General features: G+C 66.0%; 84 protein-coding genes, 3 tRNA genes and 1 pseudogene. 22 read left to right on the top strand and 66 right to left on the bottom strand.

The annotated features are described in order from the left end of the window. Positions 1 to 390 precede the first annotated feature (390 nt). Entirely contained in the window at positions 391 to 1,764 is a 1,374-nt protein-coding gene (locus L6Q96_13320; GenBank protein ID MCK6555539.1) for a metallophosphoesterase, read from the top strand. On the opposite strand, the gene L6Q96_13315 is transcribed toward L6Q96_13320, so the two are convergent. The 3 genes from L6Q96_13315 to L6Q96_13305 all read right to left on the bottom strand — a co-directional run bounded on the left by L6Q96_13315 (position 1,718) and on the right by L6Q96_13305 (position 5,127). Further along, positions 1,718 to 4,540, bottom strand: a complete 2,823-nt coding sequence (locus L6Q96_13315) for a hypothetical protein (protein ID MCK6555538.1) — start codon at positions 4,538 to 4,540, stop codon at positions 1,718 to 1,720. The genes L6Q96_13320 and L6Q96_13315 overlap by 47 nt on opposite strands. A 236-nt stretch (positions 4,541 to 4,776) precedes the next feature. Further along, the gene (locus tag L6Q96_13310; protein ID MCK6555537.1) at positions 4,777 to 5,022 is read right to left on the bottom strand and encodes a hypothetical protein; all 246 of its coding nucleotides are present in this window, start codon (positions 5,020 to 5,022) and stop codon (positions 4,777 to 4,779) included. Between the two features lie 32 nt (positions 5,023 to 5,054). Beyond that, a tRNA-Ala gene (locus tag L6Q96_13305) sits at positions 5,055 to 5,127 on the bottom strand. Positions 5,128 to 5,370: 243 nt separating this feature from the next. Between L6Q96_13305 and L6Q96_13300 the strand changes: the two genes are divergently transcribed. After that, positions 5,371 to 7,317 (top strand): hypothetical protein, encoded by a 1,947-nt coding sequence (locus L6Q96_13300; GenBank protein MCK6555536.1) that lies wholly within the window; start codon positions 5,371 to 5,373, stop codon positions 7,315 to 7,317. Positions 7,318 to 7,357: 40 nt separating this feature from the next. Here the strand turns inward: L6Q96_13300 and L6Q96_13295 are convergent, their stop codons facing one another. From L6Q96_13295 to L6Q96_13255, 9 genes are all read right to left on the bottom strand, one after another. Beyond that, positions 7,358 to 9,868, bottom strand: a complete 2,511-nt coding sequence (locus L6Q96_13295) for an Ig-like domain-containing protein (protein MCK6555535.1) — start codon at positions 9,866 to 9,868, stop codon at positions 7,358 to 7,360. A 57-nt stretch (positions 9,869 to 9,925) separates the two neighbouring features. Continuing rightward, a complete protein-coding gene (locus tag L6Q96_13290) occupies positions 9,926 to 11,377 on the bottom strand; it encodes a glutamate synthase subunit beta (protein ID MCK6555534.1) in 1,452 nt (483 codons plus the stop codon). A 61-nt stretch (positions 11,378 to 11,438) separates the two neighbouring features. Then, complete coding sequence (gltB, locus tag L6Q96_13285; GenBank protein ID MCK6555533.1) at positions 11,439 to 15,980, bottom strand: glutamate synthase large subunit; 4,542 nt, start codon at positions 15,978 to 15,980, stop codon at positions 11,439 to 11,441. After that, entirely contained in the window at positions 15,977 to 16,531 is a 555-nt protein-coding gene (locus L6Q96_13280; GenBank protein ID MCK6555532.1) for an Lrp/AsnC family transcriptional regulator, read from the bottom strand. Before L6Q96_13280 ends, gltB begins: the two co-directional genes overlap by 4 nt. A gap of 378 nt (positions 16,532 to 16,909) precedes the next feature. Beyond that, the gene (locus L6Q96_13275) at positions 16,910 to 18,700 is read right to left on the bottom strand and encodes an SLC13 family permease (GenBank protein MCK6555531.1); all 1,791 of its coding nucleotides are present in this window, start codon (positions 18,698 to 18,700) and stop codon (positions 16,910 to 16,912) included. 113 nt (positions 18,701 to 18,813) lie between these two features. Further along, positions 18,814 to 19,245 carry an AhpC/TSA family protein gene (locus L6Q96_13270; protein MCK6555530.1) on the bottom strand — a complete coding sequence of 144 codons (432 nt, stop codon included), beginning with the start codon at positions 19,243 to 19,245 and terminating at the stop codon, positions 18,814 to 18,816. A 146-nt stretch (positions 19,246 to 19,391) separates the two neighbouring features. Next, positions 19,392 to 20,381, bottom strand: a complete 990-nt coding sequence (locus L6Q96_13265; protein MCK6555529.1) for a MerR family transcriptional regulator — start codon at positions 20,379 to 20,381, stop codon at positions 19,392 to 19,394. 44 nt (positions 20,382 to 20,425) lie between these two features. After that, complete coding sequence (locus L6Q96_13260; protein MCK6555528.1) at positions 20,426 to 21,535, bottom strand: lysophospholipid acyltransferase family protein; 1,110 nt, start codon at positions 21,533 to 21,535, stop codon at positions 20,426 to 20,428. 79 nt (positions 21,536 to 21,614) lie between these two features. Beyond that, positions 21,615 to 22,175 (bottom strand): lipocalin family protein, encoded by a 561-nt coding sequence (locus L6Q96_13255; protein ID MCK6555527.1) that lies wholly within the window; start codon positions 22,173 to 22,175, stop codon positions 21,615 to 21,617. 226 nt (positions 22,176 to 22,401) lie between these two features. Here L6Q96_13255 and L6Q96_13250 point away from each other — a divergent pair, with 226 nt between their 5' ends. Beyond that, positions 22,402 to 23,535, top strand: coding sequence for a DUF2878 family protein (locus tag L6Q96_13250; GenBank protein MCK6555526.1), 1,134 nt, complete (start codon positions 22,402 to 22,404; stop codon positions 23,533 to 23,535). Positions 23,536 to 23,695: 160 nt separating this feature from the next. On the opposite strand, the gene L6Q96_13245 is transcribed toward L6Q96_13250, so the two are convergent. The 12 genes from L6Q96_13245 to L6Q96_13190 form a co-directional block, all read right to left on the bottom strand. After that, positions 23,696 to 24,964, bottom strand: a complete 1,269-nt coding sequence (locus tag L6Q96_13245) for an MFS transporter (GenBank protein ID MCK6555525.1) — start codon at positions 24,962 to 24,964, stop codon at positions 23,696 to 23,698. Then, positions 24,961 to 26,142, bottom strand: coding sequence for a molybdopterin-synthase adenylyltransferase MoeB (gene moeB / locus L6Q96_13240; GenBank protein ID MCK6555524.1), 1,182 nt, complete (start codon positions 26,140 to 26,142; stop codon positions 24,961 to 24,963). The genes L6Q96_13245 and moeB overlap by 4 nt, the downstream gene beginning before the upstream one ends. Positions 26,143 to 26,207: 65 nt before the next feature. Beyond that, the gene (locus L6Q96_13235) at positions 26,208 to 26,855 is read right to left on the bottom strand and encodes an LON peptidase substrate-binding domain-containing protein (GenBank protein MCK6555523.1); all 648 of its coding nucleotides are present in this window, start codon (positions 26,853 to 26,855) and stop codon (positions 26,208 to 26,210) included. Positions 26,856 to 26,909: 54 nt separating this feature from the next. Next, entirely contained in the window at positions 26,910 to 27,311 is a 402-nt protein-coding gene (locus L6Q96_13230; protein ID MCK6555522.1) for a transcriptional repressor, read from the bottom strand. Then, on the bottom strand, positions 27,308 to 27,892 hold the full coding sequence (locus L6Q96_13225; protein ID MCK6555521.1) for a DUF3501 family protein: 585 nt from the start codon (positions 27,890 to 27,892) through the stop codon (positions 27,308 to 27,310). Before L6Q96_13225 ends, L6Q96_13230 begins: the two co-directional genes overlap by 4 nt. Positions 27,893 to 28,001: 109 nt before the next feature. Continuing rightward, the gene (locus L6Q96_13220; protein ID MCK6555520.1) at positions 28,002 to 28,427 is read right to left on the bottom strand and encodes a rubrerythrin family protein; all 426 of its coding nucleotides are present in this window, start codon (positions 28,425 to 28,427) and stop codon (positions 28,002 to 28,004) included. 234 nt (positions 28,428 to 28,661) lie between these two features. Further along, positions 28,662 to 29,267 (bottom strand): glutathione S-transferase family protein, encoded by a 606-nt coding sequence (locus L6Q96_13215; protein MCK6555519.1) that lies wholly within the window; start codon positions 29,265 to 29,267, stop codon positions 28,662 to 28,664. 86 nt (positions 29,268 to 29,353) lie between these two features. Then, positions 29,354 to 30,208, bottom strand: coding sequence for a lipoyl synthase (lipA, locus tag L6Q96_13210; GenBank protein MCK6555518.1), 855 nt, complete (start codon positions 30,206 to 30,208; stop codon positions 29,354 to 29,356). Beyond that, positions 30,205 to 30,858 carry a lipoyl(octanoyl) transferase LipB gene (gene lipB, locus L6Q96_13205; protein ID MCK6555517.1) on the bottom strand — a complete coding sequence of 218 codons (654 nt, stop codon included), beginning with the start codon at positions 30,856 to 30,858 and terminating at the stop codon, positions 30,205 to 30,207. Before lipB ends, lipA begins: the two co-directional genes overlap by 4 nt. A 103-nt stretch (positions 30,859 to 30,961) precedes the next feature. After that, entirely contained in the window at positions 30,962 to 31,702 is a 741-nt protein-coding gene (locus L6Q96_13200; protein MCK6555516.1) for a dienelactone hydrolase family protein, read from the bottom strand. Between the two features lie 88 nt (positions 31,703 to 31,790). Continuing rightward, positions 31,791 to 33,116: an aminopeptidase P N-terminal domain-containing protein gene (locus L6Q96_13195; GenBank protein MCK6555515.1), complete on the bottom strand. Its 1,326-nt coding sequence runs from the start codon at positions 33,114 to 33,116 to the stop codon at positions 31,791 to 31,793. A gap of 192 nt (positions 33,117 to 33,308) precedes the next feature. Beyond that, a complete protein-coding gene (locus tag L6Q96_13190) occupies positions 33,309 to 34,070 on the bottom strand; it encodes a slipin family protein (GenBank protein ID MCK6555514.1) in 762 nt (253 codons plus the stop codon). Between the two features lie 97 nt (positions 34,071 to 34,167). Here L6Q96_13190 and L6Q96_13185 point away from each other — a divergent pair, with 97 nt between their 5' ends. Next, positions 34,168 to 34,704 carry a hypothetical protein gene (locus L6Q96_13185; GenBank protein ID MCK6555513.1) on the top strand — a complete coding sequence of 179 codons (537 nt, stop codon included), beginning with the start codon at positions 34,168 to 34,170 and terminating at the stop codon, positions 34,702 to 34,704. Positions 34,705 to 34,816: 112 nt separating this feature from the next. Here L6Q96_13185 and L6Q96_13180 read toward each other — a convergent pair whose 3' ends face one another. After that, positions 34,817 to 35,149, bottom strand: a complete 333-nt coding sequence (locus L6Q96_13180; GenBank protein ID MCK6555512.1) for a hypothetical protein — start codon at positions 35,147 to 35,149, stop codon at positions 34,817 to 34,819. 269 nt (positions 35,150 to 35,418) lie between these two features. Next, a complete protein-coding gene (locus L6Q96_13175; GenBank protein MCK6555511.1) occupies positions 35,419 to 35,820 on the bottom strand; it encodes a hypothetical protein in 402 nt (133 codons plus the stop codon). A gap of 134 nt (positions 35,821 to 35,954) precedes the next feature. On the opposite strand from L6Q96_13175, the gene L6Q96_13170 reads away from it, so the two are divergent. Together L6Q96_13170 and L6Q96_13165 are read left to right on the top strand one after the other, a co-directional pair. Then, positions 35,955 to 37,016: a MaoC family dehydratase gene (locus tag L6Q96_13170; GenBank protein MCK6555510.1), complete on the top strand. Its 1,062-nt coding sequence runs from the start codon at positions 35,955 to 35,957 to the stop codon at positions 37,014 to 37,016. A 362-nt stretch (positions 37,017 to 37,378) separates the two neighbouring features. Next, on the top strand, positions 37,379 to 37,516 hold the full coding sequence (locus tag L6Q96_13165) for a hypothetical protein (GenBank protein ID MCK6555509.1): 138 nt from the start codon (positions 37,379 to 37,381) through the stop codon (positions 37,514 to 37,516). 4 nt (positions 37,517 to 37,520) lie between these two features. Here L6Q96_13165 and L6Q96_13160 read toward each other — a convergent pair whose 3' ends face one another. From L6Q96_13160 to L6Q96_13130, 7 genes are all read right to left on the bottom strand, one after another. Beyond that, complete coding sequence (locus L6Q96_13160; protein ID MCK6555508.1) at positions 37,521 to 38,645, bottom strand: AAA family ATPase; 1,125 nt, start codon at positions 38,643 to 38,645, stop codon at positions 37,521 to 37,523. Between the two features lie 43 nt (positions 38,646 to 38,688). Beyond that, on the bottom strand, positions 38,689 to 39,690 hold the full coding sequence (locus L6Q96_13155; protein MCK6555507.1) for an ArsA family ATPase: 1,002 nt from the start codon (positions 39,688 to 39,690) through the stop codon (positions 38,689 to 38,691). A gap of 173 nt (positions 39,691 to 39,863) precedes the next feature. Then, the gene (gene fabF, locus L6Q96_13150) at positions 39,864 to 41,117 is read right to left on the bottom strand and encodes a beta-ketoacyl-ACP synthase II (protein MCK6555506.1); all 1,254 of its coding nucleotides are present in this window, start codon (positions 41,115 to 41,117) and stop codon (positions 39,864 to 39,866) included. Between the two features lie 185 nt (positions 41,118 to 41,302). Beyond that, complete coding sequence (locus L6Q96_13145; GenBank protein ID MCK6555505.1) at positions 41,303 to 41,980, bottom strand: ferredoxin--NADP reductase; 678 nt, start codon at positions 41,978 to 41,980, stop codon at positions 41,303 to 41,305. 255 nt (positions 41,981 to 42,235) lie between these two features. Further along, positions 42,236 to 43,879, bottom strand: coding sequence for an MYXO-CTERM sorting domain-containing protein (locus L6Q96_13140; protein ID MCK6555504.1), 1,644 nt, complete (start codon positions 43,877 to 43,879; stop codon positions 42,236 to 42,238). 201 nt (positions 43,880 to 44,080) lie between these two features. Then, a complete protein-coding gene (locus tag L6Q96_13135) occupies positions 44,081 to 45,019 on the bottom strand; it encodes a dockerin type I repeat-containing protein (GenBank protein ID MCK6555503.1) in 939 nt (312 codons plus the stop codon). A gap of 193 nt (positions 45,020 to 45,212) precedes the next feature. Further along, positions 45,213 to 46,751 carry a VCBS repeat-containing protein gene (locus L6Q96_13130; protein MCK6555502.1) on the bottom strand — a complete coding sequence of 513 codons (1,539 nt, stop codon included), beginning with the start codon at positions 46,749 to 46,751 and terminating at the stop codon, positions 45,213 to 45,215. 224 nt (positions 46,752 to 46,975) lie between these two features. Between L6Q96_13130 and L6Q96_13125 the strand changes: the two genes are divergently transcribed. Beyond that, on the top strand, positions 46,976 to 47,494 hold the full coding sequence (locus L6Q96_13125) for a nitrate reductase associated protein (GenBank protein MCK6555501.1): 519 nt from the start codon (positions 46,976 to 46,978) through the stop codon (positions 47,492 to 47,494). 24 nt (positions 47,495 to 47,518) lie between these two features. After that, the gene (locus L6Q96_13120; protein MCK6555500.1) at positions 47,519 to 48,601 is read left to right on the top strand and encodes a hypothetical protein; all 1,083 of its coding nucleotides are present in this window, start codon (positions 47,519 to 47,521) and stop codon (positions 48,599 to 48,601) included. A 9-nt stretch (positions 48,602 to 48,610) separates the two neighbouring features. On the opposite strand, the gene L6Q96_13115 is transcribed toward L6Q96_13120, so the two are convergent. Then, positions 48,611 to 49,363 carry a HEAT repeat domain-containing protein gene (locus L6Q96_13115; GenBank protein MCK6555499.1) on the bottom strand — a complete coding sequence of 251 codons (753 nt, stop codon included), beginning with the start codon at positions 49,361 to 49,363 and terminating at the stop codon, positions 48,611 to 48,613. A 309-nt stretch (positions 49,364 to 49,672) separates the two neighbouring features. Here L6Q96_13115 and L6Q96_13110 point away from each other — a divergent pair, with 309 nt between their 5' ends. Together L6Q96_13110 and L6Q96_13105 are read left to right on the top strand one after the other, a co-directional pair. Further along, positions 49,673 to 50,707, top strand: a complete 1,035-nt coding sequence (locus L6Q96_13110) for an alpha/beta hydrolase (protein MCK6555498.1) — start codon at positions 49,673 to 49,675, stop codon at positions 50,705 to 50,707. Positions 50,708 to 51,003: 296 nt separating this feature from the next. Further along, positions 51,004 to 51,387 (top strand): hypothetical protein, encoded by a 384-nt coding sequence (locus tag L6Q96_13105; protein ID MCK6555497.1) that lies wholly within the window; start codon positions 51,004 to 51,006, stop codon positions 51,385 to 51,387. Between the two features lie 316 nt (positions 51,388 to 51,703). Here the strand turns inward: L6Q96_13105 and L6Q96_13100 are convergent, their stop codons facing one another. Together L6Q96_13100 and tldD are read right to left on the bottom strand one after the other, a co-directional pair. Continuing rightward, positions 51,704 to 53,056, bottom strand: a complete 1,353-nt coding sequence (locus L6Q96_13100) for a TldD/PmbA family protein (GenBank protein MCK6555496.1) — start codon at positions 53,054 to 53,056, stop codon at positions 51,704 to 51,706. A gap of 12 nt (positions 53,057 to 53,068) precedes the next feature. Then, entirely contained in the window at positions 53,069 to 54,526 is a 1,458-nt protein-coding gene (gene tldD / locus L6Q96_13095) for a metalloprotease TldD (GenBank protein ID MCK6555495.1), read from the bottom strand. A gap of 101 nt (positions 54,527 to 54,627) precedes the next feature. Between tldD and L6Q96_13090 the strand changes: the two genes are divergently transcribed. Together L6Q96_13090 and L6Q96_13085 are read left to right on the top strand one after the other, a co-directional pair. Next, positions 54,628 to 54,930: a hypothetical protein gene (locus L6Q96_13090; GenBank protein MCK6555494.1), complete on the top strand. Its 303-nt coding sequence runs from the start codon at positions 54,628 to 54,630 to the stop codon at positions 54,928 to 54,930. A 72-nt stretch (positions 54,931 to 55,002) separates the two neighbouring features. Next, positions 55,003 to 55,998 (top strand): NAD-dependent epimerase/dehydratase family protein, encoded by a 996-nt coding sequence (locus L6Q96_13085; GenBank protein ID MCK6555493.1) that lies wholly within the window; start codon positions 55,003 to 55,005, stop codon positions 55,996 to 55,998. Positions 55,999 to 56,050: 52 nt separating this feature from the next. Here the strand turns inward: L6Q96_13085 and L6Q96_13080 are convergent, their stop codons facing one another. Next, positions 56,051 to 56,746, bottom strand: a complete 696-nt coding sequence (locus L6Q96_13080; GenBank protein MCK6555492.1) for a DUF4336 domain-containing protein — start codon at positions 56,744 to 56,746, stop codon at positions 56,051 to 56,053. A gap of 108 nt (positions 56,747 to 56,854) precedes the next feature. On the opposite strand from L6Q96_13080, the gene L6Q96_13075 reads away from it, so the two are divergent. The 3 genes from L6Q96_13075 (at position 56,855) to L6Q96_13065 (ending at position 59,733) form a co-directional block, all read left to right on the top strand. Further along, entirely contained in the window at positions 56,855 to 57,175 is a 321-nt protein-coding gene (locus L6Q96_13075; protein ID MCK6555491.1) for an AbrB/MazE/SpoVT family DNA-binding domain-containing protein, read from the top strand. Then, a complete protein-coding gene (locus L6Q96_13070) occupies positions 57,159 to 57,590 on the top strand; it encodes a PIN domain-containing protein (GenBank protein ID MCK6555490.1) in 432 nt (143 codons plus the stop codon). The genes L6Q96_13075 and L6Q96_13070 overlap by 17 nt, the downstream gene beginning before the upstream one ends. Before the next feature lie 139 nt (positions 57,591 to 57,729). Then, a complete protein-coding gene (locus L6Q96_13065; protein ID MCK6555489.1) occupies positions 57,730 to 59,733 on the top strand; it encodes a hypothetical protein in 2,004 nt (667 codons plus the stop codon). 133 nt (positions 59,734 to 59,866) lie between these two features. On the opposite strand, the gene L6Q96_13060 is transcribed toward L6Q96_13065, so the two are convergent. Further along, positions 59,867 to 60,478 (bottom strand): hypothetical protein, encoded by a 612-nt coding sequence (locus L6Q96_13060; protein MCK6555488.1) that lies wholly within the window; start codon positions 60,476 to 60,478, stop codon positions 59,867 to 59,869. A 194-nt stretch (positions 60,479 to 60,672) separates the two neighbouring features. Between L6Q96_13060 and L6Q96_13055 the strand changes: the two genes are divergently transcribed. Beyond that, complete coding sequence (locus tag L6Q96_13055) at positions 60,673 to 63,105, top strand: CoA transferase (protein ID MCK6555487.1); 2,433 nt, start codon at positions 60,673 to 60,675, stop codon at positions 63,103 to 63,105. Positions 63,106 to 63,375: 270 nt separating this feature from the next. Here L6Q96_13055 and L6Q96_13050 read toward each other — a convergent pair whose 3' ends face one another. Next, entirely contained in the window at positions 63,376 to 64,425 is a 1,050-nt protein-coding gene (locus tag L6Q96_13050; GenBank protein MCK6555486.1) for a Fic family protein, read from the bottom strand. A gap of 309 nt (positions 64,426 to 64,734) precedes the next feature. Here L6Q96_13050 and L6Q96_13045 point away from each other — a divergent pair, with 309 nt between their 5' ends. Then, the gene (locus L6Q96_13045; GenBank protein MCK6555485.1) at positions 64,735 to 66,927 is read left to right on the top strand and encodes a right-handed parallel beta-helix repeat-containing protein; all 2,193 of its coding nucleotides are present in this window, start codon (positions 64,735 to 64,737) and stop codon (positions 66,925 to 66,927) included. A 47-nt stretch (positions 66,928 to 66,974) separates the two neighbouring features. On the opposite strand, the gene L6Q96_13040 is transcribed toward L6Q96_13045, so the two are convergent. From L6Q96_13040 to L6Q96_12940, 21 genes are all read right to left on the bottom strand, one after another. Then, positions 66,975 to 68,252, bottom strand: coding sequence for a dipeptidase (locus L6Q96_13040; GenBank protein MCK6555484.1), 1,278 nt, complete (start codon positions 68,250 to 68,252; stop codon positions 66,975 to 66,977). A 39-nt stretch (positions 68,253 to 68,291) separates the two neighbouring features. Beyond that, positions 68,292 to 69,689, bottom strand: coding sequence for a class II fumarate hydratase (locus L6Q96_13035; GenBank protein ID MCK6555483.1), 1,398 nt, complete (start codon positions 69,687 to 69,689; stop codon positions 68,292 to 68,294). A gap of 133 nt (positions 69,690 to 69,822) precedes the next feature. Further along, the gene (locus L6Q96_13030) at positions 69,823 to 70,341 is read right to left on the bottom strand and encodes an adenine phosphoribosyltransferase (GenBank protein MCK6555482.1); all 519 of its coding nucleotides are present in this window, start codon (positions 70,339 to 70,341) and stop codon (positions 69,823 to 69,825) included. Positions 70,342 to 70,360: 19 nt separating this feature from the next. Continuing rightward, complete coding sequence (gene surE, locus L6Q96_13025) at positions 70,361 to 71,134, bottom strand: 5'/3'-nucleotidase SurE (protein ID MCK6555481.1); 774 nt, start codon at positions 71,132 to 71,134, stop codon at positions 70,361 to 70,363. 69 nt (positions 71,135 to 71,203) lie between these two features. Beyond that, positions 71,204 to 71,277, bottom strand: a tRNA-Pro gene (locus tag L6Q96_13020). A 93-nt stretch (positions 71,278 to 71,370) separates the two neighbouring features. Further along, entirely contained in the window at positions 71,371 to 71,745 is a 375-nt protein-coding gene (locus L6Q96_13015; GenBank protein ID MCK6555480.1) for a MerR family transcriptional regulator, read from the bottom strand. A 9-nt stretch (positions 71,746 to 71,754) separates the two neighbouring features. Then, positions 71,755 to 72,036: an integration host factor subunit alpha gene (locus tag L6Q96_13010; protein ID MCK6555479.1), complete on the bottom strand. Its 282-nt coding sequence runs from the start codon at positions 72,034 to 72,036 to the stop codon at positions 71,755 to 71,757. A gap of 37 nt (positions 72,037 to 72,073) precedes the next feature. Next, the gene (gene pheT, locus L6Q96_13005) at positions 72,074 to 74,473 is read right to left on the bottom strand and encodes a phenylalanine--tRNA ligase subunit beta (protein ID MCK6555478.1); all 2,400 of its coding nucleotides are present in this window, start codon (positions 74,471 to 74,473) and stop codon (positions 72,074 to 72,076) included. A 16-nt stretch (positions 74,474 to 74,489) separates the two neighbouring features. Then, on the bottom strand, positions 74,490 to 75,512 hold the full coding sequence (pheS, locus tag L6Q96_13000; GenBank protein ID MCK6555477.1) for a phenylalanine--tRNA ligase subunit alpha: 1,023 nt from the start codon (positions 75,510 to 75,512) through the stop codon (positions 74,490 to 74,492). 83 nt (positions 75,513 to 75,595) lie between these two features. Continuing rightward, positions 75,596 to 75,955 (bottom strand): 50S ribosomal protein L20, encoded by a 360-nt coding sequence (rplT, locus tag L6Q96_12995; protein ID MCK6555476.1) that lies wholly within the window; start codon positions 75,953 to 75,955, stop codon positions 75,596 to 75,598. 60 nt (positions 75,956 to 76,015) lie between these two features. After that, the gene (gene rpmI / locus L6Q96_12990) at positions 76,016 to 76,213 is read right to left on the bottom strand and encodes a 50S ribosomal protein L35 (GenBank protein MCK6555475.1); all 198 of its coding nucleotides are present in this window, start codon (positions 76,211 to 76,213) and stop codon (positions 76,016 to 76,018) included. 55 nt (positions 76,214 to 76,268) lie between these two features. Continuing rightward, positions 76,269 to 78,182, bottom strand: a complete 1,914-nt coding sequence (gene thrS / locus L6Q96_12985; GenBank protein ID MCK6555474.1) for a threonine--tRNA ligase — start codon at positions 78,180 to 78,182, stop codon at positions 76,269 to 76,271. A gap of 50 nt (positions 78,183 to 78,232) precedes the next feature. Beyond that, a tRNA-Val gene (locus L6Q96_12980) sits at positions 78,233 to 78,307 on the bottom strand. 68 nt (positions 78,308 to 78,375) lie between these two features. Continuing rightward, positions 78,376 to 79,233 (bottom strand): DsbA family protein, encoded by an 858-nt coding sequence (locus tag L6Q96_12975; GenBank protein ID MCK6555473.1) that lies wholly within the window; start codon positions 79,231 to 79,233, stop codon positions 78,376 to 78,378. A gap of 115 nt (positions 79,234 to 79,348) precedes the next feature. Continuing rightward, positions 79,349 to 80,338, bottom strand: coding sequence for an MBL fold metallo-hydrolase (locus tag L6Q96_12970; GenBank protein MCK6555472.1), 990 nt, complete (start codon positions 80,336 to 80,338; stop codon positions 79,349 to 79,351). A 36-nt stretch (positions 80,339 to 80,374) separates the two neighbouring features. Continuing rightward, entirely contained in the window at positions 80,375 to 80,587 is a 213-nt protein-coding gene (locus L6Q96_12965; GenBank protein ID MCK6555471.1) for a dodecin family protein, read from the bottom strand. Between the two features lies 1 nt (position 80,588). Next, positions 80,589 to 82,040 carry an NADH-quinone oxidoreductase subunit N gene (locus tag L6Q96_12960; protein ID MCK6555470.1) on the bottom strand — a complete coding sequence of 484 codons (1,452 nt, stop codon included), beginning with the start codon at positions 82,038 to 82,040 and terminating at the stop codon, positions 80,589 to 80,591. Positions 82,041 to 82,047: 7 nt separating this feature from the next. Then, positions 82,048 to 82,356, bottom strand: coding sequence for an NADH-quinone oxidoreductase subunit NuoK (gene nuoK / locus L6Q96_12955; protein ID MCK6555469.1), 309 nt, complete (start codon positions 82,354 to 82,356; stop codon positions 82,048 to 82,050). Further along, a complete protein-coding gene (locus tag L6Q96_12950) occupies positions 82,353 to 82,973 on the bottom strand; it encodes an NADH-quinone oxidoreductase subunit J (protein MCK6555468.1) in 621 nt (206 codons plus the stop codon). The genes nuoK and L6Q96_12950 overlap by 4 nt, the downstream gene beginning before the upstream one ends. A gap of 6 nt (positions 82,974 to 82,979) precedes the next feature. Next, on the bottom strand, positions 82,980 to 84,071 hold the full coding sequence (nuoH, locus tag L6Q96_12945) for an NADH-quinone oxidoreductase subunit NuoH (protein ID MCK6555467.1): 1,092 nt from the start codon (positions 84,069 to 84,071) through the stop codon (positions 82,980 to 82,982). 72 nt (positions 84,072 to 84,143) lie between these two features. After that, positions 84,144 to 84,542 (bottom strand): NADH-quinone oxidoreductase subunit A, encoded by a 399-nt coding sequence (locus L6Q96_12940; protein ID MCK6555466.1) that lies wholly within the window; start codon positions 84,540 to 84,542, stop codon positions 84,144 to 84,146. Between the two features lie 269 nt (positions 84,543 to 84,811). On the opposite strand from L6Q96_12940, the gene L6Q96_12935 reads away from it, so the two are divergent. Beyond that, the gene (locus L6Q96_12935) at positions 84,812 to 85,939 is read left to right on the top strand and encodes a hypothetical protein (GenBank protein MCK6555465.1); all 1,128 of its coding nucleotides are present in this window, start codon (positions 84,812 to 84,814) and stop codon (positions 85,937 to 85,939) included. Positions 85,940 to 86,068: 129 nt separating this feature from the next. On the opposite strand, the gene L6Q96_12930 is transcribed toward L6Q96_12935, so the two are convergent. Next, positions 86,069 to 86,287 (bottom strand): hypothetical protein, encoded by a 219-nt coding sequence (locus tag L6Q96_12930; protein MCK6555464.1) that lies wholly within the window; start codon positions 86,285 to 86,287, stop codon positions 86,069 to 86,071. 397 nt (positions 86,288 to 86,684) lie between these two features. On the opposite strand from L6Q96_12930, the gene L6Q96_12925 reads away from it, so the two are divergent. The 4 genes and pseudogenes from L6Q96_12925 (at position 86,685) to L6Q96_12910 (ending at position 88,782) form a co-directional block, all read left to right on the top strand. Continuing rightward, entirely contained in the window at positions 86,685 to 87,119 is a 435-nt protein-coding gene (locus tag L6Q96_12925; GenBank protein ID MCK6555463.1) for a DUF2384 domain-containing protein, read from the top strand. Beyond that, a complete protein-coding gene (locus L6Q96_12920; protein ID MCK6555462.1) occupies positions 87,119 to 87,802 on the top strand; it encodes an RES family NAD+ phosphorylase in 684 nt (227 codons plus the stop codon). Before L6Q96_12925 ends, L6Q96_12920 begins: the two co-directional genes overlap by 1 nt. A 456-nt stretch (positions 87,803 to 88,258) precedes the next feature. Continuing rightward, a pseudogene (locus tag L6Q96_12915) lies at positions 88,259 to 88,596 on the top strand (DNA-binding protein). A gap of 3 nt (positions 88,597 to 88,599) precedes the next feature. Then, positions 88,600 to 88,782: a hypothetical protein gene (locus L6Q96_12910; GenBank protein ID MCK6555461.1), complete on the top strand. Its 183-nt coding sequence runs from the start codon at positions 88,600 to 88,602 to the stop codon at positions 88,780 to 88,782. 504 nt (positions 88,783 to 89,286) lie between these two features. Here the strand turns inward: L6Q96_12910 and L6Q96_12905 are convergent. From L6Q96_12905 to L6Q96_12885, 5 genes are all read right to left on the bottom strand, one after another. Then, positions 89,287 to 89,724, bottom strand: a complete 438-nt coding sequence (locus tag L6Q96_12905; GenBank protein ID MCK6555460.1) for a PIN domain-containing protein — start codon at positions 89,722 to 89,724, stop codon at positions 89,287 to 89,289. Beyond that, positions 89,721 to 89,969 (bottom strand): DUF2191 domain-containing protein, encoded by a 249-nt coding sequence (locus L6Q96_12900; protein MCK6555459.1) that lies wholly within the window; start codon positions 89,967 to 89,969, stop codon positions 89,721 to 89,723. The genes L6Q96_12905 and L6Q96_12900 overlap by 4 nt, the downstream gene beginning before the upstream one ends. 230 nt (positions 89,970 to 90,199) lie before the next feature. Next, complete coding sequence (locus L6Q96_12895; protein MCK6555458.1) at positions 90,200 to 91,816, bottom strand: hypothetical protein; 1,617 nt, start codon at positions 91,814 to 91,816, stop codon at positions 90,200 to 90,202. Between the two features lie 42 nt (positions 91,817 to 91,858). Continuing rightward, positions 91,859 to 92,014, bottom strand: coding sequence for a DUF1566 domain-containing protein (locus L6Q96_12890; GenBank protein ID MCK6555457.1), 156 nt, complete (start codon positions 92,012 to 92,014; stop codon positions 91,859 to 91,861). Between the two features lie 230 nt (positions 92,015 to 92,244). Further along, a partial coding sequence (locus tag L6Q96_12885; protein ID MCK6555456.1) for a four helix bundle protein occupies positions 92,245 to 92,676 on the bottom strand: 432 nt, incomplete at its 5' end.

Genomic DNA, 92,676 nt, shown 5'->3' with positions numbered 1-92,676 from the left:
CGACAATCTGGCAGGTGAATTCGCTTGCCCGCGGGGTTTATTGGCGCCCGTCGGTGGGCTTACCGCCGGATTAGGGGGCGGTCTAGCCATCTGAACTTACGGCGATTTTGCCCACCAAGACGGCCGATGGTGGCACGCGACGCGAGGCTCTCCGCCCCCCCGGTCAACTGTCGTCCAGGGAGATTGATCGGCCGCCAGGTATGCGGTAGCCAGGATGGTATCGGCAAACGTTGCATAACATGCTGCCCGGGCCCGACGACCGTGGAAGAACCCGAATCCGCACCCAGGATAAAGAAGCCTTACGCCGGTCGATTTGGGCGAACCGGGCGCCGGGCTGCCACCCCTCCTCTCCAGCGTGCCACTGGCGGCGTGGCGGTCGGGTAAGCTGCCGTGAACCCGGTCTATCGCACGGTCAGAGTGGGCCAATGGGCTGTGCAGGCAACCATCCTCGGGGCCGCGCTGTGGCTTGCCGCGCACGGATCGACGCGTACCCTGATCCTTGCCGCTCTCGTTCCCATCGCGTTCGGACCTTTCTCCTATGCGCGCCTGCGCTTACAGCGTCGGCTAACTCCGCCTGCAGCCCGAACCAATCCGGCGGCCTGGGGCCTTGCCATCGCCGGTCTCGGGCTCGACGCCATTATGACCGCACAGTTGCTCACTGCCAGAACCTACGACCCCTGCCCTGCCCTGCACGGCGCGGGCGTAACGTGGCTTGGGCCGGTATGGTTCAGTGCCCACGTCCTCCTATTCGTGGGCCTGGTAACCGCCGCCATGGCTCGCCGGGTCGGCACCTGGTGCCGGCGGCTGGCAAAGCGGCAGCGACTGCAACCTGCGGTGCCACCTGACCTCGACCGCCGGCAATTCATCCAGCACGTCGGTGTCCTCGGCGTCGGCACGCCGTTCGTCGTTTCCTTGACCGGGATACACACTTCGTACGACTTCAAGGTTCAGGAGCACACCATCGTTCTTCCGCGCTGGCCACGCCACCTCGATGGTTTGCGCGTGGCGCACCTCTCCGACATCCATGTTGGAGGGGCAATGAATCGTCCCCGCTTGCTTCACGTTGCCTCGCTAACCGTCGCCGCCCGTCCCGATCTCGTGGTCCACACGGGCGACTTCCTCACGCACCGTCACGGCGACTTCGATGCGCCCCTCTATGAAGCTCTCGCTCGCATACGCGTCCCGCACGGACAGTGGGCGTGCCTCGGCAACCACGACTACGACGACTCGGCACGCCTGGTGCGTCGCCTTGCCGAGGCGGGCGTTCGCACCCTCCGCAACGAAGTCGTCCGCGTCTTCATCGACGGCCATCCGCTGGATATTGCCGGTCTCGACTATGTGTTTGCGGGTGCGGAGCGGCAGCCTCAGGTCGGCAGCGTTCTCCGACGCTGGCCGGTCCGAGACGACACGCCGCGCATTCTGCTGAACCACGACCCGCGCACTTTCGACCTGCTTCCGGTGGGGTGCGCCGATCTCGTTTGTTCCGGGCACACCCACGGCGGACACATCGGCGTGCAACTCAGCCCGACTGCGGCGCTGACGGTCGTCGGACTCCTCGGGCTGCCCGATCAGGGCCTGTTTGCGAGAGAGGATCTGCGGTTGTTCGTGACCCGCTGCGTGGGGTTTTACGGGTACCCAATGCGACTCGGAATCCCACCGGAGATCTCGGTCCTCACATTACGCTCTGCGACGGCCGGTCGGTCCGCAGCCGGAGCGATCAGCCGAGAAGCCCGGCCAGTTCGCCGGGCAGATTGGCAAGGTTGAAGTTCGGTCGGCCCACCAGATCCCGGACCGCGCCGGCCAAAAAGGTCTCCTCGCGGGGCGGGTTCTTGTCGAGGACGATAAGCAGCGGTAGGTCACGGGTCGCCTCGGCGGCGCGTAATCCCGCAACGGCGCGGGCAGCCGCGAGGCAACTTGGCCCGAGGTGGAGTAGTACGGCCTCGGGGGCGACGATCGTCGACAATTCGAGTGCCTGTTTGCCGTCGAGCACGATGGAGGTCGAGATGCCGGCCTTGTTGAGCGGTTCGCGGATGCGGCCCGTAGTGTCGACATCGCCGCTAACCACGAGCAGTCTCTTGAGCTTCGGACGCATCCGTCGCAGCGCCTCGGCAATGCGATCCGGATCCATGGGCCACAGCCCGAAGTCGGCTCGTCGGAAGCAGAATCCAGCCGTCGCCTGCGACTGTAGTGCGTAGGCCAGGATAGGAACGAGCCGTGTGCCACTGCGTTCCCGCAAGGCCTTCAAAGTCTGCCAGGCCCCGAGCCCCGCGGCGAGGTTCAAGATGACGCAATGGATCTTTCGCCGCGCCAGATCGTCGACGGTGTTTTCGCCCAGCGCCGCGCGGGTCACCGAGAAACCCGCGCCGTCCAGGATCTGACTCGCCTCGTCGCCGCGGGCGCCATCGTCGAGCAGGATGATCTCGCCGATCGCCGCCGTTTCCGGCTCGCTCTCCGCCTGGACTTCTTCTTCGACGTCATCGAGGTCTTCGACTCCCGCCAGTTCCATGTCGGGCGGCGCGGAGCGTTCGATCGTCAGCGGCGTGTCGTAGAAGACTACGTCCGTACGCTCCTCGCTACGCCGGACCTGAGAAGCGTGCGCCATGGACGCCTCGCCGCCCTCCCGTCCAACCTCGGGAAGTGTTGTCGCCCCGAACTCTGCCCGGCCTTCGCCTGCCTCCAAATCGACCGCGCCGGTCTGTGCCAGCGCCTCTTCCGCCTGGCGGCGCAGCTCGTTTCGTTCGTCCGACAACTCGGCCGCCGTAGCCTCGGCCCCGAGCAGGGCTTCATCGAGCCGCTGCCGCTCCGCTCGGGCGCGGGCGATGATGTCGTCACGTTCCGCCAGCTTCGCGGTCAGGTCGGTCAACTGCTGGTGGGCGGCGGCCAACCTGACGGCCGCGTCACCGCTGTCGGCCTGCAGGGCGCTACGCTCGAATTCGAGGGTTTCGACGGTCGCCTGCAACGCGTCGCGCGACGCCTGCGTCTCGGCCAGCGTCGCGGCCAGCCCCCGTATCCGCTCCGCATCCCGCGCGGCAGCGGCCGCGGCCTCGGCTTCGACCCCACTCCGCCCCGCTTGCTCGTCCGCCAGCCGCGCCCGCAGCGACTCGGCTTCCGCCGCGCTTTCGGACTGGACCGTCGTGACCACGCCACGCAGCCGTTCGATTTCCGCAGAAAGCTCGGCACCGTCTTTCGCCACGCTGGCGAGGCGTTCGGTCAGCACCGTGGCTTCGTCGCGCGCGGCGTCGCGTTCGCCGACCGCCACGGCCAACCGTGCTTCGAGCTGCCGCACCAGTTCGGTCTTCTCCGTCGCAGTCGCGGACGCCGCCGCCGCGGCAGCTTCCAGCCGCAACCGTTCTTCATCGAACGACTCGCGTCCAGCCGCCACCGTGCCTTCCAGGTCCGCTATGCGCCGACGAGCCTCGGCCTCCTGCGTCGTCAGCTCCGCGAGGCGTGCGCCGATCTCGGCCCGTTGCGCACGCTCGGCATCGAGCGCCGCCTGCAGGGCAGCCGCGGCCCGAGTCGCCGTGTCTTCCCGGTCGAGAAGAGCCGCCCGCTCCGCCTCCATCGACGTCAAGGCGCGCGCCGACTCTTGCTGTCGCGCCTCGGCCAGCCGCTGGGCACGTACGCGCTCGGAATCGACCGCCAGCAGCCGCTGCTCGAGCGCTTCCACCTGTCCGCGCAGCTCTGCCAGTGCCGTCTCTTGCCCCGCTTCCGCCGCGGCCAGCGCCTGGGCAAGAGCGTCCCGCTCGCGCGCTACTGCCGTGTAAGACGCCGTCAGTGCCCGTAGCGATTGCTCGCTCCGGGTCAGTTCTGCCCGGGTTTCGGTGAGCTCGTTCTCGAGCCGCAGCAGTCGTGCGACGGCGGTGTCGAGACGCGGGCGCGCCTCCGGCTCGGGCACCGCCCCGAGTTCCGGCGCCTCGATTACGGCCCCGGCCCGCACGAGCCGGGCGATGACAGCCTCGGCCGAAGCCGTCTCTCCCGGCATACCCGCCGGCACTGGCGCCTCGGGCTCGATCAGCCCGCGGGCGCAGACCCGCAGGACCTGGCTGAGTTGCTGCAATTGCTCGTCCGGAAAGGTGCGGTGGCCGGCGGCCAGCAGCAACAAGACGCCAACCGGCTTGAGTTCGTGAAACAACGGCAGCGTTGTCAGCGTCAATGCTCGCGGCGAAACCCTGGCAAGTCCGCGCGGAACGAAAGGGTTTTCCTCGGCGGCGGCAATCACGCTGATGCGCCGGTTATGCAGGCTGCGCAGCGGCAGGTCCCAGGGGCAATCGCCGCCCTCACCGAGCACCGCCCGCGCTTCGGGAGATAAGCCGACGTCGCCCAGCAGCCGCAGGCGATCTGCATGGGTGTCGTACATGAAAATTGCGACCGCTTTGACCCGCACCGCGTCCACCAGCAGGCGCGCGATCTCCTGGGTGAATTCGGCGCGCGGCAGCCGCCGCGCGTACACCTCGAGGAGCCGGTTACCGAGTCCGGTCAGACGCACCGCGCGGTTGGCCGCGGGGGGGAGGTCGCGAGAAACGGAGACAGGAGATGCCATCGTCAGGGACCTGCAGACGTCGTCCCCAATGCCCGTGTCGGCCCGGGCCCAGCCCTGTACCCAGCCACGGAGGATTGGCAGGAACAAAAGGCATACCACCTGCGAGGTTCAGCAGCACCGACATTTCAGGGGGTCGCCAACGTCAAGGCGGCGACCGGAAAGCGCACAAGAGCCAGAGAATTGCCACCCTCGGACCCTCAAGCCCCAGGGCCCACAAGCCCACCAGGCCCCGTCGCTCACTGCAAGAGGATGATCGGTACGACGATGCCCGCCACGGTCACCGCCACCACCAGAATGACTACGGCGATCTCGCCGGCACGGTCGGCAGTAGATGACTCATCCGTCAGCGATTTGGCGGGACGTTCGATGCTCTGCGGTGTTCGGAAAGGCTTCGGCTCGGGTTGCCGTGAGGCGCACGCCGGCGCGAACATAAGTGCCCCCCAGAGCAGCAACACCGTCCACACCCAGTGCCATTCACGCATACTCACACCCCACGGCTACCGGCTTGAAGGAATGGAGCTGAACGGAGTCGAACCGTCGACCTCCTGAATGCCATTCAGGCGCTCTCCCAACTGAGCTACAGCCCCACCGGTGTCCACCGCTCCGTTTACGTTCCGGTGTGTAGCCCAAACGCCCCGACCCGGCAACACCCGCGACCGCGGCCCGGGCTTCTCCGGTAGCCTCCACTATCGGCTTGACAACTGCGACCAAAACGGCGCATGTCCCGCGCGACCGTTTTGGCAAGGCGGCGCGGGGATGCCTGCGCCGGCACTGGAGACCGACTAGCTGCCGCATGAGGGAACTGCGGCGTCAGGGGCGAGGAGGGGGCAGTGCACATAGACAAGAGACTCCGGATCGGGCCGATCGTCGCCATGGCGGCCATGGTGCTGGCGGGGTGGCAGGCTCCGTGCGGTGCGGTACCGATCGACAAGGAGGGCGACATCAAGCTAGGCGTGCGCTCGTACGCTAACGCCCGCATCGGCACCACCGGTTTTCACGAAACCTTCCTGTACGAGACCGCCTCGGGGGCGCGGACCCTGAGGTGGCGGAACTGGAGCTTTCCGCCGTCTCCCGCCGGCCACCTCCGGCAGAACCGGTACTTCCTCGAGGCCGAACTCGACCACAGTCTCGACGGGTTGGTGAAACGCGGCGTGGGGCCACTGGCACTTCTCGACCTGCTGCCGTTTCGCATCTCGGGTTTGAAGTATCACCTCACGTACCGCGGCGAGTGGGAGTCGATCTACGACTGGGGGCCGAAGGAATTCAGCACCGCCGACGCCTGGCACGCCGCCCGGGCCCAGCGCAAAGGGCTGTCGAACCCGGCCACGGGCACACAGGTCGACATCGGCGCCGGCCGCCGGAAGTTGCGCAGCCTGGCCTCGCAGCGCAACCGGCTCTTCCAGTGGTACGTCGAAGGCACGGCCGGGCCCGTGTTCATGCGCTTCGGCCGCCAGATCGTCGCGTGGGGGGAGACCGACGGGTTTCGGCTCCTCGACAACATCAATCCGCTCGATTCGAGCTTCGGCGGTTTTCTGATCTCGCTCGACGAACGTCGTGTGCCTCTCGACATGCTCCGTGTCCAGTACGCTATCGGCAGCATCGGACCGCTGACGGAGTCGTTCCTGGAGTTCTACGGCGCGATCGACAACAAGGTATCGTACGTACCCGGCACGCCGGCCGGGTCGCCATGGTCGATGCCGAATGCGGCGCCCGAAGCCGGCACCCTGGCCATCGGCATTGCGCCGACGCAGAACTTCTCGAGCATGCGCGGCGGCGGGCGGCTGGTGTTCAACTACAGCAACGCGACGTTCAGTCTGGCGCACTACTACACATTCCTCGACACTCCGGCGGTGCAGTCGCAGGTGCGGCCTAAGTTCCCACTGGCGACGCCCACCGACCCGAAAAGCCCGCAATCGTCGTTCCCCAACGGCGCCTCCGCCATGGCCTTCGCCACGGCGCCGACGACACAGATAACCGGCGGATCCGTCACCTTCGCCGTGCCTTCGCTGTACACGGTGGTCCGCAGCGAACTGGCCTACTTCAACAACGAGCCGCGCTTCTCGCAGTTCGGCGTCGACCCGTTCATGTATGCGTTCTACTTCCGCACCTGCCAGGGCGGGTCTTACGACGGGCAAGCATGCACGACGAACGCCCAGTGCGGAGGTGCGCCGTGCGGCGAAACGCTTACCGACTGCCGCCCGACCCGCAAATGCTTTACGGACCGAGCCCGGGTGTTTGGCGCCGGCAACAATCCGACCGGCGGCCGCCGACTCGGCGATTCCTTCAATTTCGTCGTCGGCATCGACGCCAACCAGTACATCCGCTGGTTGAACCCGAACCAGACCTTCTTCTTCTCGACGCAGTTCTTCTACAAACACCTCCTGGACGCCCTGCCTCGCCGGTCGTTGCCGGGCCGCGTCCCACTGCAAGGGGAGGTACTGCCGGTGGCAGCGGCGGCCACGCTCGTACCCCGTGCCGACCTGCGGGGATTCGGCGCCGTCGAGCCCAACTTGATTCACCAGCCGACCGACACGTTCCTGCACACGTTCTTCGTCGGTACCGCTTACATGGGCGGCAAGTTGTTTCCGGGGATCGGGTTCTTTTACGACTGGGGCGGCGCGTACACCTTCCAGCCGTCGCTGACGCTGAGCCGCGACCCGTTCCGCTTCGTCGTCGACTACAGCCTGATAAGCGCGCACACGCTAAAAGGAGGCAGCGGCCTGAGCCTGCTGCAAGACCGCGACAACGTTCAGTTCCGCCTGGAGTATGTTATCTGAGCTCACGGATATCTGGCTTCTACGGCCAGAAACCGGCGCCCTATCGGTACCGGGACGGCATCGGCCTGGCGTTCTGCACCGGGAAGATCACCTTCTGGCGGGCGTTGGCAACTTTCGACCGCATATGCGTCAGGGCGGATCGCACCCGGGGCGCAACACGGGCCGCCGCACCGCCGTCAAGGAACTCGACCTGGCGGCCACCCTGAGGGGTCTGCACTATCCGCACCTTACGCATCGCCACCCGCCGCGGAGGCAGCACTTTGCCGTTATACGCCTTTCCCACCTCCAACGGACTGATCGCCGCTTCCGCCGCGTCGGTCACCCCGGCGGACCGTCCGGTTTGCAGGTCCGCGCCGCCGGCAAGGCCTATCGTTCCCCACGACAGCGAGGCGTTGTTGATCTCGTTGGACTCGGCCAGCTCGTCGTCCGGGTCTAACCACAGCGCCATGTAGTACTCGCCGGCCGGAACCGGCGTGCCGGAATAATCGTAGTAGAGCGAGAAGGCCGCCGGCTCGAACTCGTCGCGGTAAAGAACGTCGTCGGGGTCGAGGTCGTAGTCGGCCGTCTCGCCGAAAAGGAAGATCTCGTCGCCGTCGCCGATGGTATCGTTGGGGCTCAACGCCAGGGTGACCCACCAACCGGACGGGGCGACCTGTTCGCCGTTGTTCACGACCTCGTAAATCAGCCCACCGTCGCCGGCAAAGTCCCACTGCGCGTACCAGCTCAACACCTCCATGTCCGGCCGATCGCTGGATATCTCTATCGTTGAGTCTCCGGGCGAGACGTTGTCGTCCTCGTTCGACTCGAGCACCGCGTTGCGATCGTCGACCCACACGGCCATGTAGTACTCGCCGGGCACGAGGTGATCCGGGAAGTTGAACGGGATCGCGTTCTCCTCGTCGCGATAGGCGCTGTTGCCGGACTCCAACTCGAAGGGGATGGACTCGTAAACGACGTACGTATCGTTCGGCGTGAAATTCGTGTCATCCGACACGACAAGACTGACGTACGCGCCGCCCGGCGCCGTTCCCTCGCCGGTGTTGGTGACCGTCCATTGCAGCTCGCCGGCGCCGCGTGGCGTGGGGTCGTAGGTCGCCAGCCAATCCGAAACCTCCAGATTGGGCAGGTCTGCGGGCGGCGGCGGGTCCACAGGGTCTGGCGGCGGGGGGACTGTGTTTTCGGCGTCCTCCAGAACGTACGCGTAGCGCAGGACCGTGGTCTGCCCGTACGGCGCCGTGACGGTCTGGTTGGCGGCGGCATAGGGCATCCAGAAGTAGCCCTGATCGCCCCAGTTCTGGCTCCACGAGTTGACGATCTTGAAGGCGCCGCCGTAACGCCCATCGTCGTAGCCGACGAAAGTGATGGCGTGGCCGCCCTGATACGCGCCGGTGAAGGTGTTGTAGACCGAGTTGCCACCGCGCAGATTCATCAGGGCGTCGAACACAACGATGCCACCCACCACCGGCAGCCGATTGGCCAGAGCGTTCTTGATCTCGACGGTTCCGTTGGCGGTCTTCCAAGCTTTGCCTTTGAACTGCGCCGCCTCCTGCCGCGCAGCGTTGCTGGGCTGGGTACGGAAGTCCTGATCGTCGTACGGCGCTTTGGCGAGGCTCGCCACCCCTTGCTGGACGATGAGGTCGAGGGCATCGGTTATCCGCGAACCTTCGTCCTTCCCGCCGTTGATCTGGTTGTAGACATAGGCCGGACTAAAGCGATGTTGCAGGGGCTCCAGCGACCAGCCGATCTCGATGCGTTCCTGATAGGTCTTGAGCGCGTAGGCCGTGGCCCAACCGACACAACTTCCCTGCTGGCCCTGATCGCCCGGCAGAGGAAAGTCGCGGCTCAGGTCGACGGCCGAGGGCAGCGTCGGTTGCTCGCCCGGCGCGCCGAGCAGGTCGCCGTAATAGTAGCCGCGCGGATAGCGGGCGTAGACCTCGGGAGGAATGTCGGCACTGCCGGTTTCGCGCGATGGGGTGACAACCTGCGCCTGCACGGTCACCGTCGCGGTGTTGCTGAACAGGCGGCCATCGGTGACCCGGTACGGCAGGGCTATGTTCCCCTGAAAGCCCGCGACGAGGGACAGGTAGAGCATGCCGGACTGAGGGTTGACGTAAGCGAAGTTGTAGCCGGGGCCGCTGTCGTCGGCGATCAGCTCGTAGGTAATGGTGTCGTTGTCGGGGTCACTGCCGATGAGCTGCTTTTCCACGTACGGCGTGGAAGAGCCCGCACTGAGGGACATGTCGCTGGCAGTCGGCGCCCGGTTGGCGCCGGACTCGCAACCGCTCAGGGCATTGTTCACGGCCGCCAGGATCTCGTCGATGGTGATCTCGGTGTCCCCGTTGGCGTTGCCCGCCGGGCAGGACGAGACCGCCGCCCGACCCAGGGCGATGTTCACCATGGCGAGGATCTCGTCGACGGTAACCGTCCGATCGCCGCTGCAGTCTCCCACGCACGTCGCGGCCTGCGCCGCGCGGAGCCCGGGGCTCCAGGGTTGGACGAACCCGCCGATCGCGAGCGCGCCCCAGATCGGAAACAACCAGTTTGACCTCATGGCGAACTCTCCGTTGACGCTGTGGTTACTCAAACGACGAGGGTCGCGGCTGTCCTTTCAAAACGGATTCGGGCTTGCCGGCAGATCGGTGCGGCCCATCAGGTACGTGTCGACACCGCGAGCGCATTCCCGGCCTTCCCAGATCGCCCATACCACGAGCGACTGGCCACGGCGCATGTCGCCGCAGGCGAACACTCCCGGCACCGTCGTCTGATAGTCGGCTTCGGCCGCCACGCTGCCGCGGTCGTTGGACCGCACGCCGAGCTGCGCCAACAGCCCTTCCTTCTCCGGACCCACGAACCCGAGAGCCAGGAGGACGAGATCGGCGTCGATGGCGAACTCGCTCCCGGGAATCTCGCGCATCGCCATCTTGCCGCCTTCCTTCACCCACTCCAGACGCACGCCATGCAGCTTGCGGACGTTGCCTGCCTCGTCACCGGAAAACGACTTCGTCAGGATGCTCCAGTCCCGCGCTACGCCCTCCTCGTGCGAGGACGAAGTGCGCAAGATCATCGGCCAGAAGGGCCACGGCGCAACCTCCCCGTTACGGCGCTCCGGCGGCTGCGGCAGCAACTCGAACTGGTGCACCGACAGCGCTCCCTGCCGGTTCGATGTGCCGAGACAGTCGGAGCCGGTGTCGCCGCCACCAAGAATGACCACACGCTTCCCCGTCGCCACGATCTGCCCGCTCACCCCATCGCCGGCGACGACCCTGTTCTGCTGCGGCAGGAACTCCATCGCCAGATGAACGCCCTTGAGGTCACGTCCGGGAACTTGCAGATCGCGCGCCGCCGTCGCGCCCCCGGCAAGGACAACGGCATCGAAGTTGTGCCGCAACTCCTCGCCGGTCAGGTCGACGCCGACATTGGTGCGCGGACGGAAGGTTACGCCCTCGGCCGCCATCTGTTCCATGCGCCGGTCGATGAGGTGTTTCTCCAGCTTGAAGTCGGGAATGCCGTACCGCAACAACCCGCCGATACGGTCGTCGCGTTCGAAGACCGTCACCCAGTGGCCGGCCCGTGCCAATTGCTGCGCGCACGCCAGCCCGGCCGGCCCGGAGCCGATCACGGCCACCTGCTTGCCGGTGCGCTGCGCCGGCACTTGCGGCGCCATCCAACCGTGCGCGAAGGCATGATCGACGATCTGTTTCTCGATGAGCTTGATGCTCACCGGCCGCTGGTTGATGTTCAGCACGCACGATTCCTCGCACGGCGCCGGACACACCCGTCCGGTGAACTCGGGGAAGTTGTTCGTGGAATGGAGCCGGTCGCTAGCTTCCTTCCAGCGACCGCGGTACACGAGATCGTTCCAGTCGGGAATGATGTTCCCGAGCGGGCACCCCTTGTGGCAGAACGGAATGCCGCAGTCCATGCACCGCGCCGCCTGTCGGCGCAGTAGCTCTTCCGAGAACTTACCCTCGAACTCGCGCCAGTCGCGCAGGCGTTCCGATACCGGCCGGCGCGGTGGCAGGTCGCGTTCGATCTCCAGAAATCCGGTGATCTTTCCCATGATGGCTACTCGCTTGTCGCCTCTCGCCAATCGCTGCTGGTTGACCGTTGTCTTCCGCCGGTCAGACGCTTGCGAGCCGGGCCGCCTCGCTGTCGAGATGCTGCTTGGCGAGGATCTGGCGGTATTCGACCGGCATGACCTTGCGGAACCTCAAGACCTGGTCTTTCCACCCCGAAAGGATACGCCAACCGACGGCGCTTTGCGTGTAATCGAAGTGCCGTCGGATCAAATCGTGCAGGAGCCCGATGTCGTCCTCGTCCGGATCTTCGATCTCGACCATGCCCATGTTGCAGCGTCCGGCGAAATCCTCGTCGGGGTCGTACACGAAGGCGACGCCGCCGCTCATCCCGGCGGCGAAATTACGACCCGTCTTGCCCAGGCAGACCACCAGACCGCGGGTCATGTACTCGCACCCGTGATCGCCGACACCCTCGACGACCGCCGTCACGCCGCTGTTGCGCACACAGAAGCGCTCGCCGGCCTGGCCGCGCAGGAAGACTTCCCCGCCGGTCGCGCCGTACAATGACACGTTACCGACGATGATGTTTTCCTCAGCCACAAAACTCGCGTTCCGCGGCGGAAATACCACGATGCGCCCGCCGGACAGGCCCTTGCCGAAATAATCGTTGGCGTCTCCTTCCAGAGTCACCGCAAGTCCGGGTGCCATGAACGCCCCGAAGCTCTGTCCGGCGGAGCCGGTGAATTTGATCTTGACGGTCTCCGGAGGCAGGCCATCGAGTCCCCAACGACGCGACACCTCGGCCGAGAGCATCGTGCAGACGGTGCGGTTGACGTTGCGGATCGGCACCTCGATCTCGACCGGCTGACGGCCCACGAGCGCAGGCCGGGCGAGTTCGATGAGCTGGTTGTCGAGCGCGCTGTCCAGCCCATGGTCCTGCTCTTGCGCGCAGTGGGTCGCGACGGCGGGCGCGACATCGGGCCGGTGGAGGATCTGGCTGAGATCGATTCCCCGGGCCTTCCAGTGCGCGATCGCGTCGGCGGCTTCGAGCAGGTCGACGCGGCCGACCATCTCGTCCACCGTGCGAACCCCGAGCTGCGCCATGATCTCGCGCAGCTCCTCGGCAACGAAGGACATAAAGTTGACCACGTGCTCCGGCTTGCCGGCGAAGCGCCGGCGCAGCACCGGGTCTTGCGTGGCGATCCCGACCGGGCAGGTATTGAGGTGGCAGACCCGCATCATGACGCAACCGGACGCGATCAGCGCCGCCGTCGCAAAACCGAATTCTTCGGCCCCGAGGAGGGCCGCAACGGCGACGTCGCGGCCAGTCTTGAGCTGCCCGTCGGTCTCGACGCGAATGCGCCCGCGCAGGTCGTTCATCACGAGTACCTGTTGCGTCTCGGCGAGGCCAAGTTCCCAGGGCAGGCCGGCGTGCTTGATCGAGGTCAGCGGCGACGCGCCGGTGCCGCCCGAGTCGCCGCTGATGAGGACCACATCGGCCTTGGCCTTGGACACGCCGGCGGCAACGGTGCCGACGCCGACTTCGGCGACCAGCTTGACGCTGATGCGCGCGCGGTTGTTGCTGTTCTTCAGGTCGTGGATGAGCTGCGCCAGGTCCTCGATCGAGTAGATGTCGTGGTGCGGCGGCGGCGAAATCAGGCCGACGCCCGGAGTGGAGTAACGGATACGTGCGATGTACTCGTCGACCTTATGGCCTGGGAGCTGCCCGCCCTCGCCGGGCTTGGCCCCCTGCGCCATCTTGATCTGCAGCTCGTCGGCGTTGACGAGGTAGTGGCTGGTGACACCGAACCGCCCGGACGCCACCTGCTTGATGGCGCTGCGGCGCGAGTCGCCGTTCGGGTCCGGCGTGTAGCGCACCGGGTCCTCGCCGCCCTCGCCGGTGTTCGACTTGCCGCCGAGACGGTTCATGGCAATGGCGAGGTTCTCGTGCGCCTCGCGGCTGATAGAACCGAGAGACATCGCCCCCGTCTTGAAGCGTTTGACTATCTCGCTGGCCGGTTCGATCTCTGCGAGCGGCACCGGCGTGGTCTTGTCGAAGCGGAACCGCAGCAGTCCGCGAATCGTGCAGAGCCGCTGGCTGTCCTCGTTGACGACCGCCGAGTACTGCTTGAATACTTCGAAGCTCCCCGTGCGTACCGCGTGTTGTAACCGCGCCACGCTGTCGGGGTTGTACATGTGGTGCTCGCCGCGGCGCCGCCACTGATACTGGCCGCCGGGGTCGAGGTCGCCGTCGAGGGTCGCCGGCACCTCGTAGGCCTGATGGTGGCGCCGCCTGCACTCCTCGGCGACGACATCGAGGCCGATGCCCTCGATGCGCGAGGCCGTCCAGGTGAAGTAGCGGTCGATGACGTCGTGGTTGAGCCCGACCGCCTCGAAAATCTGCGCGCCGCGGTAGCTCTGCACGGTGGAGATCCCCATCTTGGTCATCACCTTGAGGATCCCCTTGTTGGCCGCCTTCAGGTAGTTCGCGACGGCCGCCGTGGCGTCGATGTCCTTGATGACGCCGTCGGCGACCAGCTTGGCGACCGTCTCACAGGCAACGTAGGGGTTGATCGCCCCGGCCCCGAATCCGATGAGGAGGGCGAAGTGGTGGACCTCGCGCGGCTCGCCCGATTCGACCACCAGACCGCAACGGCTGCGGGTCCCCGCGCGGATGAGGTGATGGTGCACGGCGCCGACGGCGAGGAGGCTAGGAATCGGTGCCCACTCGTCGTCGTGCTCCCGGTCCGAAAGGATCAGAACGCCGCAGCCCTCGGCAACCGCCGCCGAGGCGCGCACGCAGAGTTCGTCGAGGGCGTACTCGAGACCCGCGCCGCCATCGGCAATGCGGAACAGTGCCGGGATCGTAGTCGCACGTATTTTGCCGACCTTGACCTCCTTGATCTTGGCCAGGGTCGCGGAGTCGACAACGGGGTTTTCCAGCTCGATCTGATGGCAGTGCAGCGGGGTCTCGTCGAAGAGGTTCTGTTCGGCGCCGAGCGGGGCCTTGAGCGACATCACCAGCTCTTCGCGAATCGGGTCGATCGGTGGGTTGGTCACCTGCGCGAAGAGTTGTTTGAAGTAGTTGAAGAGCAGGTGCGGCCGATCCGACAACACCGCCAGCGGGGTATCGTTGCCCATCGAGCCGACAGCCTCCTGAGCATTGATCGCCATCGGCGCTAGCAGGAAGCGGAGATCTTCGAGCGTGTAGCCGTGGAGTTGCTGGCGAGTCACCAGCATCGTCGTGTCCGCAGGCGACGGCACGCGAGCCGGAGCCGGCAGTTTATCGACGGGGACGAGATTCTGGTCGAGCCACGCGCGGTAGGGTTTCCGGGCCGCCATGCTCTCCTTGATTTCCTCGTCGCCGACGATGCGGCCGTTTTCGGTGTCGACGAGGAACATGCGTCCGGGCTGCAGACGGTCCTTGTGGAGAACGTTATCGGGGGCGACGTCGAGCACACCGACCTCGGACGCCATGACGACAAAGCCGTCCTTGGTCACCACGTACCGGGAGGGCCGCAGGCCGTTGCGGTCGAGCACGGCACCGATGAGCCGCCCGTCGGTGAAAGCGATGGAGGCGGGGCCGTCCCAGGGTTCCATCAGGCAAGAATGGTACTCGTAAAAGGCCCGCTTCGTGGCGGTCATCGACTCGTGTTTCTGCCACGCCTCGGGAATCATCATCATGATGGCGTGCGGCAACGACCGACCGGTGCGAACGAGGAGTTCGAGGGCGTTATCGAACTTGCCGGAGTCGCTGAGCGACTCGTCGATGATGGGCAGCAGCTTCTCGATATCGTCGCCGAACAGCGGCGACTGGAACAGCCTTTCGCGGGCGCGCATCCAGTTCTCGTTGCCGCGCAAGGTATTTATCTCGCCGTTGTGGGCGAGGAAGCGGTACGGGTGGGCGCGGTCCCACGACGGGAAGGTGTTCGTGCTGAAGCGCTGATGCACGAGGGCCAGGGCGCTACAGAGGTCGGGATCGGTAAGGTCGCGATAGAACTGCGGCATCTGCCCGGGAAGCAGCAAGCCTTTGTAACCGAGGGTGCGCGCCGACAGCGTCGTCACGTAGAAGCTCTCGGAATCGCGCAGTTTGGCCGCACGCACCGCCCGTTCGACCGAGCGGCGGATGACGAAGAGCTTGCGTTCGAACGCCTCCGGATCGGTAACGCCGGTGCCGGGAGCAATGAAGATCTGACGGATTTCGGGCATCAGACGCCGCGCCAGTTCTCCACAAGCGTTCGGGTCGGTCGGCACCGTGCGCCACCCGAGGAAACGCTGGCCTTCCTCGTGAACGATCTGCTCGAAGAGCCGCTTGCACACGTTGCGCTCGGTGACGTCGCGCGGCAGGAACACCATGCCCACGCCGTACCCACCCGCGTCGGGCAGGTCCATCTTCAGCGCCCGGCACTCCTTACGCAGGAAGGCGTCGGGAACCTGAATGAGGATGCCGGCGCCGTCGCCGGTCTGCGGATCGCAACCGCACGCGCCGCGGTGGGTGAGGTTCTGCAAGACGCGCAGGCCACGCTCGACAATCGCGTGAGACTTGACGCCCGCGATGTTGGCCACGAAGCCAACGCCGCAGGCATCGTGCTCGAAGACGGGGTCGTACAGTCCCTGACGGGTCAGCTTCCGCATCGCTGTCATGCCTCGCACTCCTTCGATGGGGATGGGGCCCGGTGGTCGCCGCTCTTGCGCGGCCGCTTGCCGGATTGGTTGGCGTCGAACCGGATCGGGATCTGGGTCCGTTCGGCGTGCGTCGATAACACCACCATGGTCTCGGTACGCGCGACGCCGTCGATCGAGCGAATCGCGCTGATCAGCTCTTCGAGGGTGGATGTGTTCGGAGTCTTCACCTTGAGCAACATGGTGTGCTGCCCGGTAACGTGATGCGATTCGAGCACGCCTTCGAGCCCGGCGATGCGTTCTTCGAAATCCTCGATCTGGCGCGGATGGCCGACGGCTACCCCGATGAAAGCGGTCACGTCATGGCCCAGACGGCGCGCGTCGATAATCGCCCGGTAACCCGCAATGAAGCCACCGTCCTCCAACTTCTTGATCCGTTCGATGATCGCCGGCGCCGACAGGCCAACCTTCTCCCCAATCCGCGCCAGCGGCAGCTTACAGTTCTCCTGCAAGATGGAGAGAATGTGCAGGTCGGTCTGGTCGAGGTCCAAATCGGCATTTCCGAATTTCATTAGGCCAATCCACTGGTGGACCGAATGAATAACCGACTGCCCATTCGGGAGTCAATACTTATTCGGACAACGGACGTGGAATCCTTACTAATTTCTGGAACCACCGGACCTTATCGGGATTTGAGGCCGCAGGGCAGCTCCTATGCGACGTGCCAAAGGCGATCGTGCCGCCGGCCATAGGGGCCCGACGCAGAGCGCGGCGTGAAGCTCATGTTTGCCCTCGATCCCGATAGCGACTCCGACCCCGACTCCCGCCGCGGCGCGCCGAATAGAAGCTGGACCCCGGCTCCCGGTTATCGCCGGGACAGGTTTCGCAGGGCTGGCGGATTCAGCCGGGTCGGCTCAGGTTGCGGGCGGCAGCCCGCACCCGGGTGTCGTTCAGAAGGGAAACAACATCGGCGCCAAAAGGACTGTCACGACCATAAAGACGAGGTTCAGTGGTATTCCGACGCGCAGATAATCGGTGAAGCGGTAGCCGCCGGGGCCGTAAACCATGAGATTGGTCTGGTACCCGAGCGGCGTCGAGAACGACGCCGACGCGCCAATCATGACCGCAATCACGAACGGCATGAAGCTCACGCCGAGCGATTCGGCGGAGGAAAGAGCGATCGGGAAGACCAGCACGGCGGCGGCATTGTTGGTGATGAGTTCGGTGAACACCGTGGTCACGAGATAGACCGCGAGGAGGACCAGCCAGGGATCGCCGCCGGCCAGCGAGACGATGGAAGACGCAATGCTGGGTGCAGCACCGCTGACATCGAGGGCCTTGCCGATACCGAAAGATGCGCCGATCACGACCAGAACGGAGATGTCGAGGCTCTGACGCGCCTCCGGTCCGGTGCAGCAGCGGGCCACAATCATCGCCCCGGCGGCCACCAACGATGCCACGAGCATATCGAGCCAACCGGCGGTCACGCTGGCGACCATCGCCACGAGGATTGCCAGGGCCATCCAGGCGCGCTCGCGGCGCAGGGGCGTGGCGCCGGCGACTCCGCTCACCAGAAAGAAGTCGCGGGAGTTGCGGTGCTGGGCCGCGAAGTCGCGGTGGGTTTCGAGCAGTAGCGTGTCGCCCGGCCGCAGCACGATGTCGCCGATCTTGGCGTGCACGCGCCGGCCGCTGCGCGCGACCGCGATCACGGCGGCGTTGTACACGGAGCGAAAGCGCCCTTCACGAACGCTGTGACCAACCAGCGGGCAGCGGTCGGAAACCACCGCCTCGACCAGGGTGCGCTCCACGGTGCTGCCCTGAAGGCGGAAGACCTGGTTGGTGGCGATCTGCAACCCTCGCGTCTTTTGCAGGTCGAGCACCGAGTCGAGGATGCCGACGAAGACCAACCGGTCGCCGGCGCGCAGGCGCTCCTCGGGACCGACGGCGGGCAGCACCTCGCCGTCGCGCTCGATCTCGGCCAGGTACAAGCCGGGCAGGTGGCGCAGACCCGCGGCCTCCACCGTGCGGCCAACCAGCGGTCCGCCGCCCTGGACAAGCATCTCGACGGTGTACTGCTTCGGATCGTCGCTCAAACTGATCGGTGGCTTGCGGTCCGGGAGCAACCAGCGGCCCAACACCAAGAGGTAGGCCGTACCGGCAACGGCACACGCCAGCCCCACCGGCGTGATGTCGAACATGCCCAGGGCCTGTGTATCTCGATGGGCGATCAACAGGCCGTTGACCACCAGGTTCGTACTGGTGCCGATCAGCGTGCAGACGCCGCCAAAGATCGCCGCGTAGCTGAGGGGCAAAAAGAGCTTCGACGGACTGATGCGCGCTTTCTTGCAAATGTCCTCCACCACGGGCAGGAACATCGCCACCACCGGCGTGTTGTTGAGGAACGCGCTCAGCCCCATAACGGGGAGCATTAAACGCGCCTGCGCCGTCAACACCGTCCTCGGAGAACCGAGCAAAGGCTCGGTTATCATCGCCATTGCCTGGGTGCGCACCAGGCCCTCCACGACAATGTAGAGAGCGGCCACGGTCAGCAGTCCGGGGTTACCGAAGCCGGCAAAGGCATCCGCTGCATCGGGTAATTTTTCGGAGCCGGCGAGCATCCCTATCGCCGTCAGGCCGGTAACGCCCGCCATCACGACGAGGTCCGAACCGGCCCACGCGCGCGCCAGCGCCACGATCACAAAGACCGTGACGGCAATCGTTAGCCAAGCCTCCCAGGCCATCGGCGGCGGTCTCTCCTCCCCCCCTGCGAGTTGCCGCGAGAGCCTGCGCGATAATCGCGCCCGGGGCAAGTCCCGAGCCCTTGTAATCCGGCCGAATGTACTTGCGCTTCTATTTACTCGACAGTTCTCGGCGCACTCCCGCCCCGCCGTCGGGCGCCCCGCCCGGCCACCCGGTCGAGTGCGGCAAGAACTGCCGCAGACGACGGGTGATCTCCCGCCTCGGCGCTGACGTACGCGAACTCGACCCGGTTACCCGGGGCGATGACAAATACGCCCCCCTGCTGCCACGGGTCGCCGCGCGTCGCGCCCTGGCGCTTGCCTTCGCGAAACGCTTGCAGTCCGCGGAGAAGCACACCTGGACCGAGGGAACTGCGCAAACCACGCCTGAGACCTGCGGCGGCGTAGGCGTGCAACTCCGGATCGACGAAGAGCGGGGACGTCACTTGCTCCCGGTCCCTGAAGTCGGCGGCATGCTCCGGCCGCCCGTTACCGACCACGATCAACTCGGCCCCACGGCCACGGATCTCTGCGAGTGCGTCGCGCAACTGCGCAACCTGCTGGCGGCAGAAGATTCATCCGAAATGGCGGATGAAGGCGAGCACCACGGTCTTCTTGGCCCACAGATCCCCGAGGCGCACCTGCCGTCCCTCGGGGTCGAGGACGCCGATATTCTCCAACCTGTCGGCTGCGTTCACGGTTCTTCCTCCCTCGGCCCCGCCATGGCGGGCGGCGCCAGCGCAACGCGTGTCATCTCGGTTTCCGTCGTCGCCAGGCAGTCCAGCACCAGGCCACGACCGGGCTTGACTCCCGCAGCTACCGCGGGAGCGTCAGCACCGCCCAACCATAGTTCGACTCGATCCGGCAATGCCGCCTGAATTTGGGCGATCTCCCCGATCGCGCGGGCACGGTTCTCGGGCGTTATCAGACTGAGCCCCAGCACGCGCGCGCGCACACGTTTCACAGCGGTCACAACGTCCACCGCCGGCAGATCGGCGCCCAGATAAACCACGTTCAATCCCGCGTCCTGCGCCAGCAAAGCCACCAACAGCAAACCGATCTCATGTCGTTCGCCGGCCGGCGTGGCCAGTACGATCGGGGTGCCATGGACCGCTCGGCCCTGAATCAAGCCGGCAAGGAGGTTACGCAACATACCGGTGAGCAGGTGCTCCTGTGCGATCGAAGTCGTGCCGTCGGCCCAACAGATACCGACCCTGCGGACCAACGGCAGCACAACCTCGTAGACGAAGCGCCGCATGCCCAGACCGACAACCGCATCGCCGAGCAAGCGGGCCACAGCGGCGTGGTCGAAGCGCTCCAGCCGCTCCATCACCCGGTCGACGAACTCATCTCTCGGCAGGGGCGTCGCCCGGGCCTCCACGCCATGCTCGCCGCTCGTCGGAGGCACTGCCAACCTTTCGATCTCGCCACGGCTCAACACGGCGACATCGCCGATCGCCCGGCCGGCGCGCACCACGCGGGCGAGCAGCCGCAGGTGTGCGATGTCGTCGGCGGAATAAAGGCGCGCACCGCGCGCCCCACGAACCGGACTCACCACCGCGTAACGCTTCTCCCAGGCGCGAATGATGTCCGGAGTCAGTCCCGTCATCGCCGCCACCGTCCGCAACGGAAAGGCATCGTGGACCGCAACGCGATTCGCCGGCCCGGCAGCTTCCCGCGCCACGCCGCGCCCCCTCGGTGAGTCTTTCGATCTACCGCCCATAACGCTCAAGTCCTGTCATCACACCCCGTATCGGCCGACGCCGGGGCAAGAGAATCGGCACGCGTTGGGGTTCCGATCGCAGACGGTTGCGGTTTGGCGTGGGCCGTCACCCAGGCATCGACCGCCCCCCACTGACTGTCGAGCCACTCGGTGCGGCCCTCCGTAGTGCGCGGGATGTCCGCAGCGGGCACGCGCCAGAAACACAGCGTCACAGTGCGACCAATCAGCTTTCCACTCCAAATATCGTTCAGATTGGCGGTGCCCTCGAAACCGGCATGCGCGAGGAACACGACGTCGATGTCCGGACGGGTTTCCAGGAGCGCCAGCACGCCCGCGCGGTGAGGCGGCAGAACGTGCTGTAGACGTTGCGCACTTGCCCACCGCGCAGACTGCTGCGTACTGGCCAGATGGGCCAGTGCACGCTCGCGCTTCGCCGGCGTAAAGCGGGTCCCCTCCGGAAAGAGCAATACCCCGTCGCGCTCGACCGCTGCCGCCGCGAGTCCGCGCAGCAGTGCCACCTCCCTCTCGCGATTACCGGAGCCGCGCCGGATGAAGGCGTTGCGAGTGCGTTGTCCGACAATATCGAGACACGGATCCCACAACAGCTCTCGCTTCATCACGTGCCCCAGCCGCATCTTGTAAGGGTGCGACACGAACACCGCGGGCAGCAGTGTATCGAGCGTGCTGGCGTGCCGGCTCAACAAGAACAGCGGTCCGCGGCGCACCACCTCGCGGCCGGTGACGACCAGGCGCATGCCGAACAGGCGGGTCGCACCTCCCAGCAGCGTACTCGCCCACAGGTGTTGTAAGCGCAGGTTCCAAGCTTCGCTGCGATCGATACCGCCGCCGGGCCAGAGGCGGTCCGCCACCCATACCAGGAAGCTCGCCGCGATGCCGACAGCCTCGCAAACGAGATAGAGCGTCAATCCCAGCACGCAGCGCAGGGTAACCAGGTGACGATTCCGTCTGGCGGCGTCGATCAGCAGGGCGAGAAGCAACGTCAGCGGCAGCAACGCCACGCTCATGCACGCCAAACCGAGATACAACGGCACCGTGACCGCGCGCCGGGTCCACCGTGCCCTCCAACTCTCTGCAACCGTCAACGGGGTGGTCATCCTCGCTTACCCGCCGCACGCAAACGTCGCCGCGGATCGCTTGCCTGTCTGCCCGAGCGGGGCGCAATTGCGCTGCAGGTCATCGGCCTGCCGCCGTTGCGGCGCTATCCCAGCGCTGCGGGACCATGCGAATCTCGGCCGTTTCGTACCCTTCGCGCGCGAGGAACTCCAGAATACGCCGGTAGTCTGCCTCTGGAATAGTCGGCTGCCGTGCCATTATCCACACGTAGTCGCGCTTCTCTCTTCCGATGACGGTCTGGGTATAGTCGTCGTTCAGATAGACAATGCGGAAGTCGCCCTTGAACGGCCAGACAAACTGCATCCCCCACACCGCATTGCTCTGCCGATCCAGCACGAACCCTTGCGGACGATAGCGTTTGATTTCCCCGTCGAAAGCGCCCTTGCGGTAAGTGAACGTCGTCGCAATCGTACCGTCGTCGTCGAGCCGATAAGACTCTACCGCGTTAAAGGCGTCCGTCTCCACGAAGGTGGGTATGTTGGCGATCACGTACCAGTCGCCCATGAAACGTGGGAGGTCGACGTAAGGCACCGTGCGAATTGGCGGACGTCGCGCGGTCGCACAACTTGCCACTACCATGCTGCCGAGCACTGCGGCCAAGATACCAAGGTTTAGTTTCATCCGGCTCCTCTCGCAGGCACAGCGCCTGCCGTTCTGCCCCCCGCATTCCAAGCTCGCCGAGGGTCACACGTTCGTTTTCCACCGACACCATCCTCAACTGGTCCATATCGCCCCTCGAAGCGCTTGTCAACTTCTGTCAGGGCATCTGTTGACACGCCCTCTTTCGCACGATATTGATGGAAGCCATTGGAGATCGAAGTCCGGAAGCTTCCATGGGAGGTTAGAGATGAGTCGCTGGCTGAATTTCGTCATGTTCTACGCGGGGTGGTTCGCTTGTGTCGGTGGCGCGGCACGAGGGCAATTGTGGCTCGGTCCGGCAGTGGTGGCAGTGTTCCTGCTGGTGCATTTGGCGGGCACTGCGAAGCTGACACAGGAGGCGAGGCTCATCCTGGTGGCGGGGCTGTTCGGCTTCGCGATCGATACGCTGCAAGCGTCTTCGGGTCTTTACTCTTTTGCGGGCACCAGTGTGAAACCGTGGCTGTCCCCGCCCTGGATGGTGGCGCTCTGGATGCTGTTTGCGACTACCCTGAACAGCTCGATGTCGTGGCTGGGCGGCCGCTATGGTCTGGCCGCCGGGCTTGGTGCGGCCTTTGGTCCGGCCAGCTATGTGGCGGGCGCCCGGCTTGGGGCGATTGAACTGTCGGAGAATTCCCTGGTAAGCGTTATTGGAATCGCCATAGTATGGGCAATCGCGATGCCGGCACTGCTTCTCATGCGCCATGCGCTGTGTAGGCCGCGCGGCATGGTTGCCGCGAGACGCGCACGGGTTCCCGTGCACGGTGCCGCCGGCGGCGTGATGAGCGCGATGCTCATCGCGGCACTGGTGGCGCCGGCCGGGGCTGCAACGGAAATCGAAGGGGTGCGCTTCGCTCCGCAGGTGCGCGCGGCGGACGTGAACATGCAACTCAGTTGTGTGGGGCTCCTGCGATATAAGCGGTTCATCAAAGCATACGTCGCCGCGCTGTACGTGGACGAACGGACTGCTCCCGAGGAGGTCCTCAGGGACATCCCGAAACGCCTCGAGTTGAGCTACTTCTGGGGTATCGGCGCCGCGGATTTCGGCAAGGCCGGCGACCAGATTCTCGCGCAGAACGTGGATGCGGAAACGCTGGCCAAGCTGCGGCCGCGTCTCGACACCATAAATAGCTGGTACCGTGACGTCAAGCCCGGCGACCGTTACTCGCTCACCTACGTTCCCGGAGTCGGGACCGAACTGGCGCTGAACGGCGATCCGATCGGTGTAGTGGAAGGTGCGGACTTCGCGGCCGCATACTTCCGCATCTGGCTGGGCGATCGCCCTATCGACGCCAGTCTGCGCGATCAATTGCTCGGTTGCAGTGACTCACGAGCAAGTAGCTGACCTTCCCGCTTGGCGGCATTATCGGCGCACGCAAGGGCGATGTCGCAATTAGCGGCCTCTTTCTCCGGCGAGATCGTCCCCTCGGAGAGGTCCACCTGTCGACACCCCGATCGGCGAGGCGCAGCGGCGAGGTTCCATGAGCGAGTCGGGCAAACGTCCCTCAGGCATGCCCTCCCGGCGGGCGACTGGCTGCAGGCGCGCTCTGCCGCGCCCTCGCCAGCAGCGTCACGCCCAACAACAGCACCGCCGATACGACAAACACGCTGCGCACACCGGTCTGCGACGCGACGTAACCGCCCGCCAGTGGTCCGAGCAGATTGCCCAGCATCGTCGCGCTCGAACAGAGCCCCATCACCCCGCCCCGGTGCTCGGGCGGACTAACGGCGGTCACGAATCCGAACAAGGCCGGCAAGATGCCGGCGACGAAGGCCCCGTAAACCAGCCGCAAGCCCGCCAGTTGCCAGACGTGAGTGGTCGCACCCTGCGCCGCCATCGCCAGTGCGGCCCCCACGAGCGCCACCCTCACCGCGCGGCCGTAACCGATCCGGTCGCCGCGCCGGCCCCACCACGGCCCTGCGACAAGGGCGGTCAGGCCGGTGGCGGCGAACAGCGCGCCGGTGGAAGTCGACAATAGCTTCGCCTCAACGCCGAGGTCCTCCACCAGTAACACAAAGATCGGTTGCAACGTCGTCGTCAGGCTCTGCGACACGACGATCGCGAGCAACGCCCCGCGCAAACCGTGGTGCCGCCACGCCGTTTGCAGGTTCCGCCCCACGCTAACCCGCTGGCCGACGTGCACGCTGCTGCGCGGTTCAGTTAGAAACAGCGCGGCCAGGACGCCGCCAAGCAGACACACCGCGGCCACCAACCCGAAGATGGCCCGGTAGCCGATCAAATCGGCAAGGACGCCGCCGAAAACCGGCCCCACCAGACCAGCCGCCGGGATCACCGATTGCATCAGACCGAGCGCATAGCCTCGTTCTTCGTCCGGAGCCGTCACCGATACGAGCGCCATTCCGGCGGCCAAAAACCCCGACACCGCCCCGAGCGCCAGCCGCCACACGAACAAACCGGCCACCGACATGGCCAGCGCCATACCGAGATACGCCACCGCGCTGCCCGCCAGGGCGCGCACCACCATCATCTTCTGGCCGTAACGGTCTCCGAGCGCACCCCACAGCGGCGTCACCAGAAACGACACCATGAACGGGCCGGACAACAACAACCCGCTCCATCTCACGACCTCCCCGGAATCAGTGACCCCGAGCGTACGCACATACAGCGGCACGAAGGGCAGGATGAGCGACAGACCGATAAATGCGGCGAACAGGATCCCCCACAGCAGGTACAGATTGCGCCGCCACGGTTCCAGCCGCCGGCGGCCGGTTCCCGCCGACTCGCCGGTGGCGGCAGCACCATCGGCACTCACGACGAGCCGCCTGCCGCTCTCAAGCCGCAAAACTCCTCGTAGTCAATTAGCCCGGTGATCGTCGGACGGTCACCGCAAATAGGGCAGTCGGGGTCCTTGCGCAGTTTGTGAATGCGCACTTCCATGCTCAGCGTGTCGAAGTACACCATGCGGCCAATCAGCGGCCGGCCGGCACCGAGCACGAGTTTGACCGTCTCGAGGGCCTGCACACAACCCACCAGTCCAGGCAACACGCCGAGAACACCCGCCTCGGCACAGCTCGGCGCGGCGCCCGGAGGCGGCGGTTCCGGGAACAGGCAGCGATAGCAGGGCCCCTTGCCGGGATAGAACACCGACGCCTGCCCCTCGAACTGGAAAATGCTTCCGTGCACGTTTGGCTTACCCGCCAGCACGCACGCGTCGTTGACGAGATAGCGGGTGGGAAAGTTGTCGCAACCGTCGACGACTATGTCGTAGTCGGCAATGATCCGCATGATGTTGTGGGAGTCGAGCCGCTCGCGATATCCGACGACGTTGACGTCAGGGTTGAGCGCCTGCAGCGCTTCGCGCGCCGAATCGACCTTCGGCATGCCGACACGCTCGGCAGTGTGCAGGATCTGCCTCTGCAAGTTGCTCATGTCGACAATGTCGTGATCCACGATACCGATCGTCCCGATCCCCGCCGCGGCGAGGTAGAACGCGGTCGGCGACCCGAGGCCGCCCGCGCCCACGAGCAGAATCCGCGCATCGAGCAGCTTCGCCTGGCCTGCCTCGCCAACTTCGGGAAGCAGGAAGTGGCGGCTGTAGCGGGTGAGCTGCTCGGCCGAGAACTGGCGATCCTGCTTCCACGGATAGCCCGCGTTCTTCCAGGCCGCGTACCCGCCAGTCATCGAGACGACGTTGCCGTACCCCATCTCCTTGAGTACGCGCGCGGCCAGCAGCGAGCGTACACCGGCCGCGCAATACGCTATGATCGGCACCGACTTGTCGGTAAGGATCTGGTCGGCTCGCATTTCCAGAAAGCCACGCGGCAACGACAACGCACCATCGAGATGCCCCTCGCGGTACTCCTCTCTCTCACGCACGTCGAGGATCACGTAGCCGCCACCGTTGGCGAGCGCCTCTCTCACCTGCTCGATGCTCCATTCGGGTACGTCGCGGCGGGCCGCATCCAGCATGTCTTGAAATGTCTTGGCCATGGTTGGGTTCCCTTTTCAGACTTCTCGGGGCCGGCCGGCACCCGGCTCCAGCCCCCCGCGCGCGGTCAATGGCACCGGTCGGGACCGGAGCGCCGTACCGGCGCGAGACGTGCCGCCTCGATATGGAACTCGATATTCTCGGCAAGGCGGCGGCCTCGCTCGATCAGGGTGCCAGCTTGCAAAAGCCCCTGCTTCTCGAGCGGGTCGATGTCCAGAGCATAGGCGAAGAAATTGACCAGCAGGTCGTCCGTCAGCGAGGGATCCCGCAAGAGGCGGTGCGCGGGGCTCTGCGGTTCCTCGCGCAGGAAGCGACTGAGCAGGTCGATCAAGCGCGCGCGGTCCGCCTCGGCCAGTGCCCCACGACCCACGGCCCGCCAGGCAACCTCCGCCTGCCGATACGTCCGTTCGAAGACGTCGCGGCGAATCTCGAACTCCCGCAGCCCGAGCAGGACGATGTTGTACCGCCCATCCGGCAGCGCCTCGACGTTCACCAGCTTACCCGCGCAGCCGGTGCCGAAAACCTCCGGGTTGCCGTCGTAGTCCTTCTGCCAGTCCCCGCGCAGCATGGTCATGCCGATGATTTCGTGGCCCGCGGCAGCGTCTCGCACCATATCCCGATAGCGCGGCTCGAATATGTGCAGGGGCAACGGCACACCCGGGAACAGCACCACGCTTGGCAATGGAAAGATCGGTATGACGGACGGCAGCTCCATGCGGGTCACCTAAGGGATGACACGCGGCATCCGCTCGTGCAACCGAAGCGGCCTTCATACTGTGACCGCCGCCACGCGCGCCCCGCAGCCGGGACAGAGACCGTACACCGTAACCACCTCGGTATGCACCACATAGCCGGGGCCAAGCGGCCCGGGAGCACGCCGACGGCCGGACCGGGCAGGGTCGATGTCGTGCACCACTCCACAGCGCTCGCAGCAGAAGTGGTCGTGATCGGCGACCATGCCATCGTACCGAGTCACCCTATCCCGCATGTGCAACGCGCGCACCCGCCTCTCAGCCGCTAGCTTCTGCAGGTTGCGATACACGGTGCCCAGGCTGACCGCAGGCATCACCCTCCGCACTCGAGCGTACACCGTATCTGCCGTCGGATGATCGCTAGCGGCACGGACGATCTCGAACACGGCATCGAGCTGCGGCGTACGGCGCGATTTCACGAGGCCTCCAGATCCCGAACAAGCTGCGCCCGCACGGCACCCTCGATAGACGTTGCGTGGCGGTAACGCGGATGGTCGATCGCCAACCGTACCGGCACGCAAACATCGAGAAACGCCAACCGCGCCGCCGCGCCGAGGTTGAACCGCAAGTACTGCACCGCGCTAAGATTGTCTTCCTTGCTGCGGCCGCCCTCGAACTCGGCCGCCACCACCAGGTCCGCGCCGATCTCCAGACGCACACAGCGGTCGATACCGAGAAGGCTGACCAGTGCCTCGCGGATACTTCCCTTCTCGGTGATCTCGATCAGCATGGTCGCGCTGAGCTGCCCGGCGTCGGGGACGAGCTCGTTGTAGGTCTCCACTTCCTGTCGCACCTTGTCGATGTCGACGATGCGCTCGGTCCGCATCATCTCCTGGATCTGGAACAGGGCGGTATCGTGATTCTCGAACACAAAAGTGATGCGGTCACCCACGGGCACCCGACGCTGTTTCTTCAGGGCGATAATGCGCCCGATGAAAGCCGGACGCACCAGCTCGTACCGTTCGAGCCCCATGACCTCGTCGAGACTGACCTTATGCATGGTTTCGTACGCTCGTCCGCAGCCGGCCCCTCCCCGCGCTCACTGGCGTCCGCCCGAACCGCAGCCACCGCCCGTCCCGCACCGCCCCACCCAGCACGTCACCGTCCGATCAAGCCTTCAGGCTATCCACACCCTTGGTGAACCGGGCGGCGTGCGACTTCTCGGCTCGCGCCAGCGTCTCGAACCATTCCGCGACTTCCTCGAAGCCCTCCTCGCGGGCGGTCTTCGCGAAACCGGGATACATCTCGGTGTATTCGTATGTTTCCCCCTCGATGGCCGACTTGAGGTTCTTTTCCGTATCCCCGATCGGCAATCCGGTCGCCGGATCGCCGGCTTCCTTGAGAAAGTCGAGATGTCCGAAGGCATGGCCGGTCTCCGCTTCCGAGGTGTCGCGGAAGAGCCCGCCAATGTCAGGGTAGCCCTCGATGTCCGCCCGGCGAGCAAAGTAAAGATACCGCCGATTGGCTTGCGATTCGCCGGCGAAAGCCGCCTTCAAGTTCTCGTGGGTCTTCGAACCCTTCACGCCCTTAGCCATAACACCCTCCCTAACTGCGAATTATTCCTGATAAGGGCTATCTACTTTGGGGTCGCGGAGGTGTCAATCCCAGTACCGGCCGATCGCACCCGGGCGCTCGTTTAGACGGGCACGGCACCGCCGCAAGACGGTGCGGTAATCGCGACACGGAACCAGCCGGCTCGGAACGAGTCAGGAACCGGTTTCCGTATTCAACTACTTGTTCTGGATTTGAAACCGATTCGGATCGCCGGCTCAGACACCGAGTGCGCGTACGCTCGGGCGTTCGTAAAGCCGCCCGATCCACGCCGCGACATTGTGCAAACGGGGATCGATCTCGACGCCAAGTTGCGACAGGATCACGGCCCGGCCGGCAAACGCCGCGTCCGCAATAGAGAAATCGCCGACCAGAAAAGGCTTGCCGGCGAGTTGCGGCTCCAGCCATTGCAAGACACGTTGAATCTCACCCGAGTACCGCCGAATCTTCTCCTGGTCGCGCTCCGCGTCCGAACGGTGGAGCTCGGTAAGAATGAATACCGTCTGCGGAATAAAGAAGCTGTCGCAGAAGTCCTCGAGCAGTCGCACGCGAGCCCGACCGGCGGAATCCTCGGGCATAAGCGACGGGTTCGGATACTCTTCGTCGAGATACTCGTCGATAATCGTCGAGTCGTACACCACGACGTCCTCGTCCACCAGCACAGGCACCTTCCCGAGCGGGTTCAGCTTGCGGAACTCGGCCGTCTTGTGATCCCCCTTCGCGAGGTCGACGTGCACGAGTTCGTGCTCGAGATCCTTCTCGGCAAGCACGATCCGCACCTTCTGCGAGTAAGGGCAGTCCACATGGTAGTAGAGCTTGATCATCACCGTCTCCGCCTTTGGCCTTTACAGCTTGACACGACGGCAATTCATCGCAGAAAACGTCCGCAGTGTCCACCTTGTGCCGCACTTCAGGGCACGTGGGTCCAGGCATGGTACGAGCTACGGACCAGAGGTCCGGCTTCGACATGCCGAAAGCCGCAGGCCAACCCCTCGCTGCGCCACGCTACGAACTCCGACGGCTCCAGATAACGCGCCACGGGCATCTGTGCCGCCGACGGGCGCAGATACTGACCCAGGGTGAGGATGTCGCACCCGACACCCACGAGGTCGCGAAGCACCGACCGCACCTCCGCTTGCTCCTCCCCCAGACCCAACATCAGGCCCGTCTTGGTGAGTAGCTCGGGCCGCCGCGACTTGGCCCGACCGAGGATCTCGAGGGAGCGCGCATACGACGCCCCCGGCCGCGCACGCCTGTACAACCGCGGCACTGTCTCGACGTTGTGATTGAGGATGTCAATGGGGGCATCGACCACCAAGTCGACCCCAGCGATGTCGGGGCGGAAGTCGGGCACCAGCACTTCGATGCGACACTCGGGCACCCGCGCCCGGATCGCCTGGGCCGTGCGCACGAACTGCCCGGCACCGCCATCGGGCAGGTCGTCCCGATCCACCGACGTCACCACCACGTGTCGCAGACCGAGCTGCACCACTCCCTCGGCGACCCGGGCCGGCTCCAGGGGGTCGACCGGATCTGGGCGCCCATGGACCACCGCGCAAAACGCGCAATTACGGGTGCAGACTTCGCCGAGCAGCATGAAAGTCGCCGTTCGGTGCCCCCAGCACTCGCCGACGTTCGGACAGTGCGCCTCCTCGCAAACGGTGTGCAGGCGCAGCTCCTTGACGATGCGCTTGGTTGCAAAGAAGGCCGGGCCACCAGGTGCCTTGACCTTGATCCACTCCGGGTGGCGTCGGGCGACACTCACGGCCTGCTCTCCATCCCCATCCGTGGCGCCTCCTCCAGGGCGGCCCGGAGGTACTGTACGAGTGTGGCCTGCACGGCACTCAGCGGCGGCGCCGTGCCGAGTAGCCGTTGCATCGAAGTCATGCGCACGGACGGCATGCGACAGGGCACGATGGCATCGAAGAAAGACAGATCGGTGGCGACGTTGAGGGCCACCCCATGCCAGGCAACCCAGCGCCGGACGCCGACGCCGACGGCCGCGATCTTCTCATCGCCCACCCAGGCCCCCGGCGCCCCGCGCCGACGCTCCGCCCCGATACCGAAGGCAGCGCAGGTCGCCATCAGTGCGCCCTCGAGGGTACGTACGTAACGACCCACATCGCGGATGCGCCCCCGTAAAGCCACGATCGGATAGGCAACGACCTGCCCCGGGCCGTGATAGGTCACACCGCCGCCACGACCGACACGAAATACCGGAACCCCGAGCCTGGCGTCGGCGCCGCAAAGGTCGGCGACGTCTGCACCCCGACCCAGGGTATAGACCGATTCGTGCTCGACGACGAGCAGATAATCGGTATCGTCGCCGCCGAGTTTGCACTCCAGCAGTTGGCACTGTAACGCCAGCGCGTCGGCGTAGGAACAACGCCCCAGATCGCGCACGGTGAACGACATCGAGAGGTACGCTAGTGGAACTTCTCTAACGCCGCAACGACACCGTCGGCGCGGCCAATTGCAGGAAGACCGCGACGCGGACGAGCCCGGCGGCCCGAGTTCACTAAGAACCGAGGTGCAGCCGGAAGAAGTCTAACGCGCGTTGCCACGCGTCTTTCGCAGCTGCGGGATGATACGCGTCAGGGCGGGTGTCGTTGAAGAAGGCATGCCCGGCGCCGGCATACGACTTGATCTTGAACTGCTTCCCCGCCTTCCGCAGCGTACCTTCGAGGGCCTTGACGTCGGCCCGCGGAATCAGCGCGTCCTCCGCACCGAACAGCCCAAGGTAGGGGCACTGCAGCCGGGCCGCCATTTCCAGTGGACTCTCCGGTTTGTGGGGTGGCGTCTGTGCATAGCGCAACATACCGTAGAAGCTCACACAAGCCGCGAGGCCCGGCACCGCGCAGGCAGCCATCAGGGCATACTGGCCGCCCATACAGAATCCGGCGATGCCGATCGATCGCGATCGCACTTCGGGACGAATCGCCAGGTACCGCACGGCACACTCGATGTCTCCGAGGACACGTCGATCGTCGAGGGCGGCCATGTGCCGGGAGATTGCCTCCATGTCGGGCAGCTCAGGCGTACCCTCACGGCTGTAAAGGTCCAGGGCCAGGCAGAAAAAGCCGGCCGCCGCAAAACGACAGGCGACCTCGCGGTAGTGATCCCCGAGGCCGCGTACGTCGTGGATAAGAACTACTGCCGGCCGCCGGTCATCGCGTCTCAACCAGGCGGCAAATGCGCGCAGGCGTTCCCCGTCTCGAACGATCTCCAGGGTCTCGGTTTGCGGACGTACGATCGCCATTTGACGGGCTGCACAGGATGGAGCGCGCCGGATACGCGATTCACACCAGCGAGTCAACGGGGACTGAAGCTTGACACGAAGCGCGCCATCACGGCCCCACCGAACGGCGCACAGCGGCGAGGTCGGCAGGGTCCTTCGGCACCGCGGCCGTGAGCACATCGCACCCGGTGGCGGTCACCAGGACATCGTCCTCGATCCGCACTCCAATACCCGCGAATCGCGGATCGACGTCAACGCAGCCGGGTCCGATGTAGATGCCGGGCTCAACAGTCAGGACCATGCCCGGCACCAAACGCCGTCCGCCCCCGTCGTCTTCCTTGTACGCACCGGCGTCGTGCACATCGAGCCCGAGCCAGTGACTGGTGCGGTGCATATAGAACGGCTTGTACAAATCTTTTTCGAGAATCTCCGCGCGCTCTCCGAGCAGAACGCGCAGGTCGAGGAGCCCATCGACAATGACCTCCACGGCACGCCGATGAACGTCGTCGATGCGCGCCTCGGCGCGCACTACCGAGATCGCCTCGGCTTGCGCGCGCAGCACGACCTCGTAAATCGCGCGCTGCGCCGGGGTGAAGTCCCGCCCAACCGGATATGTCCGGGTGATGTCGGCACAGTAGCCGTCGAACTCGGCTCCCGCGTCGACAAGTAACAGATCGCCATCACGCATCGTTCGCTCGTTGGCCGTATAGTGCAGAACCGTCGCGTTGATCCCGGAGGCCACAATCGATGGGTACGCCGGCCCGTTTCCACCCAGACGACGGAACGTATGATCGATGAGGGCCTCGACGGCGTATTCCGGCTCGCCGTGGCGGGCGCTCCGCATCGCCAGGAGATGGGCTTCCGCCGAAATCCCCGCCGCCCGCCGCATGCGATCGATCTCTTCGTCGCGCTTGATCAGACGCTGCTCGTGGACAATAGGAGCGGGGTCGAGCAGGGCAGTTGGGCCCTTTCCCGTGCGCGGCCTGCACTGCTGCCAATGCCGCAGCCACCCGAGAACGCGCTCCGCAAAGGCCCGATCGCGACCGACCGCGCAGTAAAGAGCATCCCGCTCCCCGACGTACTCGACGATCTTTTGATCGAGCGTGTCGATCGGATGGGCCGACTGCGCTCCGTACTGCTCGACGGCCCCCTCGACGCCGGTGCGCGGACCGGTCCAGGTCTCGCGCTCGGGATTGCGCGGCCGCACAAAGAGCACGAACTCGTCGGTCGGATGCCCGGGCAGAAGAAGGCAGACGGCCTCGGGCTCGGGGAACCCGGTGAGATACAGCAGGTCGGCATCGGGACGATAGCGGTGCTCCACGTCCGCCGCTCGCATCGCCACGGGCGCCGCCGGAAAGACCGCGGCCCCCCGGGCTCCAATGCGATCCAGAACAACGCGGCGGCGCTCAGCGTACACTTCCAGGGGGAGCGGCATCGCGTCAAGAGTTATCGAGTCGACGTCGGGGCCGCAAGGCGGGCGCCGGTGCAATGTCGAGATCGGCGAGGCGCACGCCGACCAACGGATACCAATCGACTGCCACCCCCCGAATCGACACCGCCGGACGTCTGAGACGACTCCGGGACAGGCGCCAATTTTTATCTACCTCTCAACGACCGCCCTCGCACTTCACGCCCCCGCCCGTTGCGCCAGCGCCGACATAACCCCGCGTACCACGTCCAGAGGCACGGGCACGATGACGGTGCGATTGTTCTCGATGCCGATCTGCGCCAGCGCCTGCAGCATACGCAATTGAATCGCCATCGGCTCGCGCTGCATGATCTCCGCCGCCTCCGCCAACCGCACCGCGGCCTGATACTCGCCCTCCGCGTTTATGACCTTGGCGCGGCGCAGCCGCTCGGCTTCCGCCTGGCGGGCAATCGAGCGCTGCATCTCGGCCGGCAAATCGATGTGCTTCACCTCTACGAGCACTACCTTCACGCCCCACGGCTCGGTGTGCGTATCGATTATCTCCTGCAAACGTGTGTTGAAGTGTTCTCGCTCGGAGAGAAGCTCGTCCAGCATCGCCTGACCGCACACGCTGCGCAGCGTGGTCTGCGCGATTTGCGATGTGGCGTAAAGATAGTTCTGCACCTCGATCACGGCACGGCTGGCATCCAGAACCCGGAAGTAAAGAACCGCGTTCACCTTGACGGACACGTTGTCGCGCGTGATCACGTCCTGCGACGGCACATCGAACGTGACCGTTCTGACGTCGACGCGGAACATCTGTTCCACCAGCGGGATAACGTACACGATACCGGGACCCCGCGACGGCACGAGCCGCCCCAGGCGAAACACGACACCACGCTCGTATTCACGGAGGATCTTCAGTCCACTGGCCACCAGAACGACCAGCACAAGGACCACGGTCGCAGCGCCACCGAACATCGCGCCGGCAACCTATCAGATCGGAAGTGGCCCCGGCAATTGCGGAGCGCGCGAAACACCATTGCAGGCCCCTTCTCGCGCGCGTACGCTCTGTTGCATGTTTGCGGCTCTGTCGCCAAATACCCAGCGCGTTCTGAACTCGCTGGCGTACACGGCCCTGGTCGCCGTGGTCGCCGGACTCGGCTACCTCACCTTCGAGGTCGGCAGTCGCAAGACCGCTCCGGGACCCGTCGCCGACGAACCCGGCCCCGAAGCGCTCATCGACGTCGACGCCTTCTCCACGCGTTTGGTGCGCACCACCGAGGGGGAGCGCCTCAACATGGCTTTACGCCTCCGCCTCACCCGCCCCGGCATCCTCGACTGCCACGTGTACCTCGTCGCTCGCAACGACCGCGCCACCCCCAAGCTCTGGGCAGTCTGGCCACCGGAGGCGGCGGGCAGCAACGTTACCGGCGGCGGCCACTTCCGCGGCGGCGCTACCCCGAGAGGCGAACCCATATCGGTCGGCGCAGGCTGGACTCGCGTGGCTGGCACTGTGAGCCACGCCACCGGCCGGCCACCGTTTGAAACCGTCGTGCTCTACGTCGTCGCCCGCAATGGGCAGGTGCTGCTGGCGCGGCCATTCCCCATCTGAGGGCCGCAACCGGGGCATATCTCCGCTCGATTAGATCGAGACAGGGTACGACGCCGCTACAAGGCGCGCGCCGCCAATCCAGTGAGCCGCGGGTCGCGGGTGGCGTGGCGTCTCAGCGACCCGCCGAACCCGCTACGTGACGGACCTCGGCCGACCGCCGGCCGATGTCCTCTCCTGACAAAGCCGGTACGGCGCTCAGCCAGGTACCAAGCTGCGTGCGGATCGAGGTCGGCGACCAACTGAAGTGCTGACAAATCGAAACAAAGCTGAAGGTGTGATGATGATCTTCGGCAAGAAAGTACTGCGAAGCCGTCTTGCGACGAATCGGGTCGGGACTGCGCAAGTCCCAGTACGCCGAGTCGACCACCGCGAGCAGCAACCGTTCCTCCGGACGCAGCGCCGCGCGCGCAAACCCTTCGGTCATATCGATCAACGGGAACCTCATCTCGTACCCACCCTCACGCGAGTCCGTAGCGGCACACCCCGCAGCCCATCCGCCCTGACAATGCTCCTGAAGCCACCCGCCTCGGCCGCCGCAGCGAGAGTCATTACCACGACGCCTCGCCAGCGCGCAACGAGGATTTTCACTATGTGCCTAACGGCACCGATTCCTGGCTGAGAAGTCCCTACGGAGACCGCCGGTGCTCGTGCAGCGGCGCCTCATCGAGGTCCGCATCAGGTCGACCCAATGCCCCTAACCGATCGGTATCACATCTAAAACTCCCGCACCTTCGGCGTCGGTGGTATGATCGCCGGCTTCTCCCGGCGCTTGGGTTCGGAGTCCTCGCCCGGCTCTTCGAAGTCCTCCGGGGCGACCTCCTCCGGCTCCTCGGATTCGAACCGCTCCAGACGAGACTCACGGCCTTCCGTACTCTCGAGGCCCGGTCGCCGGGAACGGCGACCGTAGACCCGCATGCAATGCTCCACCCAGGCAGGCGAGGACCCGAGATCTCTGGCCACCCTGGGGATTTCGGGCGAACCACCGCCGTTGATACGGATCGACCTGTTGACCTCGCCGATCACCTCGGCGCAAGGCACCTGACCGGCCGACACGTCGGATGCCAGGAGCGGCACCGCGCACGCAGCCAAACAGAACAACGTCCGCACAGGCACCATGCCGTTCTACTACCACAGCCATCACCCCGGCGTAAGGCGGCAACCCCGACCTTCGGCGGGCCCGCGTTGACAGCCTGATGGGCGCTAGGCATCATTCCCCGGTTCAGCCTCAATCCCCCTCCCGGAGACTCATAATGGCCGTAATCCATAAGAAAAAGGGCAATTTCCTCGAAGACTTCCGCGTCGGCCACACGTTTCGCCACAAAGTCGGCAAGACGGTCACCGAAGGCCTGTTCAACGCCTTTACCGAATTCACGATGACCACCAACCCGCTGAGCAAGAACCGGCACTACGCCGAACGCTACGGGTATCGCGATCTGATCTGTCCGCCCGGACTGACCATGGCCGTTGTCTTCAGCCAAAGCGTCGAAGATATCTCCGAGAATGCCCGCGCCAACCTCGAATACATCGACATGCGCTTCGGCGCACCTTTGTTCGTGGGCGACACCGTCGAGGTGTCGTCAGTCGTTCTCGGAGTTCGGCCGTCCAGCCGCGAACCCGTTCTCGGAGTCGTGCACGTGCAGACCACCGGCCGCAACCAGAACCGCGAGGTCGTCCTGACCTACGAACGCAAGGTACAGGTCTGGAAATCGGATCCGCGCATCGAAGTGAAGGAAGCCACCATCGCCGCCGTCCCCCCCGTACAGTGCGATCTCGAGCTGCCGCCGTACGACCCCGGGCGCAACTACGGTGAACTCGCACACCTCACCAGCCCCGACACCTACTTCGAGGACTTCAATGTTGGCGACACGATCGAGCATTCGCGCGGGCGCGTGATGACCAGCGAGCATATCGCCATGACGGCGATGCTCGACAATACCTCCCAGGTGCACTGCAACCAGTACATGATCGACCGCAATCCGGAGAAGTTCCTCGGCGGCAAGCTGATTGTCTACGGCGGCATTCCCTTCCAACTCTGCCTCGGCCTGTCGTGTCCCGATATCGCCGACAATACGATCGCCGACATCGGTTATAGGACGGGCCGGCACACCGCTCCCATCTTTGCCGGGGATACGGTCTTTGCATCGACCGAGATCAGCGACAAACGCGACTTCGCCGGCCGGCCCGACCTTGGAGTGCTGTCCGTCATTCTCCGCGGCCACAAATTCCTCCGCAAGAATGACGACTTCGAAAAGGTCGATATCTTCTATCTGGAGCGCGAACTCGCCACGAAACGCCGCAGTCATTACGCCTGAGAGTTGGCGGCGGCTTTCCCCGGCATACCTACCCCTTCGACAGGGATCGGAACCGGCGCTCGATGGACTGCGGCGACCAGTACGGGCTGAGTCGCGAGAAAGGGATGGGTGCTCTCCAAATTCGAGTCGCGCGCGAGGCGGCAGGTGCGCGCTCGGAAGTCTCCTTCCCACCCATCCCTTCCGGTGGACTGCGGGGGCACTGTGCTGACCACCGGTGCTTCTCGCTGGTTCCTTCGTAGAGCAAACCGGATACCAAGCCTTCTCTCGCCACCACGGGCCGCGACATATCTCACGCGGGCTTCCGGCACTTCTGTTCGGGTGTTCCGTGGGCGGAACACTGGTCAACTTGTGGAGACAGCCGTATGGAAGTGTGGTCGCCGAACAAGGCCGCGATTGCGCCCGCAGTGGCCGCCCCCCGCGAACCAGAAAAGACCGCCACGCACGCGGCTCGGCAGAGCACCGGTCAGATGATCGTCTACATGCCGGCGCAGGGGACCTGAAGGCTCAGTCCGAGAACAAATAAGGGTGCATCGACCGCAGCCCGGCAACGCTGTGTATATCCGAAGTGAAGTTCGGAACCTCCGCAACGGCTACACCCCTGGGAAGTTGCGCCCGAAAGGCATCCAGCCGTAAGCCGTCTCCCCGCCCCAACAACTCGTACCGCGCGAAGTTCTCGATCATTGTCTCGGCGGCATTCCCGAGCGCCCGCCGCAACACCGGCGCCACCGCATCCACGGCACGCGCACGACCCGTGCCCCCCGCTTCGCGGTGTACCCGGTTGAAGACCACCGCGCGCAGCCCCATCCCCAACTCGCGCACCTGGCGGCAGAAGTACTCGGCCTCGACCAGCACCTGCTCCTCGGGACTGGCCACCAGCACAAACGCGGTCTCGTCGGAGCGCAGCAGGTCGTACACGCGGCGCACACGCGGCTCGAATCCCTCGAAGAGACCACTCATGGACGTGAAGAACTCCGACACCTCCACCAGAGCCGAAATACCCGTGGCGTCTTCGAGCCGCCGAAAGAGAAACCCGGCGGTCCGGTTCACCAGGCGCATCGTCGACCAGCTCGCCGAGAAGTAGGGTCGGACAAACCACTTGATGATACGCCGGTCGAGGAAGTCGGCGATGCGCTGCGGCGCCTCGAGGAAATCGAGGGCGTGACGGGTCGGCGGTGTATCGACCACGATCAGGTCGTAATCGCCGCCGGTGTGCAGCGTACAGAGCTGTTCGATCGCCATGTAATCCTGGGAGCCGGCAAAGCTCTGTGAGAGGTGCTGGTAGAAACGATTGCCGAGGATCTTCTCCCGGACCTCAGCCGACGGCGCGTGCCGCTCCACCATCTCGTCCCACGCACCCTTCTGATCGAGCATCATCGCCGACAGGCGGCCCCTGGGGAGGCCGTCCACGCTCACCGCCGCATCGATACCCCCCAGAGTTCGCACCCCCAGAGCATTGGCAAGGCGCTTGGCCGGGTCGATGGTCATCACCATCGTCCGGCGGCCGGCAAGAGCCGCGTAGACCGCCAGGGCCGCCGCCGTCGTCGTCTTGCCGACCCCGCCACTGCCGGCACAGACGACAATGCTGTGCTTCTGCAACACGTCGCCCAAGCTGGTGGTGCTCTTGCTCATAACTAGCCGAAAAAACGGAAGCGGTGGCGCCCGGATCGCGCCGCTAGCCGCCCTTCTGCAGCGTGGCCGTGCGTCTACGCGCCGCCGGCACCAGTTGCGCCTCCACCAGGTGGGTGATCTCCTGTACCTGCGCGGCACCGAACTCCTCGGCAAACAAGTACGGGATCTCGACCAGGGGCAGGTCGATCTCCGCCCGCAGCTCGGCGAGATAGCGTCGGTTGATCGCCGCCCAGCCCAGTTCTTCCCGGGCACGCTGCAGCGCCTCCGTGGCCAGAGACTTCTCCTTGCCGTTACCGATCGACGCAATACACCGATCCAGACGCCTGAGGGCCTCGCCAGTTATCTTGGTGCGATGCAGGCGGTTCACGAAGAGGCAACCAAGGGGCATTTCCAGCTCATTGCGAATGCGCCCGTACATCTCGCGGGTCTCGTTCACCGGCATCTCCTCGGCCGTCGACACCAGGTTGATCGCCGTCAGTGCCGGATCGGTCAGCATATCGACGAGCCGCTGACTTTCGCGGCCGACCAGCCCGGCATGGAAGACCTCGTTGGCGGCCCTCGGCATTCCCAGGTACTGCATGCTGTGGCCGGTCGCCGGCGCATCCAGCACGACGATGTCCCACTGCCGTTTTCCGTCCTCGCCCGTGCGCTCCGCCTCGTACCAGATCTTGCCGATCGTCATCAGCTCCTTGAGCCCGGGAGCCGCGGCCACGAAGTACTGGTAGATGCGGCTCGATAACACGGCCTGCAGAAACCGCTTTACGGGGATGATGATTCCCAGATATTCGGCCAGCGCCGCACTTCCTTCGACCGACATGACGGCCAGTCCCGGCCGCCCTGGACAGGCAGTGCCGATCGCCCCCGGCGCTACCCCAAGCAAGGCGGCAGCCCGCCCGACCCCATCCACTTCGGCGAGCAACGTCCGTTTGCCCAGTTGCGCCGCCACCAGACCGAGTGCGCAGGCGACCGTCGTCTTCCCAACGCCGCCCTTGCCGGCAACGATCAACAAACGACGGTCGAAGAGCGAAGTCGGCGCGGAAGGCATCGGGTCGAGTGGTCCTCAGGTAATCCAGTCAGGAACGCGGGCGGGGCGATCGGTCAGTCGTCGTGCACGGCTCGCGGCGCGTCGTTCGTCGCTCGTTGGTCGTGGCCCGCAATCCTGTCTTCGCACCGCCTCATTAACAACCCCTCGCCGCCGGCCATCCCAGCGACACCCGTTCACTCCCACCGCCGGAACGCCAGACAGGCGTTCGCCCCGCCGAAACCGAACGAGTTGGACAGGGCGGCGCGCACCCGGGCCGGGCGGGCGCGATTGGGCACGTAGTCCAGATCGCATTCGGGGTCCGCCTGCTCGTAGTTGATCGTCGGCGGCAGCACCTGATGGTGCAGTGCCAGCACCGTATACGCCGCCTCGATGCCCCCCGCGGCACCCATGGTGTGTCCCGTCATCGACTTCGTAGAACTAACGGCCAGAGAATTCGCGTGCGATCCGAACACGCGCTTGATCGCCTGCGTCTCGTTGAGATCGTTGTAGGGCGTCGAGGTCCCGTGCGCGTTGATGTAATCCACATCGCCGGGTGCCAGCTCGGCATCGGCGAGGGCCAGTCGCATACACCGCGCCGCACCTTCGCCCTCCGGCGCCGGCGCGGTGATGTGGTAAGCATCGCTGTTGGCCCCGTACCCGACCACCTCGGCATAGATGCGGGCCCCTCGTCGTCGCGCGTGTTCCAACTCCTCCAGGACGAGAATGCCGGCACCCTCCGCCAGCACGAAGCCGTCCCGGTCGCGCTCGAAAGGGCGGCTGGCGCGCGCCGGTTCGTCGTTGCGCGTCGACAGCGCCCTCATGACCGCGAAGCCGGCAATTCCCAGCGGTGTCACCACCGCCTCGGCTCCACCGGCCAAGACCACGTCCTGCAAGCCCAGCGTCACGTTGCGGAACGCCTCGCCCACACCGTGGCCACCTGACGCGCAGGCACTCGTCGTAACAAAGTTAACACCCCGGGCGCCGAATCGGATGCCGACCTGACTGGAGGCCATGTTGGCAATCAGGCGGGGAACCAGAAAGGCGGTAACCCGCTTGATACCGGATTCCAAAAAGACCCGAACGCCCTCTTCCATCGTGGCCAGGCCGCCCATTCCCACACCCAGCAGAACTCCAACGCGTTCCGAGACCAGCCCCTCCATACGTAACTGCGCATCGTCAACCGCCTCCTGCGCGGCAGCGATCGCGTAGTACGTGAAGGTGTCCATCTTCTTGATTTCCCTCTTCTCGATGTACCGCGCCGGGTCGAAATCCCGCACCTCCCCGGCGATATGTACCGGCAGTCCAAGCGCCTGAGAATCGAAGTGGGTTATGCGATCGATGCCGGAACGTCCGGCCATCAGAGCGTCCCAGTTACCGGCCACGTCATTTCCGAGCGGGGTCACAAGCCCGAGCCCGGTAACGACCACGCGCTTCAGGGAACGAGGCATCGTGGGCGTCTTACGCGACGCGCAGACGGGGTGCAAGCTGCACCGCCACGGGCGGCCGGACGAGGCGCGCCTCGATCCTTACGGGCGTTTCGTTGGGCATCGTTCGTGTCGCCGGCGCCTCGAACGTGCGCGGCCTTAGCCTGATAACCGCCGCATCGCTCTAGAACCGCCGGCGCTGGTTGCACTCACCAGTAGCTCTCCACCGTCACGTGCCCCGGCTTCCTCTGGCGGTGCCTCCGCAGCCCCCTCTCCGCCAACATGCTACTGGCCTCTTCTATCATCGCCGGGTTCCCGCACAGCATCACGTGCGCGCGCCGCGGATCGATGACAAGTTCGCCCCGCGCGATCAACGCGGTGATCCGGCCGTTGAGCGCGCTCACCGCCGGCACGTACTCGACCCGTCGCGCCCGAATCTCGTCGCGATAGGCAAGCTGGCTATCTTCGCGGACGCCGTGCACCACCACGATGCGCTCGAAACGCGAGAAGACATCGCCCTGGCGCAGCATCGAAACGTAGGGTGCCAGGCCGGTGCCCGTGGCCAGCATCCACAGTTCCCTGGCATCCGGCACCCACTTCAACGTGAAAAATCCCAGGGGGTTGGGGTCCAGCAGCAGCGCATCTCCCGGCGCCAACTCGATCAGCTTCGGGGTTAAGCCGCCGCCGGAAACCCGCGACACGAACAGCTCGGCCGGAGCACCCGGAGCGGAGGCCAGCGAGTAGGCGCGACGCACGCGGTTGCCGTCCAGGTCGAGCGCAACGTTGGTCCACTGCCCGGGTTCGAAGTCGCCAAGCGTGGTGGCGAGCGTCAGCGTCACGAGGCCGGGGGCCCACTCGCGACGGTCGGCAAGGCGCGTTTCGATCATGTTATCCAGCTTACCGGGACGCCACCCCGACTTAAGGGGCGCCGCCCTTCTTACTTAGCCAGCCAGTGACGTCAGAACCAGCCGCGGATCATCGCGTCGAGACTGCCGCGGAAGCAGGCCGGCCGGCCGAGGTGGGGCGGGGCGGAGTTGTGCGGCCTGGAGACCGGCGGCAGGCCCCCCAAAAGCGCAAGGAGGGAGCCCCCGGCCGGGGACTCCCTCCTTGTTGTTGCGCCGCGGAGCCGAAACCCCGCCTGCTTACTTCGAACGGCGACGCAGCACGAGCAGCGCGGCGACCGGGATGAGAACCAGCCACGCTGTACGTGCATTACCACCCGAACTGGCGACGCGGCAGTCGCAGCCGTCGTCGTCGTACGTCGGGGTCGGCGTAAGCAACGTCACCACCGATCCCGCGGAGTGCGACTGCGCCGTCGTGCCGTTGGCCCCGCGCACGGCATTGAGCAGCAGTCCGATTTGCGGATCGCCCGGCGTCGTGCCGATACCGTCGTACTTGATCTGCTCGGTACCGATCTTCACGGTGCCGGTCCGCGGGAAGCCGGCGTAGTTGATGACCGGGATCTGCAGGGTGGCAGCCGTGATGTCGTTCGCCAGGGTGGTAATCCCCGGAACGATGGTCGGCGAGGCCGTCGCCGTGCGGGTCGGGGCGCTAGTCGACGTGACGGTGGGGGGGGCGCTTGTCGCAGTGCTCGTCGGCGTCATGACCGCCGGCTCGGTCGGCGTCGGCGTCGCCGGCTCGCCCTGAGTCGGCGTCGCGGTCGGACCGACCACCCCTACCGTGACAGCGCCGCTCTGATCGCCCGTGCAGGGCGGATTGCCCGCCGCTGGACCGCACACCCGTCCACCCGTCGGGTTACTGAGAATCGTGCCGCTAATGGTCAGCGGATACACACCGTCCGGTGCGCTCTCCGCCACCTGTATCTTGCAGGTGTACAGAACAGCGCCGTCAGCAATCGGTTCGACGTCTTCCGACGAGAAGACGATCGCCCGCACCGCCGTGCAGGTCTCGGCCGTGCAACTCGGCGGCTGGAAGGCAAAAGTCGTGCTGGTCTTGTTGATTTCCGGATTTACCGCGCAGTCCGGACGGCCGTTCGTTTTGCGCACGACGGTAACCTGGCGGTTCCCTTCCGTCGCAAACGTGAAGTCGTTCTGCGTACCGGCCACATCGCCGCCGCCGGTCGCCAGCGTCGCATCGATCGTGACCTGCTGCCCGGCGGTCGTCTGTACCGAACCGATCTTAATACCCGGTCCGGTCGGCGCGGGCTCAGTCGGCGTCGGCGTCGGCGGCTCCTCCGTCGGGGTCGGCGTCGGGCCGCCGCCAGGGATGACCACCGAGCCGCTCTTGTCTTCGCTGCAAGGAGGGTTACCGGCGGCGGGACCACAAACGCGACCGCCGGTGGGGTTGCTCAGAATCGTGCCGCTGATCGTCAGCGGATACGTGCCCCCCTGCGCCTCCGCCGCCACCTGCACCTTGCAGGTGTACAGCACTGAACCGTCGGCGATCGGCTCGACGTCTTCCGAGGAGAAGACGATCGCGCGCACCGCCGTACAGGTCTCGGCCGTGCAGCTCGGGGGCTGGAAGGCAAAGGTCGTGCTGGTCTTGTTGATTTCCGGATTCACGGCACAGTCCGGACGGCCGTTCGTCTTGCGCACGACGGTTATCGTGCGGTTCTCCGTCGTCGCAAACGTGAAGTCGTTCTGCGTACCGGCCACGTCGCCGCCGCCGGTCTTCAGCGTGGCGGTAATCTGAACCTGCTGGCCCGCCGTGGTCTCGACGTCGCTGAGCTGAATTCCCTGACCCCAGGCGGTTGCGCTGCCGAACAGCAACCCCGCCACGGGCAGGACCGCGCCCCAGAGCGCCATGCGTCCCAACCTCTGACCCATACTCGATCCTCCCTCCGAAAGTTTGCGATTTCTTACCGGACTCCCGTTGTCTCTGGCACACCTGGCTCGACGAATTCAACGGGCAGCCCCGCTTACGTGCTCATCACGTGCTCGGCACTCGCCCCCTGAACGATTTTGTCGCTGACATCTGCACCATTCTGGCGCAGAGGTCAACTCTTTTTGGCCTTATGAGCTCGATGTTCACCCGACCGGGCAGCCGTTAAGGGCGTTGTTCACTGCAACGATGATGTCGTCGATGGTGACCTCGCCGTCGCCGTTGCCGTCGCCGGCCGTACACTCGCTCAGCGACGCAGTGCCATTGGCGATGTTGACCATCTTGATGATGTCGTCGACGGTGACCTCGCCGTCGCCAAGGCAGTCGCCGGTACAGCTCACGGCAACCGCGATCTGACCGTTGGCAATCGCCACCTGGCTGGTCGCCCCGGCGCTGCACGGCGGCTGACCCTCGATCGGCGTACACGTTTGATCGACCGCAAGCTTATCGCCCACCGACAGGAACGCCGTGTACTGAGGCTTCGTGCTGTCGGCACTTTCCGTGTAAACCTTCAGCGGGATCGCCCCGGTCGCCCCGGCGTTAATCTTGAGATCAATCGTCACCAGCTTCTGCGGCCCGGCCGGCAGCACCGGAATGTCGATCGGATTGGGACCGGGGGTCGGCAGCGGATTGGGACCGTAAATTACCAGGTTGAGGAAGTTGTCGGGCGACGTGCCACTGCCCGGGTTCGGACAAAGGCAGTGGATCCTGGTCCCGCCGCAGTATGCGTTCTCGACGACCACTTTGAAGTTGGCGATCGACGCATCTGGCTTCACCGACACCGGCAAGCCGTCAGCCCCCTGTGTGCAATCGGCCAGGCCCAGCGGCGTGCCACTTGTGCCGAGCGCGATGGTCATCGCCAGGGCCGCAATTTCGTCCAGCCCACCGGCGGCCCCGTTGTCCGGGCCTTGCTTGAAAGTCACGTCGATGGGGACGACGTCCCCAGTCTTGCCGCTGCCGCCGCCCACCGTCACCTCGGCGCAGTTCGCCGCGTTGGGACAGGGCGTCACGGTCTGCGCCGTGGCAGAACTTCCAATACCCACCGCCGCCACCATAAACGCCGTCAACCATTTGTGGATCGCCATGTGGAAAACCTCTCTTCTCGTCAGACGCTAAGACTGAGTACCGGGGGACGGGGCCGGCCCCTGTGCACGCCAAGGAGCCGCCGGTCTTGTCCCGTCTCTCCGGGCGCCAACGCGCCGCGCCCCGAAGTTACTCTGCGGCCGCTCGTCCTCCCCATCCTCTCGCATCAAGTGTCCGAACTCCGGCACCCTATCCTCACAACTCCGGGCAACCGTTCAACGCGTTATTCACCGCGATAATAATGTCGTCTATCGTGATCGTTCCGTCGTGGTTGGCATCGCCGGCGAGGCAATCGGCCACCGGCGCCGCCCCGTTGGCCACGTTGACCATGATGATCAGGTCGTCCACCGTCACTTCGCCGTCATTCTTGCAATCGCCCACGCAGGGAGAAACGGCTCCGGAGGTATTTAGCAGCACCGTAACGTTGTCGCCCTCTGCGTTGGCCGTGGCCACATCCGGCTTACCGTCGCCGTTGAAGTCCGCCGACACCAGACCCCACGGAGCGCCGTCGGTCGGGAATACCGGGATGGCGGGAGTATCGGCCGGTACGGTCTCGACGAGGGCAGCGCCCAGCGTCAGGACGTTGTCCGCCTTCGACACATACCCGACCCGCGTCGACTCACCAAGCTGCACCCACCCCTCGTCTGGAAACCGGCCCGCGTCTACAAGCGTGATAGTCGCCGACCCCGCAGCCGCTTCGGCCATCACCGTGGTCTGCGGTTCCGGCAGGAACGTACCGTCACCCTTTCCGAGGAGCACAACGATTCTATCGTCCGAATCGCTGCTCGTTGCAATATCGAGCTTCCCGTCCGCATTATAATCGGCAATCGCTATGGCCTCCGGGTTGCCGGAAGCCGGCACAATTGCGCCGGCCGTAAACTCGAAGTTACCGTCCCCGAGTAGTATCGACACGTTGCTACCGCTCTCGTTGGCCACCGCGATGTCGAGCTTGCCGTCGCCGTTCAAGTCGGCGATTCCCAGCGCCACTGGAGTGCAATCGACGTCGTCGCAGTCGACTTCGATTTCGGGCATTGCCTCGAACTTGCCCTCGCCCAGTCCCACCAGGACCGTCACGCTACCCGCCGATTCATCGCCCCCGGTGGAGTTCGCCACCACCAGATCCGCGCGGCCGTCACCGTCGAGATCGTCCGTCGCCAGGCCGACCGGCGAGCTGCCGACGAGGAGCTCGTCGCCGAGCGTGAAGGTGCCATCGCCCTCCCCGAGCAGAACGGTTACCGTCTCGTCATCGTAATTCGCGGTGGCCGCGTCCAAAAACTCGTCGTCATCGAAATGGCCCAGCACCACGGCTTCCGGCCCGTCTCCCGTGTCCGTCTCTACCACCGGAGCGAACGTCGCGTCTCCCTCGTTCAGCAACACACCGATCGTGCTGCCGGACGCATCCGCGACGACGATGTCGACGTCGCCGTCGTCATCGACGTCGCCGGTGGCTATGCTGACGGGAGCGAGCCCCGCCGGCTGGCCCGGCAGGGTAACATCGAAGGTTCCGTCACCCACTCCGAACAGGACGGACACGTCCCCCGAATCTGAGTTGGCGGTGCACAGGTCAACCACCCCGTCGCCATCGAAGTCGCCGGCCGCAATGCCAAGCGGCGTCAAGCCGACATCGAACTCCCCGGCCAGACCAAACCCCACCGGCGGTTGCCCGAGCGCGCCACACCATGCCACGCAAATCCCGCACACACTCAGCATCCCCGATCGAATCACACGGCGCATAGATCCCTCCATTATTGGCGACCAACAGCGAAAATCGGGACGGTTCTTTTCATACGTGGCCTTGCGGACGAGCGATCCGGCCAACCCCGGAAACCGCCGGCCAGCAGTAGAGGCAATTTTCATCCTTTGCAACCGTTCCGCGTTAGTCAAGGAGCTTAACTCCGGGCTGTCGCAAACCGGGCCGACTTGCCCATCCGCCGAAAACTTGGTTATGCACCCCCTCGATGAGCGACGCACCCGCCCGACCAGCCCCGAAGAAATCCCCCGACGTAAGGACACTGCGGTGCCTTGGACCGAACTGCAACGGGCTCCTCGCCTACGAAGTGGACAGCGACAACGTCCTATACACCGATCTGGCCTGGACGGCACGCACCGCCGGCGATCTGCGCTTCTTACCATGCCCGAAGTGCGGTGGCCGGAACGTTCTCGAATCGTTGCCGTCCCAGAGCGGTGCCGTTCGCCACCGCGTCGCCCGCTGGGAGCCCGGCGACACCGCGGCAACGCTCACGCCCCAGGAGTACGCCGACCTCGAACTCATTCCTCGCCCGATCCGCGACAAACTCGACCGCGCCGGCGTAAAGCTCCACCTGCGCGAGTGGCAGGCCCTGGCCATGGCCGACCGCGTACGCTTGCGCGACCTCCCATGCGTCACAGACGCCGACGCCGCGGACTACGCGGCCGCCGTCGACCATCTCGTACGCCGCATCACCGGCGCTCCCGCGGAGCGCCTTGCCAAACCCTGACCGACCAACACACCGAGGACCGAAATGCTCACCAAAGCCGACGACTTCCCCGTTCATCAAACGCCCGACCCGATCGCCTGCGTCGGCACCAGCGACCGCAATTTCTACGACCGCTACTTCTTCAACGGCTTCGCCCGCGACGGGTCGGTCTTTTTTGCGGCTGCCCTCGGCACATATCCGAACCGCGGCATTGTCGACGGCGCCGTCAGCGTCGTACGCAACGGTCGCCAGTACGTCCTCCGCGCTTCCCGGGTCGCCGGGCCCGAACGCATGGACACGCACGTCGGCCCGATCCACGTCGATGTACTCGAACCGCTGACGCGGCTGCGCCTGCGCATCGACCCCAATCCCTGGGGCATCGCCGGCGATCTCGTGTTTACCCGCCGCGCCCCGGCGCTCGAAGAGCCGCGTTTCTTCAAGCGCATCGGCAACCGACTGCTGATGGACCTGACCCGGATGACGCAACACGGCACCTGGAGCGGCAAGCTCGACATCGACGGGACGACGATCGACATCGGCGACGCGGGATTCCTCGGCATGCGCGACCGCTCCTGGGGCATCCGGCCGGTCGGGGAGCGCGAAACCGTGCCGACGCCGGGGCCGATCCAGTTCTTCTGGCTGTGGGCGCCGATGCACTTCGACGACCTGTGTACGCACTTCGACGTCAACGAAGACGCCGACGGAACGCGCTGGCACGCTGCCGGCATGACCGCCTCCGCCGACACGGTCAGCACCATGCGCACGGTCGACTACCGCCTCACCATGAAACCCGGTACGCGTCACGCCGCCCGCGCCGATATCGTGCTGCAACCGCCACGGGGCGAGGCCCTGCAGATCGACCTCACGCCGCTGTACAACTTCTACATGCTCGGCCTGGGTTACGGGCACCCGCAATGGGGCCATGGAATGTACGTGGGCGACAATGCCGTCGACGGCGAAAGCTGGGCACTCGCCGACTGCGATCCGGCAGCACCGTTCTATCTGCACATTCAGGCGGTGTGCGAGGCCCGTCTGGGGTCGCGCCGCGGTATCGGCGTGCTCGAACAACTGATCCTCGGTCCGCACGAGCCCACGGGGTTCCGCGAGCTGTTCGACTTGGCGCCGTAGAAGTGGCTATCACCGCTCGTCTTCGCCCTGCATCGTCTCGGCCAGCTCCCGCACGTCGTCATCGGGGTCTTTCATGGCTTTGACCGCGGCCCGACGCGAGACCTCGCCACCCACTTCCGAGAGGACTTCGAGAGCTTCGTAACGCACGTCCGGAGACGGATCGTTCAGGGCTCCCTCGATCGCCTCGACCGGAAGCTCTTCGGTGAAATCGGCGAGCGCCTGCACGGCCGCCAGCCGCACGTTCTCGTCATCGTCGAGGAGGGCCTGCGACAGGATCGGCACCACGCCCGGATCGTCGAACGCCCCGAGAAGGGTCACGGCCGCAAGCCGGCGCTGCGGGTCCGCGTCGTGCAGCGACATCTCCTTTATGGCCGGCATGTCCTCGGGCAACGGATCGGCAAGCACGTCGCTCTGCTCGGCGGCTTCGCCCGAGGTGCCCACCGCACTCGGCCGCTTCCGCACCGCACCGGGTGCCGACTCGCCGCCGTCGCGGCGCAATCCGGCACCACCCGGCTGGTCCGCACGCCCGCCGATGTCGGCGGGCACGATCCGCGCCGGTACCGCGCCGGGTTCGTCCGCACCACCGCTGCGCTCCACACCGATGTCCTTCAGGCGCTCCCGCACGGCGGCACTGCGCTCCACCGCGGTCGCCGATACCCCCACCGGCACCGACGGATCGTCACGATCGGGCAGCACGATCCAGATGACGACAACGAGCAACACAACCCCGGCGCCCAGGGCAAGCAAGTTCGATGATCTCATGGGTAACCCCCGATCGCAGTCCGCACGCCCAGTGTCTAGCAGAGGCGGCCCAACCCACGAAAGCCGCGATCTCGTCGAAGCCCATCGCCGCCACAACTCGATCGGGAGAACGAGGCTCCCGCCGAGCCGTCATCAGACCGTCGCAGCTCGGCGGGAGCCTCGCCCTCCCCAGCTGATTTCTTCGCGCCATGCCCGCAAACTCGGGAATTGTAAATTAGTCCGCGCATGGCGACCGAGCATTCGAAAGTTCCGGCCGCTCGTGGTAGGCCACGGGGCGTGACGCGAGCCTGGCTCCGACGATTGGGCAAGTTGGTAGCGTACCTCCTGGGCGGGCTGGCGGTTGCCCTGGGAGTATGGTGGTGGGTGCCGGAGGGCACGGCTTCGATCGACGGCGAGCGAGCGATCGCCGAGCTGCGCCGCATTACCCTCGGCGGCTTTCCGCAGACGGTGCTGCTGCGGGGCGCCGATCGCCGCAACCCGGTCCTCCTGTACGTCCACGGCGGTCCCGGCAGTGCGCAGTTGCCGATCGCGCGAACATACTCCGCTGAGCTGGAGAAGCATTTCGTGGTGGCGCACTGGGACCAGCGCGGCGCCGGCGCGTCGTGTGACGGCGTCGACTGGAGCAGTCTGACGCTGGAACGGATCGTCGGCGATACGATCGAGTTGGCGGAAAGACTCGGCAACGGCAACAAGATCTTCCTGCTTGGCCATTCGTGGGGCAGCCTGGTCGGAGCGCTGGCTGCGCAGCGCCGGCCGGATCTGTTCTACGCCTACATCGGAGTCGGCCAGCTCGTGCATCGTGACGCACAAGAGCAGATCTCGTACGACTGGGTGGTGGAGCAAGCCAGACGCGATGGGAACACGGAGGCGTTGAGCGAACTGGCCACGATCCACCCGCCATATAAGACGCAGCGCGAATTCAAGCTCCAGCGCGACTGGCTCAGTCACTACGACGGCGAGATCTATAACACGCGGCGGGCAAAGGAGGTGTTGCCAGCGCTGCTATTCGGACGCGAGTACACGCTGTCGACCCGCCTGTCCTACGCGGGCTGCTTCCGGCAGAGCCTCGAGGTTCTGTTGCCCGATCGGTTGCACGTCGACCTGTTTACGACCGTCCCTCGTCTGGAGGTGCCGGTGTTCCTATTCGCCGGCCGGCACGATTACAACACCCCGTTCGAGCTGGTCGAGCAATGGTCGACACGCTTGCAGGCACCGCACGTGGAAATGGTGTGGTTCGACGATGCCGGTCACTTCGTCCCCATCGAGGCGCCGGAAGAATTTCAGGCGCGCCTGATCGAGAAGCTGCTGCCCCTGGCACAGCCGCACCGCGACCCCCTGCGATAATCCCTGCCCTTCCGCCACTTCCGCCACCGGAGCGATTCCATTTCCCGTCCGCGGCTTCGTCTTCGCCGGCCAAACGGGCGGAATACGCCCCTGCGTGCTCGCACAGCACACGAGGGTCCGCGATCGTCTCGATCTTGCAACCATGGTCCCCGGGGGCCCGGCCCACGTCGCATCCGGCTGGCGAACTCCCGACTTCCCGCCGCTCGCAGCGCCGGCCGGCGACGGACTTCGACCGGTCTGGGTACGAAGCCCGCGCGCCTTGATCCCCGGCCGCCGATATGCGCAGAAGCGACATTGTGACGCCCCTGTTGCTACTTGCCGGCGCCGTGTCGCTTGCCTGGGCGGTGGTCCTTCTGGCCTTCCGCACCGTGTATGTCGGGACCGTGGCGGTGTTGCCGGTAACCGAGAGCCTGGCCCGCAATCTGGCCATCGGCCAGCTCGTGCTCGGCGCCCTCTTTCTCTTCGCCGCCCGCGACCCGGCCCGCAATCGCGGCGCCATCTACGCCGCGATCCTTCTTTCGGCGCTCAAGACGATCAACGACGGCTACGACGTCGTCGTGCTCCTGCCGCCCGATCAAGCCCTGTTCAGCCTCGCCGACCTGGTGCTCAGCGTCGGCCTCGCCGTCGGACTGCTGGAGGCACTGCCGCGCACCATCGGCACCCCGCCCCGAGAGCCCTGATTTGCGATTTCCGAGTGTGCGCGCACGGCGCGAAGAACGGCTCCCCACAACCCCAACATACAAGTAGCGCCTTCTCGATGACCCGATCGCCCTGAGTAGCCGATGTCTTCTCAATCGGCGTATCGAAGGGCTCTGGCGCGTATCGAGGGACAGGCTCGGCAGGGGCGCGCCCCTCGATACGGAGCCCAGGGGAAGGGCTCCTACTCGGGGCGAACGGGCTGGTCAGGTCACGGGAGGGCGAGGTTCCCGCCGAGCCGTCATCAGACCGTCGCGGCTCGGCAGGAAACTCGCATCCCGACTACGAATCGGGATTGCGTTAGCCGCCGGCGACGGTCATGCGGGCAATGCGGATGGTCGGCGCCGACACCGCGTGCCGCATCTCCAGATCGGTACCGACCGCATCGATGTTTGCGAACATGTCGAGCAAGTTGCCGGCTATCGTGATTTCCTCCACCGGATACGCCAGCGCGCCGCCCTCGATCCAGAGCCCGACCGCCCCGCGGGAGTAGTCCCCCGTGACCGGATTGACACCGAAACCGATCAACTCGGTCACGTAAAGGCCGCGCTCGACCGACGCTACGATCGCCTCCGGCGTGTGCGTGCCGGCCACGAGAAAAAGGTTTGTCGGGGCAACCCGGGGCGCCTCGCCGACCGAACGGGCCGCGTTGCCGGTGCTGCGTGCCCCCAACCTGCGCGCCGAGTAAGTATCGAACAGGTAGCTGGCGAGAATGCCGCGGTCGACGACCGTCGTGCGCCGCGTCGGCAGCCCCTCCCCGTCGAATGGCTTCGACCCCAACCCGCCGGCGACGGTTCCGTCGTCCACCACCGTCACGTGCTCGGGGGCGATGCGAGTACCCAGCTTGTCGATCAGGAACGATGTCCCCTTGTACAACGCGTATCCCGAGACGGCCGCCGCAAGCTGCCGCAGGAGTCCGCCCGCCATCTCCGGGTCGAAAACCACGGGCACCTCGCAGGTCTCCACTTTGCGGGCGTTCAGGCGCCGCAGCGCCCGGGCCGCCGCCGTGCGCCCGATATGTTCCGGCGTTTCGAGACGATCCACCCGCCGCTGCGACGAATACCAGTAATCCCTCTGCATGGAGCCGTTCTCGGAAGCCACCGGCACCACGGATAGCGACACGCCCGAGTCGCGGTACTCGCCGCGGAAGCCCGGGCTCGATCCGTACACCACGCGGCTCGTCGACGCTCCGAACTCGGCACCCTCCGAGTTCGCGATCCGCGCATCCGCCGCCATCGCCGCCCGTTCCGCCTCGGTCGCCATCGCCACACCCTGTTCCGGTGTCAGCCGACCGACCGCCGGGTCGTACAGGTCGAGATCGGGGATAGTCGTCGCCAGCTCGGCCGGCGCGGGCAGCCCCGCACAGGGATCGGCGGCAATCACGCGGGCCAGCGCCACGGTATCCGCCGCCAGTCGCAGCAGCGCATCGCGGGAGAAGTCGGCGCTCGAGGTCACGGCACTCCGCTCGCCGACAAAAGCCCGCAACCCGAGATGCTTCTGCCGTGCCTGCTTGAGCTTCTCGATGCTGCCGAGCCGTACCCCGACCGACAGCGACTCGGCCTCGGCAACCACGACGTCGGCCGCGGTCGCCCCGGCACGTTCCGCCTCGGCCAGCAACAACTCCGCGATGTCGCTCAACGGTTGTTCCGCCATCGCACTCTCCCGTTACCCGGCCTGCGTGCCGCCGACGGTCAACCCGTCGATGCGCACCGTCGGCAGACCTACACCGACCGGCACCGACTGGCCGTCTTTGCCGCAGGTGCCGACGCCCTCGTCGAGCCGGAGATCGGTGCCCACCAGACTGATGCGGGTGAGCACGTCGGGTCCGTTGCCGATCAGCGTCGCTCCCTTCACCGGTTGCGTCAGCTTGCCCCCTTCGATGAGGTACGCCTCGCTCGCCGAGAACACGAACTTCCCGCTGGTGATGTCGACCTGGCCACCGCCGAAGTACGCGGCGTAGAGGCCGCGATCGACGGAGCGGACGATATCCTCGGGTGGCGTCTCGCCGGCCAGCATGAACGTGTTGGTCATGCGCGGCAACGGAATGTGCGCGAAGCTCTCGCGGCGTCCATTGCCGGTCAGGGGCATGCCCATCAGGCGGGCGTTCAGGCGGTCCTGCAGGTACCCACGCAAGATGCCCTTCTCGATCAGAACCGTACGGCCGGTGGGCGTGCCTTCGTCGTCGACGTTGAGCGAGCCGCGCCGGTGGGCGATCGTGCCGTCGTCGACGACCGTGCACAGCGGCGACGCCACCGGCCGCCCGAGCAGACTGCTGAAGGCCGACACCTGCTTGCGATTGAAGTCACCTTCGAGGCCGTGGCCGATCGCTTCGTGCAGCAGAACCCCGGGCCAGCCGGGGCCGAGCACCACGGTCATCGTCCCGGCCGGGGCATCGACGGCGTGTAGGTTGCGCAGCGCCTGCTCGACGGCGGTGCGCGTGTAGCGCAGGTATCGCTCTTCGGCGAGCAGGAACTCGTAGGCGACCCGACCGCCGCCGCCAAACGTCCCTTGCTGTCGCTTGCCCCCGTCCTCCGCGATGCACGTCACGTTGAGCCGGACCAGGGGCTGGACGTCGCCGACCAGAACACCGGCGGAGTTCACGATCAACACGATCTTTTGCTCTATGCCGAGCCCGGCGATGACGTTCTTGATACGCGAATCCTGGCGGCGCGCTGCAACGTCGATCCGGCTCAGCAGATCGATTCCGTCGGTCAGCGGGGTCTCGACCGGCGGGTGCGCCAGCGCGTACAGGTCGTGAGCCGGCCGCGCTGCGCTCACCGCCGCGACGCCGGTCTCGCCGCTTTCGTCCGCAATCGCCCCGGCAGTGCGCGTAGCGAGTCGCAAGCTCTCGACCGTTACCTCGTCGGAGTACGCGTAGCCGGTCTTGTCGCCCGCGACGACACGCACCCCCACCCCCTGCGCGATATGCGCGCCGGCGGTTTTCACCAGACCGTCCTCGAGGCCCAGCGTGCGCACCGTCCGGAACTCGAAGTACAGATCCGCGTAATCGGCGCGCCGGGCGATCGCCGCCCCGACCGTATCGGCGAGCAAATTCTCGCTCAGCCCGAATCGTTCGAGAAAGAAACGCGCCGGTTCGCGCGGCGCGAAATCAAAATCGCTCATACCTGTCGTCCTTGTATCTTGCCTTCGCGAATGGATTCCGGGTAGCATACGGATCTGGGTGGAGCTAGCTGCGTGACAGTCCCACGCAAGAGTCGTACGCAATGAGTCGCCCCTCGGTCGAGCCCCGGTGGTCGTGTCTGCGCCGGTACGCCGGGCTGCGAGTCAACGTTTTCCGTGCCATGCACGACCGTCGCTTCTTCCTCGCCGACGACAACAGCGTCGTCGCCACCCGCATCGGCGACTATGCCCTGAGCGCAACGATCTCCTTCGACCGGGGTTTCAGCCACTACTACGTGCGCGATTGCAACTGGTACCGCAGCGACCTGACCCGGCTATCCGACGAGGACGTGCCCGAACACGCCCGCCACGAACTGCTGCGCGTCTTCCTCACCGTGCTTAACTGATCGCCGGCGCAACCGACCGCCGAGAGGCCACGGGTGCCAACCGCTACGCCAGCGCCTGCGCGAGCGACGTCCGTGGTCACCGGAGCGGCCGGGTTCCTTGGCTTCGCCCTGGTGCGGCGCCTGCTCGCCGACGGGGACGCCGTGCGCGCCATCGTACTGCCCGACGACCCGCAGCGCCGCACCCTCGAGGCGCTCGGCACCACGCATTCGCAACTCGCAGTCTTCCCCGGCAGCGTTACCGACCCGACATCGATTGCGGCGGCGTTCCCCGGAGCGACGCGCGTGTTTCACGCCGCCGCTCTGGTGCATGCGTGGGCACCCTGGGAGCGCTTCTACACCGTCAACGTCGGCGGCACTCAGGTGGTGGCCAGGCTGGCCCGCGAAGCCGCCGTCGCCCGTTTCGTGCTCGTCAGCACCAGCGACGTCTTCGGACTTCCGGACGGTCAGCGCCCGCTTGACGAGTCGAGCCCTTTGCGCGAGTGGGGCGAACCGTACGCGGACACCAAGATCGCCGCCGAACGATGGTTGCGATCGTTTGCGAGCGAAAGCGGCCTCCCGCTCACGATCGTCTACCCGGGCTGGATCTACGGACCGGGCGACCGCGCGTTCTTTCCGTCGCTGGCCGATGCCATTCGCCGGGGCGCGATGTTCTTCTGGTTTCGCGGCGCGAAGTTACCTTGGGTCTACATCGACAACATGGTCGACGCCTGCGTGCTCGCCGGTACGCACCCCGCGGCGCGAGATCGGGCATACATCGTGCACGACGACAGCGACGGGCCGACGCTGGAGGAGGTGTGCGCAAAGATCGCCGCCGCGATCGGCGTCCGGCCACCCCGGCGGCACGTCCCCTACGCCGCGGCGTACGCCGTCGCCGTGGCGGGCGAGCTGGTGTGGCGGCTCGCTCACCTGCGCGGGGCGCCGCCGTTGACCACCGCCGACGTCAAGGCCTTCGGGCAGCAGTTTCACCTGTCGACGGCGAAGATTCGTCGTGAACTCGGCTGGACACCGCGCCTTGGGGTCGAGGACGGCATGCGTCGTGCCATCGCTTTCCTGCGCAACGCGGCGTAGTCCCCCAACAGCACCGAGAAGCGGAAAGGTTGCGGGGAAATCGCCGGTCCGGTCACGGTTCGGACAATAGCCACTCATACCCCTGTCGCAGGGTTGCGTGGCCGCCGCCTTCCAGAACCTCGCCGTGCGCGACAACGATGCGATCGAAGTCCCAGGCGAGAATGCGTTGCAGGCTTGCGCGCGCGGCGGCGCGATCCCGTATCAGCAACGGGTCGAGCTTCGACGGACCGAGGTGCCCGTAGCTGCGCAGGAGCTTCATCAGCAGGCGTGTGGTGAAAGCGGCACGGGGGCCGAAGTTGAAAGCCAGGTCACACAGGATGAGCGTGCGGCTGGCGCGGTGGAAGAACGTCACCTCGTTTTCGTACGGTCGGCCTCGGAAGAACACCTGCTCGATCTCGTCATGCCACTCCTCGGGCGCGACGTCGCCGAGCACCCCCTCGAAGACGAGGTCGGGACGCTTGCGGTCGAGCCCGGGCGCCACCCACAGACGCGCACCGGGATAGTGCTCGGCGACCCTGCCGGCGTACAGGTGATGGACGCGGTTGGGCGCCACCGCGTAGGAGACCCGGCCCAGCGCATCGAGCTGACGGCGCAGCTCGGCGTCGAGCGCCACCGGCGAGTGCAGCAGCAAGCGCTCGCCGTGCAGCCGCATCACGGTCATACGCGTACCCACAGGCAGTCCGTAGAACGTCTGTGGCCGTTCGGCGACCCACAGGTTCTCTGCCAACTGTCGCAGCGCGCGCGGCATGGCCAGTTCTCCATTCGCCGATTCGAGCGCGTATAGCAACGAAAAGGACTGATCGGAATCACGGAAACAACCGTGAGTTGCGTCGCGACGTTGACAAGGATGTCGTCCTTGCCGTATCAAGGACGGGTGGCAAAGGTAACCAGCAAGTTGCAGGTCACCGTCCCGAAAGCCATCGCGGCGGAATACGGTATTCGGCCCGGAGACGACATCGAATGGATTCCCGCCGGCAGCGCGGTGCGCGTCTGCAAGGCAACGCCGCACCCCCGGAGCCCGCTTGCCAGGGACATCATCGCCGCGCGGCTGGAGCTCTTCGATCTGGCCAGCAAGCGGCAGAAGGCTCGCCAGCAGAAAGCCAGGGGCAAGACGGCGCGGACACGGGACCGAGGCTGGCGGCGGGACGATTTGTACGACCGTGGCAGCGCTGGTTGATACCAACGTCCTGGTCTATCGGTTCGACCCGCGGTTCCCGGACAAGCAGCGAATCGCAACCGAGTTGCTGCGGCGCGGGATCGCCGACGACTCGCTCCGTCTTCCCCATCAAGCCATCGTCGAGTTCGTTGCCGTCGTGACTCGTCCGTTGCTCGACGGCAATCCGCTGCTCACGCCTGACGAGGCCCGGCACGAGGCAGAAGATCTCCTGAGCCAGTTCGAGGTCCTCTACCCGAACGAATCCATGTTGCGAACCGCGCTCCGCGGCGCGGCGGCCTACCAGCTCTCCTGGTTCGATGCGCATCTGTGGGCCTACGCGGAGCACCACGGTCTGCGCGAGATCCTGAGCGAGGACTTCGCCCAGGGGCGGCTTTACGGTACCGTCCGGGTCGTCGACCCCTTTCGTACCCGCTGACCGTCGGCGCGGCACCGAACCGCCCACTGGCCGCAGACTTGCCGCAACGCTCTGCCGGTGCGCGCCCCCCCACGTGCGGCTCACGTCAGCGGCGGGTTGACGTCCGGTTCCGGTGTCGGCTACGAGCGGCACACCCGTGATGTCACCGCTGCTTATCCCCGTCGCGGCGTACCTGCTCCTGTATGCACCAGGCCACTTCCTCCTGCGCGGGGCTGGCGACGGCCAAGAAAGAGGCTCGCGCCTGTTTCGCGAGGTGCTGCTCAGCGCGTGCTGCACCTCGTATCTCGGCTTCGTGCTGGCGGAGATCGGCCTGTACTCACTGCCGGCGCTACTGATCTCCCAGGCAGTCATATCTGCCGTGGCGGCCCTGTGGCGCCGCCGTCGGCCGCCGTGGGCGTACAACCGAACCGATCTCGCCGGACTCGGCGTAGCGGCGATTTCGTGGCTCTGGTTGTCGCCGCCGCTCGACACCCATCTCCTCGGCTCCGACTCCGCGGGTTATCTTGCGGCCGGCGTACACCTCTCGCGACACGGCAGCCTCGTCATGCGCGATCCGACGCTGCAGTTGCTGTCCCCGGACCTGAAGCGTGGGCTCTTTCCGACCGTGACGACGACTCCCGGGGCACCGCCCTATTTACGGTTGCCAGGTAGCCTCATCCTCCGGGGCATGGACACCGACGAAGTGCTCCCGGCCTTTCACCACCTCATCACCGTCTGGATCGCTGCGTTTCACGGCCTGGCCGGCTCCGCGGCGACACCATGGGCGATCACGCTGTTCGGTGGACTGAGCGTGTGGGCGATGGTGCAATTCGCAGCCGCCGTGAGCGGGGGCTGGGCTGCTGCCGCTTTTCTCGTTCTGCTGTCCCTGTCCGCAATACAGAGTTGGTACTCCCGTTTCCTCATGCCAGAGATTCCCGCGCAGTTCTTTGTCTGGGGTGGACTGGCTTGCCTGTCGTTCTGGTCCACCGCGCACCGACGCTCGGATGCCGCGCTGGCGGGCCTGGCGTTCGGAATCGCCGGCCTCGTGCGGACCGAAAACGCGGCTTTCCTGTTTGTCGCCCTGGCGCTCGGGCTCGTCCAGGGAGAAGGATTTCGCACCCAACGATTGTTGCTCTTCGCGTGCGCGGCGTTGGTCTGGACGCATGCGGCTGCCCACCTGATCCATTTTCGCACCCACTACGAGGGGATTCTGCGGTCGCTGTTGCCGGAAACCGTCGCCATTTTCTCCGGGGCGCCGTGGCCTCGCATCGCCGTACTCGCCGCGCTTGTCGCGGTCATTGGTACCCTGTTGTTGTGGCGTATTCGCCGTGGCTCCTCGGCCCTCCAGAGCATGCTCCCGGTGACCCTGCTCGCAACGGCTGTGTCCCTGTGGGGCGAGTGGCAGCACGGATGGACTGGCACCTCGCTGCTCGCCGCATATATCGGCGTCCCGACCCTGATCGCGGGAGGCGCCGGGCTGCTCGTCTGGGCCAAGCAAGTCCGCCGCTCCAACCTTGCCGGCTGCGTCTTCTGCACACTGGCGGCGCTGGCATTCGTCCAGTTCATGCTGGCCCCCAACGCCACACCGGTGCCGATCTGGGTGGCGCGGCGTGCGGCTACAATCGTGGTGCCCGCATTGTGTCTCGGGGTCGTGTTCCTGTGTCAAACCGCCGCGCAACGCCTCCACTGGTCGATCGCCGCGGCGGTCTTCTGTTTCGCAGTCGCCGCCCAGGCGGGCCCGTTCGCGCAGCTCCGGTGGACACCCTACTATCGAGGCAGCCTGCATCACATCGAAGCTGTGGGGGCGATGTTACCCCCGGGGGCGTGCGTGTTTTTCGACGCTCCGCTCACGGCGTGGGGATTCGCCCCGGCACTCTGGGCCGACCGCGATCTGCCGGGGTACCTGCTCTCGCGCTACGACGGCAAACGCATCGCGCAGATGTTGCGAGCGTTGAACGGTATGCCCGTGTACTGGATCGGAGAAAGCCGCGCGCCCCCGCCCCGGGTCCCCGGCTTCACGGCCATCCGCATCGGCAGCCACGCCGTGACCGTGCTAACCCCGACGCTCGATACGCGCACGGAGCCCGGCAGCAGCAGCCTCTGGAACAGGACGGTGGTCGTGTACTCGTTTAAGCCAGAGGGGCGCAGAGAGGACGCCAGGTGAATCCCGGCGCGTCACTCAGCCCGCGATCCCGGGTTTGCAGGCGACCAAAGGACACAGTCTGCCGGCGCGCCACACCGGCAGACTGCGTTCAGGTTCCACCCACGAGACCGGCGGGGGGCAGGTCCCGTACGGATCACTTGACGATCCCGGGCACTCCCAGGACCGCACCGGTGTCGCAGTTAATCAACACCGTCTCCAAGAACTGCACGTTACCGGTGGCCAGGCTTGCCGGGAGGCTATTCGAAATCAAGCACTGGTCTAAGTTCTGCTTCACTCTGATGTCACCGGTCGAGGAGGCCGGAAAGTACCGGCCACATGCACCGGGTGTCGTACCGCAAACGATGGTCGTATCTTCGTACGTCTTGCTGCCCGGCGGCGTACCCAGGGTATTGCTGGTCCGCAACGTGATCTGTAATGCAACCTTCGAACTGACAGGTGTAATTCCCTTCGCCGTGAAGAGCATCTTCACGCCCTTCTTACTCGAATAGGCTTTCAGCCGGGCCTTCGACATCCCGATTGCCGAATCCGTAACCGAGTTGGCCTGGATGCAGCCGCCGATACTGCCCGGGTTCAGGACGGTGACGATCGGCCCAACGCACTCGTCCATAGCGCGTGCAAACTCGAGGTTGTACGCCCGCGCTTTGCTCGGGTACGCCGCCTGCGCCAGAGCCGCCTGCGGCGTGGCCAGCCCGATCATGCCCACAAGCGCCAGGCCGACCGTTACAAGGATCTGTCTGTGTGCCATTTCCTCTACCCCTCTCTTTGTTGCGGAGTTTGCGGAAAGCCGACACCCGACTGCACCTGGGTCGACGTGTACCGCCATCGGGGAGAGCCAGTCAAGAAGAAAATGCACGCGGCTGCACCCGGGTGGCGCACGACGGCCACCGACCCGCCTCACGGTGGTCCACAAACCCGCGGGCATGGTGTACACAGCCCACCATGTTGTCCCCTTATCGCGTTCTCGATCTCACCGCCGGGCGGGGCGATCTCGGTCCCCTCATCCTCGCCGGCCTCGGCGCCGACGTCATCAAGGTCGAACCGCCGGGCGGCTGCCCCTCACGCCGCACGCCGCCGCACGCTCCCGGTTCGCCTGACGGCCTGACCAGCCTTTACTTCCACGCCTTCAACCGCGACAAGCGCAGCGTCGTCCTCGACCTCGACAGCCCAGCCGGACGCGCCGATCTCCTTGCCCTCGTCGCTACCGCCGACTTCCTGTTCGAAGACGCCGGCTCCGGCATCATGGAGGCACGGGGCCTCGGATTCGACGCCCTGCGCGCCGCGAATCCACAGCTCGTCTACGTTACCGTGTCGGCCTTCGGCCACGACGGACCTTACGCCCGGCACCACGCCACCGATCTCACGCTGGCAGCCATGGGCGGCATGATGGCCGTTAACGGCGACGCCGATCGGCCGCCGGTGCGCGTCACCGTGCCGCAGACGTGGTATCACGCCGCGGCCGAAAGCGCCGTCGCTGCCCTCGTCGCACACTTCCGCCGCCTGCAGACCGGCACCGCGCAGCTCGTCGACGTATCGGCGCAGGCCGCGGTCTTCTGGACCGGACTCAACGCAATGATTGCGCACGCCGTCCAGGGCGCCGACATCGAACGCAACGGATCCATGCTGCAGCTCGGCGTCTTCGACATTCCGGTCGTGTACCGGTGCGCCGACGGCGAAGTCGTCCTGATCATGAGTGCCCCCACCGGACCCATCCTGCTGAGCTGGATGCTCGAGGACGGCACCGTCGACATGGAATGGCTCGGCGCCGAGGACTGGTCGACTTACGAGGCGCGTCTCCTTGCCGGCGCTCCGCTCGTGCACTCTCTCGTCGCGCTACGGGAAAGGGTCAGCGCCTTCTGCGCGAAGTACGCGAAGGCGGATCTCTTCGCTCGCGGCCTCGCCGCCGGAGCGACGATCGCTCCGGTCAATACCATCGCCGACGTTCTGGCTCTCGCGCAGCTCGACGCGCGCGATTTCTGGCAGCCGTACCCGCTGCAAGACGGCCACGCACCGCTGCGCGCCCCCGGGGCCTTTGTTCGCGCGTCTCGAACCCCCGTGGCGCTCGAACGCCCCGCCCCCGCCGCGGGCGCGCACACGACAGAAGTGCTGACCGCCGCCCCGACCGCAGCGCCGCGGAAGCCCGCCAGGGAATCCGCGGCGCCGGCGCCGCTGCCTTTCGCCGGCGTGAAGATCGCCGATTTCTCCTGGATCGGCGTCGGGCCGATCACCGCCAGGTACTTCGCCGATCACGGCGCTACGGTGGTACGCGTCGAAACCGCCAACCCCATCGACCGCCTGCGCAGCGTCGGACCGTTCAAGGACGGCATTGCCGGCACGAACCGGTCGCAGTTTTTCGCTTCCTTCAACACCTCGAAGCAGTCCCTCGCGCTGAACCTGCGGATTCCCGAAGGGCTGGAAGTGGCGAAGCGGCTGATCGCATGGGCGGACATCTGCATGGATTCGTTCGCCGCCGGCACGATGGAGCGCATCGGACTCGGCTACGACGTTGTGCGTGCCATCAAACCGGACATCGTCATGGCAAGCACATGCCTGATGGGACAGACCGGGCCCGCCGCCGCCATGGCCGGTTACGGATACCACGCCGCCGCCGTGTGCGGATTCTACGAGGTGACCGGCTGGCCGGACCGTCCGCCCAGCGGGCCCTTCAACGCCTATACGGACACCATCGCGCCCCGCTTCCTCGGCGCCACGTTGATGGCGGCGCTCGATTACCGCCGCCGCACCGGCGAAGGCCAGCGTATCGAACAGGCACAGATGGAATCGTCCCTGTACTTCCTCGCACCGGAACTGCTCGACCATCAGGTGAGCGGCGCCATCCCGCGGCGCGCCGGCAACGCCGCGCCCGGAGCCGCACCGCACGACGCTTATCCGTGTGCGGGAACCGACGAGTGGTGCGCCATCGCCGTCGAGACCGACGCGCAATGGCGGGCACTCCGGCAGGCGCTCGGCAAACCCGCATGGGCGATGGCCCCCGAGCTGGACTCCGCCGCGGGCCGCATCGCACATCGCGAACGCATCGACCGCGAGCTGGCCGAGTTCACCCGCACGCACGAGCCGCGGGCGCTGATGGAGAGGCTGCAGGCGGCAGGAGTCCCGGCGGGCATGGTGCAGCGCTCCAGCGACCTGCTCACCGATCCGCAGCTCGCGCACCGGCGCTTCTTTCGCCGTCTGCACCATCCGGAGATGGGCGAAGTGCCGTACGAGGGACATCAGTTCCGCATCCGCGGCTATGACAGCGGCCCACGCACAGCCGCACCGTGCCTCGGCGAACACTCGGTGCAGGTGCTGCGGGAGATCCTCGGCTACAGCGAAGAGGACCTCGCCCGCATCGCCGCCAGCGGCGCGCTGACCTGACTTCTTTTGTCCACGGAGCTTCGCCCGCCTCGACACGTACCGGGAAAGGCGGCGGTGTCCGAAAAAGGGGGGAGCGGTCTGGGCTGTCCGAGAGGGTGGTAGTGCACGGCACTAACCCGCAGCCCGCCGGGACGCCGCCCCTCCGGGCAGGTTCCGGGCCCCGAACACCCCACCGCAAGGCCGATTCTGCCCCCCTCCGCCGGAACGCATCCGCCGCAAATTCATGGATGTGCGCGGTGGCCACCCTCGCAAAGCGCCATCAGCGCGCTGTCATGGCAGGCCGTACCAGGTGCCCTTGCGGGCGCCGTGCCGCTTGAGATGGCCGAGCGCGACAAGGCGCCGGAAATGTTCCTTGAGCGTATTCCGGCTCGCACCGGTAACGCGGATCATGTCACCAATCGTCACCCGCCCATGCTGGCGTGCATGATCGACGATCTGTACCGCCAGTTCGGGCAAGGCGGCAATGACGATCTTTTCGCGCTCCACTTTCGCGGCGAGGCGCCGCTTCTGCTGCTGGAGCGCGCGCAGGAAGAAAAGAATCCATGGCTGCCAGTCGGGCGCCGCGGTGCGGATCGTGCCCTGCGTCTGGCGCAGCGCAAGATAATAGCTTTCCTTGTTGTGCTCGATCACGCTCTCCAGCGAGCTGTAGGGCACATAGGCATAACCGGCCTGCAACAAGAGGATCGTGGTCAGGACGCGGCTCAAACGGCCATTTCCGTCCTGGAACGGATGGATCTCCAGGAAGACCACGATGAACACGCCGATGATGAGGAGCGGATGCAGGCGGCCGGTGTCGCGGGTCTCGTTCAGCCACGCGATCAGCTCGGCCATCAGCCGCGGCGTATCGAAGGGCGTTGCCGTCTCAAAGACGACGCCGATCTGGCGGCCGACGTCGTCGAAGGCGGCGACGCTGTTGGGTGTCGTCTTGTAGGCACCCCGGTGGTAATCGTCCCTGTCGCTGCAGGACAGGAGATCGCGGTGCACCTGCTTGATATGGTTCTCCGTAACCGGAATGTCCGCCCAGGACTGGAAGACGGTTTCCATGACCTTGGCGTAGCCCGCGACTTCCTGCTCGTCCCTGGTGGCGAAGGGCTGGATCTGCAGGTTGCCGAGGAGACGTTCCACGTCGCGGTCGCTGAGCTTGCTGCCCTCGATCCGGGTGGAGGACCCGATGCTCTCAATCGTCGCGACGCGGCGAAGGGCGTTCAGGCGCTCAGGCGCGAGGGTGCCGAAAGCGCGCCACGCGCCTTTGAATTCGTCGATTTCGGCGATCAGCACCAGGAATTCCGGGGTGATATCTATGGTATCTGTCGTCAGCATAGAAGCCCTTCTCAACCATATTCTCACCCATAATCACCCAAAAGCCTATAACCAAAACCTCACCCATAAGCGCCCATATCGCTGCCGGGCCGGCTCGCTTCCCCTGGCGCCAGCAGCGTGTTGATGTCGTCGGCGCCGGCGGCCTCTGCCTCGCGGCTTCGACGGTCGCGGAAGCCGCGAGGTCCCACACCCGATCCTCGTCCTGCACGCGAAAGCGCACCTCGTACACTCCAGGGGGGAAGCTGTCCGCACTCGCCCGCCACACCGGCCTTGACTCTTTACCGGGCGGGGCCGGACAATGCGCCAGTCATGCCTCGCACCCCCCTTCCCGGCTTGCTGACGACCGTCGCGCTTCTTCTGGCGGCCACCGCGACGCCGCTCCGGGCGACGACGTTCGTGGTGCCCGATGACGTGGCGACGATTCAGGGCGCGCTGAACGCCGCCCAGCCCGGCGACACGGTCTCGGTGAAAGACACCGCCGGACCCTACTTCGAAAAACTCACCTTCCCGCGCAGCGGCACCCCCGGCGCCTACATCACCTTACAGGCGTATACGGGACACCAGCCGACCCTCGACGGCACCGGCGTCGCCGGGCCGAACATGATGCACCTCGTCTCGCGCAGCTACGTTAAGGTTGTCGGCTTCAAGATCCGCAACAACCTCAACGTCAACGACGGCTCGGGAATCAGAATCGAGGGCAGCGGCAGCTTCGTCGAAGTCCGCAACAACCGCATCCACGACATGCGCGGCAACCACGCCATGGGCATTACGGTGTACGGAACCGCGGCAACCTCGATCTCGAACCTCGTGATCGACGGCAACGAGATCTACGACTGCGAACCGGCGCACAGCGAGGCGCTGACCCTCAACGGCAACGTCGAGCTGTTCGAGGTTACGAACAACATCGTGCGCGACGTCGACAACATCGGCATCGACTTTATCGGCGGCGAGACGGACATCCAGCCCGATCCCGCGAAGGTGGCCCGCAACGGCGTCTGCCGCGGCAATCAGGTCTACCGCGCGCGCTCGAGCTACGGCGGCGGTTACGCCGGCGGCATTTACGTCGACGGCGGCAAGGACATCATCATCGAGCGCAACGTCGTCTCCGAGTGCGACCTCGGCATAGAGATCGGCGCCGAGAACAACGGAATTGTCGCCAGCGGCATCGTCGTGCGCAACAACTTCATCTACCGCAACGACAAAGCCGGTCTGGTCTTCGGCGGCTACGATGCGTCCGTCGGCCGCGTCCGCGATAGCGCCTTTCTGAACAACACGCTCTTCCAGAACGACACCCTGGGCACCGGCATCGGCGAGATCTGGATTCAGTTCGCGGACACCAACGTCATCCGCAACAACGTCGCGTACAGTACCGGTCAGAACGTCCTCCTCTATTCGGAGAACGGTAACGTCGACAACACGCTCGACTATAATCTCTGGTTCGTCGAAGCCGGCGCCGGCGCGGCAACTTTCGTGTGGCGCAACACGGTCTATACGGGCTTCGCAGCGTATCAGACAGGTTCGGGACAAGACGCGCACGGGCTGTTTGCGGACCCGCAACTGGTCGCGCCGGCCGGCGGGAATCTGCACATCAGGTCCACCTCGCCGGCCGTCGACGCCGGCGACCCGGCCTTCGTACCGGGAGCCGGCGAAACCGATATCGACGGCGCCGTGCGAATCAGCGGCGGCCAAGTCGACCTCGGCGCCGACGAGGTGACTTGCGGCGACGGCTGGATCGACACGGGCGAAACCTGCGACGACGGCAATCTGGTCGACTGCGACGGCTGCGACAGCAATTGCACACCGTCGGCGACCTGCGGCAACGGCGTACTCTGCGCACCCGAGGCCTGCGACGACGGCAACACTGCAGCCGGCGACTGCTGCTCGCCGACGTGCACGTTCGAGCTCGCCGGCAACCCGTGTAACGACGGCACCCTCTGCACGCGCTCGGACGCCTGCAACGGAAGCGGCACCTGCGTGGGCGTGGCGCAGCCGGAGCCGGTCTGTCGGACCGCGACCGTCGCCGGCGGTTCACGGCTGACGCTGCTGGACAAGACGCCAGACAGCCGGGACGCGTTTTCGTGGACGTGGATGCGCGGCGCGGCGACCACTCCGGCGGCACTCGGCGACCCGACCGGTGCCACCGTGTTCGATCTGTGCATCTACGATCAATCCGCCGGCCCCCAGCCCCGTCTCGACGTTTCGCTGCCGGCCGGAGGCATTTGCGCCAGCCGCGCCTGCTGGAGTGCCACTGGGACCGGGTTCCGTTACAGCGACCGGAATCGGACCTGGGGAGTGCGTCTCCTGCGCTTGACGGCGGGGGATAGCGGCAAGGCCCGCATCTCGCTGCGTGGCGGCAGCGCGGCGGTGACGTTACCGGCGCTCGCGGGAGTGGTCGCGCCGGTTACGGTGCAGCTCCGTAACAGCCTCGGCGAGTGCTGGGGAGCAAGCTACTCGGCGCTGCAGACGCAAACGTCGACGCAACTCAAGGCGCGAAGCGACTGAGCCCGGGCAGACCCCGCCCGCCGGTCGTGCCGACCTCGGGCCGGAGGTCACGGTGTCCGGCTCGCCCCGGTGCCCCCGGCGGCCTTGACCGTGGGGCTCGGCGCAGCCGGCGGCAGCGTCGACGCCTCGATACCGCTCGGCAGGTTCGCGCGCAGGACTCTGAAAGCGTTGGCGCCCATGATCTTCGCCACGTCCTGCTGCGATAGTCCCGATTGGAGGAGCGCCTCGGTGAGCCGCGGCACGCCCGTGGTATCGAACGGCGTGGCCGTAGCGCCGTCGAAGTCGGAACCCAGGCCGACGTGGTCCGGCCCGGCCACCCCGATCGCGTACCGGATCGCCTTGACGATTCCTGCCAGCGACGGATCGCACACCGCACCATCCCAGTATCCGATGCCGACCACCCCGCCCGTCGCCGCCACCTTGCGCAACTGCGCGTCGCTCAGGTTGCGCGGCGAGTCGCACGTCCCCTTGACGCCCGCGTGCGAGACGACAAGCGGCTTGGTGGTCATCGCCGCCACCTCGTCGAACACCTGCGGCGACGCGTGCGCGAGGTCGACGGCGATGCCGGTTGCCTGCATCTCGCGCACCGCGGCCCGGCCGAGGTCGGTCAGGCCGCCGCGTTCGGTACCGTGCGCCGAACCGCCAACCTGATTGTCGAAGAAGTGCGCGATGCCCATCATCCGAAATCCCGCCGCGCGCAGCCGTGCCACGTTCTCGAGCTTGCCATCGATTGCCTGCATCCCCTCGATCGCCAGCATTCCCGCCGTCTGCTGGCGGTCGCGGGTGCGATCCTCGAGATACGCGTAAAGGTCCTCGACCCGACGGATGAGACGGAACCGCCCGCCCGAACGTGCTGCCACGTCCGTGAACTTCTGCGCCTGATAAATGGCCCGCTCCGTGCGGCTCGTCCACGTGGCCACCGGCCAGCGCTGCAGGACGGCGAGCACACTGACCACGTCGAAGGCGTCGCCGGCGTTGCGCTCGTAGTTGATGCCGTAGGGCACCTGCGTGACCACACCGAACACCTGCAAGGCGACGTTGGCCTCGATCAAGCGCGGCACGTCGACGTGACCGAAGCTCCCGCGCACGAGCAGGTCGCGCTGCCACAGCAGCGGATCGGCGTGCAGGTCGGCAACGAACATGCGGTCGTGCAGGTCCCGCGCCTCCTTGCCCACCGGGTACGGCGGCGACACCAGCACTCGATTGGCGGAGCGCTCTATGACCTCGGGCCCGAAGATCCCGGCACCGACGAGGATCGTGACCGCCAGAGCGGCGACAATCGCCAGCAGGGTACCGACGACTCGGCCCGATGAGCGGCGCTGCATTCGTCCCTCCATTCCGGCTTGCCCACTCGCCTGGCGGCCTCAGGCGCGACCGCCCTCGGTGAGCTTCTTGAGATCGAGAATCTCGTCCAACCGTTCCTTCGGAATCAAGTTCTCCTCGATCATCACCTCGCGGATCGGCCTGTCCCCGGCGACTGACTGCTTGAAGACCCTCGCCGCGACGTCGTAACCGACCACCGGCGCGATGGCGGTCACCAGCGACGCAGTTCGCTCGCCGTAAGCTCGGCACTGCGCGACGTTGGCCGTTATGCCGCGCACGCACTTCTCCTCGAACACCCGGGCGGCACTGCCGAGCAGCTCGAGCTCTTCGAGCAAGTTGTGGGCGATCACCGGCATCATCACGTTGAGGTCGAGATTGCCGTTCAGCGCCGCGACGACGATGGCGCCGTCGTTGCCGATGAGCTGCGCCGCCACCATGTTCACGGCCTCCGGAATGACCGGGTTCACCTTCCCGGGCATAATGCTCGACCCGGGCTGGGTCGCCGGCAACTCGATCTCGTTGAGTCCGGTGCGCGGACCCGAAGTTAGCAGGCGCAGGTCGTTGCCGACCTTCATCAAGCCGACGGCGACGATCTTGACCGCGCTCGACACCTCGACCGCCGCATCGCGGTTTTGCATGGCCTCGAAGACGTTCTCGGCCCGGCGGAACAGGTGCCCGGTGAGAACGCGCAGCTCGGTCACCACCCGCGTGCCGAACTCCGGATGGGCGTTGATACCGGTGCCCACCGCGGTGCCGCCGATGGGCAACTCGGACAGGTGGCGCCGGGTGTTCTCGAGCCGCACCACGCCGTGGCGCATGACCCCGGCGTATCCGGAGAACTCCTGCCCGAGCGTGATCGGCACGGCATCCTGCAAGTGCGTGCGTCCGGACTTGACGACGTCGGCGAACTCGGCCGCCTTCGCCGCGAAGCCGTCGGCCAGTTTACGCAACGCCGGAAGGGTGTGGGTCTCGAGGGCATCCATGGCGGCGACGTGCATCGCGCTCGGGAAGACGTCGTTGGTGCTCTGCGCCATATTGACGTGATCGTTCGGGTGCACGAGGTTCCTGTCGCCGCGGCTGCCGCCGAGCAGCTCGATGGCGCGCGCGGCGATGACCTCGTTGGCGTTCATGTTCGTCGAGGTGCCCGAGCCGGTCTGAAAGATGTCCAGGGGAAACTCCGCGTCCAGGCTCCCGCCCGCCACTTCGAGGGCCGCCCGCTCGATGGCCTGGCCGCGGGCTTCGTCGAGAAGACCGAGTTGCATATTGACCCGCGCGGCGGCGGCTTTGACAACACCCAGGGCCTTGATGAATCGGCGGGAAAAACGCGGCCCGTTCAACGGGAAGTTCTCCAGCGCACGTGCCGTTTGCGCGCCGTAATAGGCCTTTGCGGGCACACGCATCTCGCCCATCGAGTCTCGCTCTATGCGGAAGTCGGCCATCGTGCGTCATCTCCTTGCGGCAAGGCGTATCCGGAGCCGTCCGGCCGCCCGGCAGCCACCGCGGCCGTGCGCGCGGCACCACCCCACCCAATCCCCGGTCCCCCACGGCCGCACGGGAGGCGCGCCGGGGGGCCTAGCCGCCGTATTCGGCGAGGGCAAATACCCGGTGCGGCTGCAAACGTTCGCGGCCCTTCAGCACGGCCAGCTCAACGAGAAAAGCGCACTCGACCACTTCGCCGCCGAGACGTTCCACCAGCGCGATCGCCGCGCTTGCCGTACCGCCCGTCGCCAGCAGATCGTCGACGATCAGCACGCGGCACGGGTGGCCGAATGCATCGCGGTGGATCTCGAGGCTGTCGTTGCCGTACTCGAGTTCGTATTCCGCCGTGTACGTGGTGGACGGCAGCTTCCCGGGCTTGCGCACGACGGCAAGCCCGCAACCCAGTGCGTAGGCGACCGCCGCACCGATCAGGAAGCCGCGCGACTCGATGCCGACGACCTTGTCGATGCCGGTCCGATGTCTGGCCGCGATCCGGTCCACAACCGTCCTGAACGCCGCCCCATCGGCAAGCAGCGGAGTAATGTCCTTGAAGATGATGCCCGGCTTCGGAAAGTCGGGGATGTCACGGATGTAAGACTTGATGTCGATCATCGTCCCCTTCCAGCACCCTTCAGCCCGCCGACCGGTCCCGATCGGGCGGCCAGACAACCCGCAGTTGCCCGAGCATGCTCAACGACGCGTAATTGGTCAAATCGAGATGGAGCGGGGTGACCGCAATCAGGCCACGCTGGATGGCGCTGAAGTCGGTGCCCTCCGCATCGACGAAGCCAATCTCTCCGCCGCCGATCCAGTAGTACTTCTTGCCGCGCGGATCGACCTTCTCGACGATGGCGTCGCCGTATCGGCGCTTCCCCTGTCGCGCAAGCGCGAACCCCTCGATGCTGGCCGCCGGGAGGTCCGGCACGTTGACGTTCAGCAGCGTGTCCCGCGGCAACCCGTCGCGAAGCACGGAGATCGCAAGTTGTCGCGCAAACGCGGCCGCCGCCGAGAAGTCCATGCCGTTGTCGGTCACCAGCGATACCGCAACCGACGGAATACCGAGGAGGGTCCCTTCCATGGCCGCGGAGACGGTTCCCGAGTAGGTGATGTCGTCGCCCAGATTGGCGCCGCGATTGATCCCGGAGACGAGCAGGCGCGGCCGCTCGGGCAGGATGCCCTTGACGGCCAGGTTCACGCAGTCGGTCGGCGTACCGTCGACCGCGAAGGCACGCACACCGGCCGACTCGATACGCAACGGCCGCGACAACGTCAGGGCATGGCTGACTGCACTCTGGTCGCGATCGGGAGCCACCACCCACACCTCGTCGAGGTCGGCCAGCACCTCGCGGAGAGCGCGCAATCCATCCGCCGCAATGCCGTCGTCGTTACTCAGCAGGATGGACACGGCGGCACCGTAGCACCGCCCCTTTGAGCGGGCAAACCAGCCTCGCCGCGCGTGGTACAGAAGAGGAAATCGGGGCGGCGGGATTTGAACCCACGACCACTCGCACCCCAAGCGAGTGCGCTACCAGGCTGCGCCACGCCCCGACAAGTAAGCCGCCCACCAACCATCCGCGGGCGGCTTACTGTATTGAGTAGTGCCACTTAAGCTTCAGGAACTCAACCGTACAGCGCGCCTGACTATCGCAGCAGTTTGACCAGCGCTTGCAGCTCTCGCCTTACCGACTGCAGCGCATGCCGTAACCGGACCTCGCAGGATTCGGCGTCGCCCGGCGGTTCCCGCCGTGCCGCCCCGGTTCGCGACCCCTCCCGCAGGCGTTTGCGCGCCCCCTCGATGGTGAACCGTTGATCGTGCAGCAGCTGCTTGATCTGCAGCAGCGTTTCGACGTCCTTGCGGCGGTACAACCGGTGCTTCGAGCGGCTCTTGTTCGGCCGCACGATGCTGAACTCGCTTTCCCAGTAGCGCAACACGTGAGGCTTGACGCCGACGATCGACGCTGCTTCGCCGATCTTGAAGTAGAGTTTGTCCGGAAGCTGGGGAGCTGGGGCACCCACGGTAGACCGCTAAGGTTCGGAGTTCATCGTCTTCTTGAGCACCTGACTGGCTTTGAAGGTCAACACGCGACGGCCGGAAATGGTAATCTCGTCTCCCGTTTGCGGGTTACGACCTTTACGGGGACGCTTGGCATTGACGACGAAGTTCCCGAAGCCAGAGATCTTGACCTTCTCTCCCCGCCCCAGGCGGTTCTTGATGATCTCGAACACCGATTCGACGACTTCGCTGGCCTCTTTCTTGGAGAAACCGATCTTTTCGTAGATCCGTTCGACGATGTCGCCCTTCGTCATGGTCACGCTCGGCCCTCCCTGTGGCAGGCGTCCCCTTCTAACGCAGATCCACGTGCAACGCCTCCACCGCCGCAGCAATCAACCGCGCGTGCACCTCACTCACCTCGGCATCGGTCAACGTCCGGTCCGCGGCCCGATACGACACGGTATAGGCCAGACTCTTCTTCCCGCTCGGAATCGGCGCCCCAACGTACTGATCGAACAACAGCACCTCTTCCACCAAGTCCCCCGCTCCCGCACCGCCGCGCAGAAACCGCGTCAGCCGATCGGAGGCGAAGTCATCATCCACAACGAAGGCCACATCACGCACAACTGCTGGAAATCGTGGAAGTTCCGCGAACTTCACGCGGGGCGGAAAATACTGGAGCAGTGCGGTCAAGTCAAGTTCGAAGAGCCAGCAGCGCGGCCCGACATCGAGGGCGTCTTGAACGCCGGGATGCAGGGCGCCGGCGATGCCCACCGTCCCGCCATGTGGCCCGATCACCGCCGCCGTCTGACCGGGATGAAAGGCGGGCCGGTCGGACTCAACCTGCCAGGTCATTGCCGGGACCCCGAGATGCTCGCAGAGGCCGTCTACAACGCCCTTGATGTCGACCAGCTCGACTTCGTCGCGGCGGCCCAGGCCGGTACCGGGGAAGCCGCGGCAGACCACCCCGGCAACGCGCCAGGCTTCGCGGAACTCGTCGTCGCGCCAGAATACCTTGCCGATGGAAAACAGCGCCACGCGAGTCGCACCGTACGCCAGATTGTCGCGCACCGCCCTCACCAACTGGCCGCACAAGCTCCGGCGCAACTCGGTGTCGTCCTGGGTGAGGGGGTTGACGATCCTCACCGCCCGGGGCTCCGGATCAATGCCCGGAAAGAGCCGGTTCGTCTCTGCCGAGGCGAACGCCAGAAACACCGCTTCGTGCAGGCCCTGGCCGGCCACGTACCGCCGGATCTCGCGGAAAGTTCGTTCGTTGCCGCTGCCGGCAGCGTCCGTCAGCGCCCCACTTGGGAACGTCGTCGGTACGTTGTCGTACCCGATGAGGCGCACCACCTCCTCAATAAAATCGATCTCGCGGGTCAGGTCGGGTCGATACGATGGCGGCACGGCGGACAGCGTACCGCGAGGCCCCGGCGTCACCGCTACGCCAAGAGCCTTCAGCTTGCCCACCACCTCGGCCCGGCCGACCGTCATTCCGAGCAACTCCTCCAGACGCTTCAACCGCAGCGGCACGGCCGCCATGGTGCGGCGCCCCGGGTAAACGTCGATGCAACCGCGCAGCACCCGCCCGCCCGCTAGATTCGCCATCAGCTCCGCCGCCCGGTCCGCGGCCGTTTCCACCCCTTCGATGTCGGTGCAGCGCTCGAACCGGTACGAGGCTTCGGTGCGCAACCCGAGCCGCTTGGCCGTGCGCCGGACGGCGGCGGGGTCGAACCAGGCGCTTTCCAGCAGGATCCGGCGCGTCGTTTCGGTAACCTCGCTGTCGGCGCCGCCCATGATCCCGGCTATTGCCACCGTCTCGCCGCCGCTGGTGATGAGCAGATCGTTCGGCAGCAAAGCCCGCGCGTGGCCGTCGAGGGTCGTGAACGTTCCCGCCTGGCCAGCGCGGCGCACGACGATCTCCGGGCGCGGCAGGCGGTCGTAATCGAAGGCATGCAGGGGCTGCCCGCGTTCGATCATCACGTAATTCGTCACGTCGACGACGTTGTTGATCGGACGCACGCCCACGGCCCGCAACCGCGCCTGCATGCGCAACGGCGCCGGCCCGATGCCGACGTCCGCGACCACCCGCCCGACATACCGGCCGCAGAGGTCCGCGTCGGCAATCTGAATCGTCGCCAGCGTCACCGCCCCGGGATCGCTTTCCGACACGCGTACGCGCGGCCGGACCGGTCTCTGTCCGGTCAGCGCGGCGATCTCCCGGGCCAGGCCCACAATGCTCAGGCAATCGCCGCGGTTGGGCGTGATGGCGATATCGAGAACGGTGTCTTCGATCCCGAGCGCGGCGGTGACCGACCGACCCGGCCGGGCGTCGTCCGGGAGAACGAGCAGACCGCGGGCGTCGCCGCCCAACCCCAACTCCGCCTCGGAGCACAACATCCCGGCCGAGGCGAAGCCATGTACCTCCAACGCGGCAACCGGCCTGCCGTCCGGCAGCATCGCCCCGGGCCGCGCCCACGGCACCCGCATTCCGACCCGCACGTTCGGCGCCCCGCACACCACCGTGTGCAGCGTCGCGTCGTCCGCCCGCACGGCGCACACACTGAGCCCCTCCGCGCGCGGATGCGGTTCGACACGCACCACCTCGACGCAGACGACGTCAGGCAGATCGCGCCCCCAGGCTTCGACCGCCTCGACCTCGAAGCCCGCCGTCGTCAGGCGATCCGTGAGCCGATCGAGCGGCCACTCCATCGCCACGAACTCTGCCAGCCAGTTGCAGGTGACTCGCATCGCCAACCCCGCACGCTCAGAACTGCCCCAGGAAGCGGACGTCGTTGGCGTAGAAGAGCCGGATGTCGTTGATCTGGTAACGCAGCATGGCGATCCGCTCCACACCGAGGCCAAAGGCAAAGCCGCTGTACACCTCGGGGTCGTAGCCCACCGCGGCAAACACGTTCGGATCGATCAACCCGGCACCGAGCACCTCGATCCACCCGGTGCCCTTGCAGACCCTGCAGGTTTCGTCCCGGCTACCGCAGAAGAGGCAACCGATGTCGACCTCGGCACTGGGCTCGGTAAACGGGAAGAAGCTGGCGCGGAATCGCAGTTTCGTGTCGGCGCCGAACAAACGCCGCAGCGCCAGCGTAAGCACGCCTTTGAGGTCGCCGAAAGCGATGCGCCGATCGACCATGAAGCCCTCGACCTGATGGAACATCGGCGAATGGGTAACGTCGTAGTCGTGGCGGTAGCACGCACCGGGCGCAATCACCCGCAGGGGCGGCGTCTGGGTTTCCATGACCCGCACCTGCACCGGCGAAGTGTGCGTGCGCAGCACCTGCTCCTCGGCGACGAAGAACGTATCGTGCATGTCGCGCGCGGGGTGATCGCGCGGAATGTTGAGCGCACTGAAGTTGTGGTAGTCGTCCTCGACGTCCGGCCCCTCGGCGACGGAGAAACCCAGCCCGACGAAAATGTCGACGATTTCCTCCATCGTACGCGAGATGGGATGGAGCCGGCCGGCGGCCCGCCGTCTGGCCGGCAGCGTGACGTCGGTGCGCTCCGCAGCCACCCGGGCGACCCGGGCCGCATCCCGGAGTCGCAGTTGCGCGGCTGCCACGCGAGCCTCGAGGTCGTCCTTGATGTCGTTTAGATAAGCGCCGACGGTGGGGCGCTCGGCCGGCGGCACGTCGCGCAGGCCACGGACAAGCTCGGTGAGCTGGCCCTTGCGCCCCAGAAAACGCACGCGCACGGCGTCCACCTCCGCTTCGCTGCCCGACGCCTCCAGCGCCGCGATCGCGTCGCGGTGGATCTCTGCCAACTGCTCCTTCATGGGATCCCCGTCCGCGTGGCGTCACGCGCCACCGAGCGGACGGGCCGATTCTCGGGCGCCGTCAGCCCACGCCAACGCCGCGGTCAGGCGGCCAGATGCGCCCTGGCAATCTGCGCGAATTCCTGAAAGCCGGCGGGATCGCGGGCCGCCAGATCGGCCAACACCTTACGATCCACCCCCACGCCCCCCTGCTTCAACCCGTGCATGAACTGACTGTAGCTGAGGCCGTGCTCGCGCGCGGCAGCGTTGATACGCACGATCCACAGCCCCCGAAACTCGCGCTTGCGGACCTTGCGATCGCGATAGGCGTAAGTCAGGCCCTTTTCGACGGTCTCGCGCGCCTGGCGGTACAGTTTGCGCCGGCCGCCGACGTTACCCTTGGCGAGCTTGAGGATTTTCTTGTGCCGGCGGCGGGCTTTGGTCCCGCGCTTCACTCGTGGCATGGTCGATCTCCTCGAAAGCTCAATCGGTTAGCATCTCGACATCCGCGGCACAAGCGCCGCCTAAAGATACGGCAGCAGCAAACGGATGGCCCGCTCGTTGGTCGCATCGACCATGCCGGTCTGGCGCAGGTGACGTTTCCGCTTGCGGCCCTTCGAGGTGAGGATGTGTCGCAGGTAGGCCTTGCGGCGCCTGATCTTCCCCGTTCCCGTCATCTTGAACCGCTTGGCGGCTCCGCGGCTGGTCTTCATTTTCGGCATGACTTCTCCTCCTGCGCGGCCGGCCGGGACAAACCCCGCCGGCGAGCGCCGTGTATCAGTGTTTGCCCGGCACGGCGGCTTCCGCCGCAATGCGGGCAACGAACTCCTCCAGCGGCTCGGGCGCCGGAGTTTCCCCGCTGCGGCTACGCACCGCCACCGTCCGGTTTGCCGCCTCCTTGTCGCCCACGATCGCCATGTAGGGAACCTTCTGCAACTGCGCCTCGCGGATCTTATAGCCGAGTTTCTCGTTGCGGTCATCGATCTCGGCCCGCAGACCGGCCCCCCGCAGACGCTCGGTCACCTCCCGGCCGTATGTCTCCTGCCGCTCGGTCAAGGTCAGCACTCGCGTCTGCTCCGGCGCCAGCCATAACGGGAAGGCGCCGCCGGTGTGCTCGATGAGAATGGCGATGAACCGCTCGATCGAGCCGAGCACCGCCCGGTGGAGCATCGTCGGAATCGCCTCCGTGCCTTCCGGCGTCACGTAACGGAGGGCGAAGCGCTCAGGCATCGCGCAGTCGATCTGCACCGTGGCCAGCGTCCACGAACGTTCCAGGACATCACGGAAATCGAAGCCGATCTTCGGACCGTAAAAAGCTCCCTCGCCCGGTAAGACGGTTACCGCGAAACCGGCCTGCTCCAGGGCCCGCCGCAGAGCCGCCTCGGCGGCATCCCAGAGTTCGATACGACCGAGGAACTTCTCCGGCCGGGTCTGCAGCGTCACCTCGATCCGGTCGAAGCCGAATGCCCCGTACACTTCCCGCACCATGGCCACAAAGCGCTCGAGCTCGATGTCCGTCTGCTCCGGCGTGCAGTAGATGTGAGCGTCGTCCTGAACCATCGAGCGCACGCGGGTCAGTCCGGTCAGGGTGCCCGAGGGCTCGAAGCGGTGCAGACGGCTGAAGTCGGCGTAGCGCACCGGCAGGTCGCGGTACGAGTGCTTGCGAGTTCCAAACAGGTAGCAGTGGCCGGGGCAGTTCATCGGCTTGACGCCGTACTCCTGCTCGTCCACCTGCATCAGGAACATGTCCTCACGGAAGGCGTCGTAGTGCCCCGAGGTCTTCCACAACTCGGTCTTGTAGATGAGCGGCGTGATCACCTCGGTGTAGCCGTATCGCCCGTAGAGGCCGCGGACGAAGTCGACGAGGACGTTGTACAGCACGGTGCCCCGCGGATGAAAGAACGGCGATCCGGGAGCGATCGGGTGCAGCGAGAACAGGTCCAACACCTGCCCCAGGCGGCGATGGTCGCGTTGCCGGGCCTGTTCGAGCCGCTCCAGATAGGCCTCGAGGTCGGCACGCGTAGCCCAGGCAGTGCCGTAGATGCGTTGCAGCATCTCGTTACGTTCGTCGCCGCGCCAGTACGCCCCGGCGACGCTGGTGAGTTTGAACGCCCCGAGCTTACCGGTCGATGGAACGTGCGGCCCGCGGCACAGATCGACCCAGTCGCCCTGGCGGTAAAGCGACACCACGGCCTCGGGTATGCCTTCGAGGATCTCCACCTTGTACTGCTCGCCCATCTCGCGGAAACGAGCGATGGCCTGCTCGCGCGGCATTTCTTCGCGCGTCACCTTCAGGTCGGCCTTGACGATCTCGCGCATTGCCGCCTCGATGCGCTCGAGGTCCTCCGGCGTGAACGGCGTGTCGCGCTTGAAGTCGTAGTAGAAGCCGTTCTCGATTACCGGCCCGATGGTCACCTGCACGTTCGGGAACAAGCGTTGTACCGCCTGCGCCATGAGATGCGCGGTGGAATGGCGCAGCACTTCGAGGCCCGCCGGGGAATCGGCGGGTATCGCGGCGATCTCCGCGTCCTCGACCAGCGGATAGGAAAGATCGACCCTGCGACCGTTGACGGTCGCGGCAACCACCCGACCGGACAGCGCCCCGGCGGCCTTCAGGGCCGCAACAACCGGCGTGCCGGCCGCCGTCGCATGACGGTTTCCGTCGGGTGTCGTAATCGTGATCTGTGCCATTAACAAAGATGCGCCGGCGTCGCCCCGGCGCGCCGGCGGCCAGGAAGGGCTGGTAGGCACGGGCGGGATTGAACCGCCGACCTCTTCCGTGTCAGGGAAGCGCTCTCCCACTGAGCTACGTGCCTGCGACCCGTCACCGCCGCGCCGCCGCCCAGCCCGCCCCGGGGCCGGACGGCGCACGCGCGCGCCGGTGTCAGCTCTTGCGATTCAACTCGTCGTCGATGACGGCCTTGAAGTTCTCGAACGGCTGCGCACCGCTCACGAGACGCCCGTTGATGATAAAACCCGGCGTTCCGGTCACGCCCACGCTCTGGCCCTCGGTCATCTGCGCCTTCACTTCGTCGGCCGTCTTGTTGCCGTCGAAGCACTCGTTGAACTTCGCCATGTCGATCTTCGAGTCCTTCAACGCCTCCGCCGTCTTTTCCTTCAGGTTCTGCGGCGTAATCTCTTTCTGGTGCTCGAAGTAGAAGTTGTAGAGCTTCCAGTACGCGTCCTTGTTGTTCTGCAACAGCGCACACTCGGTAGCCACCGCCGCAGGCTGCGCCCACGGATGCATCGGCAGCGGGAAGTGCTTGTAGTAGAACTTCACCTTGTCGCCGTACTCCTTCAGCACCTGATTCTCCATGGTGTTGTAGCCACGGGTGCAGAACGGACACTGGAAGTCGGAGTACTCGACGATCGTGACCTTGGCATTCTCGCCGCCCTTGAACGGACGGTTCTTCACCGCGACCTTTTCCATCACCGCCTTGAAGGGATCGACCGTGATGTCTTCCACCTCGCCGAAGACGAGATAGCGGCCGTCCTCCGACATGGTCACCGGCACCTTGCGATTGCCGGCCACGATGACGGCCGACTTGGCGCCCTTGAACGCGGTCGACGGCTTAACGTCTTCCACCTGGAGGGTGACGTTGGGCGGAACGTTCGCCTTGCGGCGGTAGTAATCGACGATCTTCGCGTTCGGATCGTCGGCAGCTCGGACGGCAGTCGTGACCGCCACGCCCGCACCTACCAACGACAACGCCGCCACACCTGTACAGATGAGTCGCTTCATGAGGCACATCTCCTCTCTCTTTTCGGATCCCGATCCGGGAATCCGGGTCAGTTAGCACGTGCATCCGCGGCACACAACCAATTCCCCCCGGGGTGGGGCCGGCGGGCCTACAGGCTCATGGCGCCCGCCGGCGCCGGTACAACGTCTCCACCGCCCCGTCTTCGCGCGCCACCTCGCCGCGAACACACAGGTGCTCCAGGTGCGCCAGCGTCTCGAAGGTCGCCGGGAACTGCAACGTCAGCGGCGCGTCGCGGTCGAAGCCGAACGCTTTCTGCGCCGCCGCGTACGCGGTCAGGGGCCGCGCCCCCACGGCATCCGCAATCTCCCGCAAACGGTACTCGTGATGCTGCGCGATCTGAGCGGCTCGGCGCCGATGTTCCGTGAACGGACGGCCGTGCGCCGGCAGAACCAACCGGACATCCAACCCCTGCACCTTGCGCTGCGAGGCGAGGAAGTCCCCGAGCGGATCCGGCGGCCCGTCGGGATACCACCCGACGTGCGGCGTGATCTTCGGCAGCAAATGGTCGCCGGCAACGAGCAACCCCTGCGACGGCAAGCGCAGAACGCAGTGCCCCGGCGTGTGCCCCGGCGTGGCGATCGCCTCGAGCGATAACTCGGCTACCGACACCACCGCACCGTCCTCCAGGAACTCGTCCGGTTCCGCCGGCATGTACATCGTGCCCCACCACTCCCCCGGCGTCGGCACGCGCCCGAAGCGCTCGATCGGCAGGCCGTGCCGCGCGAAGAACGCCATCGCCTCGTCCCCGCGCTCTCGAGTCCGATAGTGTTCGGAACTGCGGTGGTCGGCACGGCTGATCCACACCGCGGCGCCCGTGCGCTGTTTGAGCGCCGCCGAGGCCCCGAAGTGGTCCGGGTGGTGGTGCGTACACACGATGGCCCGCACCGCCTCGGGCCGACACCCGACCGCGGCAAACGCCGCTTCCATCGCTTCCAGGCTGTCCTGCGTATTGAGGCCCGTGTCCACCAGCACCCAGCCGCCGGCGCCACTCAGCAAGTACACGTTGACGACGGTCGGCTTACCGGGCAGCGGCAGGCGCACCAGAAACACCCCCGCGGCAACTTCCTGAACTGTGCCCTCGCGCATGGGAGTAATGCCGGCCGGGAGCGGCCCCACGGCAGACTATTCGTGGATGATGTCCTGCACCCCGAAGGTCAGGTCGACCTTCACTCGCCAACGCGCCACCGCGCCGCGCTCAACCACGGCCTCGACGTCGACGAGGTGCACCCGCCGGATGTTGTCGATCGTCGCCGCCGCGCGCGACACCGCAATCTCGACCGCTTCCTCGATGCTGCGGGCGGAAGAACCCGTGAGCTGTACAGTCTTCTCGACCATGTTACCCCAGCGCCTCGAACGACTGATGGGCGATGTCCCAGACGGCAGCCGGGAAGATGCCGAGCACGATCGTCCCGGCGGCCGCGATTACCAGCGTCGCCAGAAGATACGGCCGGCGCGAGGCCGGCGTCACCTGCAAGTCGCCTTCCTGCATGTACATGCGCACCAGCACCGCAACATAGTAGTACACCGACACGACGCTGTTCAGCATCCCGATGATGGCCAGCCAATAGTACCCGGCCTGCACCGCCGCGCTGAAGACGTAGAACTTCGCAACAAACCCGCCGAGCGGCGGGAAGCCCGCCAGCGATAGCATGAACACGGTCATCGCCAATCCGAGTACCGGGTTGCGAAAACCCAGTCCGGCGTAGTCGGCAATCTCCTCGTTCGGCTCGCCCCGCCGACCGATGGCAATGACCACCGCAAACGCCCCCAGGGTCATCAGAGCGTAAACCAGCAGATAGAACAGCATCGCACTGCCGCCGCCGGAGCCGCCCGCAACCATGCCGATCAGCAGATACCCCGCATGCGCAATACTGGAGTAGGCCAGCATCCGCTTGATGTTGGTCTGCACCACCGCAGTAATGTTGCCGACCGTCATCGTGAGCACGGCAAGGATCCAGATGATCCAGGTCCAGTCCGCCCCCAGAGGCGCGAGCGTGTGCATGAACACGCGCACGAACGCCGCAAAGGCGGCGGACTTGATACCCACCGCCATGAACGCCGTAACCGCCGTCGGCGAACCCTCGTACACGTCGGGGGCCCAGACGTGGAACGGCACCGCCGCCACCTTGAAAGCGAACCCCACCAGCAACAAACCGATCCCCGCCGTCACCACCGCGGGCTGGTCGACCGCCGCCTGCGCGATCCGCGTCCCCATCGCCGGCAACGTCGTCGTGCCGGTGGCACCGTACAGCAAGGCGATACCGAAAAGCAGGAACCCCGTGGCAAACGCCCCGAGCAGAAAATACTTCAGTGCCGCCTCGTTCGACCGCAACTCCTGCCGCGCCATGCCCGCCAGTACGTACGCCCCGATCGACATGACCTCGAGGCCGAGGAAGATCGCCATGAGGTCCGTCCCCATGGCCATCAGCACCATGCCGACCGTCGCCAGCAGAATCAACGTGTAGTAGTCCCCGGTTCGGATGTCGGTCAGCTCCAGATAGCTCATCGACATGAGCACCGACAGACCGGAGCCGAGGCAGAACAGCAACGTAAAGAAAAGCCCGTAACGATCGAGAACCAGCGCGTCCGACAACGTACTGATACGCGTGTTCCACAGCGCCGCCGCCGCCACCGCCGTCACGATTAGACCGATCACCCCCACCCAGCCGACGCTGTCGCGGTCGGGCCCCTCGCTCCACAGGTCGGTGACCATGGCCAACAACGCCGTGCCGGCCACCAGCAACACCGGCAACAACGCCAGCCACGATATGTCCGGAGGCGCGATCATCTCCCCCTCACCACCGCAGCAAGTTGATCTCGTCGGCGTTCACCGTCTCCCGATTACGGAAGACCGCAATGATGATCGCCAGGCCGACGGCAACCTCCGCCGCCGCCACTACCATCACGAAAAAGACCATCACCTGCCCGTCGACCGAGTGGAGCTGCCGCGAGAACGCCACGAAGACCAGATTTACCGCGTTCAGCATCAACTCGATCGACATGAATATGACGATCGCGTTGCGCCGCACCAGCACGCCGACCGCGCCGATCGTGAACATCGTCGCCGCCAGCAGCAGATACCAGTTCAACGGCAGCGGCGTCATACGAGGTTACGCTTGGCCAGCACGATCGACCCGACGACGGCCACCAGCAGGAGGATCGAGGTTACTTCGAACGCCAGGAGAAAATGCGTGAACAGTCGCTCGCCGATCGGCACTATGCCGCCGAAGTCGGCCGGCACCGGCGCCCCCATTCCCGGCCCGCCCGGACCCGCCGCCGCCGTCGCCCCCGCATCTCCGAGGAAGAAACGCCCTACCGCCAGCAGAAACAGCACGCCGGCAGCCGCACCCACCCCGAGATGGCGCACCCCGACCGAAAAGCCCGGCTCCGCCTGCAAGTTGAGCAGCATGATGACGAACAGGAACAACACCATGATGGCTCCGGCGTATACGATGATCTGCAGCGCGGCGATGAGTTGCGCGTCCAGCGTCGCAAACATCGCCGCCAGCAGGAACATCGCCACCACCAACGACAGAGCGCTGCGGATCGGATGGCGCGCCAGCACCACACCCAGCGAAGCGGCAATCAACCCGATCGCCAGCACCGCGAACACCACCGTGGCCGGCGCCGCACCCGACAGCTCGAAACCCGCAAACAGCACGAGACCCGCACCCGACGCGAGCAACAAACCCGCCAGCATCGCAAGGACGATCAGCGCCATCGACCCTTACCTCTGCAACGCCAGCGCCACCGCCCCGGTCAGCACGATGTTGACCAGCGCCAGCGGCATCAGACCCTTCCAACCGAAACTCATGAGCTGGTCGTACCGCAGCCGCGGCAGCGTCCACCTGAGCGCCACCTGCAGCCAGCAGAAAAAGAGCGTCTTCGCCATGAACGCCGCCACGCCGAGCAACGCCACCACCGCCTGCGGCAACGGGACGGTCGCACCGCCCGGGAAGTGGAAGCCGTCGCCGAGCAGGTACGGCACCTGCCACCCGCCGAAGAACATCGTCGTCACCAGCCCCGCCACGACCGCGATCTCGGCGAAGTCGGTCATGAAAAACAACAGATACTTGATCCCCGAGTACTCCGTGAAGAATCCCGAGACCAGCTCCGACTCGCCCTCCGGCAGATCGAATGGCACCCGCTTGCTCTCGGCAATGCCCGCCGTCAGAAAGATCAGAAAAGCCAGCGGCTGATAGAGAATACCCCACGCCGGCAACCACCCGCCGATGAGCTGCCCCTGCTCCCGCACCATCTGCTGCAGGTCCAGCGTGCCGTAGGTCATCACCATCGCCAGGATCGACAACCCCAGACCCAACTCGTACGAAATCATCTGTGCCGAACCGCGGATGCCGCCGAGAAGCGAGAACCGGTTGTTCGACGCCCACCCCGCCAGCACCACGCCGTAAACGCTGATGGCAATCACCGCGACAATGTAGAGCACGCCGACATCGAGATTCACCGCCTGCAGCTCGATCGTCCGCCCGCCGACGACCAGCACGTCGCCGATCGGAATCGCCGCGAACGCCACCAGCACCGGCACCAGGTTGACCAGCGGCGCCAGCGTGTGCAGCAGCCGGTCGACTCCGGCCGGGATGACGTCTTCCTTGGTCAGAAACTTCAGCGGGTCGGCGACCATCGTGTTGATGAGCCCCAGACCGGCAAAACCGAAGATGCTCGCCCGGTTGGCGCCGATGCGGTCCTGGATCAGGGCACTGCCCTTGCGCTCGATCCACCCCAGCACGCCGGCCAACACCAGAATCATGTTCAGGACGACGAAGACCTTGACCGCGATGATCGCGAAGTCGATCGGCATGACCCGTATCCGATACTCACACCGCGGCAAGGGGCCGGTAACCCGGGCCGCACGCGGCAGAGCTGCGTCCCCTCACTCCCACTCGAGCCCGCCCTTCCGCCACACGAACAGCAACGCCAGGCCAAGCACACCGATGAACGTCAGCATTTCGAAGAACCCGAACCAACCGAGCTGCCGGAACAACACACCCCACGGGTAAAGCAGCACGACCTCCACGTCGAAGACGATGAACAAGATGGCCGTGACGTAGAACTTGACGGGGAAACGACCCCAGGCACTGCCGGTCGACGGGTTCCCGCACTCGAACGCTTCCAGCTTGATCGGCGTCGCCCGGCGCGGCGCCAGCAACCAGTTGAGCCCGAGCATTCCGCCGGCGATCAGACCGGCAATGGCGAAACTCAGCAGGACGGGAACGTATTGGTCGAACATGCGCGCGGACTCACCTGCGGCCGCCTGGAACGTCGCACTCATGCCGCCCCGGCCGCGCCGAAAAAACGCTGGTCGATTATTCGATACCCGAAACCAAGTCAAGGTACGCCCACCCCACCCCAGGCCCCCAGCCTCTCAGGCCCCCAGGCCCTCAGGCCACCCATGCCCCCGTCGCGAACTCGACACTGCACCCCAATCCACCGTGCCACTATTGCCGCTCGACACCTCCGACCATGCAGCAGGGACCATCAGAAGCGCTGGCACCTCATTTGCGTTTCGGTATGCGACCCGGATCGCAGGAGGGACCGTGCATGCGCAACTGGACAGGTAGAAACGCGGCAGCCGGCCTGGCTGCCGCCCTCGCGATGCTCCTGCTCACGCCAGGTCACGGCTGGGGATATGCGGAGGACATCGGCAGGGACAGCGAGCAACCGCACAGTACATTTCATTACGAACTGACACGCGCGCTGGCACGGGCGGCGGGATACAGCAGCGCCGACGCCGATCTCATCGGCATCGCCGCGGCGGCCACCGACTCGGGCACGTTCAAAGGCGACCTCGCCGGTAGTCGACGCATCACGATCCAAGGCACCGACCGCTCCAGCGAAGCGGGGCAGTACTACCACTTCGGACGGCGCCACTCGACCAACGCCACCGGCGAGTACGTGTACCCGGGTGCGCGCGACGAGTGCCCGTACTTCACGGAGCGTAACCTCTGTCCGGTCCCCAGCGAGATCGACGAGATCGAGCTGTGGGCGGCCTACGCGCAGGGAGCCCCGACCTTCGGGGTGCCGCAGTACGCTCTCGACGGCGGCGCAGCCGCACCGGTGGAACCCAGGAGTTCGGTGGCACTCGGGATCTATCTGCACGCACTCGCCGATTCGTACTCGCACGAGAAGTGCATGGAGGTGGCGCAGGTGCGCATGCACTTCCCCGATCCGAAGGAATGCACGGGCGTGTTCTGGCACGAGGAGGCCGAGTTCGGGGTGCATGGAGATACCAGCGGCGTGCCGTACACGAAGGACGCCGGGCGCGCCGTGTGGACGGCGATCCGGTGGTTCCGCAAACAGGCGGGACTGCCCGACGCGATACTGATGAACGAGGAAGAGGTCGAGCTCTTCGTCGATCGGTGGGCCGAGTTCGACGCGGCGCCCGACCGGCGCGACTTCGCCGTGGCGGGCTTCGAATCGCTAAACGCCGTCCCCACGGCGACACCGACGGGAACCCCGCCCCCGACCGCCACGCCGGCCGCGACCCCGCAGCCGACGGCCCTGCCGGCAGCAACGGCAACCCCGACGAGAGACGGCAATGGCGGCTGTTCGCTGAGCCGCGAGCCCGAAACCGGGCTCATCGCATGGCTGTTCGCCGGCGCCGCCGCGTTTCTCTTGCGGCGCCGCCAGACCGCGCGTGCCGTCCGCAATCACGAGTTTCCAGGTTAGCCGACGAGTTCGTCGAAATCGGCGAGCAAGCGTTTCCCGCGGTGATAGCCGCGTTCCGCGATCAGGCCCGGCGCTGGCCAAGCGCCGCGAGGTCCGCCGCCACGCGTCGCAGTGCGGCCTCGATCGGGTTCATCGCCGCGGCCACGAACGCACACGTCCCGGGCAGTCGCCCCCCTCGGCCCCGGGACGGCGGTGCAACCACTCGGTGACCATGGCGTCTATCTCGGCCTCGGACGCTGTCGGGTGGGTCCGTCGCAAGCGCTGGCGCAGCATCGCCGCGCCAAACTCGAAGAGGTCCAGCGTCAGCCGAAAGCGCTCGACCATGCGCCGGCGAACGGCCGCGTCCATGTACCGACTTTACTCCACGCCAGCCGGAACGGCCAGCACGGGCCCCGGCGGGACCGCTCCGGTGGCTTCGCTCTCTACGCACTCCCCCAACGGCAAGGAGGAACAGAGCAGAAAAAAGACCTCGGAAACCCAGCAAACCGAGAACCTGCAACCCAACGGCGATGGGGAAGTGCAATTGTCGCCCCCGGCGGAAAGTAATTGACGTCAGCCACACCCGCCGCCCAACGGCAACAGCACCCCGCTGCGGAGTCAGGTACCGCGCCCGATCTCATCCGCTCACCTGACCTCTCCGTCGAAAATATCCGAGGCAGACTGACCGCCGTCATCCTGGCCCTGTTCCGCGCGTAGCCTTGACGGGTACTACCGGAGAGAATAGGCTCCTGATCAGGAGTTCGCGATGCCGCGGCCACTACAGTATCCCGTCACCAGCTACCGGACAGAGGCGCCGCCGGACCTCGCTGCGCGCGGTGAGCGGGCGCGGCTGTCGGCGCCCGGCCTGAAGGCCTTCTTCAACATCATGAAGCGCTGGAAGGTACGCGACGAGGATGCACGCGCGCTGCTCGGCGGCGTCAGCAATGGGCCGTTCTACGAGATGAAGCGCCACCCCGAACGGGTCCTCGACACCGACCGGCTCACCCGCATCTCGTATCTCATCGGCATTTTCAAGGCGCTACGCATCCTCCACTCGCCGCGTCTGGCCGATGAGTGGGTGCACCTGCCAAATGCCAATCCGATCTTCGCCGGCAAGACGCCGCTGTTCTTCATGATGCGCGGCGGCCTGCCGGCCATGCAGACGGTCCGCCGACTGCTCGACGCGCGCCGGGCGGGTTGATGGCGCTGCCCCTGGTCTCGCTCCTACGCCAGCTCGATACGCACCGCCTCGTACCATCGCAGCACTCGCCGCGTGGCGAGAGCGTGCTCGCGGCGATCGCCGATGATGACCCGCACTTGCAAGCCATCGTCGAGCTGGACGCCGCCACGAACGACCGCGTCCTCGCCGAGCACCAGTTGCTGCCGGGCATCGGCGTAGAGGAGTTGGTGTTTGGCGTGCCACACGCCGCGGTCATCAACGCCGCCTTCTGTCACGCGCACCCGCTGGGCGGGCGCTTCAACGGTCCGGAGCGCGGTGCCTGGTACGCCGCGTTCGCGCTCGCCACGTCGCAAGCCGAAGTTGGGTTCCACAAGTCGGTGCAACTGGCCGAGATCGGGCGCTTCGAGGACACGGTCACCTACGACGATTATCTTGCCGATTTCAGCGCCAGCGTTCACGACCTGCGCCGCGGGCGCGCATGGCGCGGCTGCCTTGATCCCACCAGCTATGTCGCGTCGCAGGCGTTGGCCACCCGGCTGCTCGATGCGGCCTCCCTCGGGGTGGTCTATCCGAGCGTCCGCCATCGGGGCGGCACCTGCGTCGCGTGCTTCCGGCCGGCTCTGGTAACGAACGTCCGGCGCGCTCGCACGTACCGGTTCACCTGGCGGGGAGCCCCGTCGCCGAAAATCACGATCGAGGGCTGACCATTCCCGGCCGGGCCATCGGCCGGCGCGTCCGTCGCCATGGCGACGTCGACCTCTCGCGTCGTTCGGGGCTCGGCACGCGCGCCCACGGCCAATCAGCCAGGGACGGCCCAGCGCTGGCCAAGCGCCGCGAGGTCCGCCGCCGTGCGTCGCAATGCGATCTCGATAGGGTTCATCGACACGGCCGCGAACGCACACGTCCCGGACAGTCGCCCCCCTCGGCATCGATGCTCGCGGTCCGTACCCGACTCGATACCGATACCGAAGGCGATACCGACCCCGAGGGGAACTCGCTGCCAGGGAAATGCCGAGCAAGACGCTCCACCAGAACGGCACCACAGGGCCGAGCGGCCAGGCGGGCAGCGTTCCGGTCCGGTGACGGATGGTGAGTCTCGGCGTTCAGCGTGAGCGCACCGGCGTTTGACCCGGGGAGTCGCCGCGTTTACGCTCACGATCGTGAAGCCGAAAGTCTACCTGGAGACGACCGTGATAAGCTATCTAGTGGCTCGACCGAGTCGGGATATCGTGGTTGCTGCCCACCAGGAACTCACCCGCCAGTGGTGGGATCAGCGGCGCCAGGACTACCATCTCGTCGTCTCGGAGATCGTCCTCCGCGAGTCTGCGGCCGGCGACCCCGAAACAGCCGGACGACGAATGGCGTCGAGTACCTTCTCACGTGGAACTGTGCGCACATCGCAAATGCAGCGATGCGCCGCGCGATCGACGACGGCTGTATCGAGCAAGGATACGAGCCGGCGGTGCTGTGTACGCCTGAAGAGCTGAGCGAGGGGTAGTTCATGTGGAAAGATCCAATCGTTGAAGAGGTACGCAAGATCCGACAGGAGCATGCCGAGCGGTTCAATTACGACCTGCGCGCGATCGCTGCCGATCTTCGCCGGCAGCAAGAGCAGAGTGGCCGCAGGTATGTTCGGTTTGAGCCACGGCGCCCTTCCGCGACGGCGAAGCGGAAAGCAGGATGATCTCAAGCCGAACATCAGCTTGCAGGGGACGCGAGAGAGGAGCACGCCGCTACTGCTGAGCGTTCAGCCTGAACCAATCGGGGTCGGTATCGGTATCGCCTTCGGTATCGCCTTCGGTATCGACCCGCCGACCCCCGGTCGCAGCGCCGTCGGCGTCGATGCTTGCGGTCCGTACTCGACTCGATACCAAGGCCGAAGGAGCGGGTGTGCGCCCGCGTACCCGCGCCCGGTGCACCGGGCGCCTCGACTGCGCCGGGGCATTCATGCCCGGGGCTTCCGCTGCGGGGTGCTGTTGTCGTGCTGTGGCCGCGCTATGGCGGCGCCATGGCCGGCGAACGCGTGCGGAGCGCACGTTCCACCACTGCCGCAGGAACGCGCGCGGAGATCGCGTTCCACCTCGTGCGGCAGAACGCGCGCGGAGCGCACGTTCCACCCGGATGCGCGAAGAAATCGGATGCGGAGGGCGAGCCTCCCGGTAACGTCCGCTACACCCGTGGGACATGCTCAGATGGCCAACGGGTTGCGGGTCGGGAGCTCGGGAAAAAGCGAGAAGTCACGGTCCGCGGTGAGCGGTTCCTCCACACCGTGGGCAACGCATAGAGCTGCCACGCGGGCATCATGGACGACCGGTCCACGCACTCGGGGCCGCCGAGCGAACCGCTCGATAATCGCCACGAAGTCCTCCGTCTCGGCCAGCAGAAACGCACTCGGCGACGCCGCCCAGACGGCGACCTGCCGCCACGCCTGGTCCGGCGTGCTGGCGGCCTGCTTCCAGATCCGCGGGTTGGTCACCACGCTGAAGAACTCGTAAACGCAGGGCCATGGAATCGCCCAGCGACTCGCTCCCTCCGCAAGCCCGCGCACGATCTCGCTCGCGCGTCCGTGATGTCGCGACTCCCGGCGATGGGCGTACACCAGGATATTCGTGTCGAGAGCAATCACCGTATCGTCGGCTCGCCGTAGATCTCCTCACGCAGGTCGTGCCACGAAAGCGCCTCGAGAGGATCGGTACCGTCCGGGTCCCCGACGCTGGCGTCGACCAGCCTGTAACCGTGCGACGCGGGAGGTTCGGAGAGCACGCGCCTCAACCCGTCCTCCACGATCGCCCGCAGCGGGCGGCGCACTTCTTTCGCGTACCGCCTGGCACGATCCAGCAGAGCGTCCTGAATGTCGAGGGTCGTCTTCACGCCGCCATCGTATGTTGGTCGCTCTGTATGGGCAAGCCACACTCGATGTGCCGGCCGCGTCGTTTCATCTCCGGCCGTGTCCGGGAAGCGGCGCGCACCGGAGCCGAGGACCGGCGTCTTCCTTACGTTGGAGGGAACGCGCGCGGAGCGCACGTTCCACCCGATTGCGCGAAGAAACCGGATGGGGAGGGAGAGCCGCGCTTACCGCACCCGGCGATGAATCGCCGGGCTCAACCGAGTCGCCCCGTAAACGGGGCGTGCGCGCGCGTACCCGCGCCCCGCCGGAGTGTCCGAATTGGCGCACGGTCCCCATACCAGATGCAGGTCACGCGGCGGCCCACCGGGCTCTCGGTCCCGCCCTTCGTCTGTGCGACCTGCACGACGACATACCCCGCCGCCAGCGCGCGCAGCACGAAACGGCGCAGCAACGCTATGGGGAATCCGGCCGTCAGAGCGTATCCGGCCCGCGGACTTCGTATGGGACGCAATCCGAACACCCGCTGGGCCACCAGGCGTTGCGACCCGAAAAACTCTATGTACCGGCCCACCTGCACGAACACCAGGCCGTCCGGACCTATCGCTCGCGCCAGCGCCGCGTAGGCCCGCGCAAACGACTCCGCTCTTCGCGCCGCCGGACAGCGTGCCGCGACGGTCCATCCCCGCCGCACGTACAGAGCGTCCAGCCACTCGTGGCGGTCCCAGACGGCCTCCCACTGCCGCCACGCCGCCCCTTGACGCAGATGGCCCGCGTACGATGCCAGCGTCGACCGCAACCGTACCAACGGTACCGCGTCACCCTTGAACCGCGCTCGATCCGCATCCGCAGGGAACGGGATCGTTGCCACCCCCGATTCCCCCATCCGGCACACAAGACGCGCCCGGTAGCCGGCTAGATGCTCATCGAGGTTGTGCAGGGTCCGGCGCCTTACCCGTCTGTGGGTCCACCACGTTCGCCAGCCGACGAATTCCACCCCCGTGCTAACCCGCCGTGGCTCTGCACCATCGTCGCGCAAGGACAGCAGCAGCGTCTCCTCCACAAACGACGCGATGCGCGTCCCAGCCGCGCGTAACCAGTCGGCGTCCTCGTGCAGCAGGACCAGATCGTCCACGTAGCGCAGATAGTACCGGCACTTCAGCTCGCGCTTCACGAACTGATCGAGTGGGTTCAAATAGACGTTGGCCCAGAACTGGCTCGTCAGGTTACCGATCGGCAGACCGCGTTCGTTGCCACCCCCGAAGAGGCTCTTCCCTTTGGGAATGGGATACCTCCCACTGTAGGGCGCCGGAACTCGGGCACCGCCCGGCTTGAAGCGATAGTCGGTCGTCGGGTCGTGGAACAGGATGACCCGGGTGAGCCAGCGCATCTCCGGGTCCGCCACGTAACGGCAGACGATTCGATAGAGGGTCTCCTTGTGAATAGAGGCGAAGAAGCTCGACACGTCGAGCTTCAGTGCCCGGGCAGGCCGGCGGCCGTTGGCGGTAATGCGGCGCAGAAACGTCATCAACCGATCGCTGGCGGCGAGGACTCCCTTGCCGCGGCGGCACGCGAACGAGTCGGCGATGAACTTCGGCTCGAAGACGCGCTCGAGCTGCGCCACCAGCACGTGATGGACGATGCGGTCGCGAAAGTCGGCCGCGAACACCTCCCGCGGCTTCGGCCCGCCGGTCACGAAGCAGATCGACGGCCCGGGCCGGTAGGTGTGCGAGCGCAGCTCCTCCTGCAAGCGGAACAACTCCGCCTCGGCGTTCAGTTCGAAGCGCAGGGCGTTGCTCGTGTTGCGCTTGTTGCGCCGGCAGGCGCGGTAGTGCCGGTGGAGCGTCGCGAAGCTGTATGGGTCGGGTTGCATGCGGAAGAAAAGAAATCCGTGCCCGCAGCGCCGGGGCCGCGATCACGATCCGCCGCGCACGGCACGGACATAGTTGTTGTTGGACTTATTGTTCGCGTTCACGTTCCCATTGTTGAAGTTCACGTTCCACGCGTTGTTCGGATTGTTCTGGTACGTAGTAGACGACCAGTAGTTGGACGAAACAGTCGCCCGTTCCACTTGTGCCCTCCTTCGCTCGCTGCGCGAGCTTCCACCTCCGCCAGAGCTTCGGTGGACGAGTCGGAGGGCTGGCCCTCTGTCGCTGCGCGAGTGTCGGAGGATATGTCCGGACGTCTGGCCCGGCCGCAGCCGGGGAAGGCGTCCCTGGGCCTCGGCCCCACCACAGGGCGTCGGCGTCGACCGGAGGGCAGCCCGTGGCCGAGGCCTCCGGTGGGAACGGGACCTCGTGATCATGGCACGCTCGGCCCCGCTAGCTCGCTGAGCATCGCGGGCCGATTCTGGCCACGGCCCCGGCGCTGACTCTTCAACCAGCCTTCGTTCTGCTTGGCGAGATCGACAACCAGGCGCATACCGTGCTCGAAGGAGTTGGCGTTCGGAAACGCCTTCGTGTCGTGACAGAGTCGCAACAACACTTTGAGCGCCTCCAGCTCCTCGCGTAACTCGAGCAGCACCGGCTCCTTGTTGACGCGCGCGTTCGCCCGCACCACCAGCGTCAGCACTCGACGAGCGCCCTGCCGTAACTCCGCGCCAATCTCGTACTTATTAAAGCGCGAAAAGTGCCGCACCGCCTGCTCCAGCCATAGACAGAGATCGTACGCGCCCTTGTAGATCGGCAGGTGCTCCGTGTGCGCCATCGTCAGCCGATTTCGCGGGGCTCGGCG

It is taken from the genome of Candidatus Binatia bacterium, from assembly GCA_023150935.1.
In the GTDB taxonomy this organism is placed as follows: Bacteria; Desulfobacterota; Binatia; order HRBIN30; family HRBIN30; genus JAKLJW01.
This window is presented reverse-complemented; position numbering and strand designations above follow the sequence as displayed.

Bases quoted from the DNA above. Each gene is read 5' to 3' on its own strand.
- L6Q96_13315 (MCK6555538.1), bottom strand. From the start codon at position 4,540: ATGGCATCTCCTGTCTCCGTTTCTCGCGACCTCCCCCCCGCGGCCAAC.
- L6Q96_13310 (MCK6555537.1), bottom strand. From the start codon at position 5,022: ATGCGTGAATGGCACTGGGTGTGGACGGTGTTGCTGCTCTGGGGGGCA.
- L6Q96_13295 (MCK6555535.1), bottom strand. From the start codon at position 9,868: ATGAGGTCAAACTGGTTGTTTCCGATCTGGGGCGCGCTCGCGATCGGC.
- L6Q96_13290 (MCK6555534.1), bottom strand. From the start codon at position 11,377: ATGGGAAAGATCACCGGATTTCTGGAGATCGAACGCGACCTGCCACCG.
- gltB (MCK6555533.1), bottom strand. From the start codon at position 15,980: ATGACAGCGATGCGGAAGCTGACCCGTCAGGGACTGTACGACCCCGTC.
- L6Q96_13280 (MCK6555532.1), bottom strand. From the start codon at position 16,531: ATGAAATTCGGAAATGCCGATTTGGACCTCGACCAGACCGACCTGCAC.
- L6Q96_13275 (MCK6555531.1), bottom strand. From the start codon at position 18,700: ATGGCCTGGGAGGCTTGGCTAACGATTGCCGTCACGGTCTTTGTGATC.
- L6Q96_13260 (MCK6555528.1), bottom strand. From the start codon at position 21,535: ATGACCACCCCGTTGACGGTTGCAGAGAGTTGGAGGGCACGGTGGACC.
- L6Q96_13255 (MCK6555527.1), bottom strand. From the start codon at position 22,175: ATGAAACTAAACCTTGGTATCTTGGCCGCAGTGCTCGGCAGCATGGTA.
- L6Q96_13250 (MCK6555526.1), top strand. From the start codon at position 22,402: ATGAGTCGCTGGCTGAATTTCGTCATGTTCTACGCGGGGTGGTTCGCT.
- moeB (MCK6555524.1), bottom strand. From the start codon at position 26,142: ATGGCCAAGACATTTCAAGACATGCTGGATGCGGCCCGCCGCGACGTA.
- L6Q96_13235 (MCK6555523.1), bottom strand. From the start codon at position 26,855: ATGGAGCTGCCGTCCGTCATACCGATCTTTCCATTGCCAAGCGTGGTG.
- L6Q96_13225 (MCK6555521.1), bottom strand. From the start codon at position 27,892: ATGCATAAGGTCAGTCTCGACGAGGTCATGGGGCTCGAACGGTACGAG.
- L6Q96_13220 (MCK6555520.1), bottom strand. From the start codon at position 28,427: ATGGCTAAGGGCGTGAAGGGTTCGAAGACCCACGAGAACTTGAAGGCG.
- L6Q96_13215 (MCK6555519.1), bottom strand. From the start codon at position 29,267: ATGATCAAGCTCTACTACCATGTGGACTGCCCTTACTCGCAGAAGGTG.
- lipB (MCK6555517.1), bottom strand. From the start codon at position 30,858: ATGTCGTTCACCGTGCGCGATCTGGGGCGTTGTTCCTACGCCGACGCG.
- L6Q96_13200 (MCK6555516.1), bottom strand. From the start codon at position 31,702: ATGGCGATCGTACGTCCGCAAACCGAGACCCTGGAGATCGTTCGAGAC.
- L6Q96_13195 (MCK6555515.1), bottom strand. From the start codon at position 33,116: ATGCCGCTCCCCCTGGAAGTGTACGCTGAGCGCCGCCGCGTTGTTCTG.
- L6Q96_13190 (MCK6555514.1), bottom strand. From the start codon at position 34,070: ATGTTCGGTGGCGCTGCGACCGTGGTCCTTGTGCTGGTCGTTCTGGTG.
- L6Q96_13185 (MCK6555513.1), top strand. From the start codon at position 34,168: ATGTTTGCGGCTCTGTCGCCAAATACCCAGCGCGTTCTGAACTCGCTG.
- L6Q96_13180 (MCK6555512.1), bottom strand. From the start codon at position 35,149: ATGAGGTTCCCGTTGATCGATATGACCGAAGGGTTTGCGCGCGCGGCG.
- L6Q96_13175 (MCK6555511.1), bottom strand. From the start codon at position 35,820: ATGGTGCCTGTGCGGACGTTGTTCTGTTTGGCTGCGTGCGCGGTGCCG.
- L6Q96_13170 (MCK6555510.1), top strand. From the start codon at position 35,955: ATGGCCGTAATCCATAAGAAAAAGGGCAATTTCCTCGAAGACTTCCGC.
- L6Q96_13165 (MCK6555509.1), top strand. From the start codon at position 37,379: ATGGAAGTGTGGTCGCCGAACAAGGCCGCGATTGCGCCCGCAGTGGCC.
- L6Q96_13160 (MCK6555508.1), bottom strand. From the start codon at position 38,645: ATGAGCAAGAGCACCACCAGCTTGGGCGACGTGTTGCAGAAGCACAGC.
- L6Q96_13155 (MCK6555507.1), bottom strand. From the start codon at position 39,690: ATGCCTTCCGCGCCGACTTCGCTCTTCGACCGTCGTTTGTTGATCGTT.
- fabF (MCK6555506.1), bottom strand. From the start codon at position 41,117: ATGCCTCGTTCCCTGAAGCGCGTGGTCGTTACCGGGCTCGGGCTTGTG.
- L6Q96_13145 (MCK6555505.1), bottom strand. From the start codon at position 41,980: ATGATCGAAACGCGCCTTGCCGACCGTCGCGAGTGGGCCCCCGGCCTC.
- L6Q96_13140 (MCK6555504.1), bottom strand. From the start codon at position 43,879: ATGGGTCAGAGGTTGGGACGCATGGCGCTCTGGGGCGCGGTCCTGCCC.
- L6Q96_13135 (MCK6555503.1), bottom strand. From the start codon at position 45,019: ATGGCGATCCACAAATGGTTGACGGCGTTTATGGTGGCGGCGGTGGGT.
- L6Q96_13130 (MCK6555502.1), bottom strand. From the start codon at position 46,751: ATGCGCCGTGTGATTCGATCGGGGATGCTGAGTGTGTGCGGGATTTGC.
- L6Q96_13125 (MCK6555501.1), top strand. From the start codon at position 46,976: ATGAGCGACGCACCCGCCCGACCAGCCCCGAAGAAATCCCCCGACGTA.
- L6Q96_13120 (MCK6555500.1), top strand. From the start codon at position 47,519: ATGCTCACCAAAGCCGACGACTTCCCCGTTCATCAAACGCCCGACCCG.
- L6Q96_13115 (MCK6555499.1), bottom strand. From the start codon at position 49,363: ATGAGATCATCGAACTTGCTTGCCCTGGGCGCCGGGGTTGTGTTGCTC.
- L6Q96_13100 (MCK6555496.1), bottom strand. From the start codon at position 53,056: ATGGCGGAACAACCGTTGAGCGACATCGCGGAGTTGTTGCTGGCCGAG.
- tldD (MCK6555495.1), bottom strand. From the start codon at position 54,526: ATGAGCGATTTTGATTTCGCGCCGCGCGAACCGGCGCGTTTCTTTCTC.
- L6Q96_13090 (MCK6555494.1), top strand. From the start codon at position 54,628: ATGAGTCGCCCCTCGGTCGAGCCCCGGTGGTCGTGTCTGCGCCGGTAC.
- L6Q96_13080 (MCK6555492.1), bottom strand. From the start codon at position 56,746: ATGCCGCGCGCGCTGCGACAGTTGGCAGAGAACCTGTGGGTCGCCGAA.
- L6Q96_13065 (MCK6555489.1), top strand. From the start codon at position 57,730: ATGTCACCGCTGCTTATCCCCGTCGCGGCGTACCTGCTCCTGTATGCA.
- L6Q96_13060 (MCK6555488.1), bottom strand. From the start codon at position 60,478: ATGGCACACAGACAGATCCTTGTAACGGTCGGCCTGGCGCTTGTGGGC.
- L6Q96_13055 (MCK6555487.1), top strand. From the start codon at position 60,673: ATGTTGTCCCCTTATCGCGTTCTCGATCTCACCGCCGGGCGGGGCGAT.
- L6Q96_13050 (MCK6555486.1), bottom strand. From the start codon at position 64,425: ATGCTGACGACAGATACCATAGATATCACCCCGGAATTCCTGGTGCTG.
- L6Q96_13045 (MCK6555485.1), top strand. From the start codon at position 64,735: ATGCCTCGCACCCCCCTTCCCGGCTTGCTGACGACCGTCGCGCTTCTT.
- L6Q96_13040 (MCK6555484.1), bottom strand. From the start codon at position 68,252: ATGCAGCGCCGCTCATCGGGCCGAGTCGTCGGTACCCTGCTGGCGATT.
- L6Q96_13035 (MCK6555483.1), bottom strand. From the start codon at position 69,689: ATGGCCGACTTCCGCATAGAGCGAGACTCGATGGGCGAGATGCGTGTG.
- L6Q96_13030 (MCK6555482.1), bottom strand. From the start codon at position 70,341: ATGATCGACATCAAGTCTTACATCCGTGACATCCCCGACTTTCCGAAG.
- L6Q96_13010 (MCK6555479.1), bottom strand. From the start codon at position 72,036: ATGACGAAGGGCGACATCGTCGAACGGATCTACGAAAAGATCGGTTTC.
- pheT (MCK6555478.1), bottom strand. From the start codon at position 74,473: ATGCGAGTCACCTGCAACTGGCTGGCAGAGTTCGTGGCGATGGAGTGG.
- pheS (MCK6555477.1), bottom strand. From the start codon at position 75,512: ATGAAGGAGCAGTTGGCAGAGATCCACCGCGACGCGATCGCGGCGCTG.
- rplT (MCK6555476.1), bottom strand. From the start codon at position 75,955: ATGCCACGAGTGAAGCGCGGGACCAAAGCCCGCCGCCGGCACAAGAAA.
- rpmI (MCK6555475.1), bottom strand. From the start codon at position 76,213: ATGCCGAAAATGAAGACCAGCCGCGGAGCCGCCAAGCGGTTCAAGATG.
- thrS (MCK6555474.1), bottom strand. From the start codon at position 78,182: ATGGCACAGATCACGATTACGACACCCGACGGAAACCGTCATGCGACG.
- L6Q96_12975 (MCK6555473.1), bottom strand. From the start codon at position 79,233: ATGAAGCGACTCATCTGTACAGGTGTGGCGGCGTTGTCGTTGGTAGGT.
- L6Q96_12970 (MCK6555472.1), bottom strand. From the start codon at position 80,338: ATGCGCGAGGGCACAGTTCAGGAAGTTGCCGCGGGGGTGTTTCTGGTG.
- L6Q96_12965 (MCK6555471.1), bottom strand. From the start codon at position 80,587: ATGGTCGAGAAGACTGTACAGCTCACGGGTTCTTCCGCCCGCAGCATC.
- L6Q96_12960 (MCK6555470.1), bottom strand. From the start codon at position 82,040: ATGATCGCGCCTCCGGACATATCGTGGCTGGCGTTGTTGCCGGTGTTG.
- nuoK (MCK6555469.1), bottom strand. From the start codon at position 82,356: ATGACGCCGCTGCCGTTGAACTGGTATCTGCTGCTGGCGGCGACGATG.
- L6Q96_12950 (MCK6555468.1), bottom strand. From the start codon at position 82,973: ATGGCGCTGATCGTCCTTGCGATGCTGGCGGGTTTGTTGCTCGCGTCG.
- nuoH (MCK6555467.1), bottom strand. From the start codon at position 84,071: ATGCCGATCGACTTCGCGATCATCGCGGTCAAGGTCTTCGTCGTCCTG.
- L6Q96_12940 (MCK6555466.1), bottom strand. From the start codon at position 84,542: ATGAGTGCGACGTTCCAGGCGGCCGCAGGTGAGTCCGCGCGCATGTTC.
- L6Q96_12935 (MCK6555465.1), top strand. From the start codon at position 84,812: ATGCGCAACTGGACAGGTAGAAACGCGGCAGCCGGCCTGGCTGCCGCC.
- L6Q96_12930 (MCK6555464.1), bottom strand. From the start codon at position 86,287: ATGGACGCGGCCGTTCGCCGGCGCATGGTCGAGCGCTTTCGGCTGACG.
- L6Q96_12925 (MCK6555463.1), top strand. From the start codon at position 86,685: ATGCCGCGGCCACTACAGTATCCCGTCACCAGCTACCGGACAGAGGCG.
- L6Q96_12920 (MCK6555462.1), top strand. From the start codon at position 87,119: ATGGCGCTGCCCCTGGTCTCGCTCCTACGCCAGCTCGATACGCACCGC.
- L6Q96_12910 (MCK6555461.1), top strand. From the start codon at position 88,600: ATGTGGAAAGATCCAATCGTTGAAGAGGTACGCAAGATCCGACAGGAG.
- L6Q96_12895 (MCK6555458.1), bottom strand. From the start codon at position 91,816: ATGCAACCCGACCCATACAGCTTCGCGACGCTCCACCGGCACTACCGC.